The organism is Myxococcus sp. CA005 (assembly GCF_006518205.1).
Taxonomy (GTDB): domain Bacteria; phylum Myxococcota; class Myxococcia; order Myxococcales; family Myxococcaceae; genus Myxococcus; species Myxococcus xanthus.
Genome location: NZ_SRLV01000002.1, coordinates 57,672 through 169,783 on the forward strand (window position 1 = coordinate 57,672; position 112,112 = coordinate 169,783).

Here is a 112,112-nt window from a genome sequence, read left to right on the forward strand (position 1 = left end):
GGTCCTGCCCACCGAGCGCGCGCCCCACGGGGCGCGAAGCAATGACACGGCGGTTCGTATCCACGGACATGAAGGCCCCTTTCGAAGCAGCGGCCCGATGCTACCCCACCTCCGCACCGCTCGCAGCCCCGCCCCCTTCTGGCGAAGCCGAGCCCCACGTCCCCTCCGGATCCTCCAGCGCGGCGCCGATGTCGCGCAAGACACGCGCGGCATCCTCCACACCGATGAGCCGGGCGTCCCAGGTGCAAGTGAGCGTCATCACCTGTCCAGGCACCAGCGCGCCCGCATCCACCACGGGCTCCGTCCGCACCGCGCCCGGGGCCAGCAGGAAGGGCACGCGCGTGTACGGCACCAGGGCCACATAGCCCCGCTCCAGCCCCAACGAGCCCAGACTCGTTACCGCCACCGAGCCGAACGGGTCCCACGGCATGCCCACCCAGCGCAGGTCCACGTTCAACGTGAACCAAACGAAGGACAACATCCGCAGCGCCAATCCCATCAGGAAGCCAGGGATGAGCGAGGAGCGCCGCTTGCCACGCTCGATGACGGCATCCCGGCGCGCTCGGACCGCTGCGATGCGCGAGGCCATCGTCTCCGCGAAAGCCCCCAGTGACAGCGAGTCCGCGCGATGCACCGTGGCCGTCGTCAGGTCCGCGCGCCCCGTCTCCGAGGGCTGCACCACCAACACGCAGACGCCAACCTCCTTGCGCCGCCAGGGGCGATTCCAGCGCATCAGGACATTCACTTCGGGATGGCGGCGCAGCGCATCCGCGGCGGCCTTGGCCACCAGATGCGTCACCGTGAGGCGCTGTCCCGTCCGGGCACGGAAGGCTTCGAGGAAGGCCACCGCCCGCTCCATGCGCACCTCCACCGCCGCATAGGCGCTGGGGTCTCCCGGCGAACGCCATGTCCCCAGGGCGAGCTTGCGGAAGGCACCGGCCGGCGGTGCGGGCTGAAGGTCGAGGTGCACGGGCAGCTTCCGCCTTCGCACGGAGCCCGGTCCCCTGCAACTGTGGCCCTGTGCGGAGCCCTGCGCCTGGCCCGCCGCCCTGTTAGACAGGGGCTTCCCTCCCCCCGAGGCCCCGACATGACGCCCATCGCCCTGGCCCTGTCTCTCGCCCTCCAAGCCTCGCCAGCCCCCCAGAACATGTCCCAGACCACCGCGCCCACCACCGATGACTTGCAGACATCCACCCGCGCCTGGCACGAGCAGCGCATCCAGCGACTCCAGGCGGAGGACGGCTGGCTCACCCTCGTGGGCCTGTTCTGGCTCAATGAAGGCGAGCAGACAGCAGGCTCCGCGCCCGAGAGCGACCTGGACTTCCCCGCGGGCACGCCCCCGAAGCTGGGCACCTTCACACGGCAGGGCAACACCGCGCGCTTCCAGCCCGCGCCTGGCGTCACCTTCACCCGCAACGGCCAGCCCTTCACGGGCGGAGCGCTCCAGTCGGACGAGCAGGGCACGCCGGACGTGCTCAAGCTCGGCAACGTCAGCTTCCAGCTCATCCTCCGAGGCGACAAGCTGGGCGTCCGCGTGAGGGACTCCGGCGCGGCGGCGCGCAAGCAGTTCCAGGGCATCCCCACGTACCCGGCGAGCAACGACTGGCGCATCGAGGCGCGCTTCGAGCCCGCGCAGACGCCTCGGATGCTGCAGGTCCCCAACGTGCTGGGAACCATCGACGAGATGAAGGCCCCCGGCACGCTCGTGTTCACGGTGGCGGGCAAGGAGCACCGGCTGACGCCCGTGGAGGACGGTTCGGGCAAGCTCTTCATCATCTTCGCGGATGAGACCAACCGCGACGCGACCTACGGCGCGGGCCGCTTCCTCTCCGCGGACATGCCCACCGACGGGCGCGTCGTGCTCGACTTCAACCGGGCCTACAATCCACCCTGCGCATTCACGAAGTTCGCCACCTGCCCGCTGCCTCCGCGCGGCAACCGGCTCGCCACGCGCGTGGAGGCCGGCGAGAAACGCTACGCGGACCACTGACGCCGGGCCTGCCTCCAGGTCTCAAGCAAGCAGCCCGGCACGCGCGTCCGTCCCTGGACGCTCCGCACCCGGGAGGCTGGCGCATCCACGCGCTCGCGGACATTAATCCACTCATGCGCGCCTCTTTGACGCTCCTCCCCGCTCTCGTGGTGCTCGCCCTGTCCGCCTCCGCCTGCCGCAAGAGCCAGGCGCAAGGCACCGCGTCTCCCCAGGACTGCATCCTCGTAGAGAAAGGCTGGGGCGCCGACGGCACCGTGCCCTTCAACGTCGAGGTGGTGGCGCGGGGCCTGGAGACGCCGTGGGGCATCGCGTGGCTCCCCGGAGGCGACGCGCTCGTCACCGAGCGCCCGGGCCGCATCCGCCTGCTCAAGGACGGCGTCCTCCAGCCGCGGCCCGTGGCGACGGTGCCCGTCGCGGACGCCGCGGAGGGCGGCCTGCTCGGCATCGCGGCCCACCCGAACTTCGCGAACAACCGCCAGTTCTACATCTACGTCACCACGGACGCGGGCGGCACCGAGGAGAACCGCATCGAGCGGTGGACGCTGTCGGAGGACCACACCACGGCGACGCACGAGCGCGTCATCTTCGGCGGCATCGCCTCCGCCAAGTATCACGACGGTGGGCGCCTGCGCTTCGGCTCGGATGGCATGTTGTACGCGGGCACCGGTGACGCGAGAGACCCGGACCGCTCGCAGAACGCGAACGACCCGGCCGGAAAGCTGCTGCGCCTCACGCCGGAGGGAGCGGTGCCCCAGGACAATCCCATCCCTGGCTCGCCCGCGTTCCTCACCGGCATCCGCAACCTCCAGGCCTTCGACTGGCGCGATGCCTCCACGCTGTACATCGCGGACCACGGCCCCAGCGGTGAGACGCTGCGCCGGGGACACGACGAGGTCAGCGTCGCCCGCCGCGGTGACAACCTGGGCTGGCCCGGCATCTACTCGTGCGAGACGCGCGAGGGGCAAATCACACCGTCCATCACCTACAAGGACGCAATGCCCCCAGGCGGCGCCGCCATCTACACCGGAACGGCCATCCCCGAATGGAAGGGCTCGCTGCTCATCGGCACGCTGGGCTCACGCCACCTCCAGCGCGTGGAGTTCGCGCCGGATTCGAGCCGCGTGACCAGGCACGAGGTGTACCTGCGCAACACCTACGGCCGGCTGCGCGAGGTCATCATGGGGCCGGATGGCCACCTCTACGTCACCACCAGCAACTGCGACGGACGCGGTGACTGCGGCCCGGACAAGGACGTCATCCTCCGCCTGAAGCGCTGAGCACGGGCCTTCAGCGCTCCGGCCTTGCCCAAGGACGCTGGAGCGCGCGCCGTCAGAGCATCATCCCGCCCGAGGCCTCGATGCGCTGGCCCGTCACCCACGCGCTCTCCGGCGACAGCAGCATGGCGACCGCATCCCCGATGTCGTCGGGCTGACCCACACGGCCGAGCGCAACCTGGGCGGCCAGCGTCTTGTTCAGCTCCGGGTTGTCACGGACGACGCCGCCCCCGAAGTCCGTCGCGGTCGCGCCCGGCGCGAGCACGTTGACGGAAATCCTCCGGGCCCCCAGCTCCTTCGCGAGGTACCGGGTGAGCGCCTCCACGCCCGCCTTCATGGTCGCGTAGGCGGCGTGGCCAGGGAAGGTGAAGCGCGCGAGCCCGGAGGAGATGTTCAGGATGCGCCCCCCATCCGCCAGCACCGGCAACAGCCGCTGCGTGAGGAAGAACGTCCCCTTGAGGTGGACGTTCATCAGCGCGTCGAACTGGGCCTCGGTCGTCTCCGCGAAGCTGACTTGGATGCCCATGCCCGCGTTGTTCACCAGGAAGTCCAGCCGCTCGCGCCCGAAGTGACGGCCCAGCTCCGTCCGCACCGCTTCCACGAAGGCGCCGAAGCCCCGCGTGTCCCCCACGTCGAGCGGGAGCGCCACCGCCTTGCCGCCTGCTGCTTCAATCTGCTTCACGACCGCCGCCGCTTCGTCCGCGCCGGTGCGGTACGTCAGGATGATGCCGGTGCCCCGGGCCGCCAGCTTGAGCGCCATGTTCCGCCCCAGTCCACGGCTTCCCCCCGTGATGAGAGCCACGGGCATGTTCTTCGAGGTGCTCATCTCCAATCCTTTCCGGTGACGCGGCGGTGTGCCGCACCTGTCCATGAATTGGGAGCCGTGAGCGGATTGAGAAAGGGGCTGCGCTCCGACACATTGTTTCGTCGGCGCTCGAAGCGGAGCTCGGCACGCTGTTCCACGCGCATCGGCCTGCCCGTCAACGTCGCGCGCGAACGCATCCTCCCGCGCCTGTACTCCGAGCCGCACGAGGAGGGCTGACGCCCTCCCGCCGGTGCGTCAGGCGCCGAGCTGCTTCAACAACTGCTCGGCACGCGCGCGCACGTCCTCGGCGCCCAGCGCCTGCGCCTGCTTCGCGTGGCGCGCTGAGAGCTCCTTGTCCGCGGGGAAGGTCCCCAGGGCCATGTTGAGGTGCGTGCCCGCGTCATTCGGGTGCGCGCCCAACACGGGCGCCAGCAACGCCGCGACCCGCGAGTGTTCGTTGTCCTGCATCAGCACCACCGCGAGGTCGTTGGTGGGACCGGGGTCCGTCGGCACCGTGGCCACAGCCGCCTCCAGCAGCTTCACCGCCTCGGCGCGCTCGCCCAGGGCGAGGTGCATCTGCGCCAGCGCGTGCTGGGCCTGCCAGCTTCCGGGCGCCTGCCGTAGCACCTCCGCGAAGACGTCCTTGGCCTCGGCGAAGGCGCCAGCGCTCATCGTCGCCAGGCCGAGCAGGTAGAGATAGGTGATGCTGGAAGGGTCCAGCTTGCGCAACTCCTGAGCCACGCGCTTGGCGCCATCCGAGCTGCCGGCGGACAGGTACAGTTTGAAGAGGTCCTCCAGCACCGCGCGCTGGAGCCCACCCCGCGCCTTCTCCAGCGCCTGCGTGGCGGCCTGGATGGCCAGCCCCAATTGGCCGCATGCGGCATGGGCCCGCGACAGCATCAGCAGCGGCATGGCCTCCTGTGGCGCGCCCTCGGCGGCCCGCAGGAAGTGCGACACCGCGCCATCCGGCTCGTTCTGCTGAAGGCGGATGCGCCCCAGTTCGAAATGGACGTGGGTGCTGCCGGGGGAAATCTGGAGCACGGACTCGAAGGCGGCGCGCGCTCCCGCCAGGTCCCCGCGCTCGAACAGCAGCGAGCCCAGGTTGAAGCGCTCGAAGTAGCCCGCGGTGGGCGCGGCGGCCAACGCCTTGAGGGACTCCAGCGCCTCCGGATTGCCCGCCTGGGCGCGAAGCATGGCGAGGTGCGCCTGCCCCTCCGTGTGGTCCGGCTTCGCCTCCAGCAGGCGGAGCACGGCGGCCTCCGCATCCGCCGCCGCGCCGGTGCTCAGGTGCACTCGAACCAGCCCCAGGAGGCAATCCACGTCATTCGGAGCAATGGAGAGCCCCTTCTGGAAGCTCTTCACCGCGTCCTGGGTCTGTCCCATTTGAAGGAAGCGACCCCCTTCCTGAGCATGCGTCGAAGCCATGCATCAGCATCTACCACGGGGTATCGAGTCCCGGCAGTTCACGGAGCCACTTGCCCGTGCGGTCCGTGCCCGCGGGACCGAGCACCGCCCACACTCGCAGCGGCATCCGCCTTCGCCTCGAAGTGCGAGGGCGCGGCCTGCCATCCCGGCGGGAGGTATCGAGGACCCACCCTGCGGGGGCAACTCCAGCGCCCTCGCCAACATGCGAGAGAAGTGGCGCCGCCCCCTCATGTAGAAGTTCGCCGAACGCATCCGCGAGCAGGCCGTCTTCCGCGAAGCATTCGGCTTCGTGTGATTCAAATGAGGGGACGGTCCAGGTCCCACCTCACGCATCAGGGCTCAAGGGCCGCACTGCGCGGAACCTGAGTTATCAGAGAACACGTTCCCCAAGCTCGGCGCGGTGAAATCCGTGGTGAAGGTGTCATAGTTGGGGGTCGTCGCGCGAGTGATTCCACACCCCATGGAGTGACGAAGCGTGGTCTGGGTAATGATGGGCCCCTTGTCAACAATGACCCTGACGTTCGCGTTTGGGTTCCCATCGCTCGCGGGCGCGCCACCGTACTCGACCACGGCCTGCGTCAGCTTGCTGGCGGCCGTCGCCATCTCGCCGAACGCAAGGCCCTGCCAATGGCCAGACATGGGGAACTCCGCGTCGGCCGTCAGCGTGATGGGGGCCTCGGCCGTTCCCTCGGCACGCAGGTTGCCACCCTCTCCCGTGCCGATCTCGAAGTAGCTCAGGCGACCGAAGCGCAGCGTGACTCCCGGGCTCAACGTCAGCGTCGGAGTGGTTGCGCCATCGACATAGACGGAGTCCTCCATGACGTAGGGGACGCCAACGTTGACCCAGGTCTGCGAGCGGTCCACCTGCCCACCGGGCGACCGGATGACGTTGCGTCCGTTGGTCTTGAAGACGCTGTCCCCCGGGAGGCTTCCGAGTTGGTTGACTCCCATGGAGATGGGGGAAGTCGCCACGTCCGTGACCGTCAGCCCCCTCGAGTTCGAGCCGAAGGCACCTTCGTACATGAACGTGATGCCCTGGGACGCGCTGTGCTGAATCGTCACGTCCTGAAAGTTGGGACGCACGGTGCTTCCACTCACGATGATGCAGGCATCGTTCGCGGCGCCGTAGCCCGAATTCGAACCACAGTACTCAACGACGGCGTGGGAGATGTTGCTGGAGGTGGTCCCTTCCAACAAGTACAGGCCCTGCCACTGGCCCGGAGCCGGCGAGGCGGCATTCGTGGTGAAAGTCACCGGCTTCTCCGCTGTCCCCTGAACCCGGAGCGTCCCGCCCTCGCCGCCGTAGCCAATCTCGATTGATGCGCCATGCTCGAGGCGAATGATGCTCCCCGCTTCGATGGTGAGCACCGGGGTGCCGGGCCCCGCAACGACAATGTCATCAAGGACGATATGCGGGTTGTCCACCTCGCGCCACGTCTCGCTGGTCAAGATGCTTCCGTTTCGGTGAATGGCCCCCCGAACCGTTAGCGTCAGGTTCCCGCTCTTGTTCCCCGACGCGGCGGTGACCGTCGCAGTCCCAGCCCCCATTCCCGTCACCGTCCCGTCCCGCTCCACACGTACGACGGAGGCTTCGCTCGAACTCCAGATGACGTCGTCGAGCACCACCGGCTGGCCACTGCTGTCCCGCCCCGAGGCGGTCAACACGAGCACCTCATTGACAGCGAGAGTATTCTTGCTCCCCGCGACGGTGATGGTGGAGTCCGTAGGCGTGGGCCTGGGAGGGGGAGGACCATCTCCCTTGCCAGAGTCGGCGCCACAGCCAGCAACGAAGAGGGACAATAACAAACAACGCATACGAGAAGCGCGCACGGCACTGCCTCCAAAGGGTGAGTATTGCGCGCATCCGTATCGGTGCGGGCTGCGTAGGGACTCAAGCCCTATCTGCCCTTCCAGGCGGAGCGTATGAAGGCGGCTAGTGGTTTTCCACGAGGCGTAAATCCCTCAGCCCAGCGCTCCCCAGAACGCGGCGATCAACTGGGCTCGGCTCTGATTGCCAGACTTCTTGAGGATGTCCGTGATGTGCACCTCCACCGTGCGCTCGGCGCACCGGAGGCGGTTCGCGATTTCCCGGTTCGAGATTCCCTGAGCGACCAATTCCAGGACCTCGGTCTGGCGGGCCGTGAGCGCCCCGCGCCAGGCAAGGAACCGCCTGCGAGCCCCCGTGGAGCTCCCGCCTCGCGGCGTTCTCAGGAGTACGCTGACCTCCGCCTGGAGATGGGAGATTCGCTCCAGCATCAGCAGGTGGGCATGGCTGGCCACTTCACTCCCGAGAGAGAAGGCCGTTCGAGAGGGTGGGAGCTGGAACCGATACACGGCTCGATGCGGCACGAGCTCCATCTCCACCTGAGCCCGGGGCAGGCCAATGAGCCGTGGCGTGTTCGCGAGCGAGGCGCCGCTGATGCGGAAGAACGCCGGCGAATCACGCCAATCCTCCGGCAGCGACAGTTCGAGTTGGAGCCGCTCCGGCCCGAGAAGCTTGCTCCGGACCGTTATCCGAGGATGCGCCCAGCTCCCGACGGAGATCACCAACCGGAGGAGCTGAAGAGGCGAAAGGACCCTTCGGGCCACCGCCAATATCTCGGGGACTTGCTCGTTCACCGCCAGGGCAAACTGCTCGACGCCCCCCAGCGAGCTCCATGCGTGTTCGATCCGGTCATTGAATTCGCAGAAGGAATCCCAACTGATTCTACGAAGCGGTCCGGTCAGCTCGCGCTCCTCGACGGACGGCCTGCCCAGGAGCGTCGCGCGAGGGATTCCATGGCGTTCGGAGACGTGCAGCCCAGCCTTGATGATAGAAATTGGGACGTGATTCAAGACGAAGATTTGAGCGTCAGTCTCGGTTCAGAGAAGAGGGGGGCACCCTATTACTCCCCGAGGAACTCTACAAATTTGTGCGCCCCCCAGTGCCCGAGACACTCCGGGCGGTAAGACTCACACCGGTGCTCGGTACAATCAGCATTCCGCTGCGAACAAGCCAGCCGTCCGCATTTCCTTTGGTGATTGGCGACTCCAAGTCGACCTCGACAGATGACTGCGCAGCGTCCTGGGAGGCGGAGAGCCGCACGGGGTCGTTTATCCAGACGGCGGTTGGCGGGCCCACGGAAGGAGTACGCACGGGCCCATGTCCTGCTCTCCCACCGGCTTCTTCATGGACCTTCCCGTGACGACACACGTAGTCACGAGGAAGGCACGACTGACGACAGCCGCAGTCAAGCCGGGCAAGAAGACAGCGGCGGCAAGCCCCTGAAGACCCACTCGCCGCTCGAGTCGCTGCCGTTCAGCGCTGGAAGTCCACGCCGACGCCGGCGCCCGCGGTGACACCTCGCACGAGCGTGCCGTCCGGCTGTGGAAAATGAACGGTTCCGCCGGAGCCCCAGGCATAGACGTGGTTGACGATGCGCTGGCGCAGCTCCACGCCCGCCGAGTAACGCGGCCTGTCCCCCAGGCCCGTCAGCACCACGCGCCCCAACGCCCGCGTCCTGCCGCCCGGCAATTCGAAGCCAGCGGACACATCCGTGTCCGTCCTGCCAAAGCCGAAGTACTGCGCCGCCACGCTGCCCAGCAGGAGCAGCTCGTTGGGATTCCCCTTCGCGACGCTCAGCTCCACGTAGCCAGCGAAGCCCGACGGAAGCACCTCGTCCGCGATGGGCGTCTCCGACATACCGACACCGGAGAAGCGGCCCAGCTCGTAGTCGGGACCGAACATGCCGAAGCGGAAGCGCCCCCCCTGCTTGCGGCCCTGGACCGTCACGCTCACCTGCGTGCCACTGGCCATCTGTCCCTCCAAGGCCACGCCCAGCAATCCGCCGAAGGACGGCGTGTAGGCCCGCGTGAAGCGCGCGCCGCCGCCCAGCAGGGCCCACGCGCGCAGGCGCTCCCCCTTGTACAGGGCAACGTCTCCGCCCACTGACGCGAGGGTGAGGTCGGGCGAAGTGCCACCCGCGCGGCCCGCGTCATGCGCCGCGGACAGCCGGATGAGGTAGCGGTCGAAACGATTGGCGTCGTCACTGGCCATGCGGCCGATGTCCAGCAGCGCCTCGCCCGCGAAGATGCGCGCGGCGAGCACGTCACTGGCCAGAATCTCCGCGCGGACCGCACCCTTCACGAAGGTGAGCGAGCCACCCGCGGGGTGATAGTCCGGCGCCAGCGCGTTGCTGTAGCGGCCCACGAGATAGCCGCGGCCCAGCGTCTCTTCGGAGAATGGCTCGACGCGGAGGAAGAAGGGGCGACCCTCCTGGCCGATGCGCAGCATGCGCACCACCTGCCCGAGGTCACTCAGCTCATCCCAGTCCTCACGGCGCAGGCCGCCGCTGTAGTCCTCCGTGGTCGTGGGCGCTTCGTCCACGACCCGCAGCCGCAGGTTCGCCCCCAGCCGCAGCACGAAGGTCTCCCCGTGCGTCAGCCCCAACGAGGGGTAGATGCGCGCGAAGAAGTCCTGCCCCCCGCCGCGAGGCCCTGAGGGAAGGCTCAGGCCACCGACCTCCAACTGGCCGCTGAAGCCGAAGCCCACGCCACCCGTGTGGGCACTGCCCGGAGGCGCGGGCTCATCCAGCCGCGCGGCGGAGACGGGGGCACCTTCCCTCCGCGATGTCGAGGAGACCTCCTCTGAAGAGACCTCCTCCACGGTAGAGCTGCCGTCGTACTGCGTGGACACCAGGGCGAGAAGAGCGAAGAGGGGGGCGCCAGTCATCGTCCCCCGACTCTACCTGTCCATGGCGCGAGACGAAGCAGGTGACTGCATCCGCGTGTGGGTGCCACTACGGACCGTCGGTACACGCGCCCCCGCCTGGCGCCAGCGGGCGACGCGCGACCTTCACGCCACGTCAACGGTTGCCGTCGACTTCAACCTCGTCAGCTTCCACTTCCCGCGTCTCCACGTCGCTGGCGTCGAGCTCCTTGACGTCGGACTTGCCGTCCACCGGCTCGCGCTGGATGTTGCCGGAGCCGCCCACGCCATCCTTGCGGGCCTCTTCACTCTGCTGGCCACCCAGGAGCGGGCCGTCCTGCACGTCGTACTTCTCGCCATCCGGCGTCGTCACCGAGGTGCCCGCGCCCATGCCGGGGCCACTGCCACCGGTGGCCTCGCCGTCGTAGACGGTGGGCGCGTCCTGCCTGTCCCGGCGCTCGTTTTTCGTCACGTCCGCGGCCTCACCCGCGCTGCGGTCATCCCATTCAGAAGACGTGTCCACGGACTCGGGCGCCGTCGTCTCCGTGCCCGAACCACCGATGGCACTGTCATCCGCGCGCGTGTTCGCCGAGTTGCTCGAACAACCCCAGAAGGCCAGCGCCGCCACTGCGGCCGTGAGAGGAAGCTTCATGGTGAATCCCCCTTGCGTGAGAGAAGTTGTGCTCTCGACAAGGTGGCGTCCCGCGCGGCAGGGACAACCCGCCAGCCGTGCCCGTGCCCCCGGGCCCGTCCCAAGGCGGGCGGGCGGGCAGGCCCTTGGTAGCCGCCTGCCTCCGCGCGCGGCTAGCCTTCGTCCTGCGTGCAGGGAAGGATGGCGCGGTGCGGGCGCTCGGTGCCCGTGCCCACCAGCCAGCGCGACAGCAAGCGGACCCCGGAGGCGAACAGCCCGTCCTCGGCGCGGTGGAGCGCCTCGAAGAGGGACTCGTCCAGCACCGACTGCTCCGGGTCGATGATGAGCTCCTCGGGCTCCAGCGACTTGAGCAGCGGACTCTGGTCGAACACCGTCGACATCGGGTGGACGCGCAGGCGCCGCAGCCCCATGACAGCCACGTCGTCCAGCCACTCCACCAGTCCGCTGTCCGCGGCCGCCAGCAGGCGCAGGGCCGCCAGGCCCTCCAGCCCCGCGTGCTCAGCCATCAGCGACACGCGGATGCGGCGGATGGCGCGCGTCGTCGCGTCGTTCGGCGCCTCCGCCTCCCAGCTCAGGTTCAGCTCCGAATCCAACCCGAGGCTGCGGTTGGTGGTGTTCGCGGAGCCCAGCGTGAGGAAGCGGTCATCCACCACCATCACCTTCGAGTGGATGTACGTGTAGATGTCCTCGCCGGTGCGCGCGTCGTGCCCCGCGGAGCAGTACACGCCAAAGGCATGTCCCGTCTCGTGCGCCACGCGCTCCAGCGTGCGCAGCAGCCGCACCTGGGCGATGCCCATGGCCAACTGTTCGCGCAGCGCCTCCGGCTGCCGCGGCAGCACCAGGACAATCTGCAGCCGTCCCCGCCAGGAGGACCGCATGCGTTTCACCAGCGCCTGGAAGATGGCCCGCGAGGAGAAGTACTGGTTTTCGATGTAGATGAAGCGCTCGGCCGAAGCGATGGCGTCCAGATACAGCATGGCCACCTCCTGCACCGGGGGCTGCGGCGGGAGGAGCGTCTTGCCGAAGGTGCGGCTGATGGCCACCGGCCCCAGCGGCGCTGGCAGGCTCGGCGTGAAGTCCACGTCATCCCGAGACACCCTGGGCAGCCGCAGCTCACCGCCGCCCGAGTGCGCCCAGCGCGCCTCGAACAACTCCGCCAGGCGGTCCACCACCGGCCCCGTCAGCACGGACTGCACGTCATGGTAGGGGCCGTGCGGATCCCTCCCACTGTCACAGCGCAGCTCCGAGTGCACCCGGTGTTCCCGGTCATCCCACCGGCAATCACAGACATCCATGCCGCCGGAGAAAGCCACCGCGCCGTCGATGACGACCAGCTTCTGGTGATGCGCGCCATACAACGGACTGGAGGCGTCGAAGCGGAAGCACACCTGCCCGTTCGCCGTCCAATTGAAGATGAGCCGCTGCATCCACTCGCGCTCCATGGCGAGCAGCAGGCTGAAGTCCCACGCCAGCACGTAGACGCGCAGCTCCGGGTTGGCCCGGCACAGCTCGTCCAGCATCGGCAGCAGCCGTGACTCGCCGCGCGCCTCGCGAAGGTCCTCGCCTCTCAGCAGCGCCACGTCGCTGTCGAACTGCCAGCCGGTCATCGCGATGTAACGACGGGCCTTCTGCGCGGCCCGGTACAGCTCCCGGTAGTAGTCGCGCGCGTCCACCAGTACGCCCGCGTCGCTCGCCTCCTCCACCGTCCAGCAATTCCGCCCGGGACAGATGATGCGTCTCACAGGTGCGTCCCTTCCCGTCCCCGCCTCGGCCGCCCTCACCTGGCGCCACCGCCAGGTCCTCCTGCACCGCACACGCCCCGGATTGGCGTGTGTCAGCCGACGAAGACGATGTGCTTGCCCGTGGCGACCGCCATGTCCTTGGAGGACATCACCTGCGCCACCTTCTTCACCTCGCCGCCCACCGTGTCGAAGGCCGCCGCGATGAGGTCGCCCAGCGTCACCTGCACCTGGCGGGCGCCCCGGCCAGCCCCCTTCACCGCGCTCGCTGCCGACACCTCCATCTGCTGGGCCTCACGACGGATGACCTGTCCACGCTTCTGAGTCTTCGCCATGATTTCGTCTCCAAGGGTGAGAGGGTTGCTTGTGCTGCTTCCTTCAGCAACCGGCGTGCCGAGCACCAACCCCGCGATTTTCCGAAGGCCGGCTGCCTGCCCCCCCGCCCCAGGGACCGGACTTCTGACTTTTTTTCAGCCCTGTCCCGGCGAGCTTCCGACGGAAGTTCTTCCCCGAGGCCTGATGACGGCATCCGGCCGCTGGGGCACTCCGCCGGGGCAGGTTGCCCCGCTGGGGCATCCCGCCCCACGGGGCCCACGGATGCCCGCTCCCGCGCGCCGCGTGAGCGCACGCCCACTCACAGCGAAACCCAGGTCACCTGGCTTCATACCGACCGCGCGGGTCGTTATGGAGCCACGGGGAATCCCATATCGAATCTTCCGGAAAATTACAGACATGTAAGTCTATTTGAAAATATAGGAAAAAGCCGCTTCAATACGTGTCACTCCTCACGAGGGCGTTACCCGTATGGAATTGAAGACTCCCATCAGCGCCACCGCACCGACCCTTCAGCCCATGTCGTTCCAGGGCATCGAAGTCATCGGCCAGTCGATTCTCGCCATCGTCAACGGCATGGAGCTCGCCCAGTCACGCGCGTTGCGCATCCTGGGGGAGAACGGCATCGCGCCGCTGAAGGCGGATGCCTGGTACCCCATGCCCGCCCTGCTGAAGTCGTTCCGGCTGGTGTTCGACAAGATTGGTCCCAGCACGGTGAGAACCATTGGCCGGAAGATTCCAGACAGCGCGCACTTCCCGCCGGACATCGACACGCTGGAGAAGGGGCTGCGCGCGGTGGACATGGCATACCGGATGAACCACCGCGGCAAGGGTGCCATCGGCGGCTACCGCTTCGAGCCGGTGGATAAGCGAAACGCTCGCATGGTGTGTGACAACCCCTATCCGTGTGACCTGGACCTGGGGCTCATCGAAGCCATTGGCGACCGGTTCCGTCCCAAGGATTCACTTTGGGTGCGTATTGAACATGAGGCCAAGAGTTGCCGGCGGCGCGGCGACAGTGCCTGCACGTACAGCATCAATTGGTAGCGGAGTCCCGCCAGCGGGCCGGGGGCGGCGCATCACCAGACACCCCAGGGAGGTCCATCATGAAGGAAGTGCTCCAACACATCGCCGTGCGCGAGGCGCGCTTCGCAGCGCACCCCTTCTTCTCCGACATGCGGATGGACCGCCCCATTGAACAGGTGATGGCCTTCGCGCCACGCCTGACCTTCTGGGTGATGACGTTCCAGGACGTGCTGCGCCTCAACGCACACTTCATCCAGGACGCGCACCTCAAGGCGCTGGCCACGCGGCACCATGCCGAGGAGGGCGGGCATGACCAGTGGTTCGAGGACGACATCTCCGCGCTCACGGGCGGCTCGCTGAGCATCGGCACCATGTACGGCCGCGCGCACGTGAAGACGCGTGACGCGGCCTACGCCATCATCAGCGAGGTGTACCGCCCGGTGGATGACCGGCTGCGCATCGTCCTGCTGTGGGCGCTGGAGTCCACCAGCCATGTCTTCTTCAGCCGCACCGCCATCATCAGCGCGGCGCAGGGCGCGGACGACCGGCTGAAGTACTTCTCCGACCACCACATGCAGGCCGAAGCGCAGCACGCCATGTTCGAACAGGAGCTGGCGGCGGAGCTGGAGGCCATGCAGTTGTCCCCGGAGGTGCGCGCGGACGCCCTGGCCATGGTGGACCGCATCTACGCGGCGTTCGACACCATGTTCGACGGGCTGCGCGTCAACCTGGAGCGGGAGCACGCCGAGGCCCCCGCACCGGGCCTCCAGGCGCACACCGCCACCGCCGAAGTCCTCCCCCTGGAGATGGAAGAGGACCTGGAAATCATCGTCCTGGAGGAGGACGGGGAAGCCCGCGCCGCCTGAGGCGGCGCTGGGGGAACTACCGCGCGGGAGGGGAGAGCACGAGGATGAGCTCCCCGCCCACGTACTTACCGGCCTTCTGGTAGACGGCGCCCTGGCGGCCCAGCTCCACGTCCAGCGTGGGCTGACGGGGAATGGCCACGCGCACCGTGGCCGTGCCGTCCTTGATGCCCTGCAGTTGCAGCGTCGCGTTGGCGCCGTTGGGCAGCTTCACCTCGGAGGCGCTCTTCGCGCTCACCGTCAGCACCTCATTCGAGAGGCGCTTGAACGAGGTGAAGCTGAAGTTCTGCTTCTGGAACTGCTCCTTCATCTTCTCCAGCTCGGGCGGGTCGACCTCGGTGCCCTTCTTCGAGGCGAGCACTACCTCGACCTGGACCTGGACTTTCGCGTCTTGTGCGCTGGCGGCCATGGGCAGCAACAGGCCCAGCCCCAGCAGCGCCCACAGCATCCGGCCCGACGACACGTGTCTTCTCACAAGGAACCTCCCGACGGCCTGGGGGCGTCGGGGGCCGGGCGCGCGGGGACGTTGCGCCCGCTTGCGTCTGGCTGACCGACACCTGTCTGGTCCTGCCGCTCACCCTTCTCCGCGCCGGGAGACAGGACGTCCGAGTCCTCGTCCACCAGCCAGATGATGGTGCCCCCATTGTCCGTCTCCATCACCACCGGCGCCACCTGGGCGTTGCGGTAGGGCTGGATGGACTTCACCGTCATGCGCTCGGAGGCGTACCCCACCGGCGCCCGGTCGCTCGTCAGCAGGGGGACCCCCACCAGTAGCAGCACGGCCGCGGTGGCCAGCGACGAAATCATCGCGGTGCGCTGGTAGAGAAACATTTCGGACACTGCCAGCTTCAGCCGCTCCATGAGGGGCGGCTTGTCCGGCGTCACCCGCGCCATGACGCGCTGGGTGAAGTCCTTGAAGTCCACGTCGTCCACGGCCATGTCCAGGCCCACCCGAAGGAGCCCGGATTCCGCGCGAAGGTCCGCCGCCCGTCCAGTACAGTCCCGGCAGGCCGCCAGGTGCCGCTCCACGTTGACGCGCTCGCCGGAGCTCAGCTCTCCGTCGACGTACGGGGACAGCATGGGTACGAAACGCTCACACGCGGGATTACCGGCCATTGGTTCCACCTGCTTGCTGGAAGGGGCTGCGAAAATTGGGACGGGCAGGTCCCTCAGATATTCGAGGCCCGCTCAATCACTGCCCACGCCGCTCTTCGCTTCGTCCAACTCCAGGTATTCACTGAGGATTTTCTGAACCTTGGCCCGGGCATGGAAAAGCCGGCTCATCACCGTGCCCTTGGGGATGTCCAGGGTGCGGGCGAGGTCGTCGTAGGACATGCCCTCGATTTCCCGCAGCAGGAGGATGGCCCGATGCTTCTCCGGCACCGTGGCCAGGGCCTCCTGGATCTTCTCCGCCAGTTCGCGGCGCAGGGCGCTCTTCTGGGGATTGGTGCCCAGCCGGCTGCCCAGGGCGCCGATTCGGGCCTCGGACAGGTCCACGGACTGGCTCTCGTCGAACTCCACGACCTCGCCGCCTCCGCCACGCTTGCGGATGACGTCGATGCAGATGTTGACGGTGATGCGGTAGAGCCACGTGTAGAAGGACGAGTCGCCCTTGAAGTGGTCCAGATACTTGTAGACCTTGACGAACGCCTCCTGGGAGACGTCCATCGCTTCCTCCTTGTCCTTCAGCATGCCCAACGCAACGGCGTACACCTTGCGCTGGTAACGCTCGACGAGGAGTTTGAAAGCGCGCTGGTCGCCGGTCCGGACGCGCTTGACGAGAGTGAGGTCGTCGGTTGCCAAGTAGGTGCGGCAACCTAGCACAAGCGGACACAATCCAAGGAGATTCGCGCCGGCGAAGGCGCCGCCGACGGGCCGACGGGCCGACGGGCCTAGAGGCTGACGAGCGCCGCCACGGCCAGCGCGATGGCCAGCAGCACCAGCAGTGCGCCAAACGTCACCCGGTCCCACTGCCCCTCCGCCACCGCCCCGTCGTCCGGCCCCGCGCGGAAGCGGTGCAGCACGTTCCACAGCATCCGCGCGCCCAGGCGGCGGTTCGTCCCGCGTCGGCGCTGGGTATCCCCGTCTTGCTGCGCGTCCTCCGATGAAGAGGCCTCGTCGCGCGGACGCAGCGCGGGCATGACCGGGCCGTGAAGGGCCGTGGCCGCGCGGGCGCCGGCCGCCTGGACGAGCGGCTGCTCGGCTGGCCGGGCCGCGGCTTCCTCCGAGTGGCGCACCTCGGGAGGCGGATCCAGCCGCACCTCGGCGGCTCGCGTCCGGGCTTCGGCGGGGGTGCGGGCTTCCATCACCCACAGGCCCCGCGTCACGCCGTCCTCGCCGGTGCGCGCGTCCCGCAGCTCGCCGAAGCCCTGCCCCTCCAGCGCCTCGCGGAAGGCCTGGCGCGCCTCGGGCTGGGGCGGGTGCCGCGCCGCCGCCGTGGCGTAGGCCGTGTAGAACGCCCACAGCCGCGTGGCCCGCTCCGAGCCTGGCACCTGCGGAGGCGACAGATGCGAGGCCAGCAGCGCCGCGTCCGACCCGAAGCGCTGGCCCAATGCCTCCTGCCCCGGCGTGTCCTCCAGGCCCGGTGGCACCAGCTCCGCCACCGACTTCACCGGCGCGCGCTCCTGGCCGCCCATGGGTGGGTGCAGGGGCGGCGGCAATCGCGGGCGGAAGTTGTCCCCCGGCCGGGGTGGCTGCGCCGACGGGCCCCAGTCCTGGAGCTGAGGCCCCGGCGCGCCCGGACCTTCGGGGCGTCTGGCGCCACGACCGCCCCCCAGCGAGCGGAGGGCGCGGTCAATCACGTTGGGGATGCGGAAGGAGGACATGGGCAATGCCTCACCCTGGCTTGGGGGGTCCCGGCTTCCTGATTTTCGGCGGACGGAAGCGCGGGGTTGCGCGGCGGACTATTCGCCCTCGCGCTCCACCTCGATGGGCGTCGTCATTCCGTTGGCATCCAGACGAACGCGGTAGAGGGAGTTCAGCCCGTCGCCGTCGAAGTCACCCCGCGCGATGCAGGACACCTCCGGCTCGCCCACGGGGCTCTCCTGCACCACCACCTGATACTGGAAGTGGACCTTTCCGTCGGGCTCGAAACCAATCCGGTGAAAGGCTTCGTCCTTGGGGAAAGCCACGGCCCTGCCGCCGCGCGGAACTTCCTTCGGCGTGGGGCCCGCGGTGACGTAGACGCCGTGCTCGTCGCGGTAGGTCTGGACGGCGTCACACAGCGCGAGCACGTTGACGCGGGCCTCGGCGTCGCTGGGAGGCGCCGCCTGTGTGGCGGGGCTCCTTCCCGAACACTGCGTCACCAGCAAGTGGCCCGCGGTCACCGCGAGCACGACGACGAGGATGAGGGGGGCCGGCCGCCTCCGGAGCGGCGCATTCCAGTCCGACTCATTCCACGCCATCTCAGCCTCCTCTCGCCCAGTCGCGTGGCTGGCGCAACACCTCCACCAGCCGTGCCTCCGGCGTGCCGGGCTCGGGGTGGTAGTCGTAGCGCCAGCGGACCTGCGGCGGCAGGGACATGAGGATGGACTCGGTGCGCCCGCGCGTCTCCAGGCCGAAGACGGTGCCCCGGTCATAGACGAGGTTGAACTCCACGTAGCGCCCGCGCCGCACCTCCTGCCAGAAGCGCTGCCCCTCCGTCGCCGGCGTGTCCTTGCGCCGCTCGGCGATGGGCAGGTACGCGTCCAGGAAGGCCCGGCCGCAGTCCTGGACGAAGGCGAACTCCTTCTCCAGCTCCCCGCCCATGTTCTCGAAGAAGATGCCGCCTACCCCGCGCGTCTCCTCGCGGTGGCGCAGGTAGAAGTACTTGTCACAGGCGCTCTTGAAGCGCGGGTAGTAGCCCGCGTCGTGCTTGTCACAGGCGGCCTGGTGCACGCGGTGGAAGTGCGCCGCGTCCTCTTCATAGAGGTAGTAGGGCGTCAGGTCCGCGCCGCCGCCGAACCACGCCTTCCCGCCCTGCTGGATGAAGCGGTAGTTGGCGTGCACGGTGGGCACATGCGGGTTGCGCGGGTGCAGCACCAGGGAGATGCCGCCCGCCCAGAAGTGGCGGCCCTCGCCCTGGAGCTTCTGCGCGAACTGCTCCTCCAGTTCGCCGTACACCACGGACGTATTGACGCCGGCCTTCTCCAGCACGGCGCCGTCCTCCAGCACCCGGCTGCGTCCACCGCCGCCGCCCGGCCGGGTCCAGGAGTCCTCGCGGAAACGCGTCGAGCCGTCCAGCCGCTCCAGGCCGCCGCAGATGTCGTCCTGCAGCGACCGGATGAAGCCCGTCATCCGCTCCTTGAGGCTCTCAACGTCCACCGTCTTCATTCGCTCTCCCGAGGGCTCGGCGCGTGGGGCGCCCGCGTCAGGCCTACACCAACTTCCCGGCCCCGGGGAGAACTCCCGCGCCCTACTGCTGCATCGAGTATTCGTCCGGGGCCTCGAAGTCCACGGGCGGGACGGCCGGCGCCATCTGCCCCGCCGCGTCGAAGGCCTGGATGCGGGCCCGGTAGCTGCGGCCGTCCTCCATGGCGAAGGTGCCGCTGCAGGCCTCATGGCCGATGAAGGCGGTGTTGTTGCTCACCGGCACCACGTACTGCTGCACGCTGGGGCCAGGACGGCGCGGCTCCAGCTTCACCACCAGGTACGCCGGGCTGTCCTCCTTCAGCGACAGGTTGAGCCGCACGAAGCGGGCGGTGCCCTGCGCGGTGCGGCGAAGGAAGCCCTCCGAGACGGCGGGCCGCTTGAGCCAGCGCGGGGCCTGCTTGTCCGGCCCCTTGCCTGTGCGCCACTCGGGCAGCATAGTGCCCCGGCCGTTGAGGAGCGCCACGTTGGGCAGAACCTCATCCACGCGCAGCGTGTAGCGCTTGTCCGCCTCCATGGCCCCGGCTGGCTTGAGGATGACGGTGACGCGGCCCAGGCTGCTCTCCCAGCCGCGCTGCACCGCCACCTCGACGACGTGGCTGTCCGACACCAGCCGCAGCTTCTTCCCCACCAGCGCGGCCACCTGGGGGCGCGCCGTCCCGACGCCTTCCAGCAGGAAGCGGGAGTTGGTGGGGATGATGGAGCCCGGTGTGGGGAAGAGCTGCACGCCATCCCCCAGGCACTGGGCCGCGGCGGAAGAGGCATAGAGCGATACGAGCAAGGGGACCAGGAATCTCAGCACCATGACCCCGAGTCTGCGCGTCACCGGCCCCGAAGGCCAGTGAAGCGCCCATGGAAACACGCGACGTGCGGGTCTCCCCGGCGAAAACGGCGCTCAGTGCATGCCGCCGTCTTCCTCTGGAATCGCGATGGGGCCGAACTTCGCCTCGTAGCGCTGGATGTTGTCCTGCATCGCCGCCACCAGGCGCTTCATGTGCTTGGGGTTGGTGATGATGCGCGAACGCACCCGGGCCTTGGGCTGCTGGGGCTGGACGTAAATGAAGTCCAGGGTGAACTCGGTGTCGGAGTGGTTCACCAGGGCCATGTTGACGTACTGACCATTGGCCACGTCTTCGTCCATCTGAATCTGCAACTGCATGTCCGGGGGCTTCGGAGTGTCCGCCATGAGGCAGGGGGCATAGCGCCTGCGCTCGCGCGTGGCCAGTGTCACGGCGTGAGCCCGTTCCCAGAAGCCGCTCCCTTGGACCCGCGAAAGACGGCGCCCTTCGAGCTGGGCCGGGGCGAGGAGGTGTGCCTGCTCCTGCACGGCTTCACGGGGAGCCCCTGGGACGTGCGCCCCCTGGGCGAGGCCCTGGCGGTCCGTGGGCTGCGCGTGGTGGCGCCGCGCCTGCCCGGCCATGGCACCACCCCACAGGCCCTGCTCGACGTCACCTGGCGTGACTGGTTGGCGGCGGCGGAGCACGCCCTGCACGCGCTCCGGGGCCACCGGAGTGTGTTCGTGGCGGGCCTGTCCATGGGCGCGCTGCTGGCGCTCGAGCTGGCCGCGCGGCATCCGGAGGAGATACGCGCGCTGACGCTGATGGCGCCCGCCGTGCGCTTCCGGGGGCCGCGCATGTTCCTGGTCCGGCAACTGGCGCGCACGCCCGTCCTGGAGTGGACGCGTCCGTGGGTGGAGAAGACGGGCACCGACATCTCGGACCCGGAGGCGCTGGCGGAAGCGCCCGTGCTGCCCGCCTTTCCCGTGGCCCGGTTGCGGGACCTGTGCACGTTGCAGACGCTGGCCATCCGGGACGCGGCCCGCGTGCGCTGCCCCACCCTGGTGGCGGTGGCGGAGCAGGACCACGTCGTGGCCCCGGAGGGAGGGCGGTGGCTCGCACGGCGCCTCACCGCGGCGCCGTCGGTGCGCGTCCTGTCGCTGCGGCAGGGGTATCACGTCATCCCTCGGGACACGGCGGGGCCCTTGCTGGCGGCGGAGGTCGGAGACTTCCTGGCGCAGCAGCGGAGCGCCTCGTGGTGGGAGTCCGCGTCGCCCGCCGCTGGCGCCTGAGTGGGGTGCGGGCATGCGCTGAAGGTCGAGCGACGGACAGGGCATCCGTGTATGGAGAAGCCCCCATGTCCCCGCCCGACTCCCCTCCCCTGGTCGAACTGCGCGACGTCACGAAGGCCTACGCCGAAGGCGACACCACGCGCGAGGTGCTCTCCGGCGTGCGGCTCTCCTTGCGTCGAGGCGAGTTCGTGGTGCTGCTGGGGCGCAGCGGCTCGGGCAAGTCCACGCTGCTCAACCTCATCAGTGGCATCGACCTGGCCAGTCAGGGCGAGGTCCGCGTGGATGGCCGCGACCTGGGACGGATGAATGAGCGCGAGCGCACGCTGCTGCGGCGCGAGCGCATCGGCTTCATCTTCCAGGCCTTCAACCTGCTCCCCACGCTGACGGTGGAGGAGAACGTACGGCTGCCGCTGGAGCTCAACGGCCAGGGCGGCGCGGAGGCCAGTGTGCGGGCGCGGGCGCTGCTCGATCAGGTGGGGCTCGGCACCCGCGCCAGCAGCTTCCCGGACCGGTTGTCCGGCGGCGAGCAGCAGCGCGTCGCGGTGGCCCGCGCGCTGGCCCATGAACCACCGTTGCTGCTGGCGGACGAGCCCACCGGCAACCTCGACGAGGCCACGGGACGGCAGGTGCTGGACCTGCTGGAGGCGCTGACCCAGAAGGGCAACACCTGCGCGCTGGTCGTCACCCACGAGCCCGGCCTGGTGGCCCGCGCGCACCGCGTCCTGACGATGGAGGGCGGCCGGCTGGTGGAGGTGGAGCACACGCCCATCCGCGCGATGAAGGAGGCGCTGTGAAGGGGCTGCTGGTCCGCTCCAGCCTGCGCCACCTGGGCCGCCACCCGTGGCTGACGGCCCTGTCGCTGCTGGGCATCGCGCTGGGCGTGGCGGTGGTGGTGTCCATCGACCTGGCCAGCGGCAGCGCCCTGCGCGCCTTCGAGCGCTCCACGGACGCGGTGGCCGGACGCGCCACGCACCAGCTCCTGGGCGGCTCCACGGGCGTGCCGGAGGCGGTATACCAGGCGCTGCGCGTGCGCCCCGGCGCCCCCGTGGCCGCGCCCGTGGTGGAGGGCTACGTCCAGGCGGCGGTGGGCGACAAGCGCACGCTCACCGTGCTGGGCGTGGACCCCTTCGCGGAAGGGCCGTTCCGCGACTACGCCCGGGGTGAGGCGGTGGGGAACGTGAGCGCGCTGCTCACCGAGCCGGGCGCGGTGATGCTGAGCGCCCGCGCCGCGCGCGCCCTGGGCCTGTCCACCGGCGACACGCTGCCGGTGCGCCTGGAAGGACTGGAGAAGCCGCTGCGCGTGGTGGGCCTGCTGGAGCCCGCGGACGAGGACACCGCGCGGGCCCTGGAGGCCCTGGTGCTCACCGACGTGTCCACCGCGCAGGAGCTGCTGGGGCACACCGGCCGGCTGACGCGCGTGGACCTGCGGCTGACCGGCGGCGACGCGCAGGAACGAGCCGTGGCGGCCACGCTGCCGCAAGGCCTGGAGTTGGTGCGCGCCGCCGCGCGGGCGGGCACGGTGGAGCAGATGACGCGGGCCTTCCGCACCAACCTCACCGCGCTGTCGCTGCTGGCGCTCGTGGTGGGGATGTTCCTCATCTACAACACCATGACGTTCTCCGTGGTGCAGCGGCGCGGGCTGCTGGGCCGCCTGCGCGCGGTGGGCATCACCCGGCGCGAGCTCTTCGCGCTGGTGCTGGGCGAAGCGGCCGTGCTGGGCGCGGTGGGGACCGTGGCGGGCTTGCTCTTGGGCGTGTTGCTGGCGCGAGGGCTGGTGGAGCTCGTCACCCAGACGCTCAATGATTTGTATTTCGTGGTGAGCGTGCGGCGGCTGGCGCTGGAGCCCTTCACCCTGTTCAAGGGGCTGGCGCTGGGACTGGGCGCCACGCTGCTGGCCGCGCTGGTGCCTGCGTGGGAGGCCGCGCGTTCGCCGCCAGTGACGACGATGCGCAGGTCCACGCTGGAGGACGTATCGCGCGGACGGGCGCCCCGGTTGGCGCTGCTGGGCCTCGGGGTGCTGGCCGCGGGCACCGTGCTGCTGCGGTGGCCCACCCAGGCGCTGCTTCCCGCGTATGGCGGCCTCTTCTCGGTGCTGCTGGGCGCGGCGCTGCTGGTGCCCTGGGCCACACAGACGGTGTCCGCGCTGGCGGCACGACCGCTGGGCATGGCCTTTGGTCTGCTGGGGCGCATGGCCGCGCGAGGTGTGCACACCAGCCTCAGCCGCACGTCCGTGGCGCTGGCGGCGCTAATGGTGGCGGTGGCCACCACGGTGGGTGTGGGCCTCATGGTGTCCAGCTTCCGGGGCACGGTGGTGTCGTGGCTGGACACCTCGCTCCAGGCGGACGTGTTCATCTCGCCGCCCTCGCTCGTGGCGCGGCGCGGAGGCGCGACGCTGCTCCCCGGTCTGGCGGAGACGCTGCGCGCCACGCCGGGCGTCGCGGGCAGCAGCACCCTTCGCGTGGCGAACGTGCGCGTGGACGGCGTGCCCACGGACCTGATGGCCGTCGACTTCTCGCGCACGCCGGTGCGCCCCTACACCTTCAAGCAGGGTGACGCGAAGACGGCGTGGCGTGAGTTGGAGTCCTCGCCCGACACGATTCTCGTCTCGGAGCCCTTCGGCTTCCACCGGGGCGTGGAGCTGGGGGACTCCGTGCGACTGGCCACGGACAAGGGCCCCCGCGACTTCCGCGTGGTGGGCGTGTACTTCGACTACGGCTCCGACGTGGGCACGCTGCTGATGCCACGCACCACCTACGAGCACTGGTTCGACGACCGGGGCATCAGCGGCGTGGCGCTGTACGCGGCGCCCGGCCAGGACGTGGACGCGCTGGTGGCCTCGGTGCGCGAGCGCGCCGGAGACACCCAGGCGCTACTGGTGCGCGCCAACCGCTCGCTGCGGCAGGCGTCCCTGGACGTCTTCGACCGCACCTTCACGATTACGCAGGTGCTGCGGCTGCTCGCCATTGGCGTGGCCTTCGTGGGCGTGCTGAGCGCACTGATGGCGCTGCAACTGGAGCGGGCGCGCGAGTTCGCCGTGCTGCGCGCCACCGGCCTGACGCCGGAGCAGCTCTGGGGACTGGTGTCACTGCAGACAGGACTGTTGGGACTGCTGGCGGGGCTGTTCTCCGTGCCATTGGGCGTGGGGCTGGCCTACGTGCTGGTGCACGTCATCAACCAGCGGTCCTTCGGCTGGACGCTTCAACTGGCCCTGACACCCCAGACGCTGGTGCAGGCCGTGGTGCTGGCGCTGGTGGCGGCGGCGCTGGCGGGCCTCTACCCCGCCTGGAAGATGGCGCGCGCCCATCCCGCGCTGGCGCTGCGGGAGGAGTGACACATGAGCAACGGCCGGGGACTCGTCGTGGGAACGGTGGTGGTGTTGGTGGGACTGGCTGCGGCGGTGGTGGCCATCACCCGCGAGCAACCACTGCCCGCGCTGCGCCAGGGCGGCACGCTGACCGTGGCCAGCGCCATGAGCGGCAGCACGGAGGGCTACGCGCGCGCGAAGGAACCTCGGGACTTCCACTTCCCCGAGGACCACGGCCCGCATCCGGAGTACCGCACGGAGTGGTGGTACTGGACAGGCAACCTGGAGACGGAGGACGGGCGCGCCTTCGGCTACCAGTTCACCCTGTTCCGCAACGCGCTGGCCCCCGAGGCCGCGCCGCGTGACTCCGCCTGGGGCGCCAGCCAGGTCTACATGGGGCACTTCGCGGTGACGGACGTGGCCAGCGGCGGATTCCACGCCTCGGAGCGCTTCAGCCGCGTGGCGCTGGGACTGTCCGGCGCCACCTCGCAACCCTTCAAGGTGTGGCTGGAGGACTGGGAGGCGGCCAGCGCGGGCCCGTCCACCTGGCCCATGCGGCTGCGCGCGCGGACGGACGCGGTGACACTGGAGCTGCTCCTGGAGCCGGGCAAACCACCGGTGCTCCAGGGCGACCGGGGCCTGAGCCAGAAGAGCGCGGAGCGCGGCAACGCGTCCTACTACTACTCCATGACGCGCATGCCCTCGCGCGGCACGGTGCGGGTGGACGGGCGCACGTACGCGGTGAAGGGCCATAGCTGGATGGACCGCGAGTGGAGCACCAGCGCGCTCGGCGCGACCCAGGTGGGCTGGGATTGGTTCTCGCTCCAGCTCTCCGATGGCAGCGAGCTGATGTACTACCAGCTCCGTCACCGGGACGGCTCGCCGGACGCGTTCAGCACCGGCCTGTGGGTGCCCCCCGAAGGCACGGGTGAAGCGGTGCACGTCGGCCGCGACGACATGAAGCTCACGGTGCTGGACACCTGGAAGAGCCCACACAGTGGCGGTGAGTACCCGTCACGCTGGCGCATGCAGGTGGATTCGCTGGGCCTGGACCTCACCGTGACACCGCGCCTGGCGGACCAGGAGCTCCCCGTCAGCGTGCTGTACTGGGAAGGCACGGTAGGGCTGGAGGGGACGCGCGCGGGCCAGCCCCTCACGGGGCGCGGGTATGTGGAGCTGACGGGCTACGCGGACACGCAGGGGCCTCGACGCAGGGAGTCCCAGGCGCGAGGCGCGCCGGATGCGCAAACCACGCAGAACATCCGGTAGCGCATCCTCGCCTCCAACCCGGGGGCATCCCGTTCGCCAACTCCAGACAGCCGGAATCGCCGAACGGCCAGGGCAAACGCTTTGCCGCCTGCCTGGATTGCCCGGGCCTCCGCTCCAGTGGCACGAAGCAGGTGCCAGGGCCTTCACCGGCGCGTGCCCGGTGAGAACGGGAGCGGACCATGCAACGGATGCGAGCAAGCTTTCTGATTCGGGGCGTGGACGGCAGGCTGCGACACGGCAAGGCGCTCTTCTCGGGCCTGGCGTATTCCTTGAGGCACGACGGCACGCTGGATTCGCTGATGGCGGCGTCGGAAGGTGTCATCACCGGCCCCTCCCCCGACTGGCTCCCGCTGCCCGAAGGCGGGCTGCGCGTGAACAGCGCGCTGCTGGAGATGCCCGAGGACTATGGGCCTCGGCTCTTCCAGGGCCGGCCCTTCACAGGCGTCGCCTATGCCTTCACGCGCAACGGCTACTGTACCTCCGAGGTGGAATACGCGGGCGGCTTCGCCACCGAGGTGTCCGAGCGGCGCTGGTACGTGTCGGGACAACCCAAGATGCACGTGGACGGAGGTGAGTACACGTCCTGGTTCCCCGACGGACGCATCCAGCGCCGGGGATTGAAGGGGGAGCTCGTCTACGGCCTCAACACGCGGGACGACGGCCACCTGCGGGAGCTGGTGCTGCGGGACGCGAGCTTCCTGGACATGGAGATATTGAGCGCGCTGACGCCGACGGAGGAGTTCCAGATGCTCGGCGGCGCGGTCGACACGGCGATGCTGCACACGCTGCGGGAGCAGACGGACATCGGCGCCGTCCCAAGACTCCGGCTGGTGCAGACCCGCGTGGGCGCGGAGGGCGTCGAAATCCTGGCCGCCTTCAAGAACCTGCGGGAGGTCTGGTTCGACGGCAACCCGGGCCTGGGACTCCAGGAGGCCCGGAAGCTCGAGCGGCTCCGGCCCGGCTGCGTGGCGCACCACGTGGACCCCGACGCGCTCCCGCCCGTGCGCAGGCCTCGCGTCCTGTCCTCCGCGGCCAACGGACACACGGCACGCCCCCGAGGGTGAGGCGTCCAGGTTCCCGGTGAGGGCAGCGCGGAGCCCTACCGCTTCCTCGGCCTTCCCCTGCCACCCCCACGGCCCGGCATTCGCCCCCTGGCACCCTGCTTGCCTCTGGAGTCAGGACGCGAAGTAACGCGTCCAAAGACAGACACCGGAGGCGGACCCAGGTATGAGCGGACTTGGACAGTGCAAGTGGTGGGCGGGCGTGCTCGGGCTGACATTGCTGCTGAGCTGTCACGGCAGCGAGCAGCTCCAGTCGCCGCCGTCCACGGACGATGGGATTGGCGAAGGGAACGAACCACCACCCACCGAGCCGCCCGGAGATCCACCACCGGGCGAAGGCGAGGAGCCGCCGCCCGTGGGTGAAGAGGATCCGGACTCGGGGACGCCCGTGGACCCACCACCGGTGGAGCCGGACGCGGGCACGAACGGTCCCGGGGACGGCGGCGAACCCATTCCTCCCGACAGCGCGAACTGGCGCTTCTTGGGTACCGCCGAGGGCGGCCCTCGCGAGGTCCTGGGTGTCACCCAGGACGAGGGCGGCAACATCTGGGTCGCGGGCGGCGAGGACGGCCTGTGCCTCCTGCGTCCGGGCGCCACCGCCCTGCGTTGCTACACCCTGGCGGACGGCCTGAAGCCCTGGGCGCCGTGGAAGGGCAAGGACCCAGCACCCGAAGCGCGCTACCTCAAGGTCCTCTCGGTGACGGGGGGCCCCGCGGGCACCGTCTTCGTCGGCTACGAGGGCCGGCCCAACTGCGAGAGCGAGTTCTACAAGGCCCCCGGCGTGTTCGAGGACCCCGCCATCTTCAAGAGCGGTGACGCGGACCGCGTGGAGCTCCAGGCGGACGGAACGCTCCGCGTGGTGCACTACGACCTCCACTCGCCCGCGCACTCCGTGCCCGGTTACGGCCACCGCGAGAAGCTCTGCTCGGTGAACCGCATCATCTGGGACAAGGCACGCAACAGCCTGTGGTTCGCGTCCAACCACGGCCTGGCGTGGGGTGAGCCCGACTACCAGGGCGGCGAGGCGTGCACCAACGCCGAGGTCATCGCCGCCAACGCGTGGGTCTACACGGGGGGCGAGAATCGCCAGCGCTGCAAGTTCGGCGTCATGGAGCACATCCATCCCGCCATCGCGATGGGGGACGGCACCAGCGAGGACAGCCGGCTCGCCGGAGACGTCTGGGGCGTGGCGGTGCGGCCCGACGGCGACGTCTGGCTGGCCACGCACATCCGGACCACGCGGTTCAAGATCATGACCAACGCCGTGGGCCACGTAGGCACCGGCGCTCCATGGAACTTCGAGATGGCGCGCAAGCAGAGCGAGGAGAAGAAGCACGTCGCCAACCGCATCGACCTGTGGCCGGATGCCGTGGCCGAACCCCAGTTCCCCACCCATGCGCAGCGCAAGGACGACCTGGTGAGCGACCTGGTGCTGATGCCGGACGGCACCGTCTGGGTGTCCAGCTTCGCGTGGGGCCTGGCGAAGATGAGCGACGCCGGACTGGTGACGGGCTACCTGCTGGAGGGCGACGGCGACCGCAACATCTCCTCGCTGGAGCTGGACCCGCGCGACGGCAGCCTCTGGATTGGCCACCGCTGGGGCAAGGGCCTGAGGCGCATGCACGGCGAGGGGGAGTTCGTCAGCCACAACCCGGCGCTCGGAGGGCTGTCCGCCCTGCCCGTCTGGGACATCCAGATGGTGGGCAGCGGTGACGCGCGCAAGGTGCTGGTGGCCTTCAGTGCCCAGCGGGACGCGGCGGGCACCATCGTCCGCCCTGGGGCCATCGGCATCTACAGCGGGAAGTAGGCAGACCGCATGGCTGCCTCCCGTGCCCGCCAGGGGGCCCGGGAGGCACGTCCTTCGGCCAGGGCTGCCCCCGGCGGAGGGAAGCGTCAACTTGAGGGCACTCCGCGCCCGCGGGGCATCTCCGCCCCGGCGGGGGCTCTCAACGCATCGACGAACAGAGGAGCCACCATGTCGCTACTGGACAACATCTTGGGGAATCGTCGCAGCTCGGGCTTCGGTGGATGGAACCGTGGCCGGAGCAGGTATGGACGCCGGGGCCACGGCGGTTACGGCCGCGGCCGCGCGGCCTCGAGCGGCGTGTTCGGCAGCCCGCTGGGCCGCCTCGCCCTGGGCGGGCTGGCCGCGTTCGGCCTTCGGAAGGTGCTCGGAAACCGGCGCCCCTACGGCTACTAGCCGCGTCGCCGGGCAGGAAGCACGCCTGCCCGGCCCCTCGTCTGGAGTAGGGTCCCTCCCCGCTGGCATCCACCATAGGGAGGGCACACCCCATGCCGAAGGCGAAGTACGTCCTGGCCCTGGACCAGGGCACCACTGGAACGCACGTCTCCATCCTCGACACGAAGCTGCAGGTGGTCGGCCGCTCCTACAAGGAGTTCACCCAGCACTTCCCCAAGCCGTCCTGGGTGGAGCACGACCTGGATGAAATCTGGGCCAGCAGTGAATGGTGTATCGCCCGGGCGCTGAAGAGCGCGGGCCTTCGCGGCAAGGACATCGCCGCCATCGGCATCACCAACCAGCGCGAGACGACGGGCCTGTGGATGCGCGGCAGCGGACAGCCGTTGTCCCACGCCATCGTCTGGCAGGACCGCCGCACCGCCGAGCAGTGCCGCCGGCTCAAGGAGCAGGGCGTGGAGCCGCGCGTGCGCGAGGTGACGGGGCTGGTGGTGGACCCGTACTTCTCCGGCACCAAGCTCACGTGGATGTTCGACCACCTGAAGGGCGCGCGCGCGAAGGCGGAGAAGGGCGACGTGTGCTTCGGCACCATCGACACCTGGCTCGTCTACAAGCTCACCGGCGGCGCGGCGCACGTCACCGACGTGTCCAACGCCAGCCGCACGCTGCTCATGGATTTGACGACGCTCCAGTGGAGCGACGAGATGCGCGCCATGCTGTCCGTCCCGGCCGCGTGCCTGCCGCAGATTCGCGGCTCCGCGGAGGTGTACGGCACCACGCGTGGCATGCGCAGCCTGCCGGACGGCATCCCCGTGGCGGGCATGGCGGGAGACCAGCAGGCCGCGCTCTTCGGCCAGGCGTGCTTCGAGCCCGGCGAATCCAAGTGCACCTATGGCACCGGCGCCTTCCTGCTGATGAACACCGGCTCGGAGCCGGTGCGCTCGTCGGCGGGCCTGCTCACTACCGTAGCGTGGCGGCTGGGCGGGACGGGCACCACCACGTACGCGCTGGAGGGCAGCAGCTTCATCGCCGGCGCGGCGGTGCAGTGGATGCGCGACGGGCTCAAGGTCATCAAGCGCGCGCCGGACATCGAAGCGCTGGCCGCCAGCGTGAAGGACTCCGGGGACGTGGTCTTCGTGCCCGCGCTGGCCGGCCTGGGCGCGCCACACTGGCGGCCCGAGGCGCGCGGCCTCTTCGCTGGCATCGACCGCTCCACCACCGTGGCCCACATGGCGCGCGCGGTGCTGGAGGGCATCGCGCTGCAGATTCATGACCTGGCGGAGGCCATGCGCCGCGACAGCGGGCGGGACATCCCCGTGTTCAAGGCGGACGGCGGCGCGGCGGCCAACAACCTCCTCATGCAGTTCCAGGCGGATGTGCTGGGCGTGCCGCTGGTGCGCCCGCGCAACCTGGAGACGACGAGCCTGGGCGCGGCGTTCCTCGGCGGCCTGGGCGCGGGCATCTGGGACAGCCCGGAGGCCATCCGCCGCGCATGGAAGGCGGAGAAGACGTTCAAGCCGAAGATGAAGCCGGATGCCCGCGAGCGACACCTGGCCAAGTGGAAGCGGGCCGTGGAGCGCGCGTGAGACAGGCCCCCCAGGTCCTTCGGTTGCTGACGGTGCTGCTGGCGGTGGGCACGGGGGTGGGGTGCCCCATGGGCCCTTGCGAGGAGCACGGGCCATCCCCCCTCTTCAACGACGCGATGGTCGGCGTGGGCCAGCCGCAGGCGCTCACCGTCCACGGCGTCTTCAGCAGGTGTGACTCCTCGCAGGAAGACCGGGCGCAATCCGTCTCCGTGGAGGTGAGGGACCCGCAGAACCGCGTGGTCCCCGCCACCGCGCAGCTGGCGGTGCATGGGAGGTCCGCCATCGTGCGGTTCACGCCGGAGCAGACGGGGCGCCACCACCTCGTCGTCGCCTTCTCTCCGGTGGGCAGCATCCGCCAGTCCTCCCTCTACGCGGTGGAGGACCACAGCGCCCAGGCGCCCCTGGCGGACTTGTCCACCGTGCTGGAGTGCCGTGGCGTGGACCGGACGTCGTCGGGAACGTGGCTGTGCGGCAGCCAGGCGCTGCGCACGCCGGACCAGGAGCCCCAGCCCCTGGGCGACTACTTCGCCCCCGCCGTCGTGGCCGGCGACGTGGTGTGGGTGACGGAGGCCGCCCGGGTGCGCCGCTATGTCGACCTGGGAAACGGGCCCCTCGCGACCTCCGCCGATGCGCCCTTCCCCGCCACGGGCGCGCCCGCCGATGCGCCGCCCCATGCGCGGCTCGCCACCGCGACGGAGTTGCTGCTGCTGGATGAAACGCATCTGCACCGCTACGCCTTCTCGGAGGAGGAGGGACTGCGCGCCACGGGCTCCCCCCCCGTTCCTCCCTCGCGGCTGGCCACGTTCAGCGATGACATCCCCTCGCTGCTGATGCGCGCGGGCGAGCGGCTTCTGGTGGTCCGCATCGCCGATGCGCCAGCGCCCGCCACCATGGCCATCGAGGCCTGCCCCTACCAGCTCGACGCCGCGGGCGCGCCGCAGCCCGTCCCCGGCGAGCCCTGCCATAGCGTCCCCGGACTGCCCGTGGGCCATGAGGAGGGTGTGCTGTGGGTGCGCGCCGCCTCCGGCCCGCAGAGCCTGGCGCTGCTCCGGTACTCGGCGGCGAGCGGCCGCCTGCGCCTGGACGGCGTCATGGAGATGACCTCCTCCTTCCATTTCCAGGGCGCCGAGCGTCTGCGGACAACGGGCTTCGGCGTCCCCGTGGTGTCGCCGGCCACGGGTTCCTCGAGGCCCTACGCCGTGCCCCGCTGGAGCGCGGAGACGGGCACCGTCGTCCTGGAGCTGCTGCCGTCTCCTGACGGGCGCCGGCCACCCTTCGTCGGTCGGCGCTACTTCCACCTGGAGCACTGGAACATTCTGTACGGCGTGAAAGTGTACGCGCGGCCGTCCACCCCGTGACGATGGACGGCGGGTGTCTTCCCTCAAGCCTGGGAGCGGGTAGAAAGGCGGCCATGGCTTCCAAACCCACGCTGCTCGCACCCGAGGCGCTCCAGTCCTTCCTCTCGCAGCACACCGAGTGGAAGCACGAGGGCGGGATGATTCGCCGCACCTTCGAGGCCCCCACCTTCCTCGCCGGCATCGCCTTCGTGGAGCAGGTGGCGCAGGCGGCGGAGAAGGCGGACCACCACCCGGACATCGACATCCGCTGGCGCAAGGTCACGCTGGCGCTCGTCACCCACGACGCCGGGGGCCTCACCGCCCGCGACACCGCGCTGGCCACCGAGGCGGACCGTCTCTTCACGGAGGCCACGCGCGCTCGGTGAGTCCTTCCAGGTCGGTGGCGCGTCCGGCAGGACGCGGTGGCGGGGGGGTGAAAGCGTTCGGGTGCGCGCTGGTGCTGGGCGCCACATCAGCGGCATGGGCGCAGGAGACGCCCCCGCCGCTGGAGCCTCGCCCGGAGCGGCTGTACCTCAACCCCGGCGCGCTGCTGGGCTCCGCGCGCATGGTGGCGATGGGCGGCGCGTACGTGGGCATCGCCGAGGGCGCCGCGGGGCTGCCCAGCAACCTGGCCTCGCTGGCGCACCGGGGTCCGGCCTTGGAGAAGGACTGGGATTTGGGCGTCACCCTGTCCTGGTTGGACCTGCCCTTCACCGGCTCGCGCAAGCGGGACGTGGACAACGACGGGCAGCCCGACGAGTCCCACGACAGCCGGCAACTGCTGGGCGGCCTGCTGCTCCAGTACAAGCGCTTCGGCATCGGCTTCGCGATGCGCAACAGCGTGGTGTCCTACTGCGCCACGGCCGCGTGCGCGGGGCCCGGTGAGCGCATCCGCGTGTCGCTCACGCAGTCGGTGCTGGCGGGGGCCATGTCCTTTGGCCAGGACGACTTCATCCTCGCGCTGGGCATCTACGCGGCGCAGGCCTCCTTCCGGCTGGACTCCGGAGGCACGGACCTGCGCTACGGCGACACGGGCGTGGCGGTGGACATCCTGTACCGGCCGCATGGGCGCCCCTGGCGCATGGGCGTGACGGTGCGGCCGGAGGTGGTGGGAGACTGGCGGCGCGAGCCGAAACAGCTCCCGGAGCTCGCGGGGCGTACCCTCTTCGGCGCGGTGGTGTCCCCCGCCGTGCTGTCGGTGGGCGCCAGCTGGCGGCTGGGCGAAGGCGCGGAGCGCTACAACCGGCTGTCCCCCGCGGCACGGCGACAGCTCCTCGTGGAGGGAGACGCGCTACCGGTGCCGGAAGCCGAGCCCCTGGACGCGCCCGCTGGCCGCTGGCTCATCAGCGCCCAGGTGGACCTCATCTCCAGCGTGGACAACGCGGTGCCCGCGCGCACCTTCGCGTCCACGGCGGACGAGGCCATGGTGGGCAAGGGCACCTCCTTCGCGCCGCGCATCGGCGTGGAGCATGACACGGTGCCGGGCATGATTCGGCTGCGGGCCGGCGCGTACGCGGAGCCGTCCCCCTTCGACAAGCGGCCCGCGCGCCCCCACGTCACCGGCGGATTCGAGGTGTTCGTCTTCCGCTACTGGGAGGACTGGTCCGTGACGGCCTCCTTCGACCTGGCGCGCCGCTACACCAACGTGGGCCTGTCCGTGGGCTTCTGGCGCTGAGGCCCCCTTAAGCGCCACGGCCATGGCATCCCAGGCCCCTGCTGGGGCAATGGGAGTGCCACCTTCGGGGCGACATTTCCCACTGTCAGCGGGGCCGCCTCACGCATCCGGGCGGCCAGGCAGGCAAACGCCCCAGTGGGTGTTGCTGACACAGACACGCATGCCGACCCTCCCCTGGGCGAAGCGGGGGGACTGCATGCATCCAGCGTGGCGATGGGTCCGGACCGTCGTGAGTGCGGCGGTTCTGGGTGGGGCGGGGTTGTGGCTGGGCTGTGGTGGGAAAAGCACGAGCGAGCTTCCCGGCGAGGAGCACTGTACGGAGGACCCCACGGGGGACTGCGTCGCGCCTCCGGAAGAAGCACCTGGTCCGGAGACCCCTCCGGAAGAGCGACCACCCGGCGTGCCACCGCCACCACCGCGTCCGCCACTGCCACCGCCGGGGCCGGGCAGCACGCTGTGGATGCAGCGCGAGGGCACGCCCCAGGACGACCTGGCGCTGGGCGCGGCGGTGGATGCCAGCGGCGACCTCCTCACGCTGTCGCTGCATGACATCGATGACCTGGACAGCCTTCAGCCCACGGATGACCGGGCGAAGCTGGTGCTGACGCGGCGCGCGCCCACGGGCGAGCCGCGCTGGCAGAAGGCCTTCGACGTGAGGGCCCCGGAGGCGCCGCCGGAGCGGCGCGCGTTCGTCCGGGGCCGCATCGCCGCGGACCCGGCGGGCGGCATCGTCATCGCCGGCACCACGGAGGGCGTCCTGGACCTCCTCAGCCACAAGCTGGGGGATGGCACCTTCGTGGTCCGGATGGACGCGGACGGCAACGTCCTGTGGACGAACACGCCCGTGGGCACCGGCCTCGCGGTGGCGGACCTGGCGGTGGACACCCAGGGACGGACGCTGGTGGCCTTCAACGCGCCGGGCAGCACGGACTTCGGCAACGGCGTCACCGGCGCTGGCGCGGTGGTGGTGACGTACGCCCACGGAGGGCTGGCCGAATCCGCCGTGTCCGTGGGCGAGCCCCAGGGGGGCGGGCGCGTGGCGCTCACGACGATGGCGGTGGATGGCGCCGGGCGCATGGCGGTGGGCGGCCAGTACGAGGGCGCGGTGCGCTTCGGCAGTCAGCAGGTGAGCGCCGCCGAAAGCGGCAGTCCCTTCGTCGCGCTCTACCAGCAAGGCTCGCTGACGTGGACCAAGGCCATGAGCCAGGCACGCGGCACCATGCGCGACGTGGCGATCGACGGCGAGGGCACCGTGGTGGCCGCGGGCCCATTCCTGGGCACCGTGCGCTGGGGTGACATGCAGGTGCCGGGGCATGCGTTCCGGGAAACCCCCTTCGTCGTCTCCGCCAAGGCGGAAGGACAGGAGACATGGGCCAAGGGCCTGGGGGACGGGCTCCAGGTGGACGCGCTCGCGCTGGCGCCCTCCGGAGAGCTGATGGTGGCGGGCTTCACCTTCAACCGCATCGAGAACGGCGTGGCAGGCAAGGACGGCATGGGCTCGGCGCAGCCCGTGGCCCTGCGCTACGACGCAGCGGGCACGTCGCTTCTCACGACGATGTTCCTGGCGGACCCGCCCCGGCCGAGAGGCGAGCTGTATGGCCTGGAAGCCATTCCCTCCATGGGCGTGCTGCCCGACGGGGATGTCTTCCTCTTCGGCCACACGGACCGCGAGACGGACTTCGGCACCGGACGCCAGAGCTTCGCGCGCGGCGATGTCTTCCTGCTGCGACTGAAGCGCTGAGCGGCGCCTGAAAACACCAAGGGCCATGGGAGTCCAGCCCCCATGGCCCTGAAGTGATTGTCCGCGGAACGCCTCAGCGGCGCGTCGTTCGCCGGGCCGGCGACTTCCGGGCGCCGCCACCCGTGGTGGTCCGCTTCGTCGCGGTGCCGCGCGTCCCCGTCTTGCGGGCGGTCCGTCCCGCCGTCCCCGTCTTCCGCGGGGTGGCCTTGCGCGCGCCGCGGCCGGTGGCACGCGTGGCGGACTTGCGCGTAGCGGACTTGCGGGTGGCCGTCTTCCCGCGTGCCGCCGTCTTCTTCGCGCGGGGAGTCCCACGCTTGGCGGTGGCCTTGCGCGCGGACTTCCGCGTGCTACCCGTCCGTGAAGCGCTCTTGCGCTTCGTGGCGGTGCGGCGCCGCGGCGTGGGCGCAATGCCCGCCTCCGCCGGGGAGGGAGAGACATCGTCGGTCAGCTGCGGATTGACGGACTCGTTCGTCATTCAGTCGGCTCCGGTTGGGGAAGACTGCAGGCGATGCATGGACAGGGTACGCCCATGCACGCCAGGGCGTGTGCGGTGAAGGCACGCAGATGAACGACAGCGGACGAATGACATGCACCGCGCGCGGGCGTCATGCCCCGGAGGGCATGTCCCGCGACGAGTCCTCGTCAGCTCGCGCCCTTGAGGAAGGCCGCGAGCTTCTCGTACGCGTCCGCGAGCGGCGCGATGGGCGCGCTCTCATTGGCCTGATGCGCCTGGGCCGTCTCACCGGGCCCGAAGTTGATGGCATCCACGCCCCACTCGCCGAAGCGCGCCACGTCCGTCCAGGCCTGCTTGGAGGCCGCGGGCAGGCCGGTGAGGGCCATCAACTTCTGGAACAGCGGGTTGCCCGCCACCACCGGGCCGCTGGGCGACGCATCGGTGAACTCCACCTCGGCCCGCCCGGCGACGAGCGCGTGCACGTCCGCCTTCGCCTGTTCGATGCTCTTGCCCGGCGCGAAGCGGTAGTTGAGGTTCAGCTCGAAGGCCTCGGGGATGACGTTGCGCGCGCGGCCACCCTTGGCGAGCGTGGCGTTGATGACCTCGTAGAACGGGAAGCCCGCGACGTTGACCTCCACGCGCTGACGCCCGAGCAACTCGGCGAGGAACGGCCCCGCCTTGTGGATGGCGTTCTCCCCCTGCCACGGCCGAGCGGAGTGCGCGCTGCGCCCGGTGAAACGCACGGTGACCTGCATGGAGCCGACGCAGCCCACCTGCACCACGCTGTCGGTGGGCTCCATGGCGATGCCGAACCGCACCTTCGCCAGGTCCGGCCGCTTCTCATACAGGGGGATGAGGCCGCTTTCGGCGTAAGCGCCCTCTTCGCGCTCGTAGAAGAGGAAGGCCAGATTCACGGGCAGCGTGTCGCGGCGCAAATCCTCCGCGAGCGCCATCATCACCGCCAACCCGCCCTTCATGTCCGAGGCGCCCAGCCCGAAGACGCGCTCGCCCTCGATGCGCGCCTCGCGGCCCGCGTCGCTGGGGTGCGCGGGCACCGTGTCCAGGTGACCGATGAGGGCCACCGTGGGGCGCGCATCCTCCAGCTTGCCGAGCAGCAGCGTGTGGCCGACTCGGAACACCTCTTCCCGCGGGAAGTGCTGGAGCGCCCAGCGCTCCACATGGTCGGCGATGGGCCCTTCCTGGGTGATGGGACTGGGGATGCGGCACAGCTCGAGCGTGGTGCGAGCCAGCCGCGTGGCGAGGTCGATGGAAGCCATACGCCTTCCACCATAGCGCCGGGCGTCAGCCGTCCGCGAACGCTTCCTCGAAGCTCGTCACGCCCTCCAGGACGGAGGCGCACAGACACGCCGGCCCTTCCGTCAGCGCCGTGAAGCCATGTGCGCTGCCGTCCGTCTTCTCCAGCTCCTCGCCGGGCCAGACCTCGTGCCCATCATCCTCGCGGAAGCCGCCCTCCAGCACCAGGTTCCACTCCCGGCCGTGGTGCGTGTGCCGGGGGTAGCGCACCCCTGGGTGGAGCCGGAGGATGGCGGCCATCGTGCCTTCGCGCGCGGGGCCCGTCTCCACCGGCATCAGCTCCGAGCCCTCCACCGGTCCGGGCATCCACGCCGCCGGGTCGCTCACAGCGTCCAGCAACGCCAGCGCTCGCTCGCGCGACAGGTCGAAGAAGGCCGCCACCCGGTCCGCGAAGCGGGCAAGCCTCCCCGGACCTTCCATCTGGTCCATCAACCGCGCCAGCACCGCGGGCGGCGGCACCACCAGCGACGCCAGCGCCGCGTGCGTGGACACCAGCCGGTCCGCCACCTCGCGGCACCTCGCGCACTCCGCGAGGTGCTGCTCGACGGACGCCCGGGCTGGGGCCTCCAGCATCCCCAGTGCCCATTCGGGCAGGATGTCGTCCAGATGGTGCGCCATCGTCACGTTCCGTGCCGTCACACGCCTTCTACGGCGCGCGCGGGCTGCTGGATTTCAGCCGTTACACCGCCACCGCGAAGTCGCGCAGCGCCGCATTGAGGCTGGTCTTCTGGTCGGTGGACTTCGTCCGCTGACCGATGATGAGCGCGCACGGCACCATGTACTTGCCGGCCGGGAACTGCTTCTCCCGCATGCCGGGAATCACCACGCTGCGCGCGGGGACGCGGCCCTTGAAGACACGCTCCTCGGGGCCGGTGACGTCGATGATTTGAGTGGACGCGGTGAGCACCACGTTGGCGCCCAGCACCGCCTCCTCCTCCACCACGACGCCCTCCACGACGATGGAGCGGCTGCCCAGGAAGGCACCGTCCTCGATAATGACGGGCGACGCGGAAGGCGGCTCCAGCACCCCGCCCAGCCCTACGCCGCCGGACAGGTGGACGTGCTTGCCCACCTGGGCGCAGCTGCCCACCGTGGCCCACGTGTCCACCATGGTGCCCGCGCCCACGCGCGCGCCGATGTTCACATAGCCCGGCATCACCACCGCGCCCTTCTCCACGAAGGCGCCGTAGCGCACCGTACCCGGGGGCACCACGCGCACGCCCGCCGCCTCCAGGCCCTTCTTCAGCGGTACCTTGTCGTAGAACTCGAAGGGCCCCACCTCCATCACCTTCATCTCCGACACCGCGAAGAAGAGGAGGATGGCCTCCTTCACCCAGGCGTTCACCTTCCAGCCGTCCACGCCCTTCTCCGCCACGCGGAGCTCACCCGAGTCCAGCCGCGCCAGCGTCTCGCGCACGGCGGCCACGTGGGCCGCGTCCTTCAACAACGTCCGATCCGCGAACGCGGCGGACACCCTCTGGGACAGCTCATCGATAGGGGCCATGGCGCCTCCTTGAAGCACAAAACCCCGCGCCGCGCCGCACCTGGTTGAAGGGCTCAGGCGGGAGTGGACGCCTCGTCCAGTTCCGCCAGGGGCAGGGTCTGCGTGGGAATCTCCGCGTGTGCGCCCTTGTCGGCCGCTACCACCCGCCCCGGCATCTGCCCCTCCAGGAACACCGAGCCCCGGGAGACATGCCGCACGCGGGCCAGCGGGAACTCCGTCCACTGCCGGCTGAAGGGCCAGCGCCGCGCGTAGAGGTGCTCGCGGCCAATGAGGGCTACGTAGCCCAGCATCGCCCCGCTTTCGTCCCGAACCCGCAGTCCACTGGTGAGGGAGCGCCGCTCGTAGGGCGACGCGACTGTCGGCCACGCCATGAGTGTCACCTCCTATGCCCTAAAGCTGGGGCCCCCACGCCATGTCCGGGAGCGGACCACCGGGACCTGATTCCCGCTTGGTTGCTCGGCCGCCTGCCCCGCGTAGCACTCGATTTTTCATGCCTTTCTTGGAATGTTGGCTGGACGCTTGCACACCAACGGCGAGGGACTCGGGCCGTGAGTGGTGCCGTTCACGTTCTTGTGAGAGGCATGTCAGTGAAAACCGTCGAAGGGGATGATGAGCGAGTCCCCTCCGTGGCCTCCATGCTCAACGGGCGTGTCCCTGCCTTTGACTCCATAGGTGACCGATACGTGCATCAACGGGGGACGGCCCTTCTTGAGTTCATGCCGAGCGCAGCAGACCTGCAGCCACGCGGCACCGAGCCTCCAGTCATGACAGCGCTGATGCAGCCCGCCATACAGTGGGATATGCGGTTTCAGACTGCGTGGCGCGCCGAAATCCTGCTCCAGGTACCGGCGCACGCTCTCCAGCGCCTCCGGACAACTCCCCTGCCGGAACGTGGCAATCGCGCCGACGCGCTGAAGCGCACCTTCGCTCGTGAACGAGGACATGAGATGCCCCTGGTATGCCCCCAGGGATACCTTGTTCCCGAGCTTCTCGACCTCGGCGCGAGTCATTGCAGGATGCAGTCGTGCAAAGACAGACTTCTCAGCCGCCGCCAGGGGCGTGACCCAAAGAAGAGCAGCAACGCCAAGGACTCTCGTGGCACAGCGCCGTGCAGACATTGAAGTTCCCCTGCTCAACCATGGCGAATCTCGTCCGCGCGAAGCGGGCGCGTCGTGAGGCGGCCCGCCCCTCACTCGCGCCCAGCATCGCACGAAGCGGCCAAGGCAACCTGCCCGCTACCGCCCCAGCACCTTCGCCACCGCGTCCACCACCTCGTGGTCCGTGGGGAATGCGAGCGACGCCTTCCGGATGACGACCTTGCCATCCACGGCGACCTCGTAGCTACCCGAAGGGCCCGGCAACAGCTCTGCCTCTACATCCAGCTCATCCTTCAATGCGGCCGCCGCACGGGCGGCCCGAGGCCTGTAGCCTCAAGCGGTACAGTAGGTAATCGTCACCTTCGGGTCGGCCATGGCCATCCTCCTCACGTGAGCAGGGCACACGGCATGCGCGCCCCATGAGCCAAGCTTAGTGCGCGCCACCACCACACGCCACCCCGCCTGCTCACTCGCCCCTTCTTACCAAGGGTTCTCCGCACACCCGGTAACGGACGAAGGGACCATTCCGCCCTCGCACCGGCACGGTTACGTTCCGCCGCGCCATGACGGACTTTCAAGCGCGAATCGCTGCCGCCTACGACGCTGACGCCTTCCGCCGTGAATCCCACCGGCTGATGGACACGCTCTCCGACTACCTCGCGCGCGCCACCCGCGCCGAAGGCCCCGTGCTCCCCTGGGCCGCCCCCGCGGTGAACGTGGACCGCTTCGCCGCAGCCTTCCCCGAAGCGCCCACGGGCGACTTCGCAGACCTCATCACCCGCGTGCTCTCCGGGTCCAACCACCTGCACCACCCACGCTACGTGGGCCACCAGGTGACGGCCCCCGTGCCGCTGGCCGCCCTGTGCGACGCGGTGTCTTCCCTGCTCAACAACGGCATGGCCGTGTACGAGATGGGCCCCGTCTCCACCGCCATGGAGCGCAACGTCCTGCGCTGGATGGCCGCGCGGCTCGGCCTGCCCGAAACAACCGACGGCGTGCTCACCTCCGGCGGCTCCCTGGGCAACCTCACCGCCCTGCTCGCCGCGCGGCAGGCCAAGGCCGGCTACGACGCGTGGAACGGCGGCGCCCACGCCGGCCCGCCCCTCACCGTGCTGACCGCCCAGACGACGCACTACAGCCTCGCCCGCGCCACCCGCGTCATGGGCTTTGGCGAAGGCGGCGTGACGCCCGTCCCGGTGGACGAACACTTCCGCCTGCGCCCCGAGGCACTCGACGCCGCGCTCGAGTCCGCCACGCGCGCTGGGCGCAAGCCCATCGCCGTGGTGGCCAACGCCGGCTCCACCGCCACCGGCGCCTTCGACCCACTGGAACCCGTGGCCGACTTCTGCGAGCGCCATGACCTGTGGTTCCACGTCGACGGCGCACACGGCGCCTCCGCCGTCCTCAGCCCCGCCCACCGGCACCTCGTGCGCGGCATCGACCGGGCGGACTCCGTGGTGTGGGACGCCCACAAGGGGCTGCTGATGCCCGCGCTGGTAACGGCCGTCCTCTTCCGCGACGGCGCCCGCTCCTTCGAGTCCTTCTCACAGGAGGCCAGCTACATCTTCCACGGCGACGCGGAGCGCCCCTGGAGCGACGTGGCCCTGCGCACCCTGGAGTGCACCAAGGAGATGATGGCCCTCAAGGTGTACGCCTGCCTCGCCGTGCTGGGCACCCGGCTCTTCTCCGACGCGGTGACGGAGTCCTACGAGCAGGCCCACCGCTTCGCCCAGCGCCTCTCCGCCGCCAGCGACTTCGAGGTCGCCGTGCCGCCCGAGTGCAACATCCTCTGCTTCCGCCACACGCCCGCGCACGTCCCCGCCGAGCAGTGGGACACCCTCCAGACGAAGCTGCGCGAGCGACTGGTGACTCGCGGAGATTTCTACCTGGTGCAGACAAAGCTGCCCCGTGGCGTCTATCTCCGTGTCACCCTCATCAACCCGCTCACCACCGACGCGGACCTGGACGCCCTCATGGACGCGCTCCGGGCCGCAGCGCTCCGCTGAACGCCGCGCCCCACCCGGCCCGCACCTTCCGTGCCAGAAGGTCGCCCCATGACGCAAAATGCGGTACAGCCGCAAAACGCCATGCTCGTCTCACTCGTCATCCCCGTCTACAACGAGATTCCCACCCTCGCCGAACTGCTGCGCCGCTGCGTCGCCGTCGACTTCCCGAAGGAGCTCGTCCTCATCGACGACTGCTCCAAGGACGGCAGCCGCGAATTCCTGCGCCAGCTTCAGGAGCAGGGTGTGGGCCTGTTGGGCGGTACACCGCGCAACCGCAACGAGGTGCGCGTCCTCTTCCAGGAGAAGAACCAGGGCAAGGGAGCGGCGCTGCGGCGAGGCTTCACCGAATCCACGGGTGACATCATCATCGTCCAGGACGCGGACCTGGAATACGACCCGCGCGACATCCCCAACGTCATCCAGCCCATCATCGACGGGGTCGCGGACGTCGTCTTCGGCAGCCGCTTCACCGGCACGCCCCGGCGCGTCCTCTATTACTGGCACACCGTGCTGAACAACGTGCTCACCACGCTGTCCAACATGACCAGCGGCCTGAACCTCACCGACATGGAGACCTGCTACAAGGCCTTCCGCGCCGAGGTGCTGCGCTCCGTGCAGGTGGAGGAGGACCGCTTCGGCTTCGAGCCGGAAATCACCGCCAAGGTGGCCCGTGGCCGCTGGCGCGTCTTCGAGGTGCCCATCAGCTACCACGGGCGCACCTACGAAGAGGGCAAGAAGATTGGCTGGAAGGACGGCGTACGCGCCCTCTACGCCATCGCCAAGTACAGCGTGAAGCGGTAGGCCCCGGAGGCGGCACGAACGCCGCCCCCAGGCCCGTGTCCCTCACACCTGGGCGCCCGTCGGCTCCGGCTCCGAGGTGGGCGCCGGTGCACCGGTGAGCAGGCTCTTGGCCGCCTCCACCGCGTCCTGCGTACCCGTCAGCGCCAGCACGTCACCCGGCTGCAGCACCTCCTGCGCGGACGGCACGGACACGCTCGAGTCCCCGCGCCGGATGGCCAGCACCGTGGCCCCCGTGAGGCCGCGGAGGTTCACCTCGGCCAGCGTCTTCCCCGCCGCGGGACTGGAGGTCTCCAGCCGCACGGGCACGGGCTCGCCCAGGCCCGGGAGCACCTTGGAGACGTGGTCGAGCGCGTGCTCATCCGCGCCCGGCTCTCGCGAGTGGGACTGCGCCGCCAGCGCCTCCACGATGACCTGCGCGCCCGCGCGGACGTGGCCGTGCAGGTTGGTGGCGCCTCGCCAGAACGTCACGCCCAGCGCGCCAATCAGGGCCAGCAAGATGAGGGGGCCCATGGCGCCCCGGACGAAGGGCTGGGTAATCGCCACCACGGGCACGCTCACCAGCAGGATGATGCCCAGTTGCAGCGTCACCAGCAGCACGCGCCGGGGCGCCGCCGCTAGGTCCACCCGCCCATCCTTCCGCCCGGGTAGCGCCGCCTCCGCCAGCTCCTCGCCCAACCGGCGCGCCACCTGCACCACGCCCACCAGGAACGGGATGGAGAGCAGCACCGCGCCGCCCAGGATGATGTAGCGGGACAGGTTCTCATCGATGCCCAGCCGCTGCTCGATGAGGGAGCCCAGCTTGCCCGCTGTCAACGACGTGCCAATCACCAGGACAATCAGCAACACGGCGTCCAGCACCATCAACCGCGCCAGCCGCCGCACCGAGGCCCCGAACGTCTGGCGCCGGGGCGCGTCGCGCAGCCGCTCAACCCAGGTGCCGTACAACGTCACGAACGTCTGCAGCGGCTTGGGCAGCTTGCGGTCCACATAGCTGGCCACCGGCCCTGACACGCGAATCAGCAGGGGCGTCGTGAGCGTCGTAATCGCGGAGACGGCCACCGCCACCGGGTAGATGAAGTTGCCCGTGGCCTTCAGCGACAGGCCCAGGCCCGCGATGATGAAGGAGAACTCGCCAATCTGCGCCAGGCTCATGCCCGCCTGCACGGAGGTCCGGGTGCTGTGCCCCGTGAGGAACGCGCCCAGCGTCACGCTGAAGAGCTTGCCAACGATGACCACGACCGTGAGCACCAGGATGGCCGCCCAGTGCTCCGCGATGAGCGCCGGGTTGATGAGCATGCCCACGGACACGAAGAAGATGGCCGCGAAGATGTCCTTCACCGGCTGCACCAGGTGCTCCACCACCTTCTCCTCGCCGGACTCCGCCACCAGCGAGCCCGCCAGGAAGGCCCCCAGCGCCACCGAATACCCGAAGGCCTGCGCCAGCAGCGCCACCGCGAAGCAGATGCCCACGCTGGCCACCAGGGTCGTCTCTGGCTTGTTGAGCTTCACCACGTAGCGCACCGCGCGGGGGATGATGAACAGCCCCACCACCACCAGCCCGACGAGGAACGCCACCAGGCGGCCCGTCGTCAACGACAGCTCCCCCACGGACAGGCCAGTGCCGGAGGAGATGGCCGTCAGCGTCGCCATCAGGAGGACGGCGATGAGGTCCTCGACGATGAGGACGCCCACCACCAGTTCCCGCAGCCGGCCCCGGATGTTCTGCTCGTCGAAGGCCTTGGCGATGATGGTGGTGCTGGACACGGAGATGAGCGCGCCAGTGAAGAGGCTCTCCAGGGTGGTCCACCCGAAGGCGCGCCCCACCACGAAGCCCAGCCAAATCATGATGCTGCACTGGATGACGGCGGTGACACCCGCCGTGGGGCCCACGGCGAACAGCTTGCGGAGGCTGAACTCCAACCCCAACGAGAACATCAGGAGGATGACGCCCAGCTCCGAGAGCGTCGTCACCACCTCCGGGTTGGCGACCAGCGGAATCGGCAGGTACGGGCCGACGACGAGGCCGGCCAGGATGTAGCCCAGCACCACGGGCTGGCGAAGCTTCTGGAAGAGGACCGTCGTCACTGCCGCGACGCACAGGACGACGGCAATGGCTTGGAGGACCTCGTGGGCTCCATGCATCGGTACACCTCGAAAAAAACAACCTAGCGGAAGATTGAGGTTCGGACCGGCCCGGCGCCGTGCGTCGGACCGCGCATCATGCGGGAGGAAACAAAGAAGGCAGGCGCGTTACCCGCCGGCCCGATTCCGAGCGCAGTCTTCAGCCGCGCCCGGGAGGCCCGCGCAACGACTGGGTGACGAGCGTCGGCCGGTCACCGGCGTTGCCTCCCCGCACCATCCGGGCCGCGGAGCGCAGCAGCCGGACAGTGTCGGTGGCAACGGCCCGCCGACGTTCTCGAGCCTGACGGTGGGCTTCATGGAAGCCCGGCTGAAAGGACTCGAGTTCCCGGCCCAGGGTCGGTTTCGTCTTCACCCCAGCCGTGGCGCTCATCACCGCGGCCCAGGTGTCGCTCCCCACCCCGGCCAGTCGCCCACAGCGCAACTGGCGCGTGCGCTTGCCCACGAAGGCCACGCCGCCCCGGTCCACCCGCGCGCCGTTTCTCTCATCAGAGGGCCCGTACACGGCGTGGACCTCGGCGGCCACCATCCGTTCCAGCGCGTTGATCCCCGGCACGGACGCAAGCGCCGTGCCCAGGGCAATGGCCAGCAGCATCCCGCGCGCGCGTCGCCCGGGTGGGGATAGCGGGGCTGTCGGGCCTGCGGAGCACATCCGCTTCTCCTGTATTACGCGGGTGCCACCCAGTAAAGCGCTCCCCCGCGGCGGGAAAACGCCAATCCAGCGCTCGGCGGCCAGGTTTCTGCCGCGCCGACGAAACTCTTCCGCCTCATTTCCTGAGAATCCCCGCAGCCCTCACAGAGTACCCGCTCTTTCTAAAGGGCAGGAGTCGTCCATGCCTGCTTTCAAGACTCGACACTGCTGAGGGCTTCGGCTGGCCCGCCACAAGGCCCCAGCCGGCACCACACCCCTGAAGCGCGCACGCGCCGCGTCCCGCCCCCGCGAGACGACGCACGGCCGTGACAGCCTGGAGAAGGAAGCCCCCATGGGAATCGGAAAACTGATTGGCGGAGCGGCGGACGCGGCGAAGCGGGCCGCCGAGGCCGCGGCGAAGCGTGCGGCGGAGGCGGCCCGGCGCGCGGCGGAGGCGGCGGCGCGCAAGGCCGCGGAAGCCGCGGAGCAGGCGGCGGCCAAGGCGCAGGAGGCCAAGGAGAAGATCTCCAACGTGGCCCAGGAGCGGACCCGGGACGTCTTCGAGGGCGCCAAGGACAAGGCCGGTGACGCCGTGGGCGGCGTGGCCAACGCCACCAAGAACGTCGTGGGCGGCGTGGCCAACGCGACGCAGAACGTCGTCGAGGGTGCCAAGGACAAGGCCGGTGACGTCGTGGGCGGCGTGGCCAACGTCACGCAGAACGTCGTCGAAGGAACCAAGGACCGGGTGCAGGACGCGGCGGGCAACGTGCGCAACGCCGCCGGCGACGTGTTCGAGGCAGGCCGCACCGCGACCCAGCGCACCCTGAGCGCCACCGGCACCGCGGCCGCCGTCACCGCGAATGGCCTGGGCAATGTCCTCAAGGATGCGGCGGAGCGGGCGGGCCCGGTGCTCGACAAGGCGACCGACATCGCCGCGGACGGCCTGGACGTGGCGGGCCGGGCCATCCAGGACGCGCCCACGCTCAACCCCCTGCAGGGCATCACCAACGACATCATCGGCGGGGCGCTCCAGGGCACCGCGGACGTGGTGCGCGACCCGGTGGACACGGCCCGGGCCATTGGCGACGCGGTCAACCTCAACCGGCAGGTGGACCAGCTCAAGCCGGGTGAGAGCACCTCCATCAGCCTCTACGCCGAGGCCAACGGCGCCACGCTGGCCGGCAAGGTGAAGGGCACCCTGGGCGTCAGCCGCAGTGAGGAAGAGGGCGGCGGCTACACGGTGTCCGTCACCGGCGAGGTGGGCGCGGGCGTCGCGGCCAAGCTGGGCGCCAAGGGCGCGGCGGACGCGGGCGCGGAGGCCTTCGGCACCGCCGGGGCCACGGTGGAGTTCAAGTTCGACACGGCCGAGGAGGCCAAGAACGCCACCCGCATCATCGCGGCCTCCACCGCCACCGCGGGCGCCGCCGCGAGCAACCCCGTGCTGGGCGCCGGCGTGAATCACGTCCTTGGGGATCCGCTGTCGGACCTGGCGGGCCTGACGAAGAACATGAGCGCCGTGGAGTTCAAGCTGGGCGCCGAGGCCAGCGTCAACGCCGAGCTGGGCATGAAGGGCCTGCCGGAGGCCATCAGCGCGGGCGCCGGCGCGAGTGCCGGAATCAACCAGAGCACCACGGCCCGCATCGAGATGGAGGGCGGCAAGCCCCAGAAGCTGACCCTCAAGCAGAGCCTCGAAATCAACGGCAACGCCAGCGCGTCCGCGGGCGTGGGCATCCCCACCGGTGGCGGGGACTCCGTGTCGCTGCCCACCAACGCGTCCGCGGGGGTGTCCGGTTCGCTCGGGGTGGAGCTGGAGCAGAGCGTGGAGCTGCCCGAGGGCTTCAACCCGACCGACTTCATCAAGGACCCGAAGGGCACCGCTCGCGAGATTGGCGCCAGCGTGCGTGACACCCATGAGGCCAAGCTGACGCTGACCGACTCGCGTCAGGCCAACGCGTCCGCGCTGGGCCTGGGCGGCGCGACGGGCCGCGAGGTGAAGGCGGAAATCAGCGGCAACATCAACGACATCGCCACCAGCGGCGCCTTCGGCAGCATCGCCCGGGGCGACGTGGGCCAGGCGCTGGACCAGCTCAAGGACAAGGTCGAAATCAAGGCCACCGTCCAGGACAAGCACAAGGTCACCGGCGACTTTGGCGTGGGCGTTCACGCGGGCGTGGGCGGCGGCGAGGTGGGCCTGTCCACCGAGCGCACCTACGTGGGCGAGGAGCAGGACCTCAACGCGGCGCAGCTCGCCGAGCTGTACCTCACGCAGCGCTGGTCGGCCGGCATCCCGGGCTGAGCCGGCGCTGTCAGGGGCCCGCCCGCCCTGGGCGGGCTCCTGGGCGTGTGGGCCCGTGTCGTCCGGTTGGGATTCCCTCTGGGGACAGGCACACCGTCCGCCATGGCACAGCCGAGGCAGGCGGCCAGCACCGACCCCAGGGGGTGGGAGTGCCCCTTCTGCGGGACAGCCTTAGCTTTCCGAGGTGCTTTCAAGATTCCTCGTCTATGGGTGCGTGGGCTGGGTGCTCGAGGTGATGTTCACCGGCACGGGGGCTGCGCTGAAGAAGGACCGGAACGCCACGGCGCGCACCTACCTGTGGATGCACCCCATCTACGGAGGCACGGCGCTGGCGCTGGAAGAGGTCTCCGCCCGGCTCAAGCCCCTGCCCCGGCCGCTGCGAGCCCTGGTCTACACGGGGCTCATCTTCGGCGCGGAGTACGGCACGGGCTGGTTGCTCAAGCGCCTGCTCGGCCGCTGCCCGTGGGACTACGCGCCGCACAGGTGGAGCGTACACGGCCTCATCCGGTTGGATTACGCCCCGGCCTGGTACCTTACCGCCCTGCTGTTCGAGCCCGTGCGTGACACGCTGCTCCACGTCACCAGCGAGGCCCTGCGGCAGACGCCGGAGTACCGCGACGCCGAGGCCCGGGGGACGCTGCCGCCCACGGCGCTCCCCGAGGAGAAGCCGCTGGAGGCGGGGCTGGCGGCGGCGCGCTTCGAGTCAGCGCAGGCCGAGCCCGCGCCCATCCCCTGAAAGCCGGAAGCGCCGCGCCTGCGTCTGCTGGCCGACTGCCCCCCAGGCGGATGTGAACGCCACTACCGGCTTTTCTTCCTCCGTGCTGCGTCGCGTAGTACCTTGGCCCGCGCCTGCCCCCGCTATGACGGGGAAATTCCGCCGACCCCCCGAAAGTTCCCGCCCCCGTATGTTTGACTGGCTTCACACCCTCTTCTCGCGTGACCTCGCCATCGACCTCGGCACGGCGAACACGCTCATCTACATCCGCGGCCAGGGCATCGTCTCCAACGAGCCCTCGGTGGTGGCCGTCCAGCAGGACGCGCGCGGGGGCAAGAAGGTCCTCGCGGTGGGCAAGGAAGCCAAGGAAATGCTCGGGCGCACCCCGGGTAACATCGTGGCCATCCGCCCGATGAAGGACGGCGTCATCGCGGACTTCGAAATCACGGCCGCGATGCTGCGCTACTTCATCCAGAGCGCGCACAACCGCAAGACGCTCGTCAATCCGCGCATCATCATCGGCATCCCCTCCGGCATCACCGAGGTGGAGCGCCGCGCGGTGCGCGAGGCGGCGGCCAACGCGGGCGCCCGCGAGGTCTACCTCATCGAGCAGCCCATGGCGGCGGCCATTGGCGCGGGCCTTCCGGTGACGGAGCCCAGCGGCAACATGATAGTGGACATCGGCGGTGGCACGTCCGACGTCGCGGTCATCAGCCTCGCCGGCATCGTGTTCGCCAAGAGCGTGCGCATCGGCGGCGACAAGCTGGACGAGGCCATCATCCAGTACGTCAAGCGCAAGTACAACCTGCTCATCGGTGAGCGCACGGCGGAGCTCATCAAGATGGGCATCGGCACCGCGTACCCGACGGACGAGGTCATGACCATGGAGATCAAGGGTCGCGACCTGGTGGCCGGCGTGCCGCGCACGCTCACGGTGTCCAGCGACGAAGTGCGTGACGCGCTGGCGGAGCCCGTCAACGGCATCGTCGAGGCGGTGAAGCTGACGCTGGAGCGCACTCCCCCCGAGCTCGCCGGCGACATCGCCGACCGCGGCATCGTCCTGGCCGGTGGCGGCGCGCTCCTGAAGAACCTGGACACGCTGCTGCGCGAGGAGACGGGCCTGCCCGTGTTCCTCGCCGAGGACCCGCTCTCCGCCGTCGTGATTGGCGCGGGCAAGGCGCTGGAGTCGCTCGACATCCTCCGGCAGGTCTGCCAGCCGGGCTGAGCCTCCGGGCTTCGGCTCCACGGCGCCACCTCTCACGAGGCTGGCGCCGTTTCGCTTTTCAGGGCGCTGTTTGACAGGTCCGCGCGCGAGTGGTTCAGGGACGGCGGTGCTTCGCATACAGGCCGTCCCGCCACTCGAGCAGGTCCGGGAAGCGGGAGGCGAGCTCCGCGTCACTCCACACCGCTCGCGTGCCGGGGCCCAGGGGGAGGTAGCTGTCGTCCACCGGCCGCACGAACTGGAGCATCAGCGCGGCCGCGATGTCCGCGAAGCTGAAGCGCGCCAGCAGGTAGGGCCGGCCGCCCAGTGACTCACGCAGGCGCTCCAGCGTGGGGATGACCTTCTCCTGGACGGCCGCGCCGATGTCCGTGGGCGCCTGGTGTTTGCGGGCCACGAAGCGCGCGCCCAGCCTCGCGGACGGGGCCAGCAGAGACCGGAGTCCCATGGGCAGGAAGGCGGGGAGGCTCTCCGCCTGCGCCTGCCGATTCTCCAACAACGCCGCCACCACCTTGGCGCGCGCCGCGGAGTGCACCTGCTCACTGTCATCGTCCCAGCGCTGAATCACCGGGAGGTCCGTTGCGGGGAAGAGCGGCTCCCCCTGTCCCAGCTCCTCCGCGCGCCGCGCGATGACGAACGAGCCGGGAAAGGCCTCGCCCTCGTCGATGAGCAGCGGCACGGCGGGCCGCACACCACGCGGCGTACGCCAGCGCAGCAGCGGCTCGCCGATGAGCGGCAGGTGTTCGCGGTAGCGATAGGCGACACGGTGGTGGTCCAACGCCCAACGGGTCTTCTCCGTCCAGGGCGAGTAACTGAGTCCATAGAGTGTGCGCATGCCGCCCGGGACAGTACGCCCGGGCGCATGCGCCACTCCAGGCCCGCTGGCGATTCAAACCCTCGCAGCGCCGCCTGACCCCATCGTTCTGTCTTCCGCCAACGCCTGCCGTGGTCCTTCACCCTCGCACGCGTCTGTCTTTCGTCCTGCAGCCACCACCACCGGTGGCCCCGAGCGCGTCGGGGCGCAAGCCGCGCCGCGGGTCCAGGTCAAGCCGTGATGACCAGTTTGCCAAACGGCCCGCGGTCCAGGTGTTCGAGCGCCGTGGGCAGCGCATCGAGCGAATAGACAGTGTCGACCACGGGCTTCAATGCCAGCCGGTCCACCGCGCGCACCAGGTTCTCCAGCCCGCGCCGGTGTCCGACGAAGATGCCCTGGATGACGCCGGAGCTCATGAACAAGGGCTGCACCGGGAAGCGGCTCTCGAATCCCTCGAACACGCCAATGAGCGAGACGCGCCCATCCGACGCGAGCGCCTTCACCGACCGGCCCAGGTTGTCCCCACCCACCAACTCCAGGATGTGGTCGGCCCCCGCGCCTCGCGTCAGCTCGAGCACCGCCGTGTGCCACTCCGGGGTGTGGCGACGATGGATGCCGTGCGCGGCGCCCAGGGCCTTCACGCGGGCCAGCTTGTCCTCGTCCCCCGAGAGCACGATGACCTCCGCGCCCATGGCGGCGGCAAGCTGCACCGCGAACAGGGACACGCCGCCCGTGCCCTGCGTCACCACGGTGTGCCCCGGACGCAGCCCGCCCAGCTCCACCAGGGACGTCCAAGCGGTGAGGCCGGCGCACGGCAGCGTGCTCGCCTGCACGTCATCGAGTGTTTCGGGAGACGCCACCAGCCACTGCTCCGGCATGACGACGTACTCGGCCAGCACGCCCGGCGCGTTTCCGCCCAGGCTGCGCACCGTCCCACGCGGCACGGGCCCGTCCACCCAGTCCGTCTGAAAGTTGGCGATGACGCGCGCCCCTTCCTTGAAGCGCTGCACGCCCGCGCCCGCCGCGACCACCACGCCCGCCATGTCCGAAGCCGGCGTGAAGGGCTGGTGCGCCGTCAGGTAGCCCCCCCCGTCGAGCATCAGCTTCTCGCGGTAGTTGAGGGAAACCGCCGACACGCGAATCAACACCTCACCGGCACCCGGAGCGGGAATCGCCACCTCCGCCAGTTCCAGGTGCCCCCGTCCCGCCTGCTTCGCCTGCCAACGCTTCATCGTTGCGCCCATCGTCCGCTCCGCGTCCTGCATGAAAGTGATGCGGGAGCTATACGGACGAAGCAGCGTCGCCAGTGGCGACACTTTGTCGAGTCACTGGAGACACGCAGGCACCAATGGGAGCAGCGTCATGAGGGACCGCCTTGGGGGCGTCTTCGCCTTTGTCCAGGCCGTGGAGGCAGGGAGCTTCGCGCTCGCCGCGGAGCGCATGGGACTCTCGCGCTCGGCCGTGGGGAAGAGCATCGCGCGGCTGGAGGAGCGTCTGGAGACCCGGCTGTTCCAGCGCACCACGCGCCGGCAGGGCCTCACCGAGGACGGCCAGGCCTTCTACGAACGATGCGTGCGCGCATTGGCGGAGCTCGAGGCGGCGGAGACGGCGCTGGACTCTGGACGGCGCGCGCCCACGGGCCGCCTGCGCGTCAGCGCTCCCGTGATGTTCGGCCGGCACTGCGCCGCGCCGCTGCTGCGCGAGCTGGTCCTCCAGCATCCGGGATTGGAGCTGGAAATCGCCTTCAGCGACCGGATGGTCGACCTCGTCGAGGAAGGCTACGACCTGGCCCTCCGCGTCGCGCCACTGGCGGACCACGCGGGACTGACGGCGCGCCGGCTGGGCGTCCAGACGATGTCCGTCTGCGCCGCGCCCGGCTACCTGAAGCGCCACGGCCGCCCGAAGACACTTGAAGACCTGGGCGAGCACGACGCGGTCGTCTACGGCCGCAACGGCGTCAACAAGCCCTGGCGATTCCCGGACGGACAAGGCGGCGAGCAGCGCATCGCCGTCCAGGCGCGCCTGCGCTTCGACGACGTGGAGACCATCATGGACGCCGCGGTGCAGGGGGCCGGGCTGGCGTGGCTTCCTCGCTGGCTCATCGCCGAGCACCTGAGCAGCGGAAGACTCGTCGAAGTACTGGAAACGCAGCGCCCCTATGGCAACGAAATCTACGCGGTGTGGCCTCAGAGCAAACACCTGACCTCGAAGGTGCGCGCGGCCATCGACCTCCTCGTCGCGCGCATTCCCGAGCGACTGGCGGACACCCACTCCCGCTGAGCCGCATGGCGTCCGGAGCACCGAGCCGGACAATCGATGCCAGTGGAGTAGCCAGGACGCGTCCAGGCAACACCTTATCCAAGAGGCATCACCCACCTGCACGGGTGGAACACACCTAGCCAAGGATACGAGCCATGGAACGAGCGGACGCGGACCGAACCAGAGGAGGGCTCGCCAAGGCGATGGCCGTCCTGGCCATCATCGGCGCCATCAACTGGGGCCTGATTGGCTTCTTCAATTGGAACCTCGTGAACGCGCTGTTCGGCGGCGAGACACGGACGGCGATGAGCGCGCTCAGCCGCCTCATCTACTCCATCGTGGGTCTGTCGGGCGTCGCGCTGGCACTCACCTTCCCCTGGAAGAAGAGCCTGGGAGCCACCACGACCACCACGCCGAGGACGGACATGGGGATTCACCGCAGAACCGAAGTGCGTCCCTGACTCAGGCGGGCCCGCGGTTCTCACGGGCCCCTGAGTCCACCTCGGGTGATACGTTCGGCGACCTACAACGCAGCGGCTCCGCCTCGACCCATCCATCCCGGGCGGGGCCGCCGCACGAGAAAGTCGTCGCCATGTCTGGAATCACCGATGCCGAGTTCCTTCAGGACGCCTTCATCCAGGAGGGCGTCAGCCCGGCGCCGGGAGTGGTCATCGCGGCCTGCACCGTGGGCGATGACGAGGACGCGCCCAAGAACCGCGTAGGCGTCCGGCACGACGGTGAATGGCTGGAGTTCAGCCTCTCCAATGAGGCCATCCTGTCGGTGGACGCCACTCCGGGCGGAGAGGCCTACGTCCTGGGAGAGAACGGCACCGTCGTCCGCTTCGACTGGAAGACGCCCAAGACGCGGGATGAACTCCGTGCATCGCGCAAGCTCTTCACCAACGGGGCGGTCCACGACAAGGGCCCGCTGCGCCGCCTTCGCGTGCTCGGCGGAGACGTGCTCTGCGCCGGCTCCGTGGGCCAGGTGTACTGGCTGCGCGACGAAAGCTTCGAACCCCTTCCGCCACTGACGGTGGACGGAGAAGCCGTCACCATCGAAGACCTCGCCGGCAACAGCCGCGAGGACTTCATCGCGGTGGCCTCCGATGGATACGCCGCCCACTTCAATGGAAGCACGTGGCAGGTACTGCCGCTGCCGATCCACACCGAACTGACCGCCATCTGCAAGCTGGAACAGGGCTACGCCATCTGCGGGAAGAGCGGAGCTGTGATGACGGGCAGCGGAGACGAATGGAGCGACCTCACGCCCTTCGACGGGGACCGTGACTACTGGGGCATCGCGAGCCACCAGGGGACGCTCTACGTCGCGCATCTCGCCGGCATCGACCATGCGTCCGGCCAGGCGCTGCGCCCCCTGGGACTCCCGAAAGGAGCGCCGTTGCAGTTCACCGTGCTGCGGGGCGCCTCCGACGGCGTCTGGTCGTTCGCGGACCACACCATCGGGCGGATTCACGACGGGCAGTGGCACACGCTTACCAGCGGGCCCCGCTCCCCCTAATCACCACAACAGCCCGCCAAGAGGAGCGCTTGCGACCCGGAGGCATTTGGCGCAGGAAGGTCCCTGCCCGTGATTGTCCGTCCTCGCCTCAGCTCGCTTCGGCTCCTCTTCGTCGTGCGCGGGACCATCCTCCCGCGCGTCCTGCCCCACGTCCTGGGCATCGCGGCACTCTCCGCGCTCGTCGTCTGGGCGTACCGGCAAGGCTATCTGGATCTGCAGATCTCCTCGCCGGCGCCGCTGTCCCTGCTGGGCATCGCGCTCTCCATCTTCCTCGGGTTCCGGAACAACGCCTGCTACGACCGGTGGTGGGAGGCCCGGAAGCACTGGGGCGCGCTCATCATTGAACTGCGTTCATTCTCCCATGAGGCCATCGCGCTCCTGGGGGACGACAGCAGCGGAGCGAAGGAGGCGGCGCGCAGGTTGGCGAGGCGGAACATCGCCTTCGCCCACGCGATGGTCGCGCACCTGCGCGGGAACGACGCCCGGGAGGACATCAGCCGCCTGCTGCCGGAGCCGGAGGCCTCGCGCGTACTGGCCAGCCAGAACCGCCCCAACGCCCTGCTTCGGGAGCACGACCGGGAGCTGGCCACGCTCCTCCGGGAGAAGCATCTCACCGACATCACCTGGAGCGAGCTGCGGACGCACGTCCATGGCTTGATGAACGTGCTCTCCGCGTGTGAGCGCATCCGCTTCACGCCCCTGCCCTTCACGTACACGGTGCTGCTGCACCGCACCGCCTACCTGTTCTGCCTGCTGCTGCCCTTTGGTCTCGCGGAGGCGCTGGGCTGGTTCACGCCCTGGCTCGCGGCGATGATTGCCTACACCTTCTTCGGGCTCGACCGGCTGAGCGACGAACTGGAGGAGCCCTTCGGCACGGAGCCCAACGACCTCTCCTTGCTGGCGATGGCGCGCAGCGTGGAGATGAACCTGATGGAGGCGCTGGGCGAACCGCAGCCCGAGCCGCTGAAGCCCCGCGACTTCGTCCTCCCATGACGGGCCCGCGCCACGCTTCCATCACATCGGGTGGAACTGCTCGATGGTGATTTCCTCCACCAGGGCATCCTGGGGGGCGCCGAAGCTGGTGAGCGTGGTGTACCAGTGCGTCGTCGCGCCATCGCGGGTGAAGGTCAAGGGCACCAGCACGGAGCCGGCGTTGGCGGGCCGCAGCGCGGTCAACGCCTCGACACCTGGCTGCGCCAGGACATGGGCTAGGACTGATGCCACGGGTGAGCGGGGGCCCCGCATGCGAGCGCCCTCCCGCAGCCGGTGGAGCAGATACCCGGCAATCTCCTCCCAGTTGCCAATGGCCGAGCGCACGGGCCCGGGCACGAAGACGAGGTCCATCAGGTTGACCTGTCCGAGCGCCTCACGCGGCTGCCCCATCATCGCGAGCGCGCCTGCATTCGCCTCGAGCACCGTCGAGGACGAATCCACCACGATGGCGGGATACGGCTCATGCGACGCGAGGATGAGTCCCGCGGCCCGCCGGACCTCCGCCAGCTCCGCGCTGTGCCAGCCGCGCTCGCCGAACTGAGGCGCGAACCCCGCCGCCACCAGCAGGGCGTTGCGGTCTCTCAACCCCAGCCCCAAGGCCTCCGCCAGCCGCAGCACCAGTTCCTGACTGGCCCCGGAGCGGCCCGACTCCAGAAATGACAGGTGGCGCGCCGATACCTGCGCCTCCAGCGACAGGGCCAACTGGCTCTTGCCGCGCAGCGTTCTCCATTCCTTGAGCAGGGGTCCAATCATCGCCGTGTCCCTTTCCGAGCCCAGACTGCCCCAGGCCGTGACGCGGGACGATGACCTTCGAGGTAATTGAGAACATTCCCTGCCAGGAACACTGTGCTCCCGTTCCCAGCCACCCGGAGAGCCCAGATGATGACGCACGTGCTTCGCAATCCCCGCTTCGTCTACCGCTTCGACGCCGCCGCCTCACTCCTCATGGGCGTGGCCTTGTTGCTCCTTGCCCCCACCCTCACCCAGCTCGCGGGCTGGCGCCTGCCGTCCACCTTCCTGTTCGGCGTGGGCCTCTTCCTGCTGCCGTGGTCGGCCTTCAACCTCTGGGTCGGGCTCAAGCAGCCCGTCCTGGGAGCAGCCCTGGTGCATCTCCTGGTGGACGCCGCATGGGTGGTGGGCAGCGTGCTGCTCGTCGTCATGCACGCCCAGGAGCTCACGCCCCTGGGGACCGCGCTGCTCGCTGGGCAGGCCTTCGCCGTGGCGGGCGTGCTGGCGCTCAAGGCCGTGGGTCTCACGTCGCTTCGCACGGCGGCGTGAGCACCGCGGCGGCGCGTCAGCCCGTGATGACCTTGAGGGCGGGCTTCCCGTCCTCGTGTGTGGCGGCGTCTGGAGACGGCGACTCGTCACGCACCGTCTTGGACAATTCCAGGCTCCGGGTCACCAGCGCCTTCAGCGCCCAGACCTGGGGCACCGATTCGATGAAGACGCGGCTGGTGCCCAAACCCGCGGGCGCCGCCTCCACCTCGAAGCCCGCGGCAATGGCACGGGCCTCGTCCACCGGCACCCAGGTGACGATGCTCTTGCGCTTGCCATTGCTGAAGAACCGGGCGAACCACTTCGTGGGCCGCTTGAAGGACACGTTGAAGTAGGACGCCGTGTCCCGGTAGAGGATGTCCTCGGCGGCGGCACCGTTCTTGACGCAGATGTCCCGCACCACGCCGAAGAACTCCAGTTCCGTCTCGGTGGTCTCAACGGCGGCGCGGCCCTTCTCATCGGGCGCGGCACGGCCATCGGCCTCGAAGGGCCTGGCCGAATCCGGCTTCACCACGTTGGCGCCCTCCTGCGCCACCGCGGGCTCCGCGCCCTCGTTGAGCCGCTGGATGCGCTCCTTGAGCTTGTTCAAGAAGTCGTCGCCCATGACCCGCAGCAGCGTCGGCTCGATGGCTTCCTTCGCGACGTCCGCGAGCCGCTCCATCACCGCGGTGGTCCGCTTTCCCTTGTAGATGTCCTCCGTGAGCCACTTGAGGAAGGCTTCGTGCTCACCGGGCGCTTTCAGGGCGGACGCGAGCTTGTCGATCATCCCCTGCCGGTAGCGGCTGTTCTCCGCGTCCGTAATCAGCGTCGTCGCGTTGAAGGCTTCACGGCTGAACTTGGACAGGAACTTGGCCACCTTCACCCAGTCCGACTTCGTGTCCTCCAGGGAGAACGTGAAGAAGGGCTCCGGGTCCATGACGTTGGGGTTCTCCAAGTCCCCGAAGAAGAGGTAGTGGCACCCGTCGGTGATGATGCCGAAGTGGAGCTCCGGCAACTGCGCCAGGTAGCGCGCCAGTTGCTGCGCGCGGGACTTGAGGTCCGTGCCCAAGGGCTTGGTTTCGATGACGATGAGCGGCTTGGTGCCCGTCTGGTCGAAGATGGCGAAGTCCATCCGGTCCGGCAGCTTCTTGCCGTCCCCCTGGACGAAGTCCGCCGCGTATTCCAGGCGGACCTCCCGAGGAACGCTCGGGTCGTAGCCGAGGCTCCGGATGAACGGGACGACCAGCGCGATCTTCGCGGTCTCCTCGTTGGAGATGAATGCCTTGTTGTCCTGATAGCGCTTGACCAGCTCCAGCAAATGATTCGCGTCCATGGCATATCCCCCTGCCCGGGAATGCAAGACATCCGGGCGCGTCACAGAGTCTAACGGCGATGCCGCATTCGCAGCCATCCCCCCCAGGGGTGAGTGAGGCCCGACCCTGTCACGCCGCGACCGCTTCGAGGAACGCGCGCACGGCTGGCCGCCCCAACGTTCCCGACGAGGCGCTCCGTGCGCATCCTCCATCCATGGACGTCGAGGTGACCGCCGCGCTGAGCGTGCGGGACGGAGTCGAGTTCGCGGTCCGGCACCTCGTCGTGCTCATGGGGTTTGTCCTCGGGCTCGCCGTCGACGTGAGCGCCGTGAAGCACGCCATGCGGCTGCCTGCCTACGCGCGAGGCCTTCCCCTCATCCTGTTGGGCGTCCCGCTGCTCGCCCTGCTCGTGGTGAACCTCCTGCCCCTGCCTCCCATCGCCGCCGGCATCCTGCTGTTGATGGCCGTCAGCCCTGGCGTGCCCAGCGTCGCGGTCGCGGCCTACCGGCAGCGCGGCGACTTGAGCCTCACGGTGGCGCTGTCCCTCACCCTGTCCCTGGCCGCCATCGTGTGCCTGCCGCTCTCACTCCGGTTGCTCAGCGAGTTCTTCCCCGCCGTGTTCAAGGCCCCCACCACCGTCCAGCTCCTTGAGCGGGTCATGCTGCCCTTCCTCGTGCCGCTCGCGGCGGGCTGGGCACTGCGCGCCTGGCGGCCGATGCTGGCCAGGCGACTGCTGCGTCCCATGCTGTGGCTCTTCAAGGCCGTGTTCGTCGTCGCCATCCTGCTCCTGCTGTTCATCAGCGGCCCGAGGCTGCGCGACGTGGACGGATGGATGGTGCTGGGCATGTTGGTGATGACCCTGGGCTCCGCGATATTGGGACACGTGGCGGGAGCGCCCCGGCCCGAGGACAGGACCGCGCTCGCGCTCGCGGCGGTCTTCGGCAATCCCTCCATCGCGCTGGCCGTCGCGACGGCCAGCTACCAGGACTTGCGGCTGACGCCCTTCCTGGCCGTCTATCTGGTGCTGCGCACGCTGGCGCTGCTCCCCTACCTGCTCTGGAACAAGCACCACCTCCGGCACGGAGTGCCCCACCCTGGCCGGACCTAACAGCCCTGGAGCGTCGCCCGCTTCGAGGCGGCCAGCAGCAGCCGCTGCTCCGCCGCCGCAATCACCCGCTGCGTCGCGAGCACCGCCGCCGGGTCCACGGAGATGGACGTAATCCCCGCGCGCACCAGGTGCTCCGCGAAGTCCGGCCGGTTCGACGGCGCCTGTCCACACAGCGAGGACGTCAGGCCCGCTTCCTCGCACCCACGAATGATGTCGCCAATGGCGGCCAGCACCGCGGCGTCCGCTTCGTCGAACAGCTCGGCGCACGACTCGGAGTCCCGGTCCACGCCCAGCATGAGCTGCGTCAAATCATTCGAGCCGATGGACACGCCATCAATCCCACACTTCGCATAATCGTGGAGGCGATAGACGATGGAAGGCACCTCCGCCATCACCCACGTCTTCAAACCCCGCTGCCGCCCCAGCGGACTGCGGGCGATGAGCTCCAGACACGCCTCCAGCTCCCAGAGCGTGCGCACGAAGGGCAGCATCACCTGGAGATTGGGCGTCTGCTCCCGGACCCGCGCGAGCACCTCCAGCTCCAGGTTGAACACGTCGGGCTCGCGCAAGTACCGGTAGGCGCCCCGGAAGCCAATCATCGGGTTGGACTCCTCGGGCTCGAACTCAGCGCCGCCTTCCAGTCCGCGAAACTCGTTCGTCCGGAAGTCCGTCGTCCGGTAGACCACGGGGCGCGGATGGAAGGCTCGCGTCGTCTGGAGCAGGGCCCCCGCCATGCGCTCCACGAACTCACCCCTCCGACCCTCCGCAATCAGCTTGCGTGGATGCACACCCCCCAGGGCCTCCGTGAGCATGAACTCGGCGCGCAGCAGACCCACACCCTCCACCGGAAGCGCCGCGGCCTCGCGAGCCTGCGCGGGCAGGGCCAGGTTGACGTAGAGGCGCGTGGCCAGCACCGGGGCCGTTCCCACCGTGGATGCGGTGGCAGGCACCTCCACCGCCCGTGGACGTGGCGCCTCCTGTCCCTCCCGGACTTCTCCCATCGAGCCATCCACCGTCACCGCCTCGCTGTCTCGCAGCGTGCGTGTGGCGGTGCGTGTGCCCACCACGCAGGGTTTTCGCAGCTCCCGGCTGACGATGGCGGCGTGGCACGTCATGCCGCCCCGGTCCGTGACAATGGCGGCGGCCCGCCGCATGGTGGGGACCCAGTCCGGCGACGTCATCTCAGCCACCAGCACCTCGCCCGGCTGGAGTTGCCGTCCCTCGGCCGGTGACGCCAGCACCCGCACGCGGCCGGCCGCCACACCGGGCGACGCACCCAGTCCCTGCACCAGCGCCTTGCCCGCGTGGCCTTCCTCTGGCGGTGGCACGGCGGACTTTCCCAACGTGGTAATCGGGCGCGTCTGCACCAGGAACAAACGTCCGCGCTCCTCCGCCCACTCGATGTCCTGCGGCGCACCGTAGTGCTGCTCCACCCGCAATCCCAACCGCGCCAACTCCAGCACCGCCACGTCGCTCAGCACGCGCTCGTGGGCCTGTTCCGGACTCAGTGTCTCGCGCTGCGTGTGTCCTTCGGCATTGCGCACCAGGCGGACACTCTTGTCGCCCACCCGGACCTCGCGCACGCAAGGCTCCTTCTTGGAGACACTGTACGTATCCGGCTCCACCTGCCCGCCCACCACGACTTCTCCCAGCCCCCAGGCCGCCTCGATGACGATGCGGCCGGTGTCTCCCGAAGACGGGTCCGCGGTGAACATGACGCCCGCGCGAGCCGCATCCACCATGGCCTGAACCACCACGGCGATGGCGGGTTCCTCGGTGAGCCCTTCCGCTTTGCGGTAGGCCACCACACGCTCACCGTAGGCCGAAGCCCAACACGCCCGGAGCGCGTCCATCAAAGCGTCCTCGCCCAACACGTGGGTGAAGGACTCGTGCATGCCCGCGAAGGACGTGGCCGCCGAGTCCTCCGAGGTCGCCGAGGAACGCACCGCCACGGCCCGGTCCGCGCCCAACTGCTGATACGCCTCCAGGATGGCGGCGCGCAGCCGCTCCGGGACGGGCGCGCTCCGCACGTGCTCACGGAGCTGCTGCGTGACCTGGGTCAGTGACGAAGGGTCATCCGGGTCCACCTGCGCCCAGAGCGCTTGAAGCCGGGCACGCACCGGCGCCATGGCCTCCTGGAAGGCGGTGGCGGTGATGACGAAGCCCGGCGGAACAGGCAGCCCCGCCCGCGTCATCTCGCCCAGGTTCGCGCCCTTGCCCCCCGCCAGCGCGACGTCCTCGCGGGACAGCTCGCTGAACCAGAGCAGACGAGGCGCGGCGGACACCGCCAGATGCTCGGCTTGCCGTGGCTTCTCCGTGTCCGGTGAGACGTTCATGGTACCGCCCCCTGAAGCAAACGCCTGACTGCGCGGACGCTGCGCACCGGCGCTCGCGCATGAGGTCATCATCCCCGCGTGAAGCGGGCGCGACTCACCGAGGACGATGCGGCTGGTGCGAGGTGATGACATCCATCCGGGCCCGGAGCGCGCGGGCCCGAGCCGCCGTTACGGCCACATGCGCCCAAGCATGCGCTCGGCATGAACTCCACCGCCGCATCTTCACGCCCGCGCGGATGACGCCCTCCGACACCGTGCCGAGACTTCCCGGGTGGACACCCACGAACCACCGGGAGGGAGCATGCGAGCCAATGTCTTTCAGGCTGTGAACCGCTTCGGCATCGAAGAGGTGGAGCGTCCACGCGCGGGAGCCGGCGAGGCGGTCATCCGGATGACGATGACCACTGTCTGCGGCACGGACCTGCACATCGTCCGTGGCGAGTACCCGGTTCGCCCGGGGCTCGTCATCGGTCACGAGCCCGTGGGTGTCATCGAGGAGCTTGGTCCCGGCGTGACGGACTACCGCCCGGGGCAGCGTGTCCTCGTGGGCGCAATCACCCCGTGTGGACAATGCAGGGCCTGCCTGTCCAGTCACCTCTCGCAGTGCGGCCACGGCGCGGGCTATGAGGCCCTGGGAGGCTGGCGCATGGGCAACACCCAGGATGGCGCCCAGGCCGAGTACATCCGCATTCCCGCCGCGCAGGCCAACCTCGCGCCCATTCCAGATGGGCTCACCGACGAGCAGGTCATCCTCCTGTCGGACATCGCCTCCACGGGCTTCAGCGGCGCAGAGGCAGGCAGCGTGCGCATCGGCGATGCCGTGGTCGTCTTCGCGCAGGGGCCCATCGGCCTGTGCGCCTCCATTGGCGCGCGGTTGATGGGCGCCTCGCTCGTGGTCGGCGTGGACGGCGATGAGGCGCGGATGAAGATGGCGCAGAGGATGGGCGTGGACGTGGTGCTCGACCACCGTCAGCAGGACGTCGTAGCCGAGGTGAAACGGCTCACGGGCGGCGGCGCCGACGTGGCCATCGAGGCGCTGGGCACCCAGCAGACTTTCGAGAGCGCGCTGCGCTGCCTGCGGCCCGCGGGCACGCTGTCCAGCCTGGGTGTGTACTCGGGCAAGCTCCAGTTGCCCTACGACGCGTTCTCCGCCGGCCTGGGGGACTACCGCATCGTCACCACCCTGTGCCCAGGAGGCAAGGAGCGCATGCGCCGCCTCATGGACCTGGTGCACCACAAGCGCGTCGACCTGTCGCCGCTCATCACCCATCGCTTCAAGCTCGCGGACATCCAGGAGGCCTACGCCCTCTTCGGCGAGCGCCGTGACGGCGTCTTCAAGGTGGCCATCCAACCGTGAGCCACGCCCCACCCCGTGGGGCAGCCGCGCGAAGGTGAATCCTACAGACGTGGTGAGTCTCACACTGGCTGCGGTGGAAGCCGGCGAGGAGGAAGCGCTCGCCGATGACGTGAGCCGCATGGCCAAACAAGGCTTGTCCTCCGGTGGCTATCCTGATGCGCTGAGCGTGTGAGGTGACGTCTCATGAGTGACGCAGCCAGCAGCGACGCAACCCCAGTACAGGATGCAGCGCCCGGGTCCACACCTTCCGCGCTCCCCGGACGCGCATCACTTCAAGACGCGATGCTGCGGGGCCCTCTGCTGAAGCCCCTGCTCCAGCTCGCCGTGCCCACCACGCTGGTCCTGATTGCCCAGTCGTTGGTGGGCGTGGCGGAGAACTGGTACGCGAGCTTCCTGGGCACGGAGGCGCTGGCGGGCGTCTCCCTCGTCTTTCCCGTCGTGATGTTGATGACGATGATGTCCAACGGAGGCATTGGCAGCGGCGTGGCCTCCGCGGTGGCGCGAGCCCTGGGCGCGAACCGGCGGGAGGATGCGAATGCCCTGGTCTGGCATGCCGTGGTGCTGGCGTTGGCCATTGGCCTTGTCTTCAGCGTCCTCGCCTGGATGACCGGCCCCGCGCTGTACACGGCGCTGGGTGGACGGGCGGGCGCGTTGGACGCCGCGCTCCAGTATTCGAACTACGTGTTCGCGGGCTCGATTCCCTTCTGGCTGGTGAACCTGCTCGCGGCGGCGCTGCGCGGCGCGGGCGAAGTGCGCGTCCCGGCGCTGGTGACCCTGGTGGGCGCCGCTGTCTTCCTCGTCGTGACGCCGGGGGTCATCTTCGGCTTCGGCCCGGTGCCCGCGATGGGGCTGGCGGGCGCTGGGCTCGCGATGACGTTGTTCTACGTGGGCGCGGCGCTCTGGCTGCTGCGCTACATGGCGTCCGGACGGGCCGCGGTCCGCCTCACGAAGGGGTCGCTGGAGCCGCGGCTGCTTCGCGACATCCTGCGCGTGGGCCTGCTGACGGCGTTGAGTTCGCTGCAGCCCAACCTGATGGTGATGGTCATCACCGCCGCCGTGGGCCTGTTCGGCGTGGAGGCGCTGGCCGGCTATGGCATGGCGTCACGCCTGGACTACCTCATCATCCCGATTCTCTTCGGCCTGGGCACGGCCGTGCTGACGCTGGTGGGCACCAACGTGGGTGCGGGACAGCACGAGCGCGCCCGGCGCATCGCCTGGTTGGGCGGCGGGCTGGGCTTCGTGGCGGCGGGAGCCATTGGACTGGCCGCGGCCCTGGCGCCTGAAGTCTGGCTCCATGCCTTCAGCCGTGAGCCGGCCGTCGTGGCGCCGGGCCTGGACTACCTGCGCATCGTGGCGCCGTTCTACGGACTGCTGGGCCTGGGCTTCGTGCTCGCGTTCGCCGCACAGGGCGCGGGCCACGTGCTGTGGCCCTTCCTGGCGGGCACCTCGCGCCTGGTCATCAGCGCGGGCGTCGGGTGGTTCGTCGCCGCGCGGCTCGATGCGGGGCTCTCCGCGTTGTTCGCCATGGTGGCCGCCGGACTGGTGGCCTACGCCGGCGTCACCATCGTGGCGGTGCTCGCAGGCGCCATCTTCCGCCGGGAGGCGGCGCCGCGCGGCACCTGAGCAGCGCCGTCCAGCCCGCCGCCCGCGTCCCCACTTCGAATTCCGGACTTGACCGCCGGCCCGACCTGGAGCTATTGAAATTGATACTGATTATCAACTTCATCTCCACTTCAGACACCGGGAGATGGTCGGAGGAACACGTGGCACGCGACTTGGGACCGCGGGGAAAGATGTGTCGTCGGCTGGGGATTCCGCTTTCGCGCATCACCGCGAAGGACCCGGACAAGGACCCGGTGCTGCGCCGGCCCTATCCCCCTGGCCAGCACGGTGCCACCGCGCGCACCAGCGTGAGCGACTTCGCGCGCCGTCTGCGAGAGAAGCAGAAGCTGAAGCTGTACTACGGCCTGATGGAGAAGCAGTGCCGCGCGGTCTTCCAGGAAGCGAGCCGGGCGCCGGGCAACACCGGCACGGTGCTGCTGCAACTGCTGGAGAGCCGGTTGGACTCACTGGTGCTTCGCGCCGGCCTGGCCACCAGCATCCGCCAGGCCCGCCAGTTCGTGCGCCACGGATACCTTCATGTGGACGGCAAGCGAGCGGACATCCCGAGCTTCCGCGTCAAGCCTGGCAGCGAAGTCCGCTTCCACGCGGCACACCAGAAGCTCGCCGTGGTGCAGGAGTCCTTCAGCCGGATGAAATCGCGGTCCGTGCCCGCCTACGTCCAGGTGCTGGGTGAGGGCGAAGGGCTGCGCTACGTGCGCCTGCCGGAGCGGGAGGAAATCCCCGTGGACGTGAACGAACCCTTCATCGTGGAGTACTACGCGCAGCGGAGCTGAGCCGTTCTCCGCGGCTGTCTGTCCGGGCATGTGGCTCGGACAGACAACGCTGGCGGGGGCATGCTACGGCGCGGCGGTGGCGGCGAAGAAGTCGCGCATCCGCGTCACCACCTCCGCCCGGTTCGTCAGCCAGATGTAGTGCCCCGCGCCTTCCAGTTGCAGGTGTCTCCAGCCAGGATGACGCCGCAGCGAGTCCTCCAGGGCCGTCTCGTGCTGCTGGATGTCGGGCAGGAAGTCGCGGGCTTTCTCCCGGAACTCCAGCGGCAGCGACTCGGCCGCCACCAGGGCCTCTACCCAACCCGCGAAGCCCTGCCCATCCGACAGGGACAACACGGGCCCCTGCACGCGCCCGAGGTCCATGATGGCCGCGCCCCGGACGGACTGCTCCGTGGCACCAGGATGGCGGCGCTCGCGCAGGTAGGCCCCTGTCGCGGCGTCGAACACATACGCCTGTTCAACTTCGTGTGCGGGAAGCCCTCCGCCCAAATCCTGCGCCAGCCGCTCCGCTACCGCCTGCCGTGAAGGAAGGCCGTCGAGCACGGAGAACGGCAGCGGCGGCAACTGCTCACCCTCCAGGAACGCGGCAATCTCGCCCCGGCTGTCGGTGGCGTCCAGGTAGACGAGTGCCTCCACGCGCTCGGGGTGGTGGAGCGCCAGCCACGTCAGCTCATCCCCCGCCAGGGAGTGGCCCGCGAACGACGCCTTCGACAGCCCCAGCGTGTCCAGCGTCCCCAGGACATCCATGGCCAGCGTGGCGGTGTCATAGCCGGTGTCGGGCCAATCCGAGGCGCCGTAGCCACGGCGGGTGAGCGCGTAGACGTGGTGCGTGTCCCGGAACTCGAGCGCCAGTTCGTCGAAGATGTGGGCCGTGCTGCCCATGCCCGCGAGGAACATGAGCGCCGGGCCCTTGCCGCCATAGTCGAGCACCTCCAGCTCGACACCCCGGATGGCCTCCACACGCGTCACCTGGTGCAGGGACGGCGTGTCATCGGGCCCAGGGGGCAACGGAGAGGAATCACAACCCATCCACAAGAGAAACGCGGCACCCACGAGGTTCGTTCGCATGCGCTTGGGAATACTGGCGAGCGCCTTCGCCAAGCACCAGCGCACGCCGGGGCTGCCTCTCCCCTTGCCCGCATGGGGCGGGTGATGGTGCCGCCATGCCTCCTGGCCCTGCGGGGATGAGTCCCCCCTCAAAGCGCGGAGCCAGACCCACGCGCCCAAAACAGAGATATACGACTATTCCAAGATTTCCACTATGACACTACCATTGCTCCGGCTACCGATTTCTACTCACAGCCACCATTGGATTTTTCATGCATATTCATGACCGCATCAAAAAGGCACTCTTCGCGCTCGCAATGATTGCCGGGTGTGGCAGTCCCGAAGCCGTGGACCCTTCCGGCGACGCCACCGCGACGGCGCCGCTCCTCACGAGCAGCAAGCTGACCCTGACCGCGTCCATGGTGCAGCCCGACGGCGTTCGTCCCGTCGCGGGTCCGTACCAGAACCTCTTCGATGAGCAGGCGCTCATTGGAGACCCTCGCGCGGGAACGGGCGCCGCGCCCGTGACAACCTGGGGTGACGTCATCTTCGACGATTCCGCGTACCCCATGGGTCTCATCATCGACCTGGGCGCGCTGTATGACATCACGGAGATTGGCGTCTTCGACACCTTCGACAGCGGCAGCGTCTCCTTCGCTGCCGGTGAGCCGGGTGCCTGGACGCCCGTGACGAACATCACCCTGACCCGGTGGCAAGCCTGGTGGGTCGTGCCCGTCACCCAGCGAACGCGGTACCTCCACCTTTCGAGGACCCGCTATGCGGGCATGAATGAAGTCGTCATCTACGGCGCCCCCGTGACGGGTGAGCCGCCCGCCAACCTTCCGCCCACGGTCTCCGCCGGAGCGGACCAGACGGTGATGCTGCCCACGAATGCCGCGACCCTCACGGGCACCGCGACGGACAGCGACGGAACAGTCGTGGCGCGGCAATGGACCCAGGTGTCCGGTCCCAATACCGCGACCCTGACGGGCGCCACGACGCTCTCCGCGACGGCGTCCGGGCTGGTGCAGGGGCTCTACGAGTTCGAGCTGACGGTAACCGACGACGACGGCGCTACCGCCAGCGACAGAATGAAGGTCCAGGTGACACCCGCGCCCACGGGCCGTGGCACCACGCAGGAGGTCTACAAGTCACCCTCGACGCCGGGCGGCTACGGCTATGTCGTGTACCTGCCGCCCGGTTACGACGAAGGCTCGAACTGGCCCGTCGTCTTCTTCCTCCACGGGATGGGCGAGCAGGGAGACGGAGGCGTCAACCAGCTCAAGAAGGTCCGTGCGCACGGGCCTCAGGCGTACATCGATCAGGAGGGGAAGGACTATCCCTTCATCCTGGTCTCTCCGCAGACGAGCACGTCGGGATTCTGGAGCGCCTACGAAGCCCAATACAACCTGGACCCCTTCTTCGAGCACATCCTGGCGACGTTCAAGACAGACAGGAAGCGCGTCTACCTGACGGGCCTCAGCATGGGCGGCGCGGGGACGTTCAACTACGCATCGCTCTTCCCCTCGAAGCTCGCCGCCGCCATCCCCGTCTGCAACGGAGGCTACGGTTCTAGCGCCGCGGATGCCCTGAAGATGGTTCAGGCGAACCTCCCCATCTGGGGCTCACACGGCCTGCTCGACAACGACATCTTCTACACCGCGACCGCCGGCTGGTTCACGCACCTGGGACACGCCATGGGCGGCACCGGTGGCGTCATGGATACCTATCCCTCCCCGGCGCGTACAGCGACGGCGTTCTTCCGGCCCGGGAGCGGGCAGTGGGAATGGATTGATGGACAGACGAACACCGACACCACGGGCGCCGGGCCGGTGAAGCCCGTGCTCTTCACCCTCTTCCACGATGGCAATCACTACATCTGGGACCGGGTCTACAAAGAGCCCAAGGTGTTCGCCTGGATGCTGGCCCAGCAGCGCCCCTGAGGGGCGCACCGCCACGGACTTCAGCGCGGCTCGCGCGGCGCAGGAGGCTCCTCGCGAGCGTCATACGCGGCGTGGGCCTGCTTCACCGCCTCCCGGCGGCGCAGCGCCCAGGTCGCCAGCATGGCGATGGGCTCCATCCGTTCCTCGCCCAGCGCCGTCAACGCGGAGTCCACGCACGGAGGCACGGTCGGCGTGACGGTGCGCGACACCAAGCCGGCACGCTCGAGTCCTCGCAGGCTTGTCCCGCACGCGGGACAGCACCTCTCAGACTTCCTTGCAGATATCTGGCGGGAGCCGGGTCAGGAGCACGTCCCGTGCATCCCTGGGCGACTGAGACCGGCGCGCATAGGCAATGCCGCCCACGAGCGCCACCAGGGCCAATCCGAACCAAGGCCACCGGATGAAGAATGAGAACGACGATTGCCCCGCCACCACCTCACAGTGAGGAACGAGCGAGTCGGTCGCCACCAGCCAGGATGTGACGAACGCCATGGGGCCCATGAAGGCAGCCGCCATCACGGCCCACGCGACGGAATCCAACACCCGCGGGAGACGACCAACGCCAGACGCAGGCGCCACCCGCAGGACATCTCCCGCCTGGCGCGGCCCCCACAGCAGCCAGCACCACACGCCCAGCCCAGCGGACATCGCCAGCGCGAGCACCCACCACAGGTTGGACTCCCACCAGAGGAATGGGGACGACGCTTCGTAGAAGTTCATCCACATCCCTCCATTGGGCGCCTGGCGCTCCCGCCCCCCGAGCCTACATCAAAGCCGTGGGTCCACCGGCTCACTCTCCAGGGCGAGGACGCCAAAGACACACTCGTGCACGCGGCGCAGCGGCTCGCCTCGCGCGAACCGCTCCAGGCCTTCGACCCCGAGCGCGAACTCGCGCAGCGCCAGGGAGCGCTTCGTGGACAGACCCCGCTGCCGCAGCCGCTCCAGGTTCGCGGGCGCGGTGTACTCCGGGCCGTAGATGATGCGCAGGTACTCCGGACCTCGTGACTTGATGGCCGGCTGGAGCAGCCCCTTGCGCCCACGCACCGCGAAGTCGAGCGGCTTGACCACCATGCCCTCGCCTCCTCGCGCCGTGAGTTCCTCCCACCAGCGCACGCCCTCCGCTACCGCGGCTTCATCCTCCAGCGCCACCACCCGGAACGGCGTCGCCACCAGCAACGTCGCGTCCGCCTGGCACACCCGGGCGAGCGTCTCCATGTGCCACACATGGTCCTTGTCCATGTGCGCCACCCCTTCCGTCGCCAGCACCAAGCTTCGGTTCCACGGCGTCAGGGACGTTTTCCATGACGCGGGAATGTAGCGTGGTGAAGACCAGGGGTTCCGGACGTTCGTGACAGCATGGGCCTGCCCGGCCGCATGCCCCCAGGCGTTCAGTCCATCAACTGCCGCGACAAGTAGACGTGGTGCAGCGCCCACCGGCGCGCGTTGAGCATCGGGTCCGAGTCGTTGGAGTGCCCGCCGTCGGTGTTCTCGTAATACAGGTACGGCAGCCCCATGGCCTCCAGGCGCGCCGCGAACTTGCGCGCGTGACCCGGATGCACGCGGTCATCCTTCGTGTTCGTGGTGATGTACGGCGCGGGGTAGCGCACGCCCTCGCGGAGGTTCTGGTAGGCGGAGTACTTCGAGATGAACGCCGCATCCCCGGGCACCTCCGGGTTGCCGAACTCCCCCACCCACGACGCGCCCGCTGGCAGCAGGTGGTAGCGCATCATGTCGATGAGCGGGCTTTCGATGACGGCCGCGTTGAACAGGTCCGGGCGCTGCGTCATCGCCACGCTGGTGAGGACACCGCCGTTGGAGCGGCCGTAGATGCCCAGGTGGCGCGGGGAGCTGACCTTCCTCCGCACCAGGTCTTCCATCACCGCCGCGAAGTCGTCGAACGCGCGCTGGCGGTGCTCCCGCAGGGCCGCCTGGTGCCAGCGCGGACCGAACTCGCCTCCGCCCCGGATGTTGGCGACGACGTAGGCCCCTCCGCGCTCCATCCACAACTTGCCCTCCTCCGGCAGGTAGACGGGCGGCTTGGACACCTGGAAGCCGCCATAGCCATACACCAGCGTCGGCAGCGTGCCGTCGAGCTTCCGCGCCTTCGGCCGCACCAGGAAGTACGGAATCCGGGTGCCGTCCTTCGACTTCGCCCAGGACTGGTCCACCTGGAGCTTCGAGGCATCGAAGCGCGCGGGCAGCGACTTCACCTTCTTCACCGTGCCCGCCTTCGCATCCGCCAGCCACAGCGACGTCGGCGCGAGGAAGCCCTGGGACTTCACGAAGAAGCGGTCATGCGATGACGACGTCGCGGTGATGGCGACCGAGGCGTTCTTCGGCAGGGCCAGCCGCTTGCGGCTCCAACGGTTCTTCCCCGGCGTGTAGACATCCAGCGCGCCCTTCACGTCCTCATAGAGGCTCACCAGCACCTGGCCCCGCGTCGCCGCCACCGATTCGATGGCCTGCCGCGCTCCCGGCTGGAAGAGCAGCGTGGGCTTCGCCTTCGCCGGGTCTGCCTTCAGCGCGGCCAACGGGTATGCCAGCAGCGCGCCCTGCTTGAAGCGGCCCCAGTCCTCTTCAATCGTGAAGACGACCTGCCCGTCCACGAAGGCCTGGAGGGAGGACTTCCGGGGAAACGGGAGCCGCACGGGCGCCGCGTCTCCCAGCAGGTAGTACTCCGACTCGAAGAAGGTCACCGCGCGGTTGACCAGCACCGCCTGCAACGCGCCGTCGGCGTTCCGCAACAGGAAGGGCGACGCGGAGACGTCGGTGCGCTCACCCCGGAAGGCTTCCTGCGCCTCCGTCAGCGGCGTGCCACGCGTCCAACGTTTGAGCACGAAGGGATAGCCCGACTCCGTGAGCGTGTCCCCGCCCCAGTCGCGCCCCACCAGCAGCGTGTCCGAGTCCAGCCAGGACGCGGACAGCTTGCCCTCCGGGACCCGGAAACCGCCTTCCACGAAGTGCTTCGCGGCGGCGTCGAACTCGCGCAGCTCGACGGCGTCCTTGCCTCCGTTGGACAGGGAGACGAGGCAGCGCTGGTCCGCGGGAGGCAGGCAGTTGCTGCCCTTCCAAATCCAGTTGGCCTTCTCGGCCTTCGCCAGCGCGTCCACGTCCAGCACCGTCTCCCACGGTGTCTGGGCGCGCGTGTAGCCGTCCAGCGAGGTGTGCCGCCAGATGCCTCGGGGGTTGCCGCGGTCCTGCCAGAAGTTGTCCACACCGCCAGCCCGGAAGCCGGGCGAGGGAATGCGGTCGGTGGAGGTGAGCAGCTCCAGCGCCTGGGCGTGGAAGGTCTCGAAGCGCGGGTCCTTCTCCAACACCGCGAGCGTCCGCGCGTTCTGCGCGCGAACCCATTCGAGTGCCTTCTCGCCCTGGACCTCCTCGAGCCACAGGAAGGGGTCCTGGGGTGGGGCCTCGGCCGTCGCCACGGAGGAGGTCAACAGCCCGGTCAGCAACGACGCCACGTACGCCCTTCTCATGTCCTCATCTCCCGATGCCCGAGGTGGCCCCCCAACAGGCCGAGCCGCCGCTCATTCCCCCGACCCTAACGCCTGTGCCACGGCGGCCGTGCTGGCGGGGCCGCGAGCGCCCGTCGTGCGCGCATCGCATCGGGACTGGCGGTGATGGCCTGCAAGGGAGTATGGGTCCCGCCACATACGCCCCCGGAACGGCCGGCTCCGCGCGTGGTGACCTCAGGAGTGGAAGCAGGTGGTGATGACAGGACCCAGCGACAAGGGGGAGCGGCTCTGGCCCTGGGTGGGCGCGGCGCTCGGAGTGCGGTGGTTCCTCGCGGCGGGAGGTAGCCCCACGCTGCCGCTCTTCCAGCGCCTGGGCGACCGCGTCACCTGCGGCGTGGTGGATGGCTTCACCGTGTGCGTCCCCACCCGGGACAGCGACTTCCGCGAGGCCTTGAAGCGCGCGCCTCCGGCTCTCTTCTCCCAGCCCCTCCCCGCTTCCGCGGGCCCGTCTCACTGAGTCCGACGCCCATGAGCTTCCAGCCCCCCGTCACCCCCACGTCCGAAGTCCCCACGGCCCTCCGCGAGCATGGCTACGCCGTGCTCACCCGCGACGGCCTCTGCGAGCTCGCGGGCATCGACTCGCCCGCGCTGGACGCACTGCGGCCGTCCTGGAACGAGCTGCCGCTGGATGGCTTCCTCCGGGATGGTGGCCGCTACCGCTCACGACGGCACTCCTGCTTCATCGTGGACGGCGACGCATTGACACAGGTGCCTCACCGCGCGCACTGGCAGCCGGTGGAATACAACGCGCTTCACGGCGGCATGGAGCGCTGGTTCGAGCCCGTGCAGCCCGACATCGTGTCCCAGCCGGTGTGGGCGGGGCTGATTCGAGGCATCGCCGCGTGCTGCTCCCAGCTCAAGGGCGAGCGCCCCTGGTACGTCGAGGCCCACCAGTTCCGCATCGACACCACCGACGGTATCGGCCGGCCCACCCCCGAGGGCGCGCACCGGGACGGCGTGGACTTCGTGGCGGTGCTGCTCGTGGGCCGCGAGGGCATCAAGGGCGGTGAGACGCGCGTCTTCGAAGCCGACGGCCCCAACGGCCTGCGCTTCACGCTGACGGAGCCCTGGTCCGCGCTTCTGCTGGATGATGCGCGCGTGATTCACGAGAGCACGCCCATCCAACCACAGGGAGACACCGGCCACCGGGACACGCTGGTCCTCACGTTCCGGGCCGGGGGGTTCCAGGGCCCCGAGTAGCGCCCGGGAGCGCCGCTGCTCGCTCCAGGACACTTGCATCGCCGGTCCGCGTGCTTGCCTGACACACGCGCCCGGGCGAGCGGGGTGCGTGTGCCGAAACGGAGCGCCCCCCTCCCATTCAGCCTCGAGTTGGGCTTCTCTACTGAGGTTGTGACGACCGCTGGCCGCATCCCGCTGTTCGAGAACGTGCGAGGCATCCTCATCACCCTGGTGGTGATGGGGCATGCGCTCGAGCCCCTGCTCGGCCGGGAGCCGCTCGCGAAGGCGCTCTACTCCGGCCTGTACCTGTTCCACATCCCCGCCTTCGCGTTCCTCTCCGGGCACCTGTCCCGCGCGGACAGCGGGCCCCGCGCACTGAGCGCCATCGCCTGGGGGCAGCTCGCGCCGCTGGCTGTGTTCCAAGTGCTGTACGTCGCTTTCGACGCGTGGGTGCTCGGCCGGGGCTGGAGTTCCCACTGGCTGGTGCAGCCGTACTGGCTGCTGTGGTTCCTGCTGAGCCTCGGGTGCTGGCGGCTGATGCTGCCCCTGCTCCTCCGCCTGCCCAAGCCGCTGATGTGGGCCGTGGCGCTGGCGCTCGTCGCGGGCCTGCTGCCCTGGGTGGGCTACCTGTTCGGCCTGTCGCGGACGTTCGTGTTCCTGCCTTGCTTCGTCGCCGGTCACCTGACGCGAAGGGAGTGGCTGCTGGCCCCTCGAAACACCCGGGGCTGGCGCCTCGTGCTCGCGGCGTCCCTGGCCGTGGGCCTGGGCGCATGCGTCGGGGCGGTGGCCATGGGAGCACTGCCCGCGCCCGCGCCGCAGTGGCTCTACGGGAGCAGCGGCTACGCGGTGCTCGGTGCCACAGCACTCACGGGCATGGCGGCGCGCGCGGCCCTCTTCTGCGGTGCACTGGCGCTGACATGGGCACTCTTCACGCTCAGCCCGCGTCAGGAAAGCACGCTCACGCGGCTGGGCGGACGGAGCCTGGCGCCCTTCCTCCTGCACGGCTTCGTCGTGCGAGCCGCCGAGCACGTGGGCGCGTACGCGTTCCTCCAGGGGCCCGTGGGCGTCGCCCTCGCGCTGGGAGCGGGGGCGCTGCTCACGGTGCTGCTGGGCCAGCCTTCCGTCGTCCAGGCCACGCGCCCGCTGTGGGAGCCTCGGCGGCTCTTCCAGCGGAAGCGTGACGCCGTGCCGGACCTGGGGCGCTGAGCGGGCCTACTTCTTCCCGGAGTCCAGCTTCACGCCCTTGCGCTTGGCGTAGATGTACGCCTCCATGGCGCGCATCCGCGGGTCACCATCCGCCAGCGGCCTGCCGCGCGCCGGGTTCTCGATGCACCAGTTGATCATGTCGCGCAGCAGCGCCACGCGGCCCAACTGCACCTGGTACTTCGGATACGTCTCCGGATGCGTGTTGGACGCGTCTGGGTGGCACATGTTACAGGAGATGCCCACCGTGCCGCCAATGGCCTGGGCGTCATAAGAGCTTCTCGCCCAGCAGCACCCGCTCCGGCGTGGGCGCGAGGCTGGCTGGGACGGACAGCTTCCACAGCGCCGCGGACACGCCCGGTGGCAGGTCGGCGGGCGGAGGCGCCGCTTCCTTCGCGGCGGTCTGGGCCTGCCCGGCTTGGGCGAACAGCAGGACGGCGAGCGACAGTGCAACGCCAGACGGCGGGCGCATGGTCTCCCCTCCCCACCAACCACGTTGCACGCCGCGAGGAATCGAGACGCAGGGCTGGGGGTCAGTTCTTTCCCGAAACCACCGCTATTCCCGCGCCGCGGTCCAGATTGTGTTCGCCGGAATGTCCATCAATGGAGCAATGGCAGACACCTTGCGTGGGCTGCCGAACATCCCGGGCGCGTGCATCTTTCGCGAAAGGAGGGCGTCATGTGGGACCCAGGAGAGCTGCGCGAGGGCATGGCCGTGAGGGACGAACACGGGCGGAGGCTGGGCACGGTGGTGCATATCGGAGACACGCACTTCGAGCTGGAGCAGGGCTGGCCACCCAGCCGCGACTTCATGGTGAGCTTCCACCTGGTGGCGCGGGTGGACCATGGTGAGGTGTTCCTCCACCCCGGCCATGGCGCCACCGTCCCCACGGAGGATGAGATGCCCGACAGCGGCGCGTACATCTGACGGCTAGCGCCCAGGCAGGCGCAGGTCGCGGGAGCTGAAGAGCAACCCGGACGCCGTCGCTGGCGCGAGCACGGCCAGGGCGATGAGGGCCCCGTCCAGCGGGCTCCGGGCAAGCGGCACGTTGTAGGCGACGGCCTGGACGAACGTCAGACACGCGTCCGCCGCCGTCAGCCCGCCCAGCACCGTGGCCAGGGCGTCCCGCCAACGCCGCACCAACGAGAAGAGTCCCACCGTCAGGCCCACGTCGAACACCACCCACGCCCACTGCACCTGAACGGACGGGAACCAGCGCGCAGTGGAGGGCAGCGCCAGCAGCGCGGTCCATGGAACGAGGAGCACGGCGAGCGCGTGCACCAGCAGGCGCGGGCGCCGAAGCAGCGTGGCGATGCCGAAGCGCAACAGGCCGCCCTGCGCGAAGGCCCGCAGCGCGTCGTACACCGCCGCCAGCCCGCCCCGCGGCTCGGGATAGGACAGATGGATGGGCACCCAGGCGTCGGGGCGGAACTTCCCCTTGAAGGTGCGCAGCCCCTCGAAATCGAAGAGCGGCCGGCCGCACGCCCGCGCCAGTCGCAGCCATGGCCGCACCGGCCCCGCGAGCGGCGCCAGTCCCAGCGTCACGTAGCACCGCCCGGTGGCGGCCGCCTCGCGCATGGCCGCGTCCACCAGCGCCTCCGCGGTGCCATTGGGCGCCTTCGGGTCCCGGAGCAGGTCCTGGAGGAACCAGCCTTCGCGGGCATACACGGGCGACACCGACAGGAAGCCCACCACCTCGCCCTCCACCTCCGCGACGAAGGCGTACCGCTCGCTCGCGAAGGCATGAGGACGAAGCTGGACCAGGAAGCCCATGGGCGCCATGCGACGGGACGCCAGCCAGCGTGCCTTCAGCAGCTCCACCGCTCGCCGCGTGGGATGCAACGGGTCCCCCAGCTCCGTGACGGGCACCTCGCGGACCTTCACGCCTCGCGCGCGGGCACGGCGCAGCTGCTCGCGCAGGCTGCGACTGCCCCGCACCACGTCGTCCCAGTGGACCGGGTCCCAGACGGGCTGCTCGCCGATGGGCAGCGACGCCATGGGGGCCAGCTCCACGAAGCGCGGCTCGGTGGCGAAGAAGCACACGCGCCGGTCCACTGCTCGCGCGGCCACTCGGAAGCCCTCCGCCACCGAAGCCAGCCGCTCCGGCGCGGCAATGGGCGCCCCGGCCGCAACCCAGGCACCGCCCGTGTCCACGTACGCCACGCACGCATCGCCCGCCGGGTCGAACCAGTACTGGAAGCCGGGCTGGAGCACCTGGAACGAGGTGGCGTTCCAACCATACCGGCGCAGCAACGCCAGCACCCGCTCGCGTGGCTCCGGGCCGGCCGGGGGCTGCTCTGGGGAACGTCCATCCACGTGAGGCAGAAGGTATGCGCCCCACCCTGTGGACCGCAAACGAGAACACCGTCTGTCCGGACCTGCGCCGCGCTCCCTCACACGGCTCGCATGAGCAGGCGTGATGAGAGCAAGGTCTTCGCCGACCACAAGCACGCGCCAGATGGCTGTTGCAGCACATCAGACCAGGCAGGCAATCGGCCCGGAGGAAAGTCAGCCTAACGTGCGGAGCACTCCCTCCTTCCGGAGCCCGTGGATTGAAACCTCCTTCGCTCGCGGCCTGTGCGCTCGCGGTCCTGTTGTCCCCCTGTCTGGCTTCCGCCAATGAAGACGATGACGGCGGCGTGCGAACCAACACCGCGCGCCTGCTGACGACCGACGCGGCGGAGGTCATCGACGCGCCGGTGCTGGGCCTCCAGCGCACGGCGCTTCCGCTGTTCGCCGGGCTGGCCGTGGACACGTCGATGTATGCCAACGCCTTGCTGGCGCCCAACGTGGGCCTGCGCTGGGCGATGGCCGCCAGTCCCCACCGCGTCGTGCTGGGCGCGCGCTACACGCACTTCGTGGGCGCCTCCGTCTATTCGGACGTCGTGACGTCGGGGGCGGACACACCGGCGCTCCAGCGCTTCGAGCCCGAGCTGTCCGGCCCGTCCTTCTATGGCGTCTACGGCCTTTCGCTGGGCCCCGTGCTGGTGCAGGGCGAGGCGCGCTACGGCCTCTACACGTCCGACTATCTGTCCTTCACCGGCGCGCTGGCCTTCAACTTCGCGGGCCACTGGTCCGTGGTGGGCGAGGCGGGCGTGCGCGTGAAGGGCGGCTCCACCCTGCGCGCCGCGGCGGGCATCCGCTACGGCGGCGAGCACTTTGGCCTGGGCGTGGGCGCCACCTACGTGGACATGAGCGACCCGGCCCTGCCGGGAGAGAGCCTGCCCGTCCTCCCCGTCGTCGACCTGTCCTGGAGCTTCCGATGATGATGCGCGCTTTACTGCTTCCCTGCGTGCTGCTGCTGTCCGCGTGCTCGGCGGAGATTGCCATCCAGACCGAGCCCTTCGACCAGGTGGTGCCCGTCACCTCGCTGCTGGAGCCCGTCTACGCGGAGGTGGCGCTCGACCTGCCGGAGGAGTCCGTCAACACGCAGGACCTGGACATCATCGTCAACGAAGTCTCCGCCACCCTCGTGGTGGTCAACCCCTCCCCCACGCTCACCCTGCGCACGTCCGCGCGCCTGTCACTCACGGGGACCGCCACGCCGGACAACCCGCGGCTCTACACGAACTTCAACCGGCCGGCCTACTACGACACGGCGGCGGAAATCCTCGCGGAGCGGACCTTCCAGCCGGACTCGCGCACGCCCCTGCGCATCGACGCGCCGGCGCTCAAGAACGCCATCGGCCGGCGGCGCGTCTGGGTCATCGTCAGCAACACGGTGGTCCGCTCCGGCCTCACCCTGCCCCAGCTCCCGGCGCAGATTCGCCTGGAGGACATCGTCTTCCAGGCCCTGCTCACCAAGCCCTTCCCCGGGCTGGGCGGCGCACTGGAGGCCGGCGGCCTGTAGCCAGTGGAGGGCGCGGGTGGGAAGCTTCCGGCTGGACCGACTCGCCCGTGACCTTCGCCTACTACGACAACCTCACGCCCGCCCAGCAGCGCGTCTACCGGATGAGTGATTCGGTGAGCGCGCTCCGGCTCCGCGAGCCGCGGACACTGGAGCCCCTGGTGGCCGCGCTGCGCGAAGCCCTGGCCACGGGCCGGCAACCGGAAACCGAGCACGCCACCGCCCGGCTGAGCGACGCCCTTTGCGAGCGGCTGGACCTGTTCGCGCCGCGGGTGGAGGTACTGGAGGTCCGCCCCTCCTCCACCACCGGCGAGCTGCACGGCATGTACACCCTGGAGCGGGGCCGTCGCCCTCGCATCCAACTGTGGATGCGGACCGCGAAGCACGCGCGAGTGGTGGCCTTCCGCACCTACTTGCGCACCCTGTTGCACGAGCTGTGTCACCACCTGGACTTTCTTCTGCTGGAGCTGCCCGCGTCCTTCCACACGGAAGGCTTCTTCCAGCGGGAATCCAGCCTCTTCCACCAGTTGGTGCCCCGCCCGGCCCGGCCCCGGCGTTCCGGGGCCAGGAAGGGTGTGACTGCGGACACCCCTGACATAAGTCCAGGCAGGCGGCGGCGCGGAGGCTAGATTCCGCATCCCTATGGCGCATCCGACCGAAGACAAGAACTTCCGCCTGCCGACCTCCATCCGTCCCCGCCGCTACGCGGCCACGCTGACCCTGGACCTGGACGCGAAGTCCTTCTCCGGCCAGCAGACCATCGACCTGGACGTGGCGGCGCCGTCGAACGAAATCATCCTGCACGGCATCGCCCTGGCGCTGAGCGACGTGACGTTCCGCGCCGGTGGCCAGCAGCGCAAGCCGGCCTCCATCCAGCCCGCGCAGGCGAGCGAGACGGTGGTGCTCCGCTTCGATGAAGCGCTGCCCACGGGCGCCGCGTCGCTGGACGTCGCGTGGACGGGGCGCTTCACGGAAGGGCTGCGCGGCCTGTACCAGGCGGGCAAGGTGGCGGCCACCCAGTTCGAGGCCGCCGACGCGCGCCGACTCTTCCCCTGCTTCGACGAGCCCGCCTTCAAGGCGCGCTGGGCCCTCACCGTCCGCGTCCCGACGGGGCTCACCGTGCTGGGCAACGGCCCGGTGGTGAAGGACACGCAGGAGGGCAACCTGCGCGCGGTGACGTTCCAGGAGACGGAGGTGCTCAGCAGCTACCTCATCGCCCTGGTGGTGGGCCCGCTGGTGGGCACGGACGCGCAGGACGTGCAGGGCGTGCCGGTGCGGACCTGGGCGCTGCCGGAGAAGGCGCACCTGACGCGCTTCGGCCAGGACGTGGCGCTGGCGGTGCTGCCCAGGCTCCAGGACTACTTCGGGCTGCCGTATGCCTTCACCAAGCTGGACCAGGTGGGCATCCCCGACTTCGAGGCCGGCGCCATGGAGAACGCCGGCCTGATTACCTACCGCGAGGTGGCGCTGCTGCTGGACCCGGCCACCGCGCCGCTGTCGGTGAAGAAGCGCGTGGCGGAGGTGGTGACGCACGAACTGGCGCACCAGTGGTTCGGCAACTGGGTCACCATGGTGTGGTGGGACGACCTGTGGCTCAACGAGGCGTTCGCCACGTGGATGGCCTTCAAGATTGTGGACCAGTGGCGCCCCGAGTGGCGCATGTGGCTGGACTTCGACGCGCACCGCGCCAGCGCGCTGCATCTGGACGCGCTCAAGTCCACGCACCCCATCCACGGCGAGGTGCGCAACGCGGGCGAGGCCGGTGAGAGCTTCGACGCGATTACGTACGAGAAGGGCGGCGCGGTGCTGCGGATGATTGAGGGCTTCCTCGGGGAAGGCCCCTTCCGCGAGGGCATCCGCCAGTACATGCGCAAGCACGCGCGCGCCAACGCAGTGAAGGAAGACTTGTGGAACGCGCTGGGCGACGCCGCGAAGCAGCCGGTGGAGGAGCTGGCCACCGCGTGGGTGGGCCAGAGCGGCTTCCCGTTGGTGACGGCGACGCTGGACGGGCGCGGGCTGTCGCTGTCGCAGCGGCGCTACTACAGCGAGCCCGGTGTGCAGAGCGCTGAGGTGTGGCCGGTGCCGGTGGTGCTGCGCTACGAGGACAGCACCGGCGTGCGCGAGCAGCGCGTGCTGCTGCGGGACGCCCAGGCCACGGTGAAGCTGGAGGGCGAAGGCGCGGTGAAGTGGCTGACGGCCAACGCGGGCTCCACCGGCTTCTACCGGGTCGCCTACGACAAGCCGGGCCTGGAGAAGCTGGCGACGAACCTGAAGTCGCTGGCCCCCTCCGAGCGCACCGCCCTGCTGGCGGACCAGTGGGCGCTGGTGCGCGCGGGCCAGGCGTCGGTGGCGGACCTGCTGGACCTTGCGGGCCGCTTCGGTGACGAGGAGGACGACTCCGTCCTGGACGAGCTGGTGGGCCGGCTGGCCTACATCGAAGGCCGGCTGGCGGACGGCGAGGACCAGGTCCGCTTCCGCGCGTGGGTGGAGAAGCTGCTGGGGCCAGGGCTGAAGAAGCTGGGCTGGCAGTCCGCGCCGAACGAGGCGGACCGGGTGAAGCTGCGGCGCGCGTCGCTGGTGCGCGCGGTGGGTGGCCTGGCGCGCAGCCAGGACGCGCTCGCCGAGGCCCGGCCCCGCGTGGAGCGCATGCTCCAGGGACAGCGAGACGCGCTGGAGCCCAACCTGCTGGACGCCGCGGTGGGCATGGTGGCGCGCGCGGGCGACGCGGCGCTCTTCGACACCTTCCTCCAGAAGATTCCGTCCGAGCCCGACCCTGCCACGCAGCGCCGCTACCTCATGGCGCTCACCGCCTTCGAGGCCCCCGAACTCACCGCGCGCGCGCGCGGGCTGCTCTACACGGACACGGTGAAGACGCAGGACGTGGCCAGCTTCGTGGCGGGGCTGCTGGGCAACCGCGTCGGCCGCGACGCGTGGTGGGCGCAGATGCGCACGCAATGGAAGGACGTGGTGGCCCGCACCGGCGGCGCCCCCATGCTGCTGCGCCGCATCGTCGAGGCCATGGGCATGCTGCGCACGCGCGAGCACCTGGAGCAGATGCAGGCCCTGCTCAAGGCCCAGCCCATCCCCGAGGCGCAGCAGGCCACGGCGCAGACACTGGAGCGGCTGTCCCAGGATGTGGCGCTGCGTGAGCGCTGCATGCCCGAGGTCTCCGCGTGGCTGAAGCGCCAGCCGTGAAGACGACGCTGACAGAAGCGAGCCTCTCGGGTGTGCGGGAGGCCCTGCGGCAAGCCAACGCGGGGTTCGAGCGCGCCTACCCGGGGGACTCGACCCAACGGCAGCCGGTGCACGTGGTGTACGGCGGCGCGCACCTCTTCCGGGCGGAGACGGCCCGGAAGCTGGGCGGCATCGCGCTGAACACGCTCAAGACGTACGCACCGGATGCGCCCGTGCTGGCCCACGGGCTGGGACTGCCCCAGCGCGGCCGCTTCGCCCAGCGCGTCTACGCGCGCGTGGTGGCCAAGCTGGAGCGCGAGCCGGTGGAGGACCTGCGCATCGACTTCGAGGATGGCTACGGGCACCGCTCCGACGCGGAGGAGGACGGGCACGCCGTGTCCGCCGCGGAGGAGATGGCGCGCGGGCTGGCCCAGGAACTGCTGCCGCCCTTCATCGGCATCCGGGTGAAGTCCTTCACCGAGGAGCTGTTCGACCGCGCCACGCGCACGTTGGATTTGTTCCTCACCACGCTGCTGGAGCGCTCGGGTGGGAAGCTGCCGCCCGGCTTCGTCGTCACGCTGCCCAAGGTGACGCTGCCGGAGCAGGTGGCGGCGCTCGCTCGCGTCCTGGAGGTGCTGGAGACGCGGCACGGGCTGCCGGTGGGCACGGTGGGCATCGAGCTGATGGTGGAGACACCCCAGGCGCTCTTCGACCCGCAGGGCCGGCTGCACCTGCCCACGCTGGTGGCCGCGAGCGCGGGCCGCTGCACCAGCGTCCACCTGGGCGTGTACGACTACACCGCCGCGCTGGGCGTCAGCGCGCATGCGCAAACGATGCGGCACCCGGCCTGCGACTTCCTTCGGGATTTGGTGCAGGTGTCGCTGGCGGGCACGGGCATCCGGCTGGCGGATGGCGCCACCAACGTCATGCCGGTGCCACCGCACCGGGTGAAGCAGGACGAGCCGCTGCTGCCCACCGAGCGCCGGGAGAACATGGAGGCGGTTCACCGGGTCTGGCAGGTGTCGTACCGGCACATCCGGCACTCGTTGGAGCGGGGCTGGTACCAGGGATGGGACTTGCACCCGGGCCAGCTCCCCGTGCGCTACGCGGCGGTGTATGCGTTCTTTCTGGAGGGCCTGGACGCGGCCTCGCGCAGGCTCAATGCCTTCATGGAGAAGGCCGCGCAGGCCACGCTGGTGGGAGACGTCTTCGACGACGCGGCCACCGGGCAGGGCCTGCTCAACTTCTTCCTGCGGGGCCTGAGCTGCGGCGCGCTCACCCAGGACGAGGTGCTGGCCGCGGGCCTCACGCTGGAGGAGCTGCGCAGCCGCTCCTTCCGCGACATCGTCGCGTCACGCCGCGCCCGGGCCACTTCCGGCTAGGCCGCGACCGTGGACTCCTCCATGTGGCGCTTCGCTCTGCTGCTGTGCCTCACCTCCGCCTGCGCCGGACCGTCCGTGACGACGGTCCGGCCCGAGCAGCCCGTGCCCGTGCCGCCCCCTGCCGCGAAGGTTCCGCCGCCGCCCACGCCGACAGGCCCCTTCGCCCGGGAGCTGGCGCCGCTGCCCAGGCAGCGCGTGAGCTCCGCGGAAGGCATCTTCACCGCCGAGGTGGAAGCCACCTCCGCGCCCCGCCTGACACGGCACGAGGGCTCCACACGCCTGGAGATTCCCCTGGGCACCGAGGCCGCGTTGAGCTGCTTCGTGTACGAGCGCCCCATTGACGCGGCGGGCGCGGTGCTCGCGGTGGCGAAAGCCGCGCAAGGCCACAAGGGCGTCACGGTCCGGAGCATGGCTCCCACGGAGGTCACCGTCGTCGCGGACGCACCGGTGATGTTCGTGGACGTGGACTACGAGGTGGTCGCCTCCGGGGACAGCGTGAGCGCGGGACGGCTCAAGCTGATGGTGAGCGCGAGCCCGGAGCTCCCCCTGCTGTGCGCCCATGACGAGCCCGGCTACGCGCGCACCTTCCACCGCGTCACCACCGGACTGGCCGCCACACTCAAGGTTCCCGGCCCCGCCCGGACGCCCGCGCGAACGAAGGCGCTTCGCGTGTTGAAACTGGATGGACGGCTCGCGGGATTCGACTGGCGCACCGAGCAAAGGCTGGAGGGAGGCTCGCGGCGCACGGAAGTCTCCACCAGCCTGCTGCTGCCAGGGGCCACGAATGGCCCGCACGCGGAGGACCGCACCATCACCACGGTCACGGATGAGGAGGGCCGGCTGAAGGAGCAGCGCCATGCGCATGCGGAAGACGGGCGGCTCACGCTCCAGGTGACGCTCCGCCGCGAACGGGAGCCCCAACCGCCCACGCGCGCCGCTCCCGAGACGGCGTACCGCTACGAGGGGAGACAGGGCTCGCGCGCACTCAAGGGCACCTTCACGTCGAAACGAGGGCTGGCCACGGAAGACACGGTCCATGACACCGTGCGCGACGTGCTGCGCCCGGGTGGCCCGGCGGAAGCCGTGCTCGACGTCTACCGGCCCGCCGACGTGCCCTCCGCGCCCACGGAACTGGTGCTGCGCCGGGTGCCCTCGGCTGGGCCACGAGCCCTGACGCTCACCACGGGCGACGCCACCGAGGAGGCGCGGGCCGCCGAAAGCGGCACACTGGAGTGGACGAAGCGCGCCCTTCCCGAGGGACAGCTCACGTCCGAGCTCATCCACGGCAGCCCGCCGCCCTGAGTGGCACTGGCGAAGCCCGCGCCAGTGCGGTCGCTCACCTCACCAGAGCATGTCCTGGTCCTCGGTGACGCCGGGGACGTTGGACAACTCCAGCGTGCGGCTTCCCACGCGCACCGTGCCGTTGAAGAAGCCCACCGGCTGCGCGAAGTGGCTCACGACGAGGCGCAGGTTCCGGTCCTCGCGGTGCACATGAAGGGGCTGGAAGCGCAGGTCCACCGCGCCATCCACCGTCGCCAGCCGCCACGGCGCCATCAGGTCCTTCGCGTCGTATTCGAAGCGGGCGCGCGCCAGCGGGTACAGCTTGTCCCCCAGCCACAGCGCGTTCTCGTTGGCGTCCGCGTTGCCCTCGTTGAAGCCCTCCACGAGGTTGATGCCCACCGGCGTGCCGTCCGCCAGCCGCCCCGACGCGAAGGCCCAGCGCCACGCGGTGTGCCGCGCCAGGTAGCCCTGCGTGTAGTCCATGCCGCCCACGCCTCCGTCCAACCGGAAGCGCTTCCCGCCCGCCTCCAGGCTGCCGAAGGTGAGCAGGCCATTGCTCTTCATGGTGACGTTGACCAGCCCGTCACCCTCCACCGGCGCCACCACGGTGAGCGCGGGCGGGCCGCCGGCCACCATCATGTCGCCCTCCCACTGGAAGGACTGAAGGCTTCCGGTGCGCAGCCGGCTGACGTCCACCACCACCCGGTAGCGCTCGTCGTCCTCGCCGCGCTGCACCGACAGCCGTCCGCCCAGCGTGCGGAAGGAGGCCTTGAGGCCCTGACCGGGCTTGTCGCCCAGCACCACCATGGGGCCGGGCGTGCCCAGGAAGCTCACGTCACACAGCGGCTTGCGCTCGCGCAAGTCCAGGGCCACCGCGAAGGCGCTCGACGTGTAGCCCAGGTCCACCACCGCGAAGAGCGCGGCGACCTCGGGCGTGGCCGCGAAGGTGTAGTGCCAACGCTTGCGCTTCAGCAGACGCGTGGTGCGGCCCGGGGCCCACTGCCCTTGCAGGCGCGGCAGGTCCACTTCGGGCAACTCACCCTGGTAGGTACCGAATCGGGGCTCCCCCCCGGAGGTGGCCACGGAGACTGGCGCGGGAGGGAACAAGGCGTCTTGCTCTGGCTTCATCTGGCCCCATTGGAAGGCAAAGGCGCGTGGCTGTCATGTCAGGCCGCCGCCCAAGCGCCACCCGCCGACAGTGGCACCTGAGAGGTTGTGCGGAGCGTAACGCAACAGCGGCGCGATGGGGACCCTCGTCAGCCCCGGCCGAAGACGATGCGCTCCTGGGACAACAAACGCGCGGTGACCGCCAGCGACAACACCGTGAGCAGGATGCTGGACGCGCCCGCGATGAGGAACGGCAGCGCGCCCAGCGGCTCACCACGCATGACCTCGCCCGCGAGCACCTCCTGGCCCAGCACCGGCACCGCGAACATCCACATCTTCGGCTGGAGCGGCGACAGGGCCAGCACCATGCCCGGCAGCATGGGCACCACCATCAGGAGGGACAGGTACGTCTGCGCTTCCTTGAAGGAGCGTGCATAGGTGGACACCCACACCTGCACGGCGGAGGCGGCCAGAGCCAGCGGCAGCACGGCGGCGGCCATGCCCAGGGCGGCGGGCGCGTCGAAACGGGCCTTCACCCCCAGGTCCTCCAAGGGCACGCGCCGCACCACCAGCATGTAGCCCACCAACGTAATGAGCACCGCCGCGACGGCCATGACCACGGTGGCCAGCCACTTGCCCGTCACCACCGCTCTCCGCGGCGCCGGGTTGAGCAGCAGGGGCTCCAGCGAGCCGCGCTCGCGCTCACCCGCCATGGCGTCGCTGGCCACCTGCATGCCGCCCGCGAAGGCGGCGATGACCAGGAAGAGCGGCACCATGTTGAGCAGCCCCGCCGCGGTGCGCTCCGGCGTGGACAGGTCCGCCTCCTGCACCCGCACGGGAATGGCCAGGTCCGGCGAGACGCCGCGCGCGTAGAGGCGCTGGTTGCCCAACATGTGGGCGTACGCTTCCAACAGCCGCCGCGCGCGCAGCACCGACTGGCGCGCGGACTGGCGCGAGCTGTCCACCACGAGCTGCACCTCGGCGGTGCGCCCGGCGGAGTACGATTCGGCGTAGTCGTCCGGCACCACCAGCACCGCGTCCAGCGAGCCCGCCCGGATGCGCGACTCGTAGTCCTCCGGCGCCGCTTCCAACTGCGCTCCGTAGCGCTCCAGGAAGGCCATCAGGCTGGGGGCATGCTCCCGCCCCACCACCGGCAACGCCAGCGGCCGGTCCTGCCGGTACCAGGAGGCCAGCAGGTTGAACATCACCATGAACACGACGGGGCCAATCAGCGGCCACATCAACGAGGTGAGCACCGAGCGCCGGTCGCGCAGGTGGTCCTTCAGCTCCTTGCGGAAGACGGAGAAGGACAGCCCGCTCATTGCATCAACCCCTGGTCCGTGCCGATGGTGGCCACGAAGGCCTCCTCCAGGCTGTCCTTGCCGGTGCTCGCGCGCAGCGCATCCGGTGTCCCGTCCGCCACCACCCGCCCGTGCGCCACCACCACGATGCGGTCACACAACGCGGCCACTTCCTGCATCACGTGGCTGGAGAACACCACGCACCGGCCTTCGTCCTTCAGCCGCCGCAGCAGCGTGCGCACCGAGCGCGTGCTCATGACGTCCAGCCCGTTGGTGGGCTCGTCCAAGAGCACGTTGCGAGGCCCGTGCACAAGCGCCCGCGCCAGGGCCACCTTCACGCGCTGGCCCTGGCTGAAGCCTTCCGTGCGGCGGTCCGCGATGTCCCGCATGTCCAACAGGTCCAGCAGTTCATCCACGCGCTTGTCCAGCGCGGCGCCGGACAGGCCGTGCAGCTCGCCGTAGTAGCGCGCGTGCTCGCGGGCGGTGAGGCGCGGATAGAGGCCACGCGCGTCCGGCAGCACGCCCAGCGCCCGCCGGGCCTCCTGCGGCCGCTGCACCACGTCCACGCCGTCCACCAGCGCGGTGCCGCGGTCCGGCCGCACCAGCGTGTAGAGCATGCGCATCGTCGTCGTCTTGCCAGCGCCGTTGGGGCCCAGCAGGCCGGTGATGACGCCGTCCTCCGCCGTGAAGGATACGTCCTCCACCGCCGTCACCTTCTTGCCAAAGCGCTTGTGCAGGTTCCTGGCTTCAATCATGGCGCGCGCGTCCTCAAGGCACCGGGCCGGCGAAGGAGGTGAAGAAGGGAGGACGGGTGAGGTTGGTGCCGCACGCGGACGACAGCCCCTCCACGCTCCCTTGGGTCAGCAGGTCCAGCATCAGCGTGCGCGCGCAGTCCGCGCCAATCGTGTTGTGGCCCACGCCAGGCACCACCACGTGCAGGCTGTTGGAGAGCGTGCGCTTCGCTTCCTCGGCCCACGCGGGCGGCGTCACCGGGTCCAGCTCGCCCGACAAGAGCAGCGTGGGCACCGACGACACCACCGGCTCGCGGTAGCCCTGGGGAAGGCTCCCACGCGGCCAGTCCGCGCAGACGGAGAGGACTTCGCGGCCCATCGTCGGACCGAACCAGGTGCCCTGCGACTCGCGCACCAGCGCCGCCTCGTCGTAGAAGGGCGCGTCCTCCGCGCACACGACGGCGAAGTAGAGGCCATGGCTCACCGTGCGTCCCAGGTTCTCCGACAGGCCCACGCTGAGCGCGACGAAGGGAGACCAGTCTCCCTGCGTGGCCCGGTCCAGCATCAACGGCACCAGGGAGGACATCTCCGGGCTGTAGAGCTGCGCGAAGAGCTGCGCCAGGAAGGCGCGGCGCGACAGGACGACCTCCTCCAACACACCGGTGCGCGGGTGCGCCACCTGAGTGCGCGCGGGCGTGGTCTCCAGCGTCGTCAGCAACGCCTCCGTCCTGGGCCGCAGGTTCGGATACGCCTGGGTACACGCCGCGTCCGCCTCGCAGTTCGCCAGCAGCCGGTCCAGCGCCTGCTGCGCGTCGCGGGGCGCGAACAGCGGCAGGTACAACCCCATGGGCGCCACGCCGTCCAGGATGGCGGTCCGCACGCGCTCCGGGTGCTGCCGCATGTACACGAGCGCCGCGCGCGTGCCGTAGGACACGCCCCAGAGGTTGAGCTTCTCGTAGCCCAGCGCCTCGCGGACCTCGTCCAGGTCATCCATGGCGACGGGCGTGGTGTAGTGCCGCACATCGGCGTCCCAGCCCTCGCGGCACTTGCGCACCTCCTCCGCCGCCTTGCCTTCCTCGAGCCGCGCGGACAGCCCCTCTTCCGGCGAGTCCGTCTTGCAGTTCAGCGGATTCGAGTCCCCCGTACCTCGCTGGTCCACCAGCACGATGTCGCGCTTGCGGCGGATGCGCTCCACCGCCATCAGCACCTGCGTCGAGCGCGACGCCGCCTGGCCCGGGCCTCCCGCCAGCAGCACCAATGGATCCGGCTGCGGCTGCGCGGCCAGCGCCGGCACCACCACCACGCGCAGGGGAATCTTGCGGCCCGTGCGAGCCGCCCGGTCCTCGAAGACCTCGTAGGTCCCACACTGGGCCTGCGTGGCCAGCCCCTCCAGGCGGCAGGGCTTCAACGACAGCCTTCGCCGCTCCGCGGGGTCCTGGCTGCTCTTGGAACAGGACACCGATGCCGCAGCCAGGAGCCCCAGGGCCAGCAAGGCGCGCCAGGACGGAAGATGGGAGGAGATGTGTGCACGGACCCCGGACAAGGGTACCTCCATCTGGGTACGGGAGGCTCCCCACATAGCACCTCCCACGGCATTGCATTGAATCCCGCGCGGAGAAGGGGCGTCCGGTGATACGCCCATGCCCACCATGAAACGTGCCCTTCTCGTCCTGGCCGTCCTTGGACTCACCACGCTCAGCGGCTGCGCCGCCTTGCAGAAGATGCTGAAGGGGGCTTTCAAGAAGCCCACCCTCTCCTTCAAGACGGCCCGGCTCGCGGATGCGTCCTTGTCCGACGCCACCATCAACCTCGTCTACGAGCTGAACAACCCCAACGGCTTCGGGTTGAACCTGGCCGAGGTGGACTACGCCTTCTTCGTGGAGGGCAAGCAGGTGGTGGCCGGCAAGCCACGCTCGGGGCTGGCGCTCAAGGCCAACGGCAAGAGCGAACTCGTCTTCCCGGCCAACGTGAAGTTCGCGGACATCGTCCCCGTGCTGGAGACCTTCCTCAAGCAGGACAAGGCCGCCTTCAAGGCACAGGGCACGCTAGGCGTGAAGACGCCCCTGGGCGTGCTGAGCTTCCCGCTGGCGAAGGAGGGCACCTTCGAGGTCCCCAAGGTTCCGCAGGTGTCCTTCCAGGCGCCGCGCATCAAGGACATCACCCTGACCGGCGCCACCGTGGAATTCCCGTTGTCGATTACCAACCGCAACAGCTTCCCGTTGCCGGTGGCCGGCATCACTGGCGCGCTGAAGGTGGCGGGCGCGGATGTGGGCACGCTGTCCACCGGCAACCTGGGCAAGCTGGACGGCAGCGGGACGAAGCAGGTCACCCTGCCCCTCACCATCAGCTTCGCTCGCGCGGCGAACGCGGCCCTGGCCCTGCGCTCGGGCGGAAATGCGCAGGTCCGCCTGGACGGCAAGCTCACCTCGGAATCCCAGAGCGTTCCCCTGAGTCTCAATCAGCTCGTCAATTTCGTTAAGTGACGCCTGCCTGCACTACGGGCAGGGGAACTGAACACAGGGTTGTCCCAGGGCGCCTCAGACGTTACGGTGGGGGCGTCCTTGCCGCTTTTCCAAGGTCGAGACACACATGCGCCGCATCCTCTTCAAGTCGAAAATCCACCGCGCGACCGTGACCCAGGCTGACCTGGATTACGAAGGGTCCGTCACCATCGACCGCGACCTGCTTCGCGCCGCCGACATCGTGGAGAACGAAAAGGTCGCGGTCTGGAACATCACCCAGGGCACGCGCCTGGAGACCTACGCGCTGGAAGGTGAGGCCGGCAGCGGCGTCATCTGCATCAACGGCGCGGCGGCGCACCTGAACAAGCCGGGCGACCTGGTCATCCTGGCCACCTTCGCGGAAGTGGAGGAAGCCGAGGTGGCGAACTGGAAGCCCACCGTGGTGTTCGTGGACAAGGACAACCGCGTGGTGCCCGGGCAGACGAAGGAGATTCCGGGCCCGCAGCGCCGCTCGGCCTGACGTCCCGCGCCGCGGCGGTCCGCTGGCTGCTTTGCCCCATCGAACGCCTTTTGCCATGCTCCCCCCTTCCTTAAAGGGTGGGGTCGTGGGCCCCGGAGGAGTCGATACGATGAGGCGGTCGTGGGTGAGCGCTGGCGCGCTCTCGCTGGTGCTGACAGGTTGTACGGGCACGGGGGCCTTCCGTCCGGATCCGAACAACGACGACCCGCTCTACGGGGTCATCCCTGTCGTGAAAGCGCCACCGCAGAACCGGTGCGCTGCGCTCGGCACGTCCTCCGCGCGGGGCTCGTGTGACGACGCCCTCTATCTGGCCACCGAGTACACCCGCCGGCTTTCGGTGGGTGATGAGATCTGCCTCGAGGGTGGCTACGGCGAAGACCCGGGCTCGGCGTGCAAGGCGCGTGCGGCCATCATCGACACCTCTCCCAATCAGGTGAAGCTGGAGGTGCGCGGTCCGAAGCCGGACTCGCGCTGGTTCAACGTGGAGATGCGGCACGCCTGGTACGAAGAAGGCGCGCTGGTGGACCTCTACCTGTCCGAGCGGGGTTATTGAGGGATGGGTCTCTACGACAGCGTGGCCGAGCGGCTGGCCTTCATGAAGAAGATGACTCCGGCGGAGCTGAAGAAGCTCGGCTCGGCGCGGCTGTCGGACATCGTCCTCCAGGAGGTGGCGCGCTCGCGTGTGCGCATCACGACCCTGGAGAAGCGCTACCCGCAGGCGGCGCCGCGGGAGCTGGCCCAGCGCATCGTGGACGAAAAGAAGAACCTCGCCAGCATGGTGGGCGGAGTGAGCGGGGTGTTCGGGCTGGTGGCGTTGCCGGCGGACCTGCTCTTCATGGCGTACCTGCAAATCATCCTGCTCACGGACGTGGCCACCCTCTACAAGGTGAACCTCAAGACGGAGCGGGCGCGCGGGGAGATGCTGGACTTGTTCGGCTACGCCAACGGCCTGGGCCCGCTGCCTCGCGCGGGTCCCAAGGTGTTGGGAAAGCTGGCCGCCATGCTGTTGGAGAAGGGCGGCATGCAGACGCTGGGGCGCGCCATGCCGCTGGTGGCCGCGCCCGTCACCGCCTACTTCAACAACCAGCACATCCAGATGGTGGGCGAGCAGGCCGTGCGCTTCTACGAGGGCTTCGACAAGGCCCACGCCAAGGCGAAGGCCCAGCGCAAGAAGGCCAGCGGCGCCTGACGGACGGCGCCCCGCACATTTCTTTCGGTGGGTCCGATATGCCTTCCGCGCCGGACCGTTGATCGCCCAGGCGGGGCCTTTGCCCCCTTGGAAGACGGGCGGTCATCGGGACTCCTCGGTCGGAGGGACGACGACGCCCGAGAGACGGAGGCGACCAGGATGTCCGAGCTCTCGGCGGAAGTGCGGGTGCAGGTGGCGCGGTTGAGGAATCTGCTCATCGACGTAGCGCGCTGCGGTGCGTTGGGCAGTCCCCTGGGTGCCCTACCCCATACCGAGCTGGACCCGATGGAGGTCCAGGCCGTCTGGTGGCTGAAGGCGGAGAGCCTCCTTCCCGTCAACGTCCTCGCGGAGCGGCTGGGCGGCATCGCCCCGCCCCGGCTGAGCCGGCTGCTGGACCGGCTGGAGGCCGCGCAGCTCGTCCAGCGCGAGCGCTCCGTGCGGCATGACCGGCGGCGCGTTCGGGTGAGGCTCACGGAGCAGGGCCGCGCCCTCGCGGAGCAGGCGGACGCAGTGGTCCAGGAGCGCATGGCCCGGCTGCTGTTGCCCTTGGAAGGCGAGCAGCGCAGCGCGCTGATGGATCTGCTGGAGGGGTGGGTGGAGGCCCTGGGCGGAAAGAACCGCGCGCCGGAGCTGACCACCGAAGGGGGCGAGACGGACGCCCCGGTGGCCGATGAGCTGGAGCCCGCCGCGGCGCCCAGGCGTACTCACACGGAGCTGATGGCCATCACCGCCAACGCGGCCTGACGTGTGCGGCCCAGGCCCTGCTCGTGGCCATCGCCGCGAGCGGGGTCTCTCCTAAAGCTGGACGCGAACCTCGCCCCCTCGCCGGCAGGCCTCGGCGACTTCCCCTGTCCAGGGCGCGTATCCCTCCGCCTCCACCTCCAGGTGAAGGCCGAACGGCCTCACGCGCCCCAACCGCCAACGTCCCTGCGCATCCGTGAGTCCCCACGCGGGAGGCAGTGAGCTCACGTCACTTGATGCGGTGACTCGCGCGCCGAACACCGGCTTGCGCCCATCCGTGACGAGCACCTCGCAATCGTTCCCCTCCATGTCCACCTGGAAGGTGACGGTGCCGTCCACCCTGTCCTCACCCATGTCCGCGGCGGTGCTGGCGTAGACCTCATGAACAGAGAAGGACACCAGCAATCGATAGCGCCCCGGCTCCAGAATGGACACGGCCATCCCATCCTCCTCCTGGATGTATGCGCCGGAGGAGGCCAACTCCCACTGCTTCTCGTGGTGCCACCGCTGGAGAACGAACACGGGATAGGGCTTCTGGGTCCGTGCCTCTATCTGTGCCCGCATGGCGCCATCCATGCGCAGCACGAGCCACCGGTAGGCCTTCACGCGCCACGTCACCTCTGCGTCCCGCACACCCGGCTCGGGCCTGAAATCGAAAGCCTGTTCCGTCGCGGCCACCGGACGTCTGGAAACTGGCGATGCCACCTCGACGCGGAAGCGGGACGGCTCCCAGGACGGCAACCCCGACACGACAAAGCGCCCATCCTGCGCGAGCGGGATTTCCACGTCCCCCGGCCCCAGGAGCCTCGCGCCCTCCGGTGGACGGAACGTTCCTTCCAGCTCCAGCTTCCCCCGCAGCGTCACCGCCTCACCCACGCCATCGGGAAAGAGCGAACCCACGTCCAGCACCGCCGGCTCCACACGCCCCTCGCGCAGAGGCACCTCCACCCACGCGCTTTCCCTTCCCGCCGCGCTCCGGAGTACCAGCCCCACCGCGGGGTCCGTGGGCAAGGGCAGCAACTCCAGCGACTTCCCCACGGGAAGTGGAAGCGCCGTACCGTCCGCGAGCGCGGAGGCGATGTCCGGCGCGGCATGCCGAATCACGGGCAACAGTTCGCTCGCGCGCTCCGCGTCGCGAGCGTCCCGGGATACACCACGCACCACACGAAGTGAGAACGGGCCATGCTCGGGTCGCGCTCCCGCGAGCCGCACCCGCACACCGGTAGGCGCCCGGGCAGACAGCACGGCCTCCACGATGCCCGTGGTGGCCCCCTCCTCGGGCACCACGTCGCCCAGCCAGAACGTTCCATCCGCTGCCCAGGCCACCACCCGGTAGAGCGGTGCCACTGGCACGAGCATCGGTCCCAACGTCCCCCCCGTCGCGGACGGCGTCACCTCCACGGGCCGCCACTCTGACACGTTGGCCAGGCCCTCCAGCCGCTCAGGCCCGGCGCCCTCGCGCCCCTCGCGCTTCGACACTTCCCACACGTGCCGGTCCGCGTCGGAGATGGAGTCCACGCCCACGCGGGCCTCTCCCTGGAAGGGCACATCCCCTTGCAGCACCACGCGCAGACCCAGTCCCTCTGAGTGCGAGGGCGCCGGCGCCACGGGCGGCGGCGGACTCACGGGGGTTGGGGCTTCCGTGCGTACAACGGGGGCGCGCGCGGGCGTCACCGGCGCGGCGACGTCCACGGGCCACAGCCACCACAGCGCGAGCGCGGCCAACACCAGCGCGGCGCCCCCCACACCCCATGCGCGACGTTTCAAGGTCTCAATCCGTATCGCTGGTGGAATACAGCGTCAGGTAGATGGGCGCGTGGTCCGCCAAGCGGGTGACGAAGTCCCGCGTGTTCCCGATGTAGTCGCGCCCCGCCGAGGAGAACTCCGTCACGTATTCGGGCTGCATCCAGAAGTGGTCATAGGCATTCACGTAGCCACCGCTGAGGTTGATGGTGGTGGCCACGTTCAGTTTGCATTCCACCGTGGGAGACAGCGCCACCAGGTTCGCCCAGGACGCCGTCGTGCACGCCATGTTGTGGTCCCCCACCAGGATGACGTCCTGGTCGGTGCGGCTGGCGTCCTGCACCGACTTGAACACCGCGCCAATCTGTTTCACCTCGGCGTCGCGGTCGGAGGGATTGCCCCAGACGGTGTGCCAGTTGATGAACGTGTAGTCCGCGCCCGTGGGCGTGTGCCGCACGCGGACGATTTGCGGCTCGCGCTCGAACGTGTCGCCGGTGTCCTCGTACACACTGGATGACAGCAGTGACACCGTGTCCTCCCGGTACAACACCGCGTAGATTTCCTTGTACGATGAGCGCCCGATGAGCGGCGTCTGCGCATAGCGCCACTTCACGCCGGAGACCGCGTTGAGCTCCGCCACGATGGCCGGAACCACGCTGGCATTCATCACCTCCTGCAGGAACACCAGGTCACAGCCGTTGTTGGAATTACTGTTCGCGCCGTACTGCCGCCAGATCTGCTCCGCGTCCTCGCGATACGTCTGCTCCGCGGTCCACCCCTCGTGACGCAGGTTCCAGCTGACGACGCGCAGATACGAGCCCGCCTGGGCCCACGTAGGAACAGCCAGGACGGCCAGCACCACCACGCGCAACAAGAAGGACGGAAATCCCATGGAGTGACCTCGGCGTGAGAGGGGCGGCCATGCGGGGCCGCCGCACGCGCGGACCGAGCGCGTGCAACGGTCCTAGTGGATGAGGTTCGTGACCGGCAACCCACTCTCCTGAAAAACAAGAAATGCAGGGTCTTTCAAGACCCACTCACGGCGCGATTCACCCTCCGCGCACGTCCACACGCCACCGCTCCGCCCAGCAAATGCAACTTGATTGCATGTGATTCACGATGTCACATTATCGCGGGCGTTCCTGGAATGGGGACCTGGCTGGGACGGCAGAGCTCTGTCCTGCCGCGAAGGAGGACGCGTCATCGTGAGCCGACTCATCTGGAGCATGGGATTCGCGGGACTGGCGCTGGCCTGCGCCGTCGCGAACTGGCTTCACCGGCCGGTGGAGCTTCCGTACCAGGCCGCGGAGCCCGAGGCTTCCACCCCGCTCGCCCAGGCCCCCACACCGCGGCCGCGCTCCGTCGCGCCCGGGCCTTCCACGCCTGTCGCCCCGGCGCAGCCGGACGCTCGCCCCATCACCAGGCCCACCTCGGCGTCCGAAGCAGAGCGCTCCGCACGCTCCCGGCGCACGCCCCCTGCCCAGCGCCTGCGGCTGGTGACGGCCCTGCGCGGCACGCACCCCTCGCCTGAAGCCCGCCGCGACGCGGTGCTGGCGGAGCTGACGGCCTCCGGCGAAAGCCACGAGCCCTGGACGGCGCAGGCCCGGGCGGCGCTGGCGAAGTGGCATGCCCAGGTGGAGGCCGACGTGCTGCCCGTCCAGGCCGAGCCGCCTCGATGCTTCGCGGCCGGCTGCGTCGCGCGCGTCACCTTCCCGGACAGCGACTCATTCCAGGAGTCCTTCCGCCGCACCGCAGACCTGCGGCTCGGCGAGGGCACCACGCACATGCAACTGCCCCCTGAGCGCCGGGCGTCGGGCGAGGTCGTGGCCGCGTGGCTCGTCCTGCGTCCCGCCACGCCCTGAACACACACCCCTGTCACCCCGCAGTACCCCTCCAAGGAGCAACCACCATGAAGCTGGAGTTCCCCTTCAAGCAGTCCCTGCTCGCCACCAGCGTGGCCGTCCTGCTCGTCGGCTGCGGCACCGCCGTCGAGGAGGAGTCCCCCGTGGCTCCCGAAGCCGCCGAGCTGGAGAGCAGCGAGGATGCCCTGTTCAGCATGCTCCCCGCCTGCGAGGAGCCCGAGGAGCTGGAGCACGTCGTGGAGCACGCGTGCTACCACGCCGAATACGGCCCCTTCGAGCCCGTCACCGCCGCCGCCCTGGGCGCGCCCGTCCTGGTGGATGTCAGCCAGGCCCACACCGCCTACCAGGTCACCCTGCCGCAGCGCTCGCCGTTCAACTACGCCGGCCGCGTCTCGTTCCTCCCGGACGAGTCGGGTGAGTTCGCCTTCATCCTGTCGCGTCAGCGTGGCCTGCGCATCTTCGAGGCCGCCACCGGCACCGAGGTGGCGCGCGAGTGCCGCTACACCGTCCCCACCGAGGTCTGCTCCAGCCTGAAGACGGCCTACATCGCGGACCTCGAGGCCGACACCGAGTACCACCTGGAGTTCCGCTCCATCCTCCCCTCCAACGCCGCCTTCACCCTCATCGTCGAGGAGGCGGGTCACCACCACTGACCTGACCCGCGGAGCGTCTTGAAGGCCCACGGAGGGAGCTTCCTCCTCCCGCCGTGGGCCTTCGTCCGTGCACACTCTGGAACAATTGCACCTTAGTTGCATTTGAATCCAGGAAACACATATGAAGCACCTCATGCGCCCGACCCTCCGAGTCCTCTTCCTGACCGCGTGTGCCGCGGCGGCCGTCGCCTGTGGTGGTGACGACGACCCCGCCCCCATCGAGCCCGGCGACTCCTGCGAGCCCAACGGCCACATCCACCGGGAGCCCTCGGGCGACTGGTGCCACTGCAACAAGGGTTATGTGGCCGCCGATGATGGCCTGGCCTGCGTGCCGGACCCGAACCACGTCCCTGGCGACGGCTTCGACTTCGGTGACGACGGCGAGCACGCATGCTGGCACGTGACGAACGGTCCCTTCGTCACCGTCAACGCCACCACCGCCCGTCATCCCCGCGTGGACGACTTCCACACCTACTACACGGTGAAGCTCCTCCCGGAGAACAGCCAGTACGTGGGGACGTTCAGCTACAAGGCCTTCGCCACCGGCAACTTCGTCGTCTACCTGAGCAGCCCGGACGTGCCCGTCACCCTCACCGAGACGGCCATCAGCACCACCGTGCCCCAGGCCGGCGCCCAGGCCACCGGCGGCTTCTGTGACGGTCTGAAGCACATGGTCGGCTACGAACTGACGGACCGCGTCCAGTACACGCTCCAGCTCGGCCCCACGTCACTGCCCGAACTCAACATGGTCATCGAGCACGTGCAGTAACCCATCCGGGACGAACCGACCTCCCGCATTATTGCAATTAAATTGCATTTGCATCATGGATGGAGACTGCCGGTGCCCGCGACTTGCGGGGCCCGGCTCACGAAAGGAAGCCTCATCATGAAGCTGACCCAGCGGCCCCTTTGCAGTGCATTCCTCGGCCTGGTGCTGGCCGCCTGCGGCCCCATGGACGACACAGGGCAGGACTTCACGTCGGAGCAGGAGCAGCCCCTGGAGGCCACCTGCGCCAGCGTGGACAACACGGCCATGACGACGCACGCGTGCGCCCATGCGTCCAACCCTGGCGACAACGTGAACGTGAATGGCGTCACGGGGGCGCCCGACATCAGCACTCAGCACAAGCACTACACCGTGACGCTGTCCGGCAGCGGCACGGGCAAGGTGACGTACATCCCCGTGGCCAGGGCCTCGGCGGGCTCCACCGTGGAGTCCGTCGCGTTCTACGCCACGCAGAACGTCACCATCACCGCCGTGGACAAGAGCGTCACGCCCAACGTCACGCTGACCGCGCTGGTCAGCACCAACGGCATCACCGAGGACACCTGCACGCTGCACCACGCACGGGTGTTCGACCTCACGGTCGGCCACACCTACGAGCTGAACATCACCGCGCCCACCACCTCGGTCGGCATGGTGCCCGAGTACCTGTATGACAACCGCGGCCGCTACTACCGGGACGCGGACGGAGATGGCTACGGCGCCAACAGCCCGCTCTACCGCTTCGCGTGTGAGGCGCCCGCGGGCTACGTCACCCAACGCTTCGACTGCGACGACACCAACCCCGCCATCTTCAACTGCTAGCCCGTCACCCACGGGGTGACCTGGGCATCACCGCAGCCCCTCCACCGGGGCGCCCCGCTCACCTCGGGGGGCGCTCCGGCCCTTCTCCCCGCCCCACCTCACCAAGGCCCTCCGATGCGAACCGTCGCCACCACCACTTTGCTCGCCACGTGCGCCCTGCTGGCTCTGGCCGGCTGTGACAACGACGACCCCGTCCCTCCGACGCCGGACGCGGGCACCCGTCCGGATGCAGGGACCGAACCTGATGCCGGAACACAGCCCGACGCGGGTTCGGTCCAGGGCCCCACGGTCATCGGCTCCACGCCCTCGGAGGGAGAGACGAACGTCCTGCCCGTGGAGCTGTTCAAGGCGGATGCGACGACCACCGGGGTGCGCAAGCTCGTCACGCTCACCTTCGACACGCCCATGGACACCACGGCGGCGGATGTCACGCTCGTTGACCGGACGACGCCGGCCAATGCCCCTCGCACGCTGACGGGCACCTGGACCGAGGATGGCCTGACGCTCTCGGTCGCCATCCCCCGGCCCGAATCCGACCTGCCGCCGCTGGAGGAGGAGACGGCGTACACCCTGGAGCTCGGCGCGCTGCGCGGCGCGGAGGGCCACGCGGTGGACACGTCGCATGCGGGACTCGGTGATGGGCGGCTGGACTTCACCACCGGCCGGCGCGACGGCACCACCGAACACGCCTGCGCCCACGCACTGCTGGAGAGCCCGGTGCCCGTCACCGCGAGCGCCTCCCCCACCATCTACCCCGCGACGGATACCTCCCACGAGTTCTACGGCCTGACGCTCCCCGCCAGCGGCACGTCCTTCCTGGGCTACACGGAAGTCGTGTCGGGAGAGAGCCGGGACGAGCCCGTCATCCTGTACCTCAACCACCCCATCCCGGTGGCGGTGCACGACACGACGGAAGGCGAGGACGCTATCGCCACCGCGCTGGAGCCCGCCCGGCCCGTCTGCCTGCCCGCCATCACCCACACGCTGAAGTTCACCGCGCCCGGCGGCGACCGCTTCCTCCGGCTCACCTTCGGCCCGACGGAGCGGGAGACGTTCACCTTCGTCTTCGAACGCTACTGAGTCAGCGCTCGGTGGCGGGGTGCAGCGCCGCTCCCCGCCCCGCGCGCAGCAGGTGCAGCGCAATCCCCACGCCCATGACACTCACCGCCGCCACGTAGTGCGCGGGCGCCAGGGGCGACGCCTTCATCATCAAGGTGACGACCAACGGGGTGAGCCCGCCGAAGATGGCGTAGGCCATGTTGTACGAGAAGGAGAGCCCCGAGAAGCGCACCGCCGCGGGGAAGGCGCGCACGATGCTGGTGGGGACCACGCCCACCACGCCGACGCAGAAGCCCGCCAGCGCGGACAGCGGCACCAGCGCCTCCGGCGACGACGCGCCCAGGTACAGCGCATACGTCGCCGAGAGCATCAACGCACAGCCCAGCCCCAGCGACGGCCCCACGCCCACGCGGTCCGCGAGCAGGCCATACGCCACGCAGCCGAACGTGAGGCTCAGCGTGGCCACGCTGCTGGCGACCAGCGCTTGCGTGGCGGTGATTGCGTGCAGGGTCTGCATCAACGTGGGCGTCATCAGGATGACCACCACGATGCCGGCGGTGAGCACCCAGGTGAGCAGCATGGACATCACCACGGTGCCACCGTGGCCTCGCAACACGGCTTTGAGCGGCAGCTCCCGCACCAGCGCCTTGCGCCGCCGCAGCTCCTCGAAGACGGGCGTCTCCGCCAGCCAGCGGCGCAGGAACACTGCCAGGAAGCCGAACACGCCGCCGATGAGGAAGGGGGCTCGCCAGCCGTAGGCGTTCACCTGCTCGGGGCCCAGCAGTGAGTTCACCGCCGTGGCCACCAGCGAGCCCAGCAGGATTCCGAACGTGAGGCCCGCGGTGAGCGTTCCGCACGCCAGCCCCACCCTGCGCGTGGGCACGTGCTCCGACACGAAGACCCAGGCCCCCGGGACTTCACCGCCCACCGCCGCGCCCTGCACCGCGCGAAGCAGGAGCAGCGCCAGGGGCGCCGCGTAGCCCGCGGTCTCATAGGTGGGTAGCAGGCCAATCAGCAGCGTGGGCACCGACATCATGAACACGCTCAACGTGAACATGCGCTTGCGGCCCGCCCGGTCTCCGAAGTGGGCCATGACGATGCCGCCCAGCGGGCGCGCCAGGTAGCCTGCGGCGAACAGTCCGAAGGCCTGCAGCTGTCGCAGCCACTCCGGCGTATCGGGCGGGAAGAAGAGCTCGCCGATGACCTTGGTGAAGAAGACGAAGATGATGAAGTCGTAGAACTCCAGCGCGCCCCCCAGCGCCGCCAGCGTGAGCGTCCGGGCGTCGTCACGGGTCAATGGCCGCTGCGGAAGGTCCTGCGAGGCTGGAAGGGAGGACATGGCGGGTCGGTGTTCGATGAAACCATGGACCGCGCAGCCGCGCTCACTCCGCCCGCTTGCGGCGGCGTGACACGATGCGGCTCAAGGCCACCTCGGTGATCCCCAGGTAGGCCGCGACGTCCCGCTGAGGGACACGCCCGTGCAGGTGGGGATGTTCCTGCCAGAAGCGCTCCAGGCGCTCCTCCGCGGACAGGTCGAGGAACTCCTGCTCGCGGCGCTCCTTCAGGATGTAGTGACGCTCCGCCACCCGCCGGGCGAGCTGGGCCCAGCAGGGATGGCTGGCCTCCAGCGATTGAAGGTCATGCGCCTGGAATGCCAGCACGCGGCCCGGCTCCAGCGCCTCGATGGCCGTCATGGAGGGTTGACCCTGCAACATCTCCGCGTAGGCGCCAATGAACTCACCTTCGGCGCGGAAGGCCTTGATGGACTCCTCGCCCCGAGCGGAGACGCGCACCGCGCGGAAGACGCCCTGGAGCACCAGCCCGAAGCGGTCCGCGGAGTCGCCCGGCCGCAGGAAGAGCGCCCGCTTGTCCAGCGCCTGCTCCCGCGCCAACGCTTCCGCCTTCAGCCATTCGCTGGCGGGAAGCGGCGCGAGCGCGGTGATGTGCTCGAAGAGCTTCGGGTATCTCAAGCGGAAGGCACCTGGGCTTAACCCAGGTTAAGGCGGCCTTCCTCCGGGCGCCATACACCGGCGGCATGAGCATCAACGTCTACGCCGTGGCCACGCCCTTCGTCATCGTCCTGGCGCTGGGGGAATTCGCTTACTGCGTCATCCGGCGCAACGGGTACTACGCCTTCCAGGACTCCATCGCGAGCATGGGCACCGCGGTGCTCAACCAGTGCGTCAACGTGGCGGTGGCGCTGCTGGTGCTCCCGCTCTTCATCCAACTGGGGCAGTTCGCGCCCTGGCAGTTGGGTGCGTCCTCGCCGCTGGAGCTGGTGGCGCTCTTCCTGGGCGTGGACTTCCTCTTCTACTGGTTCCATCGCTTCGGGCACCGCACCAACATCGGCTGGGCCGCCCATTCGCCGCACCACTCCACCGAGGAACTCAACTACGCGGTGGCCCTGCGCGCGAGCGTGACGCAGCGCCTCTTCTCGTTCCTTTTCTACTGGCCGCTGGTGCTGGTGGGCTTCCCGCCCGAGGCCGTGCTGGCCATGGTGGCCTTCCACCTGGTGCTCCAGTTCATCCCCCACACGCGCGTCATCCCGAAGATGCCCCGGTGGATTGAGTCCTGGCTCAACACGCCGTCGCACCACCGCGTCCACCACGCGCGCAATGACGTCTACATCGACAAGAACTACGCGGGCTTCCTCATCATCTGGGACAAGCTGTTCGGCACCTTCGAGGAGGAGAAGGAGGCGTGCTCCTACGGCCTCACCTCCCCGCCCAACACCTGGGACCCCACCGTCATCAACTTCCAGGCATGGGGGAAGCTGGTCAGCGACGCGGTGGCCACCAAGAGCCACTGGGACCGGCTGCGCATCTGGGTGATGCCCACCGGCTGGCGGCCCGCGGACCTGCCGCCGCGCGCCTCCGTGGGCTGGCAAAAGGACGGCGTGGAGCTGAAGTTCCAGTCCACCGAGCTACCCGGCGCCCGGGGCTACCTCGTGTTCCAGTTGCTGGCGGCGATGCCCTTCATGCTGCTGGTGAGCCACCACGCCTCGCCGCTGTCCGGCTGGCAGAAGCTGGTGCTCAGCCTGCTCTTCTGGGCCATGGCCACCGCGTGGAGCGGGATGCTGGAGTCACGGCGCTGGAGCCTTCCGCTGGAGCTGGGGCGGGTGCTCGCCATGGGGGCAGCGGTGACATGGTGGCTGATACACGCCTCCGCGCCGCAGAGCTGGACCGCGTTGTGCGCGGCGTGGATGGGCGTGTCGCTCGTCTGGCTGGTGGTGGTGCGCGGCGCCAGCCAGGGCGCCACGCCCGTGCCGCAGGGTTCGCGCTGAACACGCGTCAGGCGGGCTCCCACGTCCCGGCGAAGGCCGTGTAGCGGCGCACGTTGAGCGTCAGCGCCCGGTACACCTGCGTGTCGGGCGTCAGGTCCACCACCCCGCCGCCCTCGGGCACCGTCACGCGGTCGAAGTGCGCGCCATCGAACCAGCGGTGGGGCTGCACCTCCACGACGAAGCGGCCGCCCTCATCGAGCTCCGCCGCGATGGGCACGAAGTCCACGCGTTGCAGCTCGACGGGCGGAGGGAAGTCCAGGGCCATCCGGAACGGGACGTGCGTCTCCTGCCGGGAGGCGGTTCCTTCCAGAATCATCGACCGGCCTCCCAGCGCCGCCCCTTCCGCGCCCAGGGCCCGGGACGGCGGCTGGAGCAGCAGCGAGAAGGAGCGCGCCAGCCCGGCGATGCCCGGCGAGCGCCCCAGCTCCCGCACCTCGCCCGCCTCCTCCAGCAGGTCGAACACCACCTCACGGTCCCACTCGCCCAGCACCGTGCCGCCGGAGAAGAAGTGCCCGTCGTGGGCGTGCGCGGTGGGCAGCAACCACTGTCCCAGCCGTTGCAGGACGCGCGGCGCCGAGGCCGTGGGCTCCAGCGGCGAGGCATTCTCGAAGATGTAGATGGGCCCCAGCACCATCACCCCGGACGAAAGGCGGATGCGCCAGCCCGTGTCGGTGGTGAACTCGCCGGGCGATTCCTCCCCGGGTGCCTTCGCGGTGCGCAGGCCCATGCGGAAGATGACGCCGCGGCCTCCCGTGCCGGAGAGACCACACGCGGACGCGCCTCCCACGAGCGCGGTGCCCAACATCCACGTGAAGGCGCGGCGGGTGGTGTGCAGCGGGGACGTCATGGCGAGTCCTCCTGGAGGTCCAGGTGCAGGGTGAGCGTGCCCATGAAGGTGCGGGGCGCGCCCGCGGTGAAGTGACGGGTGGCCATCAGCGATGGGGGCGCATCCGGACCGCGGAAGTTGGACACGTAGTTGAACTCCGACTCGCGCCAGCGCGTGTCGAGCAGGTTCTCCACCGACAGGCCCACCTCCACCGCCTTCCACCGGGCCCGTGTGCCCACGTCGAACAGGAAGATGGGCGCGCTGTAGCGGTCCAGCGGCAGGGGCCGGGGGCCGATGGCGCTGTGTCCCAGGGCCACGTTCCAGTCCACCTGCTGACCCGCTACGAGGGTGGTGCCTCGCAGCGACGCATCCACGCGGCCCAGCAACTCCGGGATGTAGGGCATCACCGTCCCGTCCCACAGCTTCCACGCCGAGGCCCCGGACACCGGCAGCGTGGCGCGCGCCCAGGCCAGCGAGGCCTGGATGTCCACCTGGTCCCGCAGCGTCCCGCGCGCGCTGACGAAGGCGCCCAACCGCTGCGATGCGCCCACCGGCTGGTTGCGGCCCACCGTCTCGTCGAACACGAAGTCCTGCGACACGCGCGTGGCGAAGAAGGCGCCGCGTGCCTCCAGCGCCAGCGGCCCGTCCAGCCGCCAGCCCAGCCCCGTCTCACCCGAGGCCACGCGGGCGTAGGGCGCCAGCTCCGCGTCGGACAGCGCGGCGGCGTCGCTGGAGCGCGCGCCCAGACCCGCGCTGGTGAGCCAGGTGAGGCGAGGCGTCAGGCGAATCTCGGCGGAGGCACGAGGGCTGGCGAAGAAGCCGTAGGCCTCCAGGGACTCGTCGGGGAGGCGGGGACCATCGCGGTCCTCGGTGGGCCGGTTGTGGTCGTCCACGCCGAAGAGGAAGGTGTCCAGGCGCACGCCGCCGCGCAGGGTGAGCCACGACACGGGGGCAGCTCGCAACGAGGCGTAGGCCCCGAGGTTCGTGGTGCGGACCTGGTTGTCGAAGACGGTGGCGTAGGGCACACCACCGCTGTCCCTCAGCCGGCGCGAGCGCGTGCGCACGTCGTCGTAACGGGCCACGTAGCCGAGCTCCAGTGGCTGCGGCTGTCCTAACAGCGTCAGTCCCGGGGTGTAGCGGCCCCGCAGGCCCATGGTGGAGCCGCGGTAGTACCCTTCCGTGTTGTCACCGCGCTGGCGCTCTCCGTCCGGTGGGGTGGTGTCCAGCAGGAAGCCCGTGAAGTTGTCGCGGATGCGCGTCTGCCGCAGGATGACGTAGCCCTGCTGGACGAAGCGCCCGCCGCGCTTCAGCCGTGACTGGAGTTCAGCGGAGAGGATGTGGCGCTGCCCCGCCCCGCCCTGGTTGGGGTCGTAGGAACAGAAGAACTGCGAGTCCGAATCTGGAGCGCACGGCATCCGGGAGTCCACCACGTCCGTCTCCCGCACCACGCCCGGCGATGCGAAGCGCGAGCCATAGCTGGTGCCGAACAAGCGCAGCCGTGACTCGTCGCCGACGCGCAGCTCCACCTGCGCCATGATGCCCGCGTTGGCGTAGGAGCGGTTGGGGCCGAAGCCGTGGCCCTGACGCAGCAGCAGTCCCACGAAGGTGGCTTCACTGGCCTCTGGCGGCCCCCAGAGCAGGGACAGCCGCCGCGCGGCGTAGCTGCCCGTGGAGAGGGACGCGGTGAGTCCGCGCCGCGCCAGCCCCAGCTGGTACTCCACCGTGCCCGCCACGCCGAAGTCGCCTTGGGATGGGTCATAGGGCCCCTCGGTGACGCGCAGCGACTCCACCAGCTCTGGGATGATGAAATACGTGTCCGCGTAGCCGTGACCGTGCGCGTGGGACACCTCGTTGAGCGGGACGCCGTTGAGGCGCAGCTCCACGTCCTTGCCCTCTCCCGCGTCGAAGCCTCGGATGTAGATGCTCTCCGCGTGGCCCTCGCCGCCGTGGTTGGCCAGCATGACGCCGGGCGCCAGCAACATCAGGTCCGACGCGGAGCGACGCGGCACGTCCGCGAGCTGTCCCACCGGAATGTGGAAGTCGCCCACGGCGACCGGCGGCGGTGCCTGGGAGGCGCCACGAACCGTGGTGGAGAAGAATGGTGGCTGCTGCGCCACGGGCCCGAGAAGCGCCGAGTGCTCCGTTCCAGAGGCGCCCCGGCTCGTCCCCGCCGACGCGGCTTGCGGGCTTTCCGTCCCCGACGAGGCGCCACCTGGGGCACGCGCATCTCCCGAACCGTGCGCCGCCGCCACGCCCGGAGGCGCATCCGCCCCGTCATGTCCGGAAGCCACGGGCTCGATGTGGTGGCCATGCACCGGCGGCACGAAGGTGACGGGCACATCCACCCGCACGTCGATGGCTTCTTCGCCGCGCCGTGCCGGTTGGAAGCGCCAGCGCAGCGCGGCACTCATCGCGGCGCGATCAAACGCCACGCCAGCGGACTGCCGCACCTCCACCTGGGACACCTCGCCCATGCGGTCGATGGTGAGCCGCAGCAGGACGGTGGCGGGCACCTCGGGCGGAGGCACCTCCGTGGGCAGCACGGGCCCAGGCGCATCCAGCGGAACGGGTGGCGTCACAGGCAACTCGCCCGTGGCGCTCAGCACGCAGAGCACCAGAGTCGGAATCCACACGGGTGATGACCTCACTAGGTTCCGGAGCGGCCCGCCCTGGGGCGGAACTCATGCATCCGGGTTGCATCCACACCCCAGATACACCACGACCTGATTGACTCGCAACCATGTTGCAATTAACCATCTATTGCATGAACACGGAGCGGCGGAAGTCCCGGAAGTGGTGGTGCGCGACCCTGGTGGTGTGGGGCCTGGCGGGCACGGCCTGTGACAACGTGGCCACGGGCGACGTCCAGGTCTCGATGAGTGGGGGTGATGGCACGCAGCGTGGACTCCCGGACACGCTCTTCCAGGATGGCTGGTCCATCCAGTTCACCCGCTACCTGGTGTCGCTGGGCGACGTCACCCTCACCTCCGCTTCTGGCGAAACCCACCGCAGCAGCCGCCACGTGCTGGTGGACGTGCAGAAAGGCGACATCCCCCTGGTGGAATTGACGGGCGTTCCGGCGGGCCGCTGGGACGTGGGCTTCCGGGTGAGCCCGCCCGAAGCCCGCACCGAGCTGGCGGACGGACAGGTCTCCGCGGAGGACCTCGCGATGATGCGCGAGCGTGGCTTCAGCTATTTCGTGGAAGGCCACGCGACGAAGCAGGGCGAGCCCGTGCTGCGCTTCCGCATGGGCTTCCCCGTCAACGCACTGATGAACAACTGCATCAACGGCGCGGACGGAACGCAGGGCATCATCGTCCCCGAGGGCTCCGTGGCCCGGCCCGAGGTCACCATCCACGCCGAGCACATGTTCTACGACCGGCTGGGCACGCACCGGGGCGTGCAGTTGCGCTTCGAGGCCATCGCCGCCACCGCGGGCGAGGACCACGTCATCACCCCCGGGGGGCTCGCCACGCAGGAGCTCACCGACCTCCGGGGCCGCGACGGCAACGAGCTGCGCGACGCCCAGGGCCAGCCCGTCATCTACCAGCCTGGCGCGTTCGACGTGCGCACGCTCCAGGAGTTCATCACCCAGAGCGTGGTGGATCAGGCCCACCTCAACGGCGGCGGCGTCTGCACCGTGGTGAAGTGACGGCGTGTCACGCCGTCATGGGCGCGGGAGAGGTCCCCGCGTCGCTCGCGCCGCCGGCAGGCAGCCGCGCGTCCGCCCGCCGGGGCAGGCAGAGCCGGAAGGTCGTGCCATCGGCTTCCGAGGAACGGACGGTCAGCCGCCCCCGGTGCGCCTCCACGACGGCCCGGGCGATGTAGAGCCCCAGGCCCAGGCTGGTGCGGGCCCGCTCACGCGAGTCCTCGCCCCGTTGGAAGGGCTCGAACAGGTGCGGCAGCAGCGAGGGAGGAATGGGCGCGCCCTCGTTGTGGACCTCCAGGAAGACGGCGTCCGGCTTCTCCCAGGTGGCAAGGCAGACGGCGGACGGCTCCGGGCTGTACTTCAAGGCGTTGTCCAACAGGTTGGCCACCACCTGCCCCATGCGCTCCAGGTCCCAGACGCCGTGCAGACTGTCGCGTGAGAAGTCGCACCGGATGGTGCGGCCCGGCCTGGCCACCTGCAGCTCGTCCACCACCTCGCGGCACAGCTCGTTGAGGTCGCCCGCCCGAGGTATGACGGGGATGCCGCCCCCCAGCCGCGAGCGGGTGAAGTCCGTGAGCAGGTCCACGATGTGCTGGATGCGCTCGCCGCTGCGCGCCACTCGCTCGAACGCCTTCTGCTGCGCCGGCTCCAACGCGCCACTGGCGAGCTGACTCTTCGCCGTCGTCAACACGACGGAGAGGGGCGTGCGGATGTCGTGGCCGACGATGCCCATGAGCTGCTGCTCCAGTTCGGAGGCCCGCTGCGCCGCTTCCTCGGACCGGCGCCGCTCCGCGAGCTCCACCGCCTGCCGCTTCACCTCCTCGCCGCGCAGGTACAGCGCCACGAAGACCTGCACCTTGGCGCGCAGGATGTCCGGGTCCACGGGCTTGAGCAGGTAGTCCACCGCCCCCTGGGCATAGCCCCGGGTGACGAAGGCCGCCTCGCGGCTCAACGCCGTGATGAAGAGGATGGGCAGGTAGCGCGTGCGCTCACGCGCCCGGATGAGATGCGCCGTCTCCAACCCATTCAGCCCTGGCATCTGCACGTCCATGAGGATGCAGGCGAACTCTCCTCGCAGCAGCTCGCGCAGCGCCTCCTCGCCGGAGCGGGCCAGCACCAGCTCCTGGCCAAGCGGCTCCAGGATGGCTTCCAGGGACAGCAGGTTGGCGGGCGTGTCGTCCACCAGGAGGACGCGCGCACGCGGCGCATCCTCACCCGGGGCGTCTCGAATAACGGAAGGCGGCATCGAATCCAGGTGTGAGGTGGGAATACGCAGCCCCGCTGGCCGACCCATCCGGGCATGACCGATGCGAGCCACGCTCCAACAACACACCCCGGGGCCCTCACGTTCCAGCACCCCCGATGCACGGGCCCTGAAACGCAGCGGGTGGCCGGCGGCGAACATGCCACCGGCCCCCCACCCGGCACCTGGTAGCAGCCGTCAGGCCTGCGGCGGCTCACCGCGCTTGGCGGCGACTTCCTTGCGGACCTGCTCCATGTCCAGGGCCTTCACCTGCTTGAGCAGGTCCTCCAGCGCGGCGGCCGGCAGCGCTCCGGGCTGCTCGAACAGGAGAATCCCGTCACGAAACACCATGAGCGTGGGAATGGAGCGAATCTCGAACGCCCCGGACAGCTCCTGCTGGGCATCCGTATCAATCTTCCCGAAGACAATGTCCGGATGATTGTTCGAGGTCTGCTCGAAGATGGGTGCGAAGGCACGGCAGGGGCCGCACCACGACGCCCACCAGTCCAGGATGACGATGCCCTCTTTGGACACCGTCTCCTTGAAGTTGTCCTTGGTGATTTCGACCGCCGCCATCAGGTCCTCGCTTTCAACGAACGTCCAGGAGCTCCACCTCGAACAGCAGGGTGGAGTTGGGGGGAATAACGGGCGGGAACCCTCGCGCGCCATATCCCATCTCCGGCGGGATGGTGAGCTTGCGCACGCCGCCCACCTTCATACCGGCCACGCCCTTGTCCCAACCCTCGATGACCTGCCCGGCGCCCAGGCGGAACGTGAAGCCCTGGCCCCGGTCCCGGCTGCTATCGAACTTGGAGCCGCTGGTCAGCGTCCCCACGTAGTGCACGGTAACGGACTTGCCGGCCGTTGCCTCCGTGCCGGTGCCCACCTTCACGTCTTCCACATTCAAACCCATCCAACGCTCCTCTGACCGCGTGAAAGGACGGCACCTTAGCGCGACCTCGGCGCCCGTGCCCCCCTGGAAAGCACGGCGGCGCGGGCCCGTTCGCTACCGGGCACCGCGCCGCCGATTCAAGCTCGAACCACCTGGGGCTTCGTCTTCGCGTCAGAAGGTACCGCCGACGCTGACCGTGCCCTGGTAGCTGCCGCCTCCCTGGAAGTCATCGCCGCCCCGGTCGATGCCCGGGGCGAAGTCCTTGTCGAAGAGGAAGTTGTAGTTGGCGCGCGCGTCCACGACGAAGTGACCGACGTGGCCTCGCAGACCCACGCCCGCGGGCACGTTGCCCACGGTGTCGTCGTGGTACCCCAGGGACTCACCGCCCCGGAAGTTGTAGTCGTTGATGCCGATGCCCCCCAGCAGGTACGGCTGCCACGCCGTGGGGGTGATGCCCAGCGTCAGGACGGCCTGACCACCGTTACGCACGAGGTCCGGCCCGCTCGCGCCCGTCTCCCCGCGGCGGATGTTGTTCAGCGCGCCCGTGTAGCCCAGCTCGAGGCCCAGCACCTTGGACGGCTTGATGGACGCGCGAACGCCCGCGGTGGCACCGGGGCTGAGCTGCGGAGCCAGCGCGCCGGTGTAGCCCTCCACACCACCGCCCAGCATCACCGAGAGGCCTTTGATTTTGTTCTTGTCCTCGTGCTTCTCCACCTTCATCGGCTCGGCGCGCTCGGCCGACGGCTGGAAGTTGGAGGGAGGCGGCGTCGTGGCGATGCCGCTACCGCCCGTGCCGCCCTTCGGGGGCGGGTACGCGGACTCCGGCTCCGGGTAGACAGGCTCCGAGGAAGGCTGCCCGCTGCCGCCCGTGCCCAACGGCGGCGCCGGCGGCACCACGAGCTGCTCGCTGTCATGCGTGCCCTGGGGCGCGGCGGGAGGCGGCGTCATGGACTCCCGGCCGCTTCCGCCCATGCCCTGCTGGCCCACCGGCTCGCAGCGGACGGGCACGTTCATGTAGACCTCGCCCTGCGCGTTCGAGGGCTGCTGGCCGCTGCCGCCGAGGGCCGCGTCGTCCATGCCCTCCTGGCCACTGCCGCCCATGCCCATGCTGTCCTGCGACTGCTGACCGGAGACGCCGGGAACGGGCTCCGTCTCCAGGATGATGGTGTCGTCCTCCTGCAGCAGGTCATCACCGCCCGGGTCTTCCTGCTGTGCCTGGGCCACCATCGTGCCCTGCTGGCTCTGGCTGGTGCTGGCCTGCGGTGGCGGGCAGTCGCCGTCATCGGCAACAGCAACGCCTCCGTACATGAGCGCCGCAACGGCGCCCGCCAGAATCTTCGCTTTCATCCATGCCTCCGTCGTCGAGTGGCAGACATGAAGGTTGTTTCCCGCGCGACGTCCGGCAAGGCGCGGAGGCGGCACTCACACCTGGGGGTAATTGCCCGGGGAGCAGGCCACCGGGCGTGGAGGACTGCCCACACCTGCGCGATGCGGGCAGCGGATGGCAGCGTGCTACCCCTGCCGCATCCACTCCGTGCCGGTGACGACGGGCAGTTGCAACGCGCGCTCCCGGTCCAGGTCCAGGTTGCCGATGTGGAGCGACAGCGGTGACTGCACCCACTTGTAGATAGACTGCTGGAAGAGGCGGACGAACTTCTCCACGTAGCCGCTCAGGCGGGATGACGGCACCTCCGGGAACATGGCGGTGAGCGCCTGGAGGATTTCGGCGGGCGTCAGCTTCTCACTGCCGTACAGGTAGAAGCAGGCGTCGAGGATGGGGAAGGGCATCAACTCCTCTTCGCCCACCTGGTCATGCGCCAGCTCCGGCCCCGCGGGCTTGGCGAGCACCTTGCGGATGCCCTCGTAGCCCGTGGTGTCCTGGAGGTAGTCAAGCAGGTACATCACCACCGTCTTCGGGACGTTGGCGATGACGGCCAGCGCGCCCATGAGGTCACCCCCGATGGTGGTGTAGCCCACGGACTTCTCGCTCATGTTGCCCGTCTGCAGGAAGAGTCCGCCGCAGGAGTTGCTCCAGTTCCACATGCGCTGGGCGCGCAGGCGGGCCTGGATGTTCTGCTCGGTAATCGGCGTGACGTCCTTGCCACCCAGCATCGTCTTCGCGACGGCGCGCTCGCGCTCGAAGGCCTCGTCGATGGACACCACCTGGAAGGCCACGCCCAGCTCGCGCGCAATCGTCTCCGCCGCGTCGCGCGTGGCGTCGCTGGAGTAACGGCTGGGCATGTAGAACGCCTGGATGAGCGAACCGGGGTTCTCCGGCCGCGCGCGCTTCGCGTAGCGGTGCGCGATGAGCAGCGTCAGCAGCGAGTCCCGTCCCCCCGACAGCGCGATGCCCAGCACCTTGAAGGCGCGCGTCTTCTCGAAGTAGTCGCCCACGCCCAGGGAGAGCGCGTCGAGGATGTCCTCGCACAGCGCATCCCGCGCGGTGCGGCGCGTGTCCGGAGACGGCAGGAAGAAGCTGCGGTGGGGAGGCACCGGGAACGTCAGCGCGTCGCGCTTCGTATGCACCACCTGTGTGCAGTCCAGCACCGGCACCGCCTGGCCGCCTTGCGCCAGCCATGACTCGCGGTCCACGCGCCAGGTGGTGGCCTCGGCGCGCAGGCGCAGGGTGCGGTCCAGGTCCACCACCGCCGCCGTGTAGCCTTCCTGGAAGCGCGGCGTCTCCATGACGTGGCGGCCGTTCTGGTTGAGGAAGCCGCCGCCGTCGAAGATGAGGCCGTCGTTGCTGCCCACCGCGTTGCTGTAGGCAATGGTGCACTGGTGGTCCGCCGCGCGGGTGGCGATGAGCTCGCGCCGCGTCTCCACGAAGCCCAGCCGGAAGGGCGACGCGGACAGGTTCACCACCAGCTCCGCGCCGGAGTACGTGCGCCGCCGCATGGGGCCGTCCGCGCTCCAGATGTCCTCGCACACCTCCGGGGCCACCACGCCGAAGTCGAAGTGGAACAGGTAGTCCCCCAGCGGCACGCCCCGGTGGACCTCCGCCATGCCCGGCTGACCGCGGCCGAAGGTGCGCGCCTCGTAGAAGACGCTGTAGGTGGGCAGCTTCTCCTTGGGGACCAGGCCCAGGATGCGGCCACCGGCCACCACCGCCGCGCAGTTGAGGCGCAGGCCCTGATGGGCCACGCCCACGCCCACCACGAAGACGGTGGGCAAGGGCGCCGTCTCACGCGCGAACCGCTCCAGCTCCGGCCACTGGCGGTCCATGAAGCCCTGCCACTGCACCATGTCCTCGGCCGGGTAGCCCGCGATGAGCTGCTCCTGGAAGACGCCCAGCGTGACGCCCTCCGCCGCCATCTTCCCCGCCAACGCCAGCGCCTTGTCCGTGTTCCGGGTGAAGGACCCCACGGTGGTGTTCACACTGGCAAGCCCGAGCTTCACGAGCCGCATGGTTGCTCCCGTCCCTTTCGATGACGCGTCCGGCGCGCAGCAATGCGCGGCCCGCCGGACAAGGCAAGCGCAACCCGCTCAGTTCAAGGGGCCGGTGGGCCGCAGGGGCTGGAGCCTGCCGATGAGCGCCCCCACGTCCTCCAGCACGCCTTCCAGGCGCTTGCGCACGTCCAGCTCCGCCAGCAGTTCCTGCCGCCGCTCCGGCTCCGGGATGACGGCGGAGGCCACCACGTCCGCGAGCATGCCGCCCTGGGCCCGCGCGGCCACCGGCAGCAGGTTCTCCGCGAAGGACGGCGGGACGCGGCCGGCCAGCTCGAAGACGGCCTGCCGCAACTGCTCCTCCTCGGGGCCCTCGTAGGGCACGTCCGGCAGCACCTCCGCGAGC

The 112,112-nt window shown here is 69.6% G+C and carries 110 protein-coding genes (2 of these 110 cut by a window edge); 54 read left to right on the forward strand and 56 right to left on the reverse strand.

Features of this window, described 5'->3' with window-relative positions; translation table 11 throughout:
- Both FMQ63_RS01140 and FMQ63_RS01145 read right to left on the reverse strand, forming a co-directional pair.
- A protein-coding gene (locus tag FMQ63_RS01140) for a hypothetical protein (RefSeq protein WP_011556667.1) crosses the window boundary here: on the reverse strand, window positions 1-70 show its beginning. 158 nt of this gene lie to the left of the window's left edge; 70 of the gene's 228 nt are visible here — the first part of the coding sequence; it begins with the start codon at window positions 68-70; the stop codon falls past the left edge of the window.
- A gap of 30 nt (window positions 71-100) precedes the next feature.
- On the reverse strand, window positions 101-991 hold the full coding sequence (locus tag FMQ63_RS01145; RefSeq protein WP_228556347.1) for a 2-oxo acid dehydrogenase subunit E2: 891 nt from the start codon (window positions 989-991) through the stop codon (window positions 101-103).
- 96 nt (window positions 992-1,087) lie between these two features.
- On the opposite strand from FMQ63_RS01145, the gene FMQ63_RS01150 reads away from it, so the two are divergent.
- Window positions 1,088-1,990, forward strand: coding sequence for a DUF1684 domain-containing protein (locus FMQ63_RS01150; protein WP_011556669.1), 903 nt, complete (start codon window positions 1,088-1,090; stop codon window positions 1,988-1,990).
- 113 nt (window positions 1,991-2,103) lie between these two features.
- On the forward strand, window positions 2,104-3,267 hold the full coding sequence (locus FMQ63_RS01155; RefSeq protein ID WP_011556670.1) for a sorbosone dehydrogenase family protein: 1,164 nt from the start codon (window positions 2,104-2,106) through the stop codon (window positions 3,265-3,267).
- A 52-nt stretch (window positions 3,268-3,319) separates the two neighbouring features.
- Here the strand turns inward: FMQ63_RS01155 and FMQ63_RS01160 are convergent, their stop codons facing one another.
- The 8 genes from FMQ63_RS01160 to FMQ63_RS01200 form a co-directional block, all read right to left on the reverse strand.
- Window positions 3,320-4,090: an SDR family NAD(P)-dependent oxidoreductase gene (locus FMQ63_RS01160; protein WP_011556671.1), complete on the reverse strand. Its 771-nt coding sequence runs from the start codon at window positions 4,088-4,090 to the stop codon at window positions 3,320-3,322.
- Window positions 4,091-4,324: 234 nt separating this feature from the next.
- Window positions 4,325-5,494, reverse strand: coding sequence for a tetratricopeptide repeat protein (locus FMQ63_RS01170; RefSeq protein ID WP_011556672.1), 1,170 nt, complete (start codon window positions 5,492-5,494; stop codon window positions 4,325-4,327).
- A gap of 339 nt (window positions 5,495-5,833) precedes the next feature.
- Entirely contained in the window at window positions 5,834-7,309 is a 1,476-nt protein-coding gene (locus FMQ63_RS01175) for an Ig-like domain-containing protein (protein ID WP_216608416.1), read from the reverse strand.
- 147 nt (window positions 7,310-7,456) lie between these two features.
- The gene (locus tag FMQ63_RS37750; RefSeq protein WP_026114040.1) at window positions 7,457-8,329 is read right to left on the reverse strand and encodes a helix-turn-helix transcriptional regulator; all 873 of its coding nucleotides are present in this window, start codon (window positions 8,327-8,329) and stop codon (window positions 7,457-7,459) included.
- Between the two features lie 463 nt (window positions 8,330-8,792).
- Complete coding sequence (locus FMQ63_RS01185; RefSeq protein ID WP_011556676.1) at window positions 8,793-10,205, reverse strand: hypothetical protein; 1,413 nt, start codon at window positions 10,203-10,205, stop codon at window positions 8,793-8,795.
- Between the two features lie 133 nt (window positions 10,206-10,338).
- Entirely contained in the window at window positions 10,339-10,833 is a 495-nt protein-coding gene (locus tag FMQ63_RS01190; RefSeq protein ID WP_011556677.1) for a hypothetical protein, read from the reverse strand.
- A 152-nt stretch (window positions 10,834-10,985) separates the two neighbouring features.
- The gene (locus FMQ63_RS01195) at window positions 10,986-12,647 is read right to left on the reverse strand and encodes a phospholipase D-like domain-containing protein (protein WP_011556678.1); all 1,662 of its coding nucleotides are present in this window, start codon (window positions 12,645-12,647) and stop codon (window positions 10,986-10,988) included.
- A 20-nt stretch (window positions 12,648-12,667) separates the two neighbouring features.
- Window positions 12,668-12,907, reverse strand: a complete 240-nt coding sequence (locus FMQ63_RS01200; protein WP_026114042.1) for a hypothetical protein — start codon at window positions 12,905-12,907, stop codon at window positions 12,668-12,670.
- Window positions 12,908-13,376: 469 nt separating this feature from the next.
- Between FMQ63_RS01200 and FMQ63_RS01205 the strand changes: the two genes are divergently transcribed.
- Both FMQ63_RS01205 and FMQ63_RS01210 read left to right on the forward strand, forming a co-directional pair.
- On the forward strand, window positions 13,377-13,952 hold the full coding sequence (locus FMQ63_RS01205; RefSeq protein WP_011556680.1) for a hypothetical protein: 576 nt from the start codon (window positions 13,377-13,379) through the stop codon (window positions 13,950-13,952).
- A gap of 59 nt (window positions 13,953-14,011) precedes the next feature.
- A complete protein-coding gene (locus FMQ63_RS01210; protein WP_043612479.1) occupies window positions 14,012-14,797 on the forward strand; it encodes a hypothetical protein in 786 nt (261 codons plus the stop codon).
- A gap of 16 nt (window positions 14,798-14,813) precedes the next feature.
- On the opposite strand, the gene FMQ63_RS01215 is transcribed toward FMQ63_RS01210, so the two are convergent.
- The 8 genes from FMQ63_RS01215 to FMQ63_RS01250 form a co-directional block, all read right to left on the reverse strand.
- Entirely contained in the window at window positions 14,814-15,242 is a 429-nt protein-coding gene (locus tag FMQ63_RS01215) for a hypothetical protein (protein ID WP_043612483.1), read from the reverse strand.
- Between the two features lie 23 nt (window positions 15,243-15,265).
- The gene (locus FMQ63_RS01220) at window positions 15,266-15,910 is read right to left on the reverse strand and encodes an anti-sigma factor (RefSeq protein WP_026114043.1); all 645 of its coding nucleotides are present in this window, start codon (window positions 15,908-15,910) and stop codon (window positions 15,266-15,268) included.
- A 72-nt stretch (window positions 15,911-15,982) separates the two neighbouring features.
- Window positions 15,983-16,597: an RNA polymerase sigma factor gene (locus FMQ63_RS01225; RefSeq protein ID WP_026114044.1), complete on the reverse strand. Its 615-nt coding sequence runs from the start codon at window positions 16,595-16,597 to the stop codon at window positions 15,983-15,985.
- Window positions 16,598-16,686: 89 nt separating this feature from the next.
- A complete protein-coding gene (locus tag FMQ63_RS01230) occupies window positions 16,687-17,619 on the reverse strand; it encodes an Immediate early protein ICP0 (protein ID WP_225909584.1) in 933 nt (310 codons plus the stop codon).
- Between the two features lie 78 nt (window positions 17,620-17,697).
- Window positions 17,698-18,198, reverse strand: coding sequence for a hypothetical protein (locus FMQ63_RS01235; RefSeq protein WP_011556686.1), 501 nt, complete (start codon window positions 18,196-18,198; stop codon window positions 17,698-17,700).
- 1 nt (window position 18,199) lies between these two features.
- Entirely contained in the window at window positions 18,200-19,105 is a 906-nt protein-coding gene (gene hemF / locus FMQ63_RS01240; RefSeq protein ID WP_011556687.1) for an oxygen-dependent coproporphyrinogen oxidase, read from the reverse strand.
- 82 nt (window positions 19,106-19,187) lie between these two features.
- Window positions 19,188-19,946, reverse strand: a complete 759-nt coding sequence (locus tag FMQ63_RS01245; protein ID WP_011556688.1) for a hypothetical protein — start codon at window positions 19,944-19,946, stop codon at window positions 19,188-19,190.
- A 90-nt stretch (window positions 19,947-20,036) separates the two neighbouring features.
- Window positions 20,037-20,327 carry a DUF3467 domain-containing protein gene (locus tag FMQ63_RS01250; protein WP_011556689.1) on the reverse strand — a complete coding sequence of 97 codons (291 nt, stop codon included), beginning with the start codon at window positions 20,325-20,327 and terminating at the stop codon, window positions 20,037-20,039.
- Between the two features lie 75 nt (window positions 20,328-20,402).
- Between FMQ63_RS01250 and FMQ63_RS01255 the strand changes: the two genes are divergently transcribed.
- The 12 genes from FMQ63_RS01255 (at window position 20,403) to FMQ63_RS01310 (ending at window position 35,379) form a co-directional block, all read left to right on the forward strand.
- The gene (locus FMQ63_RS01255) at window positions 20,403-21,209 is read left to right on the forward strand and encodes a carboxylesterase (protein WP_011556690.1); all 807 of its coding nucleotides are present in this window, start codon (window positions 20,403-20,405) and stop codon (window positions 21,207-21,209) included.
- A gap of 65 nt (window positions 21,210-21,274) precedes the next feature.
- A complete protein-coding gene (locus FMQ63_RS01260) occupies window positions 21,275-22,003 on the forward strand; it encodes an ABC transporter ATP-binding protein (RefSeq protein ID WP_011556691.1) in 729 nt (242 codons plus the stop codon).
- Window positions 22,000-24,540 carry an ABC transporter permease gene (locus FMQ63_RS01265; RefSeq protein WP_011556692.1) on the forward strand — a complete coding sequence of 847 codons (2,541 nt, stop codon included), beginning with the start codon at window positions 22,000-22,002 and terminating at the stop codon, window positions 24,538-24,540. The genes FMQ63_RS01260 and FMQ63_RS01265 overlap by 4 nt, the downstream gene beginning before the upstream one ends.
- A 3-nt stretch (window positions 24,541-24,543) precedes the next feature.
- The gene (locus FMQ63_RS01270) at window positions 24,544-25,782 is read left to right on the forward strand and encodes a lipocalin-like domain-containing protein (protein ID WP_011556693.1); all 1,239 of its coding nucleotides are present in this window, start codon (window positions 24,544-24,546) and stop codon (window positions 25,780-25,782) included.
- A gap of 188 nt (window positions 25,783-25,970) precedes the next feature.
- Complete coding sequence (locus tag FMQ63_RS01275) at window positions 25,971-26,846, forward strand: hypothetical protein (protein WP_225909585.1); 876 nt, start codon at window positions 25,971-25,973, stop codon at window positions 26,844-26,846.
- 163 nt (window positions 26,847-27,009) lie between these two features.
- Window positions 27,010-28,650 carry a hypothetical protein gene (locus tag FMQ63_RS01280; protein ID WP_011556695.1) on the forward strand — a complete coding sequence of 547 codons (1,641 nt, stop codon included), beginning with the start codon at window positions 27,010-27,012 and terminating at the stop codon, window positions 28,648-28,650.
- A gap of 168 nt (window positions 28,651-28,818) precedes the next feature.
- Window positions 28,819-29,043, forward strand: a complete 225-nt coding sequence (locus FMQ63_RS01285) for a hypothetical protein (RefSeq protein WP_020477956.1) — start codon at window positions 28,819-28,821, stop codon at window positions 29,041-29,043.
- A gap of 92 nt (window positions 29,044-29,135) precedes the next feature.
- A complete protein-coding gene (gene glpK, locus FMQ63_RS01290) occupies window positions 29,136-30,626 on the forward strand; it encodes a glycerol kinase GlpK (protein ID WP_011556696.1) in 1,491 nt (496 codons plus the stop codon).
- Window positions 30,623-31,984 carry a hypothetical protein gene (locus FMQ63_RS01295; protein WP_225909586.1) on the forward strand — a complete coding sequence of 454 codons (1,362 nt, stop codon included), beginning with the start codon at window positions 30,623-30,625 and terminating at the stop codon, window positions 31,982-31,984. The genes glpK and FMQ63_RS01295 overlap by 4 nt, the downstream gene beginning before the upstream one ends.
- 53 nt (window positions 31,985-32,037) lie before the next feature.
- Window positions 32,038-32,349: a 4a-hydroxytetrahydrobiopterin dehydratase gene (locus FMQ63_RS01300; protein WP_011556698.1), complete on the forward strand. Its 312-nt coding sequence runs from the start codon at window positions 32,038-32,040 to the stop codon at window positions 32,347-32,349.
- The gene (locus tag FMQ63_RS01305; protein ID WP_011556699.1) at window positions 32,346-33,638 is read left to right on the forward strand and encodes a hypothetical protein; all 1,293 of its coding nucleotides are present in this window, start codon (window positions 32,346-32,348) and stop codon (window positions 33,636-33,638) included. The genes FMQ63_RS01300 and FMQ63_RS01305 overlap by 4 nt, the downstream gene beginning before the upstream one ends.
- A 229-nt stretch (window positions 33,639-33,867) precedes the next feature.
- Entirely contained in the window at window positions 33,868-35,379 is a 1,512-nt protein-coding gene (locus FMQ63_RS01310) for a hypothetical protein (protein ID WP_228556348.1), read from the forward strand.
- Window positions 35,380-35,452: 73 nt separating this feature from the next.
- Here FMQ63_RS01310 and FMQ63_RS01315 read toward each other — a convergent pair whose 3' ends face one another.
- From FMQ63_RS01315 to FMQ63_RS37260, 7 genes are all read right to left on the reverse strand, one after another.
- On the reverse strand, window positions 35,453-35,854 hold the full coding sequence (locus FMQ63_RS01315; RefSeq protein ID WP_011556701.1) for a hypothetical protein: 402 nt from the start codon (window positions 35,852-35,854) through the stop codon (window positions 35,453-35,455).
- Window positions 35,855-36,021: 167 nt separating this feature from the next.
- A complete protein-coding gene (gene dapE / locus FMQ63_RS01320) occupies window positions 36,022-37,110 on the reverse strand; it encodes a succinyl-diaminopimelate desuccinylase (protein WP_011556702.1) in 1,089 nt (362 codons plus the stop codon).
- A 25-nt stretch (window positions 37,111-37,135) separates the two neighbouring features.
- Window positions 37,136-37,786, reverse strand: coding sequence for a dimethylsulfonioproprionate lyase family protein (locus FMQ63_RS01325; protein WP_011556703.1), 651 nt, complete (start codon window positions 37,784-37,786; stop codon window positions 37,136-37,138).
- A gap of 40 nt (window positions 37,787-37,826) precedes the next feature.
- Entirely contained in the window at window positions 37,827-38,651 is an 825-nt protein-coding gene (locus tag FMQ63_RS01330; protein ID WP_026114045.1) for a 2,3,4,5-tetrahydropyridine-2,6-dicarboxylate N-succinyltransferase, read from the reverse strand.
- 53 nt (window positions 38,652-38,704) lie between these two features.
- The gene (locus tag FMQ63_RS01335; RefSeq protein ID WP_216608389.1) at window positions 38,705-39,022 is read right to left on the reverse strand and encodes a hypothetical protein; all 318 of its coding nucleotides are present in this window, start codon (window positions 39,020-39,022) and stop codon (window positions 38,705-38,707) included.
- A 213-nt stretch (window positions 39,023-39,235) separates the two neighbouring features.
- Window positions 39,236-39,595 carry a hypothetical protein gene (locus FMQ63_RS37755; protein WP_225909588.1) on the reverse strand — a complete coding sequence of 120 codons (360 nt, stop codon included), beginning with the start codon at window positions 39,593-39,595 and terminating at the stop codon, window positions 39,236-39,238.
- A gap of 291 nt (window positions 39,596-39,886) precedes the next feature.
- Window positions 39,887-40,123: a SelT/SelW/SelH family protein gene (locus FMQ63_RS37260; RefSeq protein WP_225888260.1), complete on the reverse strand. Its 237-nt coding sequence runs from the start codon at window positions 40,121-40,123 to the stop codon at window positions 39,887-39,889.
- A 188-nt stretch (window positions 40,124-40,311) separates the two neighbouring features.
- Here FMQ63_RS37260 and FMQ63_RS01345 point away from each other — a divergent pair, with 188 nt between their 5' ends.
- Complete coding sequence (locus FMQ63_RS01345) at window positions 40,312-41,754, forward strand: aminotransferase class I/II-fold pyridoxal phosphate-dependent enzyme (protein ID WP_011556708.1); 1,443 nt, start codon at window positions 40,312-40,314, stop codon at window positions 41,752-41,754.
- A gap of 81 nt (window positions 41,755-41,835) precedes the next feature.
- Window positions 41,836-42,555 carry a glycosyltransferase family 2 protein gene (locus tag FMQ63_RS01350; RefSeq protein WP_011556709.1) on the forward strand — a complete coding sequence of 240 codons (720 nt, stop codon included), beginning with the start codon at window positions 41,836-41,838 and terminating at the stop codon, window positions 42,553-42,555.
- Window positions 42,556-42,597: 42 nt separating this feature from the next.
- Here the strand turns inward: FMQ63_RS01350 and FMQ63_RS01355 are convergent, their stop codons facing one another.
- Together FMQ63_RS01355 and FMQ63_RS01360 are read right to left on the reverse strand one after the other, a co-directional pair.
- Entirely contained in the window at window positions 42,598-44,697 is a 2,100-nt protein-coding gene (locus FMQ63_RS01355) for a cation:proton antiporter (protein WP_011556710.1), read from the reverse strand.
- A gap of 139 nt (window positions 44,698-44,836) precedes the next feature.
- The gene (locus FMQ63_RS01360) at window positions 44,837-45,289 is read right to left on the reverse strand and encodes a hypothetical protein (protein WP_225909590.1); all 453 of its coding nucleotides are present in this window, start codon (window positions 45,287-45,289) and stop codon (window positions 44,837-44,839) included.
- Between the two features lie 388 nt (window positions 45,290-45,677).
- Between FMQ63_RS01360 and FMQ63_RS01365 the strand changes: the two genes are divergently transcribed.
- The 3 genes from FMQ63_RS01365 to FMQ63_RS01375 all read left to right on the forward strand — a co-directional run bounded on the left by FMQ63_RS01365 (window position 45,678) and on the right by FMQ63_RS01375 (window position 49,561).
- Window positions 45,678-47,621, forward strand: coding sequence for a hypothetical protein (locus FMQ63_RS01365; protein ID WP_011556712.1), 1,944 nt, complete (start codon window positions 45,678-45,680; stop codon window positions 47,619-47,621).
- Between the two features lie 184 nt (window positions 47,622-47,805).
- On the forward strand, window positions 47,806-48,357 hold the full coding sequence (locus tag FMQ63_RS01370) for a hypothetical protein (protein ID WP_011556713.1): 552 nt from the start codon (window positions 47,806-47,808) through the stop codon (window positions 48,355-48,357).
- Window positions 48,358-48,526: 169 nt separating this feature from the next.
- Window positions 48,527-49,561 carry a rod shape-determining protein gene (locus FMQ63_RS01375; protein ID WP_011556714.1) on the forward strand — a complete coding sequence of 345 codons (1,035 nt, stop codon included), beginning with the start codon at window positions 48,527-48,529 and terminating at the stop codon, window positions 49,559-49,561.
- Window positions 49,562-49,655: 94 nt separating this feature from the next.
- Here FMQ63_RS01375 and FMQ63_RS01380 read toward each other — a convergent pair whose 3' ends face one another.
- Entirely contained in the window at window positions 49,656-50,390 is a 735-nt protein-coding gene (locus FMQ63_RS01380) for a glutathione S-transferase family protein (RefSeq protein ID WP_026114046.1), read from the reverse strand.
- Window positions 50,391-50,599: 209 nt separating this feature from the next.
- Complete coding sequence (locus FMQ63_RS01385) at window positions 50,600-51,634, reverse strand: NAD(P)-dependent alcohol dehydrogenase (RefSeq protein ID WP_216608410.1); 1,035 nt, start codon at window positions 51,632-51,634, stop codon at window positions 50,600-50,602.
- A gap of 97 nt (window positions 51,635-51,731) precedes the next feature.
- Between FMQ63_RS01385 and FMQ63_RS01390 the strand changes: the two genes are divergently transcribed.
- The 4 genes from FMQ63_RS01390 to FMQ63_RS01405 all read left to right on the forward strand — a co-directional run bounded on the left by FMQ63_RS01390 (window position 51,732) and on the right by FMQ63_RS01405 (window position 55,140).
- Window positions 51,732-52,649, forward strand: a complete 918-nt coding sequence (locus FMQ63_RS01390; protein ID WP_011556717.1) for a LysR family transcriptional regulator — start codon at window positions 51,732-51,734, stop codon at window positions 52,647-52,649.
- 182 nt (window positions 52,650-52,831) lie between these two features.
- A complete protein-coding gene (locus tag FMQ63_RS01395; protein ID WP_043612486.1) occupies window positions 52,832-53,089 on the forward strand; it encodes a DUF378 domain-containing protein in 258 nt (85 codons plus the stop codon).
- 131 nt (window positions 53,090-53,220) lie between these two features.
- Window positions 53,221-54,147: a hypothetical protein gene (locus tag FMQ63_RS01400; RefSeq protein WP_011556719.1), complete on the forward strand. Its 927-nt coding sequence runs from the start codon at window positions 53,221-53,223 to the stop codon at window positions 54,145-54,147.
- Between the two features lie 69 nt (window positions 54,148-54,216).
- The gene (locus FMQ63_RS01405) at window positions 54,217-55,140 is read left to right on the forward strand and encodes a bestrophin family protein (protein WP_011556720.1); all 924 of its coding nucleotides are present in this window, start codon (window positions 54,217-54,219) and stop codon (window positions 55,138-55,140) included.
- A gap of 21 nt (window positions 55,141-55,161) precedes the next feature.
- Here the strand turns inward: FMQ63_RS01405 and FMQ63_RS01410 are convergent, their stop codons facing one another.
- Window positions 55,162-55,893 (reverse strand): helix-turn-helix domain-containing protein, encoded by a 732-nt coding sequence (locus FMQ63_RS01410; protein ID WP_011556721.1) that lies wholly within the window; start codon window positions 55,891-55,893, stop codon window positions 55,162-55,164.
- Between the two features lie 126 nt (window positions 55,894-56,019).
- Between FMQ63_RS01410 and FMQ63_RS01415 the strand changes: the two genes are divergently transcribed.
- On the forward strand, window positions 56,020-56,418 hold the full coding sequence (locus tag FMQ63_RS01415; protein WP_011556722.1) for a hypothetical protein: 399 nt from the start codon (window positions 56,020-56,022) through the stop codon (window positions 56,416-56,418).
- Between the two features lie 16 nt (window positions 56,419-56,434).
- On the opposite strand, the gene FMQ63_RS01420 is transcribed toward FMQ63_RS01415, so the two are convergent.
- Window positions 56,435-57,727 (reverse strand): type I restriction enzyme HsdR N-terminal domain-containing protein, encoded by a 1,293-nt coding sequence (locus tag FMQ63_RS01420; protein ID WP_011556723.1) that lies wholly within the window; start codon window positions 57,725-57,727, stop codon window positions 56,435-56,437.
- A gap of 194 nt (window positions 57,728-57,921) precedes the next feature.
- Between FMQ63_RS01420 and FMQ63_RS01425 the strand changes: the two genes are divergently transcribed.
- The gene (locus FMQ63_RS01425; protein WP_225909592.1) at window positions 57,922-58,815 is read left to right on the forward strand and encodes a symporter; all 894 of its coding nucleotides are present in this window, start codon (window positions 57,922-57,924) and stop codon (window positions 58,813-58,815) included.
- Here the strand turns inward: FMQ63_RS01425 and ppsA are convergent.
- Window positions 58,812-61,151, reverse strand: coding sequence for a phosphoenolpyruvate synthase (gene ppsA, locus FMQ63_RS01430; protein WP_020477959.1), 2,340 nt, complete (start codon window positions 61,149-61,151; stop codon window positions 58,812-58,814). The two genes, FMQ63_RS01425 and ppsA, sit on opposite strands and share 4 nt — an antisense overlap.
- A gap of 301 nt (window positions 61,152-61,452) precedes the next feature.
- Between ppsA and FMQ63_RS01435 the strand changes: the two genes are divergently transcribed.
- The 4 genes from FMQ63_RS01435 (at window position 61,453) to rpsD (ending at window position 64,904) form a co-directional block, all read left to right on the forward strand.
- On the forward strand, window positions 61,453-62,508 hold the full coding sequence (locus tag FMQ63_RS01435; RefSeq protein ID WP_011556727.1) for an NAD(P)-dependent alcohol dehydrogenase: 1,056 nt from the start codon (window positions 61,453-61,455) through the stop codon (window positions 62,506-62,508).
- Window positions 62,509-62,557: 49 nt separating this feature from the next.
- On the forward strand, window positions 62,558-62,680 hold the full coding sequence (locus FMQ63_RS01440) for a short-chain dehydrogenase (protein ID WP_228556349.1): 123 nt from the start codon (window positions 62,558-62,560) through the stop codon (window positions 62,678-62,680).
- 110 nt (window positions 62,681-62,790) lie between these two features.
- A complete protein-coding gene (locus FMQ63_RS01445; protein ID WP_225909594.1) occupies window positions 62,791-64,131 on the forward strand; it encodes an MATE family efflux transporter in 1,341 nt (446 codons plus the stop codon).
- 140 nt (window positions 64,132-64,271) lie between these two features.
- On the forward strand, window positions 64,272-64,904 hold the full coding sequence (gene rpsD / locus FMQ63_RS01450) for a 30S ribosomal protein S4 (RefSeq protein WP_011556730.1): 633 nt from the start codon (window positions 64,272-64,274) through the stop codon (window positions 64,902-64,904).
- Between the two features lie 63 nt (window positions 64,905-64,967).
- Here the strand turns inward: rpsD and FMQ63_RS01455 are convergent, their stop codons facing one another.
- Window positions 64,968-65,969 (reverse strand): alpha/beta fold hydrolase, encoded by a 1,002-nt coding sequence (locus FMQ63_RS01455; RefSeq protein ID WP_011556731.1) that lies wholly within the window; start codon window positions 65,967-65,969, stop codon window positions 64,968-64,970.
- 251 nt (window positions 65,970-66,220) lie between these two features.
- On the opposite strand from FMQ63_RS01455, the gene FMQ63_RS01460 reads away from it, so the two are divergent.
- Window positions 66,221-67,891: an alpha/beta hydrolase-fold protein gene (locus tag FMQ63_RS01460; RefSeq protein ID WP_011556732.1), complete on the forward strand. Its 1,671-nt coding sequence runs from the start codon at window positions 66,221-66,223 to the stop codon at window positions 67,889-67,891.
- A gap of 20 nt (window positions 67,892-67,911) precedes the next feature.
- Here the strand turns inward: FMQ63_RS01460 and FMQ63_RS01465 are convergent, their stop codons facing one another.
- The 4 genes from FMQ63_RS01465 to FMQ63_RS01480 are packed head-to-tail and all read right to left on the reverse strand — an operon-like array spanning window position 67,912 to window position 71,367.
- The gene (locus FMQ63_RS01465; RefSeq protein ID WP_081436814.1) at window positions 67,912-68,175 is read right to left on the reverse strand and encodes a helix-turn-helix domain-containing protein; all 264 of its coding nucleotides are present in this window, start codon (window positions 68,173-68,175) and stop codon (window positions 67,912-67,914) included.
- A complete protein-coding gene (locus tag FMQ63_RS01470) occupies window positions 68,156-68,611 on the reverse strand; it encodes a hypothetical protein (protein WP_225909595.1) in 456 nt (151 codons plus the stop codon). Before FMQ63_RS01470 ends, FMQ63_RS01465 begins: the two co-directional genes overlap by 20 nt.
- A gap of 48 nt (window positions 68,612-68,659) precedes the next feature.
- Window positions 68,660-69,325, reverse strand: coding sequence for a hypothetical protein (locus FMQ63_RS01475; RefSeq protein WP_011556735.1), 666 nt, complete (start codon window positions 69,323-69,325; stop codon window positions 68,660-68,662).
- Window positions 69,280-71,367 carry a prolyl oligopeptidase family protein gene (locus FMQ63_RS01480; RefSeq protein WP_011556736.1) on the reverse strand — a complete coding sequence of 696 codons (2,088 nt, stop codon included), beginning with the start codon at window positions 71,365-71,367 and terminating at the stop codon, window positions 69,280-69,282. The genes FMQ63_RS01475 and FMQ63_RS01480 overlap by 46 nt, the downstream gene beginning before the upstream one ends.
- Before the next feature lie 235 nt (window positions 71,368-71,602).
- Here FMQ63_RS01480 and FMQ63_RS01485 point away from each other — a divergent pair, with 235 nt between their 5' ends.
- The 3 genes from FMQ63_RS01485 to FMQ63_RS01495 all read left to right on the forward strand — a co-directional run bounded on the left by FMQ63_RS01485 (window position 71,603) and on the right by FMQ63_RS01495 (window position 73,791).
- A complete protein-coding gene (locus FMQ63_RS01485) occupies window positions 71,603-71,863 on the forward strand; it encodes a hypothetical protein (RefSeq protein ID WP_020477963.1) in 261 nt (86 codons plus the stop codon).
- A gap of 11 nt (window positions 71,864-71,874) precedes the next feature.
- Complete coding sequence (locus tag FMQ63_RS01490; RefSeq protein WP_011556738.1) at window positions 71,875-72,606, forward strand: 2OG-Fe dioxygenase family protein; 732 nt, start codon at window positions 71,875-71,877, stop codon at window positions 72,604-72,606.
- 150 nt (window positions 72,607-72,756) lie between these two features.
- On the forward strand, window positions 72,757-73,791 hold the full coding sequence (locus tag FMQ63_RS01495; RefSeq protein ID WP_011556739.1) for an acyltransferase family protein: 1,035 nt from the start codon (window positions 72,757-72,759) through the stop codon (window positions 73,789-73,791).
- 6 nt (window positions 73,792-73,797) lie between these two features.
- On the opposite strand, the gene FMQ63_RS01500 is transcribed toward FMQ63_RS01495, so the two are convergent.
- Both FMQ63_RS01500 and FMQ63_RS01505 read right to left on the reverse strand, forming a co-directional pair.
- Window positions 73,798-74,016, reverse strand: coding sequence for a c-type cytochrome (locus tag FMQ63_RS01500; RefSeq protein ID WP_020477964.1), 219 nt, complete (start codon window positions 74,014-74,016; stop codon window positions 73,798-73,800).
- Window positions 74,017-74,056: 40 nt separating this feature from the next.
- Window positions 74,057-74,260: a hypothetical protein gene (locus FMQ63_RS01505; RefSeq protein ID WP_020477965.1), complete on the reverse strand. Its 204-nt coding sequence runs from the start codon at window positions 74,258-74,260 to the stop codon at window positions 74,057-74,059.
- A 207-nt stretch (window positions 74,261-74,467) separates the two neighbouring features.
- Between FMQ63_RS01505 and FMQ63_RS01510 the strand changes: the two genes are divergently transcribed.
- Window positions 74,468-74,716, forward strand: a complete 249-nt coding sequence (locus FMQ63_RS01510; RefSeq protein ID WP_020477966.1) for a hypothetical protein — start codon at window positions 74,468-74,470, stop codon at window positions 74,714-74,716.
- Between the two features lie 3 nt (window positions 74,717-74,719).
- Here FMQ63_RS01510 and FMQ63_RS01515 read toward each other — a convergent pair whose 3' ends face one another.
- Entirely contained in the window at window positions 74,720-76,240 is a 1,521-nt protein-coding gene (locus FMQ63_RS01515; protein ID WP_011556743.1) for a bifunctional lysylphosphatidylglycerol flippase/synthetase MprF, read from the reverse strand.
- A 101-nt stretch (window positions 76,241-76,341) separates the two neighbouring features.
- Here FMQ63_RS01515 and FMQ63_RS01520 point away from each other — a divergent pair, with 101 nt between their 5' ends.
- From FMQ63_RS01520 to FMQ63_RS01545, 6 genes are read left to right on the forward strand one after another with little or no spacing between them, the layout of a single operon-like run.
- Complete coding sequence (locus FMQ63_RS01520) at window positions 76,342-77,055, forward strand: hypothetical protein (RefSeq protein WP_020477967.1); 714 nt, start codon at window positions 76,342-76,344, stop codon at window positions 77,053-77,055.
- 26 nt (window positions 77,056-77,081) lie between these two features.
- Complete coding sequence (locus FMQ63_RS01525) at window positions 77,082-77,639, forward strand: hypothetical protein (RefSeq protein WP_228556350.1); 558 nt, start codon at window positions 77,082-77,084, stop codon at window positions 77,637-77,639.
- A 47-nt stretch (window positions 77,640-77,686) separates the two neighbouring features.
- A complete protein-coding gene (locus FMQ63_RS01530) occupies window positions 77,687-78,265 on the forward strand; it encodes a Wss1p-related putative metallopeptidase (protein WP_011556746.1) in 579 nt (192 codons plus the stop codon).
- A gap of 13 nt (window positions 78,266-78,278) precedes the next feature.
- Window positions 78,279-80,831 carry a M1 family metallopeptidase gene (locus tag FMQ63_RS01535; protein WP_011556747.1) on the forward strand — a complete coding sequence of 851 codons (2,553 nt, stop codon included), beginning with the start codon at window positions 78,279-78,281 and terminating at the stop codon, window positions 80,829-80,831.
- Window positions 80,828-82,192 (forward strand): hypothetical protein, encoded by a 1,365-nt coding sequence (locus FMQ63_RS01540; RefSeq protein WP_026114047.1) that lies wholly within the window; start codon window positions 80,828-80,830, stop codon window positions 82,190-82,192. The genes FMQ63_RS01535 and FMQ63_RS01540 overlap by 4 nt, the downstream gene beginning before the upstream one ends.
- 21 nt (window positions 82,193-82,213) lie before the next feature.
- On the forward strand, window positions 82,214-83,494 hold the full coding sequence (locus FMQ63_RS01545; protein ID WP_216608386.1) for a hypothetical protein: 1,281 nt from the start codon (window positions 82,214-82,216) through the stop codon (window positions 83,492-83,494).
- 39 nt (window positions 83,495-83,533) lie between these two features.
- On the opposite strand, the gene FMQ63_RS01550 is transcribed toward FMQ63_RS01545, so the two are convergent.
- The 4 genes from FMQ63_RS01550 to FMQ63_RS01565 all read right to left on the reverse strand — a co-directional run bounded on the left by FMQ63_RS01550 (window position 83,534) and on the right by FMQ63_RS01565 (window position 88,167).
- Window positions 83,534-84,601 (reverse strand): DUF2804 domain-containing protein, encoded by a 1,068-nt coding sequence (locus FMQ63_RS01550; RefSeq protein ID WP_011556750.1) that lies wholly within the window; start codon window positions 84,599-84,601, stop codon window positions 83,534-83,536.
- A 128-nt stretch (window positions 84,602-84,729) separates the two neighbouring features.
- Window positions 84,730-85,902 (reverse strand): ABC transporter permease, encoded by a 1,173-nt coding sequence (locus FMQ63_RS01555; RefSeq protein WP_011556751.1) that lies wholly within the window; start codon window positions 85,900-85,902, stop codon window positions 84,730-84,732.
- A complete protein-coding gene (locus FMQ63_RS01560; protein WP_011556752.1) occupies window positions 85,899-86,636 on the reverse strand; it encodes an ATP-binding cassette domain-containing protein in 738 nt (245 codons plus the stop codon). The genes FMQ63_RS01555 and FMQ63_RS01560 overlap by 4 nt, the downstream gene beginning before the upstream one ends.
- Before the next feature lie 13 nt (window positions 86,637-86,649).
- Window positions 86,650-88,167, reverse strand: a complete 1,518-nt coding sequence (locus FMQ63_RS01565; RefSeq protein WP_011556753.1) for an alpha/beta hydrolase — start codon at window positions 88,165-88,167, stop codon at window positions 86,650-86,652.
- 85 nt (window positions 88,168-88,252) lie between these two features.
- Here FMQ63_RS01565 and FMQ63_RS01570 point away from each other — a divergent pair, with 85 nt between their 5' ends.
- From FMQ63_RS01570 to FMQ63_RS01590, 5 genes are all read left to right on the forward strand, one after another.
- Window positions 88,253-89,095: an LEA type 2 family protein gene (locus tag FMQ63_RS01570; protein WP_020477969.1), complete on the forward strand. Its 843-nt coding sequence runs from the start codon at window positions 88,253-88,255 to the stop codon at window positions 89,093-89,095.
- 106 nt (window positions 89,096-89,201) lie between these two features.
- The gene (panD, locus tag FMQ63_RS01575) at window positions 89,202-89,594 is read left to right on the forward strand and encodes an aspartate 1-decarboxylase (protein ID WP_011556755.1); all 393 of its coding nucleotides are present in this window, start codon (window positions 89,202-89,204) and stop codon (window positions 89,592-89,594) included.
- Between the two features lie 109 nt (window positions 89,595-89,703).
- Window positions 89,704-90,147, forward strand: coding sequence for a hypothetical protein (locus FMQ63_RS01580; RefSeq protein WP_011556756.1), 444 nt, complete (start codon window positions 89,704-89,706; stop codon window positions 90,145-90,147).
- Window positions 90,148-90,150: 3 nt separating this feature from the next.
- On the forward strand, window positions 90,151-90,783 hold the full coding sequence (locus FMQ63_RS01585; protein ID WP_011556757.1) for an EcsC family protein: 633 nt from the start codon (window positions 90,151-90,153) through the stop codon (window positions 90,781-90,783).
- Between the two features lie 159 nt (window positions 90,784-90,942).
- On the forward strand, window positions 90,943-91,527 hold the full coding sequence (locus FMQ63_RS01590) for a MarR family winged helix-turn-helix transcriptional regulator (RefSeq protein ID WP_171452188.1): 585 nt from the start codon (window positions 90,943-90,945) through the stop codon (window positions 91,525-91,527).
- A gap of 51 nt (window positions 91,528-91,578) precedes the next feature.
- Here the strand turns inward: FMQ63_RS01590 and FMQ63_RS01595 are convergent, their stop codons facing one another.
- Together FMQ63_RS01595 and FMQ63_RS01600 are read right to left on the reverse strand one after the other, a co-directional pair.
- Window positions 91,579-93,291, reverse strand: a complete 1,713-nt coding sequence (locus FMQ63_RS01595) for a carboxypeptidase-like regulatory domain-containing protein (RefSeq protein ID WP_011556759.1) — start codon at window positions 93,289-93,291, stop codon at window positions 91,579-91,581.
- Between the two features lie 4 nt (window positions 93,292-93,295).
- A complete protein-coding gene (locus FMQ63_RS01600) occupies window positions 93,296-94,159 on the reverse strand; it encodes a deoxyribonuclease I (protein ID WP_011556760.1) in 864 nt (287 codons plus the stop codon).
- A gap of 313 nt (window positions 94,160-94,472) precedes the next feature.
- Between FMQ63_RS01600 and FMQ63_RS01605 the strand changes: the two genes are divergently transcribed.
- From FMQ63_RS01605 to FMQ63_RS01625, 5 genes are all read left to right on the forward strand, one after another.
- The gene (locus FMQ63_RS01605) at window positions 94,473-95,129 is read left to right on the forward strand and encodes a hypothetical protein (RefSeq protein ID WP_225909596.1); all 657 of its coding nucleotides are present in this window, start codon (window positions 94,473-94,475) and stop codon (window positions 95,127-95,129) included.
- Between the two features lie 47 nt (window positions 95,130-95,176).
- Window positions 95,177-95,782, forward strand: a complete 606-nt coding sequence (locus FMQ63_RS01610; RefSeq protein ID WP_026114048.1) for a hypothetical protein — start codon at window positions 95,177-95,179, stop codon at window positions 95,780-95,782.
- A 133-nt stretch (window positions 95,783-95,915) separates the two neighbouring features.
- Window positions 95,916-96,551 (forward strand): hypothetical protein, encoded by a 636-nt coding sequence (locus FMQ63_RS01615; RefSeq protein ID WP_044277789.1) that lies wholly within the window; start codon window positions 95,916-95,918, stop codon window positions 96,549-96,551.
- Window positions 96,552-96,668: 117 nt separating this feature from the next.
- On the forward strand, window positions 96,669-97,370 hold the full coding sequence (locus FMQ63_RS01620; RefSeq protein WP_225909597.1) for a hypothetical protein: 702 nt from the start codon (window positions 96,669-96,671) through the stop codon (window positions 97,368-97,370).
- A 114-nt stretch (window positions 97,371-97,484) separates the two neighbouring features.
- The gene (locus FMQ63_RS01625; protein WP_216608385.1) at window positions 97,485-98,450 is read left to right on the forward strand and encodes an Ig-like domain-containing protein; all 966 of its coding nucleotides are present in this window, start codon (window positions 97,485-97,487) and stop codon (window positions 98,448-98,450) included.
- A 1-nt stretch (window position 98,451) separates the two neighbouring features.
- Here FMQ63_RS01625 and FMQ63_RS01630 read toward each other — a convergent pair whose 3' ends face one another.
- Complete coding sequence (locus FMQ63_RS01630) at window positions 98,452-99,768, reverse strand: MFS transporter (RefSeq protein ID WP_011556766.1); 1,317 nt, start codon at window positions 99,766-99,768, stop codon at window positions 98,452-98,454.
- Between the two features lie 43 nt (window positions 99,769-99,811).
- Complete coding sequence (locus tag FMQ63_RS01635) at window positions 99,812-100,399, reverse strand: Crp/Fnr family transcriptional regulator (RefSeq protein ID WP_011556767.1); 588 nt, start codon at window positions 100,397-100,399, stop codon at window positions 99,812-99,814.
- Window positions 100,400-100,464: 65 nt separating this feature from the next.
- On the opposite strand from FMQ63_RS01635, the gene FMQ63_RS01640 reads away from it, so the two are divergent.
- Complete coding sequence (locus tag FMQ63_RS01640; protein WP_011556768.1) at window positions 100,465-101,712, forward strand: sterol desaturase family protein; 1,248 nt, start codon at window positions 100,465-100,467, stop codon at window positions 101,710-101,712.
- Between the two features lie 7 nt (window positions 101,713-101,719).
- Here the strand turns inward: FMQ63_RS01640 and FMQ63_RS01645 are convergent, their stop codons facing one another.
- Both FMQ63_RS01645 and FMQ63_RS01650 read right to left on the reverse strand, forming a co-directional pair.
- Complete coding sequence (locus FMQ63_RS01645; protein ID WP_011556769.1) at window positions 101,720-102,559, reverse strand: hypothetical protein; 840 nt, start codon at window positions 102,557-102,559, stop codon at window positions 101,720-101,722.
- A complete protein-coding gene (locus FMQ63_RS01650; protein ID WP_011556770.1) occupies window positions 102,556-105,186 on the reverse strand; it encodes a TonB family protein in 2,631 nt (876 codons plus the stop codon). The genes FMQ63_RS01645 and FMQ63_RS01650 overlap by 4 nt, the downstream gene beginning before the upstream one ends.
- A 116-nt stretch (window positions 105,187-105,302) precedes the next feature.
- Between FMQ63_RS01650 and FMQ63_RS01655 the strand changes: the two genes are divergently transcribed.
- A complete protein-coding gene (locus tag FMQ63_RS01655) occupies window positions 105,303-106,190 on the forward strand; it encodes a hypothetical protein (protein ID WP_225909598.1) in 888 nt (295 codons plus the stop codon).
- A 7-nt stretch (window positions 106,191-106,197) separates the two neighbouring features.
- On the opposite strand, the gene FMQ63_RS01660 is transcribed toward FMQ63_RS01655, so the two are convergent.
- The 6 genes from FMQ63_RS01660 to FMQ63_RS01685 form a co-directional block, all read right to left on the reverse strand.
- On the reverse strand, window positions 106,198-107,433 hold the full coding sequence (locus FMQ63_RS01660; protein ID WP_043612490.1) for a hybrid sensor histidine kinase/response regulator: 1,236 nt from the start codon (window positions 107,431-107,433) through the stop codon (window positions 106,198-106,200).
- Between the two features lie 195 nt (window positions 107,434-107,628).
- Window positions 107,629-108,006: a thioredoxin gene (gene trxA / locus FMQ63_RS01665; protein ID WP_011556773.1), complete on the reverse strand. Its 378-nt coding sequence runs from the start codon at window positions 108,004-108,006 to the stop codon at window positions 107,629-107,631.
- 13 nt (window positions 108,007-108,019) lie between these two features.
- Complete coding sequence (locus FMQ63_RS01670; RefSeq protein WP_011556774.1) at window positions 108,020-108,343, reverse strand: FKBP-type peptidyl-prolyl cis-trans isomerase; 324 nt, start codon at window positions 108,341-108,343, stop codon at window positions 108,020-108,022.
- A 150-nt stretch (window positions 108,344-108,493) separates the two neighbouring features.
- Window positions 108,494-109,744, reverse strand: a complete 1,251-nt coding sequence (locus FMQ63_RS01675; protein ID WP_011556775.1) for a hypothetical protein — start codon at window positions 109,742-109,744, stop codon at window positions 108,494-108,496.
- Between the two features lie 90 nt (window positions 109,745-109,834).
- Entirely contained in the window at window positions 109,835-111,727 is a 1,893-nt protein-coding gene (gene nadE / locus FMQ63_RS01680; protein WP_011556776.1) for an NAD(+) synthase, read from the reverse strand.
- Window positions 111,728-111,805: 78 nt separating this feature from the next.
- Window positions 111,806-112,112, reverse strand: partial view of an LON peptidase substrate-binding domain-containing protein gene (locus FMQ63_RS01685; protein WP_026114049.1) — the 3' portion only. 350 nt of this gene lie beyond the right edge of the window; the window shows 307 of its 657 coding nt (coding positions 351-657); its start codon lies off the right edge, out of view — the gene reads right to left on this strand; its stop codon occupies window positions 111,806-111,808.

Bases quoted from the DNA above. Each gene is read 5' to 3' on its own strand.
- FMQ63_RS01565 (WP_011556753.1), bottom strand. From the start codon at position 88,167: ATGGAGGTACCCTTGTCCGGGGTCCGTGCACACATCTCCTCCCATCTT.
- FMQ63_RS01210 (WP_043612479.1), top strand. From the start codon at position 14,012: ATGAAGGAAGTGCTCCAACACATCGCCGTGCGCGAGGCGCGCTTCGCA.
- dapE (WP_011556702.1), bottom strand. From the start codon at position 37,110: ATGGCTTCCATCGACCTCGCCACGCGGCTGGCTCGCACCACGCTCGAG.
- FMQ63_RS01205 (WP_011556680.1), top strand. From the start codon at position 13,377: ATGGAATTGAAGACTCCCATCAGCGCCACCGCACCGACCCTTCAGCCC.
- FMQ63_RS01625 (WP_216608385.1), top strand. From the start codon at position 97,485: ATGCGAACCGTCGCCACCACCACTTTGCTCGCCACGTGCGCCCTGCTG.
- FMQ63_RS37755 (WP_225909588.1), bottom strand. From the start codon at position 39,595: ATGTCCTCGTTCACGAGCGAAGGTGCGCTTCAGCGCGTCGGCGCGATT.
- FMQ63_RS01470 (WP_225909595.1), bottom strand. From the start codon at position 68,611: ATGAACTTCTACGAAGCGTCGTCCCCATTCCTCTGGTGGGAGTCCAAC.
- FMQ63_RS01660 (WP_043612490.1), bottom strand. From the start codon at position 107,433: ATGCCGCCTTCCGTTATTCGAGACGCCCCGGGTGAGGATGCGCCGCGT.
- FMQ63_RS01190 (WP_011556677.1), bottom strand. From the start codon at position 10,833: ATGAAGCTTCCTCTCACGGCCGCAGTGGCGGCGCTGGCCTTCTGGGGT.
- FMQ63_RS01620 (WP_225909597.1), top strand. From the start codon at position 96,669: ATGAAGCTGACCCAGCGGCCCCTTTGCAGTGCATTCCTCGGCCTGGTG.
- FMQ63_RS01455 (WP_011556731.1), bottom strand. From the start codon at position 65,969: ATGCGAACGAACCTCGTGGGTGCCGCGTTTCTCTTGTGGATGGGTTGT.
- FMQ63_RS01175 (WP_216608416.1), bottom strand. From the start codon at position 7,309: ATGCGTTGTTTGTTATTGTCCCTCTTCGTTGCTGGCTGTGGCGCCGAC.
- FMQ63_RS01285 (WP_020477956.1), top strand. From the start codon at position 28,819: ATGTCGCTACTGGACAACATCTTGGGGAATCGTCGCAGCTCGGGCTTC.
- FMQ63_RS01550 (WP_011556750.1), bottom strand. From the start codon at position 84,601: ATGAAGCCAGAGCAAGACGCCTTGTTCCCTCCCGCGCCAGTCTCCGTG.
- FMQ63_RS01200 (WP_026114042.1), bottom strand. From the start codon at position 12,907: ATGGCGAAGACTCAGAAGCGTGGACAGGTCATCCGTCGTGAGGCCCAG.
- FMQ63_RS01220 (WP_026114043.1), bottom strand. From the start codon at position 15,910: ATGGCCGGTAATCCCGCGTGTGAGCGTTTCGTACCCATGCTGTCCCCG.
- FMQ63_RS01545 (WP_216608386.1), top strand. From the start codon at position 82,214: ATGTGGCGCTTCGCTCTGCTGCTGTGCCTCACCTCCGCCTGCGCCGGA.
- FMQ63_RS01345 (WP_011556708.1), top strand. From the start codon at position 40,312: ATGACGGACTTTCAAGCGCGAATCGCTGCCGCCTACGACGCTGACGCC.
- FMQ63_RS01435 (WP_011556727.1), top strand. From the start codon at position 61,453: ATGCGAGCCAATGTCTTTCAGGCTGTGAACCGCTTCGGCATCGAAGAG.
- FMQ63_RS01655 (WP_225909598.1), top strand. From the start codon at position 105,303: ATGAACACGGAGCGGCGGAAGTCCCGGAAGTGGTGGTGCGCGACCCTG.
- FMQ63_RS01235 (WP_011556686.1), bottom strand. From the start codon at position 18,198: ATGGCGTGGAATGAGTCGGACTGGAATGCGCCGCTCCGGAGGCGGCCG.
- FMQ63_RS01215 (WP_043612483.1), bottom strand. From the start codon at position 15,242: ATGCTGTGGGCGCTGCTGGGGCTGGGCCTGTTGCTGCCCATGGCCGCC.
- glpK (WP_011556696.1), top strand. From the start codon at position 29,136: ATGCCGAAGGCGAAGTACGTCCTGGCCCTGGACCAGGGCACCACTGGA.
- FMQ63_RS01600 (WP_011556760.1), bottom strand. From the start codon at position 94,159: ATGGGATTTCCGTCCTTCTTGTTGCGCGTGGTGGTGCTGGCCGTCCTG.
- FMQ63_RS01150 (WP_011556669.1), top strand. From the start codon at position 1,088: ATGACGCCCATCGCCCTGGCCCTGTCTCTCGCCCTCCAAGCCTCGCCA.
- FMQ63_RS01260 (WP_011556691.1), top strand. From the start codon at position 21,275: ATGTCCCCGCCCGACTCCCCTCCCCTGGTCGAACTGCGCGACGTCACG.
- FMQ63_RS01490 (WP_011556738.1), top strand. From the start codon at position 71,875: ATGAGCTTCCAGCCCCCCGTCACCCCCACGTCCGAAGTCCCCACGGCC.
- FMQ63_RS01365 (WP_011556712.1), top strand. From the start codon at position 45,678: ATGGGAATCGGAAAACTGATTGGCGGAGCGGCGGACGCGGCGAAGCGG.
- FMQ63_RS01445 (WP_225909594.1), top strand. From the start codon at position 62,791: ATGCTGCGGGGCCCTCTGCTGAAGCCCCTGCTCCAGCTCGCCGTGCCC.
- hemF (WP_011556687.1), bottom strand. From the start codon at position 19,105: ATGAAGACGGTGGACGTTGAGAGCCTCAAGGAGCGGATGACGGGCTTC.
- nadE (WP_011556776.1), bottom strand. From the start codon at position 111,727: ATGCGGCTCGTGAAGCTCGGGCTTGCCAGTGTGAACACCACCGTGGGG.
- FMQ63_RS01245 (WP_011556688.1), bottom strand. From the start codon at position 19,946: ATGGTGCTGAGATTCCTGGTCCCCTTGCTCGTATCGCTCTATGCCTCT.
- FMQ63_RS01630 (WP_011556766.1), bottom strand. From the start codon at position 99,768: ATGTCCTCCCTTCCAGCCTCGCAGGACCTTCCGCAGCGGCCATTGACC.
- FMQ63_RS01580 (WP_011556756.1), top strand. From the start codon at position 89,704: ATGAGGCGGTCGTGGGTGAGCGCTGGCGCGCTCTCGCTGGTGCTGACA.
- panD (WP_011556755.1), top strand. From the start codon at position 89,202: ATGCGCCGCATCCTCTTCAAGTCGAAAATCCACCGCGCGACCGTGACC.
- FMQ63_RS01400 (WP_011556719.1), top strand. From the start codon at position 53,221: ATGTCTGGAATCACCGATGCCGAGTTCCTTCAGGACGCCTTCATCCAG.
- FMQ63_RS01410 (WP_011556721.1), bottom strand. From the start codon at position 55,893: ATGATTGGACCCCTGCTCAAGGAATGGAGAACGCTGCGCGGCAAGAGC.
- FMQ63_RS01420 (WP_011556723.1), bottom strand. From the start codon at position 57,727: ATGGACGCGAATCATTTGCTGGAGCTGGTCAAGCGCTATCAGGACAAC.
- FMQ63_RS01170 (WP_011556672.1), bottom strand. From the start codon at position 5,494: ATGGCTTCGACGCATGCTCAGGAAGGGGGTCGCTTCCTTCAAATGGGA.
- FMQ63_RS01380 (WP_026114046.1), bottom strand. From the start codon at position 50,390: ATGCGCACACTCTATGGACTCAGTTACTCGCCCTGGACGGAGAAGACC.
- FMQ63_RS01510 (WP_020477966.1), top strand. From the start codon at position 74,468: ATGTGGGACCCAGGAGAGCTGCGCGAGGGCATGGCCGTGAGGGACGAA.
- FMQ63_RS01590 (WP_171452188.1), top strand. From the start codon at position 90,943: ATGTCCGAGCTCTCGGCGGAAGTGCGGGTGCAGGTGGCGCGGTTGAGG.
- FMQ63_RS01390 (WP_011556717.1), top strand. From the start codon at position 51,732: ATGAGGGACCGCCTTGGGGGCGTCTTCGCCTTTGTCCAGGCCGTGGAG.
- FMQ63_RS01280 (WP_011556695.1), top strand. From the start codon at position 27,010: ATGAGCGGACTTGGACAGTGCAAGTGGTGGGCGGGCGTGCTCGGGCTG.
- ppsA (WP_020477959.1), bottom strand. From the start codon at position 61,151: ATGAACGTCTCACCGGACACGGAGAAGCCACGGCAAGCCGAGCATCTG.
- FMQ63_RS01155 (WP_011556670.1), top strand. From the start codon at position 2,104: ATGCGCGCCTCTTTGACGCTCCTCCCCGCTCTCGTGGTGCTCGCCCTG.
- FMQ63_RS01535 (WP_011556747.1), top strand. From the start codon at position 78,279: ATGGCGCATCCGACCGAAGACAAGAACTTCCGCCTGCCGACCTCCATC.
- FMQ63_RS01330 (WP_026114045.1), bottom strand. From the start codon at position 38,651: ATGGCCCCTATCGATGAGCTGTCCCAGAGGGTGTCCGCCGCGTTCGCG.
- trxA (WP_011556773.1), bottom strand. From the start codon at position 108,006: ATGGCGGCGGTCGAAATCACCAAGGACAACTTCAAGGAGACGGTGTCC.
- FMQ63_RS01385 (WP_216608410.1), bottom strand. From the start codon at position 51,634: ATGCAGGACGCGGAGCGGACGATGGGCGCAACGATGAAGCGTTGGCAG.
- FMQ63_RS01570 (WP_020477969.1), top strand. From the start codon at position 88,253: ATGCCCACCATGAAACGTGCCCTTCTCGTCCTGGCCGTCCTTGGACTC.
- FMQ63_RS01355 (WP_011556710.1), bottom strand. From the start codon at position 44,697: ATGCATGGAGCCCACGAGGTCCTCCAAGCCATTGCCGTCGTCCTGTGC.
- FMQ63_RS01485 (WP_020477963.1), top strand. From the start codon at position 71,603: ATGACAGGACCCAGCGACAAGGGGGAGCGGCTCTGGCCCTGGGTGGGC.
- FMQ63_RS01375 (WP_011556714.1), top strand. From the start codon at position 48,527: ATGTTTGACTGGCTTCACACCCTCTTCTCGCGTGACCTCGCCATCGAC.
- FMQ63_RS01415 (WP_011556722.1), top strand. From the start codon at position 56,020: ATGATGACGCACGTGCTTCGCAATCCCCGCTTCGTCTACCGCTTCGAC.
- FMQ63_RS01645 (WP_011556769.1), bottom strand. From the start codon at position 102,559: ATGACGTCCCCGCTGCACACCACCCGCCGCGCCTTCACGTGGATGTTG.
- FMQ63_RS01670 (WP_011556774.1), bottom strand. From the start codon at position 108,343: ATGGGTTTGAATGTGGAAGACGTGAAGGTGGGCACCGGCACGGAGGCA.
- FMQ63_RS01395 (WP_043612486.1), top strand. From the start codon at position 52,832: ATGGCCGTCCTGGCCATCATCGGCGCCATCAACTGGGGCCTGATTGGC.
- FMQ63_RS01505 (WP_020477965.1), bottom strand. From the start codon at position 74,260: ATGCGCCCGCCGTCTGGCGTTGCACTGTCGCTCGCCGTCCTGCTGTTC.
- FMQ63_RS01555 (WP_011556751.1), bottom strand. From the start codon at position 85,902: ATGAGCGGGCTGTCCTTCTCCGTCTTCCGCAAGGAGCTGAAGGACCAC.
- FMQ63_RS01315 (WP_011556701.1), bottom strand. From the start codon at position 35,854: ATGACGAACGAGTCCGTCAATCCGCAGCTGACCGACGATGTCTCTCCC.
- FMQ63_RS01500 (WP_020477964.1), bottom strand. From the start codon at position 74,016: ATGTGCCACCCAGACGCGTCCAACACGCATCCGGAGACGTATCCGAAG.
- FMQ63_RS01350 (WP_011556709.1), top strand. From the start codon at position 41,836: ATGCTCGTCTCACTCGTCATCCCCGTCTACAACGAGATTCCCACCCTC.
- FMQ63_RS01250 (WP_011556689.1), bottom strand. From the start codon at position 20,327: ATGGCGGACACTCCGAAGCCCCCGGACATGCAGTTGCAGATTCAGATG.
- FMQ63_RS01425 (WP_225909592.1), top strand. From the start codon at position 57,922: ATGGACGTCGAGGTGACCGCCGCGCTGAGCGTGCGGGACGGAGTCGAG.
- FMQ63_RS01275 (WP_225909585.1), top strand. From the start codon at position 25,971: ATGCGAGCAAGCTTTCTGATTCGGGGCGTGGACGGCAGGCTGCGACAC.
- FMQ63_RS01160 (WP_011556671.1), bottom strand. From the start codon at position 4,090: ATGAGCACCTCGAAGAACATGCCCGTGGCTCTCATCACGGGGGGAAGC.
- FMQ63_RS01460 (WP_011556732.1), top strand. From the start codon at position 66,221: ATGCATATTCATGACCGCATCAAAAAGGCACTCTTCGCGCTCGCAATG.
- FMQ63_RS01300 (WP_011556698.1), top strand. From the start codon at position 32,038: ATGGCTTCCAAACCCACGCTGCTCGCACCCGAGGCGCTCCAGTCCTTC.
- FMQ63_RS01560 (WP_011556752.1), bottom strand. From the start codon at position 86,636: ATGATTGAAGCCAGGAACCTGCACAAGCGCTTTGGCAAGAAGGTGACG.
- FMQ63_RS01640 (WP_011556768.1), top strand. From the start codon at position 100,465: ATGAGCATCAACGTCTACGCCGTGGCCACGCCCTTCGTCATCGTCCTG.
- FMQ63_RS01585 (WP_011556757.1), top strand. From the start codon at position 90,151: ATGGGTCTCTACGACAGCGTGGCCGAGCGGCTGGCCTTCATGAAGAAG.
- FMQ63_RS01230 (WP_225909584.1), bottom strand. From the start codon at position 17,619: ATGTCCTCCTTCCGCATCCCCAACGTGATTGACCGCGCCCTCCGCTCG.
- FMQ63_RS01610 (WP_026114048.1), top strand. From the start codon at position 95,177: ATGAAGCTGGAGTTCCCCTTCAAGCAGTCCCTGCTCGCCACCAGCGTG.
- FMQ63_RS01615 (WP_044277789.1), top strand. From the start codon at position 95,916: ATGCGCCCGACCCTCCGAGTCCTCTTCCTGACCGCGTGTGCCGCGGCG.
- FMQ63_RS01270 (WP_011556693.1), top strand. From the start codon at position 24,544: ATGAGCAACGGCCGGGGACTCGTCGTGGGAACGGTGGTGGTGTTGGTG.
- FMQ63_RS01360 (WP_225909590.1), bottom strand. From the start codon at position 45,289: ATGCTGCTGGCCATTGCCCTGGGCACGGCGCTTGCGTCCGTGCCGGGG.
- FMQ63_RS01335 (WP_216608389.1), bottom strand. From the start codon at position 39,022: ATGGCGTGGCCGACAGTCGCGTCGCCCTACGAGCGGCGCTCCCTCACC.
- FMQ63_RS01185 (WP_011556676.1), bottom strand. From the start codon at position 10,205: ATGACTGGCGCCCCCCTCTTCGCTCTTCTCGCCCTGGTGTCCACGCAG.
- FMQ63_RS01480 (WP_011556736.1), bottom strand. From the start codon at position 71,367: ATGAGAAGGGCGTACGTGGCGTCGTTGCTGACCGGGCTGTTGACCTCC.